This window comes from Mycobacterium sp. JS623 (genome assembly GCF_000328565.1).
Classification (GTDB): Bacteria; Actinomycetota; Actinomycetes; order Mycobacteriales; family Mycobacteriaceae; genus Mycobacterium.
In genome coordinates this window covers 3,459,849-3,571,917 of record NC_019966.1, presented here as the reverse complement: position 1 = coordinate 3,571,917, position 112,069 = coordinate 3,459,849, and the positions used below count along the sequence as shown (strand labels likewise).

114 protein-coding genes and 8 pseudogenes (2 of these 122 only partly in view) are annotated in these 112,069 nt (G+C 63.8%); 70 read left to right on the top strand and 52 right to left on the bottom strand.

The window, feature by feature from the left end:
- Nucleotides 1-621 carry the 5' portion of an HdeD family acid-resistance protein gene (locus MYCSM_RS17545; RefSeq protein ID WP_015307506.1) on the bottom strand. Its footprint begins 18 nt before the window's first position, so the window shows 621 of its 639 coding nt (coding positions 1-621); its start codon is at nt 619-621; its stop codon lies off the left edge, out of view.
- Between the two features lie 174 nt (nt 622-795).
- Between MYCSM_RS17545 and MYCSM_RS17540 the strand changes: the two genes are divergently transcribed.
- From MYCSM_RS17540 to MYCSM_RS17520, 5 genes are read left to right on the top strand one after another with little or no spacing between them, the layout of a single operon-like run.
- Nucleotides 796-2,301: a long-chain-fatty-acid--CoA ligase gene (locus tag MYCSM_RS17540; protein ID WP_015307505.1), complete on the top strand. Its 1,506-nt coding sequence runs from the start codon at nt 796-798 to the stop codon at nt 2,299-2,301.
- Nucleotides 2,302-2,306: 5 nt separating this feature from the next.
- On the top strand, nt 2,307-4,001 hold the full coding sequence (locus MYCSM_RS17535; RefSeq protein WP_015307504.1) for a PHA/PHB synthase family protein: 1,695 nt from the start codon (nt 2,307-2,309) through the stop codon (nt 3,999-4,001).
- A 27-nt stretch (nt 4,002-4,028) separates the two neighbouring features.
- On the top strand, nt 4,029-4,481 hold the full coding sequence (locus MYCSM_RS17530; RefSeq protein WP_015307503.1) for a MaoC family dehydratase: 453 nt from the start codon (nt 4,029-4,031) through the stop codon (nt 4,479-4,481).
- Between the two features lie 26 nt (nt 4,482-4,507).
- Nucleotides 4,508-5,305: a poly(3-hydroxyalkanoate) depolymerase gene (phaZ, locus tag MYCSM_RS17525; protein ID WP_015307502.1), complete on the top strand. Its 798-nt coding sequence runs from the start codon at nt 4,508-4,510 to the stop codon at nt 5,303-5,305.
- Nucleotides 5,306-5,314: 9 nt separating this feature from the next.
- Nucleotides 5,315-6,499: an acyl-CoA dehydrogenase family protein gene (locus tag MYCSM_RS17520; RefSeq protein ID WP_015307501.1), complete on the top strand. Its 1,185-nt coding sequence runs from the start codon at nt 5,315-5,317 to the stop codon at nt 6,497-6,499.
- Nucleotides 6,500-6,515: 16 nt separating this feature from the next.
- Here MYCSM_RS17520 and MYCSM_RS38735 read toward each other — a convergent pair whose 3' ends face one another.
- Complete coding sequence (locus MYCSM_RS38735) at nt 6,516-6,638, bottom strand: hypothetical protein (RefSeq protein ID WP_257720716.1); 123 nt, start codon at nt 6,636-6,638, stop codon at nt 6,516-6,518.
- 146 nt (nt 6,639-6,784) lie between these two features.
- Between MYCSM_RS38735 and MYCSM_RS37240 the strand changes: the two genes are divergently transcribed.
- The gene (locus MYCSM_RS37240) at nt 6,785-7,003 is read left to right on the top strand and encodes a hypothetical protein (RefSeq protein ID WP_157681349.1); all 219 of its coding nucleotides are present in this window, start codon (nt 6,785-6,787) and stop codon (nt 7,001-7,003) included.
- Between the two features lie 95 nt (nt 7,004-7,098).
- Here MYCSM_RS37240 and MYCSM_RS17515 read toward each other — a convergent pair whose 3' ends face one another.
- Both MYCSM_RS17515 and MYCSM_RS17510 read right to left on the bottom strand, forming a co-directional pair.
- Nucleotides 7,099-7,626: an HD domain-containing protein gene (locus MYCSM_RS17515; RefSeq protein ID WP_015307498.1), complete on the bottom strand. Its 528-nt coding sequence runs from the start codon at nt 7,624-7,626 to the stop codon at nt 7,099-7,101.
- Nucleotides 7,627-7,739: 113 nt separating this feature from the next.
- Nucleotides 7,740-8,417: a peroxiredoxin-like family protein gene (locus MYCSM_RS17510; protein WP_015307497.1), complete on the bottom strand. Its 678-nt coding sequence runs from the start codon at nt 8,415-8,417 to the stop codon at nt 7,740-7,742.
- Between the two features lie 212 nt (nt 8,418-8,629).
- Between MYCSM_RS17510 and MYCSM_RS17505 the strand changes: the two genes are divergently transcribed.
- Nucleotides 8,630-9,247, top strand: coding sequence for a TetR/AcrR family transcriptional regulator (locus MYCSM_RS17505; protein ID WP_015307496.1), 618 nt, complete (start codon nt 8,630-8,632; stop codon nt 9,245-9,247).
- A gap of 489 nt (nt 9,248-9,736) precedes the next feature.
- Nucleotides 9,737-10,234 carry an SDR family NAD(P)-dependent oxidoreductase gene (locus MYCSM_RS36060; RefSeq protein WP_335337515.1) on the top strand — a complete coding sequence of 166 codons (498 nt, stop codon included), beginning with the start codon at nt 9,737-9,739 and terminating at the stop codon, nt 10,232-10,234.
- On the opposite strand, the gene MYCSM_RS17495 is transcribed toward MYCSM_RS36060, so the two are convergent.
- Both MYCSM_RS17495 and MYCSM_RS17490 read right to left on the bottom strand, forming a co-directional pair.
- Complete coding sequence (locus MYCSM_RS17495; protein ID WP_015307495.1) at nt 10,229-10,801, bottom strand: cytochrome b; 573 nt, start codon at nt 10,799-10,801, stop codon at nt 10,229-10,231. The two genes, MYCSM_RS36060 and MYCSM_RS17495, sit on opposite strands and share 6 nt — an antisense overlap.
- Nucleotides 10,791-11,933 carry a catalase family peroxidase gene (locus MYCSM_RS17490; RefSeq protein WP_015307494.1) on the bottom strand — a complete coding sequence of 381 codons (1,143 nt, stop codon included), beginning with the start codon at nt 11,931-11,933 and terminating at the stop codon, nt 10,791-10,793. Before MYCSM_RS17490 ends, MYCSM_RS17495 begins: the two co-directional genes overlap by 11 nt.
- A 229-nt stretch (nt 11,934-12,162) precedes the next feature.
- Here MYCSM_RS17490 and MYCSM_RS37235 point away from each other — a divergent pair, with 229 nt between their 5' ends.
- Complete coding sequence (locus tag MYCSM_RS37235; RefSeq protein ID WP_157681348.1) at nt 12,163-12,303, top strand: hypothetical protein; 141 nt, start codon at nt 12,163-12,165, stop codon at nt 12,301-12,303.
- 75 nt (nt 12,304-12,378) lie between these two features.
- On the opposite strand, the gene MYCSM_RS17485 is transcribed toward MYCSM_RS37235, so the two are convergent.
- From MYCSM_RS17485 to MYCSM_RS17475, 3 genes are all read right to left on the bottom strand, one after another.
- Entirely contained in the window at nt 12,379-13,149 is a 771-nt protein-coding gene (locus MYCSM_RS17485) for a DUF899 family protein (protein ID WP_015307493.1), read from the bottom strand.
- A 44-nt stretch (nt 13,150-13,193) separates the two neighbouring features.
- Nucleotides 13,194-14,582, bottom strand: a complete 1,389-nt coding sequence (locus tag MYCSM_RS17480) for a mercuric reductase (protein ID WP_015307492.1) — start codon at nt 14,580-14,582, stop codon at nt 13,194-13,196.
- Nucleotides 14,583-14,662: 80 nt separating this feature from the next.
- Nucleotides 14,663-14,998, bottom strand: coding sequence for a DUF417 family protein (locus MYCSM_RS17475; RefSeq protein WP_083906303.1), 336 nt, complete (start codon nt 14,996-14,998; stop codon nt 14,663-14,665).
- An 86-nt stretch (nt 14,999-15,084) separates the two neighbouring features.
- On the opposite strand from MYCSM_RS17475, the gene MYCSM_RS17470 reads away from it, so the two are divergent.
- Nucleotides 15,085-15,975, top strand: a complete 891-nt coding sequence (locus MYCSM_RS17470) for a LysR family transcriptional regulator (RefSeq protein ID WP_015307491.1) — start codon at nt 15,085-15,087, stop codon at nt 15,973-15,975.
- Here MYCSM_RS17470 and MYCSM_RS17465 read toward each other — a convergent pair whose 3' ends face one another.
- The gene (locus MYCSM_RS17465; protein WP_015307490.1) at nt 15,976-16,716 is read right to left on the bottom strand and encodes an SDR family NAD(P)-dependent oxidoreductase; all 741 of its coding nucleotides are present in this window, start codon (nt 16,714-16,716) and stop codon (nt 15,976-15,978) included. It abuts the gene before it with no gap.
- 199 nt (nt 16,717-16,915) lie between these two features.
- Here MYCSM_RS17465 and MYCSM_RS17460 point away from each other — a divergent pair, with 199 nt between their 5' ends.
- A complete protein-coding gene (locus MYCSM_RS17460) occupies nt 16,916-17,731 on the top strand; it encodes an LLM class F420-dependent oxidoreductase (protein ID WP_015307489.1) in 816 nt (271 codons plus the stop codon).
- 84 nt (nt 17,732-17,815) lie between these two features.
- Here MYCSM_RS17460 and MYCSM_RS17455 read toward each other — a convergent pair whose 3' ends face one another.
- The 3 genes from MYCSM_RS17455 to MYCSM_RS36055 form a co-directional block, all read right to left on the bottom strand.
- Complete coding sequence (locus MYCSM_RS17455; RefSeq protein ID WP_083906302.1) at nt 17,816-18,193, bottom strand: ankyrin repeat domain-containing protein; 378 nt, start codon at nt 18,191-18,193, stop codon at nt 17,816-17,818.
- 65 nt (nt 18,194-18,258) lie between these two features.
- A complete protein-coding gene (locus MYCSM_RS17450; RefSeq protein ID WP_015307487.1) occupies nt 18,259-19,725 on the bottom strand; it encodes a catalase in 1,467 nt (488 codons plus the stop codon).
- A gap of 331 nt (nt 19,726-20,056) precedes the next feature.
- Nucleotides 20,057-20,296, bottom strand: coding sequence for a hypothetical protein (locus tag MYCSM_RS36055; protein ID WP_015307486.1), 240 nt, complete (start codon nt 20,294-20,296; stop codon nt 20,057-20,059).
- 254 nt (nt 20,297-20,550) lie between these two features.
- Between MYCSM_RS36055 and MYCSM_RS17445 the strand changes: the two genes are divergently transcribed.
- Nucleotides 20,551-21,399 (top strand): aldo/keto reductase, encoded by an 849-nt coding sequence (locus MYCSM_RS17445; RefSeq protein ID WP_015307485.1) that lies wholly within the window; start codon nt 20,551-20,553, stop codon nt 21,397-21,399.
- Nucleotides 21,400-21,875: 476 nt separating this feature from the next.
- A complete protein-coding gene (locus MYCSM_RS17440) occupies nt 21,876-22,583 on the top strand; it encodes a response regulator (protein ID WP_015307483.1) in 708 nt (235 codons plus the stop codon).
- Between the two features lie 412 nt (nt 22,584-22,995).
- On the opposite strand, the gene MYCSM_RS17435 is transcribed toward MYCSM_RS17440, so the two are convergent.
- Together MYCSM_RS17435 and MYCSM_RS17430 are read right to left on the bottom strand one after the other, a co-directional pair.
- Nucleotides 22,996-23,205: a hypothetical protein gene (locus MYCSM_RS17435; RefSeq protein ID WP_015307482.1), complete on the bottom strand. Its 210-nt coding sequence runs from the start codon at nt 23,203-23,205 to the stop codon at nt 22,996-22,998.
- A 59-nt stretch (nt 23,206-23,264) separates the two neighbouring features.
- Nucleotides 23,265-23,471, bottom strand: a complete 207-nt coding sequence (locus tag MYCSM_RS17430) for a hypothetical protein (protein WP_015307481.1) — start codon at nt 23,469-23,471, stop codon at nt 23,265-23,267.
- A gap of 411 nt (nt 23,472-23,882) precedes the next feature.
- On the opposite strand from MYCSM_RS17430, the gene MYCSM_RS35260 reads away from it, so the two are divergent.
- From MYCSM_RS35260 to MYCSM_RS17410, 4 genes are all read left to right on the top strand, one after another.
- The gene (locus MYCSM_RS35260) at nt 23,883-24,485 is read left to right on the top strand and encodes a hypothetical protein (RefSeq protein WP_051073768.1); all 603 of its coding nucleotides are present in this window, start codon (nt 23,883-23,885) and stop codon (nt 24,483-24,485) included.
- 240 nt (nt 24,486-24,725) lie between these two features.
- Nucleotides 24,726-25,847: a sulfite oxidase gene (locus tag MYCSM_RS17420; RefSeq protein WP_015307479.1), complete on the top strand. Its 1,122-nt coding sequence runs from the start codon at nt 24,726-24,728 to the stop codon at nt 25,845-25,847.
- A 211-nt stretch (nt 25,848-26,058) separates the two neighbouring features.
- Nucleotides 26,059-26,358 (top strand): hypothetical protein, encoded by a 300-nt coding sequence (locus MYCSM_RS17415; protein WP_015307478.1) that lies wholly within the window; start codon nt 26,059-26,061, stop codon nt 26,356-26,358.
- Between the two features lie 52 nt (nt 26,359-26,410).
- Nucleotides 26,411-26,674 carry a hypothetical protein gene (locus MYCSM_RS17410; protein WP_015307477.1) on the top strand — a complete coding sequence of 88 codons (264 nt, stop codon included), beginning with the start codon at nt 26,411-26,413 and terminating at the stop codon, nt 26,672-26,674.
- 70 nt (nt 26,675-26,744) lie between these two features.
- Here MYCSM_RS17410 and MYCSM_RS17405 read toward each other — a convergent pair whose 3' ends face one another.
- A complete protein-coding gene (locus MYCSM_RS17405; RefSeq protein WP_041312281.1) occupies nt 26,745-26,927 on the bottom strand; it encodes a hypothetical protein in 183 nt (60 codons plus the stop codon).
- A 20-nt stretch (nt 26,928-26,947) separates the two neighbouring features.
- Between MYCSM_RS17405 and MYCSM_RS17400 the strand changes: the two genes are divergently transcribed.
- Nucleotides 26,948-27,385 (top strand): LytR/AlgR family response regulator transcription factor, encoded by a 438-nt coding sequence (locus tag MYCSM_RS17400; protein ID WP_335337492.1) that lies wholly within the window; start codon nt 26,948-26,950, stop codon nt 27,383-27,385.
- A 103-nt stretch (nt 27,386-27,488) separates the two neighbouring features.
- Here the strand turns inward: MYCSM_RS17400 and MYCSM_RS17395 are convergent, their stop codons facing one another.
- From MYCSM_RS17395 to MYCSM_RS17385, 3 genes are read right to left on the bottom strand one after another with little or no spacing between them, the layout of a single operon-like run.
- Complete coding sequence (locus tag MYCSM_RS17395) at nt 27,489-28,448, bottom strand: LysR family transcriptional regulator (protein WP_015307475.1); 960 nt, start codon at nt 28,446-28,448, stop codon at nt 27,489-27,491.
- Nucleotides 28,429-29,169, bottom strand: coding sequence for a YoaK family protein (locus MYCSM_RS17390; protein ID WP_015307474.1), 741 nt, complete (start codon nt 29,167-29,169; stop codon nt 28,429-28,431). Before MYCSM_RS17390 ends, MYCSM_RS17395 begins: the two co-directional genes overlap by 20 nt.
- The gene (locus MYCSM_RS17385; protein WP_015307473.1) at nt 29,166-30,725 is read right to left on the bottom strand and encodes a FadD7 family fatty acid--CoA ligase; all 1,560 of its coding nucleotides are present in this window, start codon (nt 30,723-30,725) and stop codon (nt 29,166-29,168) included. The genes MYCSM_RS17390 and MYCSM_RS17385 overlap by 4 nt, the downstream gene beginning before the upstream one ends.
- A gap of 784 nt (nt 30,726-31,509) precedes the next feature.
- Between MYCSM_RS17385 and MYCSM_RS17375 the strand changes: the two genes are divergently transcribed.
- Nucleotides 31,510-33,063, top strand: a complete 1,554-nt coding sequence (locus MYCSM_RS17375) for a GAF domain-containing sensor histidine kinase (protein WP_015307471.1) — start codon at nt 31,510-31,512, stop codon at nt 33,061-33,063.
- A 179-nt stretch (nt 33,064-33,242) separates the two neighbouring features.
- Here the strand turns inward: MYCSM_RS17375 and MYCSM_RS17370 are convergent.
- A pseudogene (locus MYCSM_RS17370) lies at nt 33,243-33,914 on the bottom strand (LysR substrate-binding domain-containing protein); the annotation flags it as partial.
- Between the two features lie 32 nt (nt 33,915-33,946).
- On the opposite strand from MYCSM_RS17370, the gene MYCSM_RS17365 reads away from it, so the two are divergent.
- From MYCSM_RS17365 to MYCSM_RS17295, 14 genes are all read left to right on the top strand, one after another.
- Entirely contained in the window at nt 33,947-34,240 is a 294-nt protein-coding gene (locus MYCSM_RS17365) for a hypothetical protein (protein WP_157681347.1), read from the top strand.
- Nucleotides 34,241-35,267: 1,027 nt separating this feature from the next.
- Nucleotides 35,268-35,669, top strand: coding sequence for a phosphoenolpyruvate carboxylase (locus tag MYCSM_RS17360; protein WP_232425615.1), 402 nt, complete (start codon nt 35,268-35,270; stop codon nt 35,667-35,669).
- A gap of 547 nt (nt 35,670-36,216) precedes the next feature.
- Nucleotides 36,217-37,269, top strand: coding sequence for an alpha/beta hydrolase (locus MYCSM_RS17355; RefSeq protein WP_041312278.1), 1,053 nt, complete (start codon nt 36,217-36,219; stop codon nt 37,267-37,269).
- 457 nt (nt 37,270-37,726) lie between these two features.
- Nucleotides 37,727-38,644 carry an NADP-dependent oxidoreductase gene (locus tag MYCSM_RS17350; RefSeq protein WP_015307467.1) on the top strand — a complete coding sequence of 306 codons (918 nt, stop codon included), beginning with the start codon at nt 37,727-37,729 and terminating at the stop codon, nt 38,642-38,644.
- Between the two features lie 241 nt (nt 38,645-38,885).
- Entirely contained in the window at nt 38,886-39,332 is a 447-nt protein-coding gene (locus MYCSM_RS17340) for a cupin domain-containing protein (protein ID WP_015307465.1), read from the top strand.
- 84 nt (nt 39,333-39,416) lie between these two features.
- The gene (locus MYCSM_RS17335; protein WP_015307464.1) at nt 39,417-39,899 is read left to right on the top strand and encodes a hypothetical protein; all 483 of its coding nucleotides are present in this window, start codon (nt 39,417-39,419) and stop codon (nt 39,897-39,899) included.
- A gap of 491 nt (nt 39,900-40,390) precedes the next feature.
- On the top strand, nt 40,391-40,897 hold the full coding sequence (locus MYCSM_RS17330; RefSeq protein WP_442928502.1) for a sigma-70 family RNA polymerase sigma factor: 507 nt from the start codon (nt 40,391-40,393) through the stop codon (nt 40,895-40,897).
- 307 nt (nt 40,898-41,204) lie between these two features.
- Complete coding sequence (locus tag MYCSM_RS17325) at nt 41,205-41,720, top strand: YkgB family protein (RefSeq protein ID WP_015307462.1); 516 nt, start codon at nt 41,205-41,207, stop codon at nt 41,718-41,720.
- Between the two features lie 110 nt (nt 41,721-41,830).
- Nucleotides 41,831-43,240 (top strand): dihydrolipoyl dehydrogenase, encoded by a 1,410-nt coding sequence (gene lpdA, locus MYCSM_RS17320; protein ID WP_015307461.1) that lies wholly within the window; start codon nt 41,831-41,833, stop codon nt 43,238-43,240.
- Nucleotides 43,241-43,762: 522 nt separating this feature from the next.
- Nucleotides 43,763-44,143, top strand: a complete 381-nt coding sequence (locus tag MYCSM_RS17315) for a nuclear transport factor 2 family protein (RefSeq protein ID WP_015307460.1) — start codon at nt 43,763-43,765, stop codon at nt 44,141-44,143.
- Between the two features lie 96 nt (nt 44,144-44,239).
- Complete coding sequence (locus MYCSM_RS17310; RefSeq protein ID WP_015307459.1) at nt 44,240-44,806, top strand: hypothetical protein; 567 nt, start codon at nt 44,240-44,242, stop codon at nt 44,804-44,806.
- 200 nt (nt 44,807-45,006) lie between these two features.
- Nucleotides 45,007-46,437 (top strand): dihydrolipoyl dehydrogenase family protein, encoded by a 1,431-nt coding sequence (locus MYCSM_RS17305; RefSeq protein ID WP_015307458.1) that lies wholly within the window; start codon nt 45,007-45,009, stop codon nt 46,435-46,437.
- Between the two features lie 53 nt (nt 46,438-46,490).
- Entirely contained in the window at nt 46,491-47,087 is a 597-nt protein-coding gene (locus MYCSM_RS17300) for a GNAT family N-acetyltransferase (RefSeq protein WP_015307457.1), read from the top strand.
- 216 nt (nt 47,088-47,303) lie between these two features.
- A complete protein-coding gene (locus tag MYCSM_RS17295) occupies nt 47,304-48,221 on the top strand; it encodes an LLM class F420-dependent oxidoreductase (protein ID WP_041312275.1) in 918 nt (305 codons plus the stop codon).
- Nucleotides 48,222-48,571: 350 nt separating this feature from the next.
- Here MYCSM_RS17295 and MYCSM_RS38260 read toward each other — a convergent pair whose 3' ends face one another.
- From MYCSM_RS38260 to MYCSM_RS37830, 3 genes are read right to left on the bottom strand one after another with little or no spacing between them, the layout of a single operon-like run.
- Nucleotides 48,572-48,739 carry a hypothetical protein gene (locus tag MYCSM_RS38260; RefSeq protein ID WP_232425614.1) on the bottom strand — a complete coding sequence of 56 codons (168 nt, stop codon included), beginning with the start codon at nt 48,737-48,739 and terminating at the stop codon, nt 48,572-48,574.
- Nucleotides 48,740-48,798: 59 nt separating this feature from the next.
- Nucleotides 48,799-49,548, bottom strand: coding sequence for an SDR family oxidoreductase (locus tag MYCSM_RS17285; RefSeq protein ID WP_015307455.1), 750 nt, complete (start codon nt 49,546-49,548; stop codon nt 48,799-48,801).
- Nucleotides 49,545-50,006, bottom strand: coding sequence for a hypothetical protein (locus MYCSM_RS37830; RefSeq protein WP_198344945.1), 462 nt, complete (start codon nt 50,004-50,006; stop codon nt 49,545-49,547). The genes MYCSM_RS17285 and MYCSM_RS37830 overlap by 4 nt, the downstream gene beginning before the upstream one ends.
- 184 nt (nt 50,007-50,190) lie before the next feature.
- Here MYCSM_RS37830 and MYCSM_RS17275 point away from each other — a divergent pair, with 184 nt between their 5' ends.
- The 23 genes and pseudogenes from MYCSM_RS17275 to MYCSM_RS17160 form a co-directional block, all read left to right on the top strand.
- A complete protein-coding gene (locus MYCSM_RS17275) occupies nt 50,191-52,983 on the top strand; it encodes a helix-turn-helix transcriptional regulator (protein ID WP_051073767.1) in 2,793 nt (930 codons plus the stop codon).
- Nucleotides 52,984-53,070: 87 nt separating this feature from the next.
- Entirely contained in the window at nt 53,071-55,887 is a 2,817-nt protein-coding gene (locus tag MYCSM_RS17270; RefSeq protein ID WP_015307452.1) for a helix-turn-helix transcriptional regulator, read from the top strand.
- A gap of 455 nt (nt 55,888-56,342) precedes the next feature.
- The gene (locus MYCSM_RS17265; protein WP_015307451.1) at nt 56,343-58,610 is read left to right on the top strand and encodes a LuxR C-terminal-related transcriptional regulator; all 2,268 of its coding nucleotides are present in this window, start codon (nt 56,343-56,345) and stop codon (nt 58,608-58,610) included.
- A 336-nt stretch (nt 58,611-58,946) separates the two neighbouring features.
- Complete coding sequence (locus MYCSM_RS17260) at nt 58,947-59,297, top strand: hypothetical protein (RefSeq protein ID WP_232425613.1); 351 nt, start codon at nt 58,947-58,949, stop codon at nt 59,295-59,297.
- 115 nt (nt 59,298-59,412) lie between these two features.
- The gene (locus MYCSM_RS38255; RefSeq protein WP_015307449.1) at nt 59,413-59,865 is read left to right on the top strand and encodes a hypothetical protein; all 453 of its coding nucleotides are present in this window, start codon (nt 59,413-59,415) and stop codon (nt 59,863-59,865) included.
- A 163-nt stretch (nt 59,866-60,028) separates the two neighbouring features.
- The gene (locus tag MYCSM_RS17250) at nt 60,029-61,012 is read left to right on the top strand and encodes an FAD-dependent oxidoreductase (protein ID WP_041314233.1); all 984 of its coding nucleotides are present in this window, start codon (nt 60,029-60,031) and stop codon (nt 61,010-61,012) included.
- A complete protein-coding gene (gene trxA / locus MYCSM_RS17245) occupies nt 61,009-61,338 on the top strand; it encodes a thioredoxin (protein WP_015307447.1) in 330 nt (109 codons plus the stop codon). The genes MYCSM_RS17250 and trxA overlap by 4 nt, the downstream gene beginning before the upstream one ends.
- A 218-nt stretch (nt 61,339-61,556) precedes the next feature.
- Nucleotides 61,557-62,018, top strand: a complete 462-nt coding sequence (locus tag MYCSM_RS17240; protein ID WP_083906299.1) for a DUF5709 domain-containing protein — start codon at nt 61,557-61,559, stop codon at nt 62,016-62,018.
- Nucleotides 62,019-62,021: 3 nt separating this feature from the next.
- Nucleotides 62,022-62,465, top strand: a complete 444-nt coding sequence (locus MYCSM_RS17235) for a GNAT family N-acetyltransferase (RefSeq protein ID WP_015307445.1) — start codon at nt 62,022-62,024, stop codon at nt 62,463-62,465.
- 404 nt (nt 62,466-62,869) lie between these two features.
- Nucleotides 62,870-63,643, top strand: coding sequence for an SDR family NAD(P)-dependent oxidoreductase (locus MYCSM_RS17230; protein ID WP_015307444.1), 774 nt, complete (start codon nt 62,870-62,872; stop codon nt 63,641-63,643).
- A 51-nt stretch (nt 63,644-63,694) separates the two neighbouring features.
- Nucleotides 63,695-64,195 (top strand): peptide-methionine (R)-S-oxide reductase MsrB, encoded by a 501-nt coding sequence (msrB, locus tag MYCSM_RS17225; protein ID WP_015307443.1) that lies wholly within the window; start codon nt 63,695-63,697, stop codon nt 64,193-64,195.
- On the top strand, nt 64,192-64,740 hold the full coding sequence (gene msrA, locus MYCSM_RS17220; RefSeq protein WP_015307442.1) for a peptide-methionine (S)-S-oxide reductase MsrA: 549 nt from the start codon (nt 64,192-64,194) through the stop codon (nt 64,738-64,740). Before msrB ends, msrA begins: the two co-directional genes overlap by 4 nt.
- A 147-nt stretch (nt 64,741-64,887) precedes the next feature.
- The gene (gene tal / locus MYCSM_RS17215) at nt 64,888-66,033 is read left to right on the top strand and encodes a transaldolase (protein ID WP_015307441.1); all 1,146 of its coding nucleotides are present in this window, start codon (nt 64,888-64,890) and stop codon (nt 66,031-66,033) included.
- Complete coding sequence (gene ctaD / locus MYCSM_RS17210; RefSeq protein WP_015307440.1) at nt 66,030-67,760, top strand: aa3-type cytochrome oxidase subunit I; 1,731 nt, start codon at nt 66,030-66,032, stop codon at nt 67,758-67,760. The genes tal and ctaD overlap by 4 nt, the downstream gene beginning before the upstream one ends.
- Entirely contained in the window at nt 67,757-68,275 is a 519-nt protein-coding gene (locus MYCSM_RS17205) for a YetF domain-containing protein (protein ID WP_015307439.1), read from the top strand. The genes ctaD and MYCSM_RS17205 overlap by 4 nt, the downstream gene beginning before the upstream one ends.
- 420 nt (nt 68,276-68,695) lie before the next feature.
- Nucleotides 68,696-69,295 carry a sulfite oxidase-like oxidoreductase gene (locus MYCSM_RS17195; protein ID WP_015307437.1) on the top strand — a complete coding sequence of 200 codons (600 nt, stop codon included), beginning with the start codon at nt 68,696-68,698 and terminating at the stop codon, nt 69,293-69,295.
- 3 nt (nt 69,296-69,298) lie between these two features.
- Nucleotides 69,299-70,039: a ferredoxin reductase gene (locus MYCSM_RS17190; protein WP_015307436.1), complete on the top strand. Its 741-nt coding sequence runs from the start codon at nt 69,299-69,301 to the stop codon at nt 70,037-70,039.
- Nucleotides 70,040-70,053: 14 nt separating this feature from the next.
- Nucleotides 70,054-70,329 carry a DUF6510 family protein gene (locus MYCSM_RS38245; RefSeq protein WP_041312265.1) on the top strand — a complete coding sequence of 92 codons (276 nt, stop codon included), beginning with the start codon at nt 70,054-70,056 and terminating at the stop codon, nt 70,327-70,329.
- Complete coding sequence (locus MYCSM_RS17180; protein WP_232425612.1) at nt 70,275-70,979, top strand: RraA family protein; 705 nt, start codon at nt 70,275-70,277, stop codon at nt 70,977-70,979. The genes MYCSM_RS38245 and MYCSM_RS17180 overlap by 55 nt, the downstream gene beginning before the upstream one ends.
- 130 nt (nt 70,980-71,109) lie before the next feature.
- Nucleotides 71,110-72,180, top strand: coding sequence for a sodium:calcium antiporter (locus MYCSM_RS17175; protein ID WP_015307433.1), 1,071 nt, complete (start codon nt 71,110-71,112; stop codon nt 72,178-72,180).
- A 710-nt stretch (nt 72,181-72,890) separates the two neighbouring features.
- On the top strand, nt 72,891-73,142 hold the full coding sequence (locus MYCSM_RS17170) for a hypothetical protein (protein WP_157681345.1): 252 nt from the start codon (nt 72,891-72,893) through the stop codon (nt 73,140-73,142).
- Nucleotides 73,143-73,239: 97 nt separating this feature from the next.
- On the top strand, nt 73,240-74,478 hold the full coding sequence (locus MYCSM_RS17165) for a thiolase family protein (RefSeq protein ID WP_015307430.1): 1,239 nt from the start codon (nt 73,240-73,242) through the stop codon (nt 74,476-74,478).
- Nucleotides 74,479-74,538: 60 nt separating this feature from the next.
- Nucleotides 74,539-75,486: pseudogene (locus MYCSM_RS17160) on the top strand (nitrilase-related carbon-nitrogen hydrolase); the annotation flags it as partial.
- Between the two features lie 373 nt (nt 75,487-75,859).
- On the opposite strand, the gene usfY reads toward MYCSM_RS17160, so the two are convergent.
- The 6 genes and pseudogenes from usfY to MYCSM_RS17130 form a co-directional block, all read right to left on the bottom strand.
- On the bottom strand, nt 75,860-76,171 hold the full coding sequence (usfY, locus tag MYCSM_RS17155) for a protein UsfY (protein WP_015307428.1): 312 nt from the start codon (nt 76,169-76,171) through the stop codon (nt 75,860-75,862).
- 120 nt (nt 76,172-76,291) lie between these two features.
- Entirely contained in the window at nt 76,292-76,672 is a 381-nt protein-coding gene (locus MYCSM_RS17150) for a phage holin family protein (RefSeq protein WP_015307427.1), read from the bottom strand.
- Nucleotides 76,669-77,400 (bottom strand): sigma-70 family RNA polymerase sigma factor, encoded by a 732-nt coding sequence (locus tag MYCSM_RS17145; protein ID WP_015307426.1) that lies wholly within the window; start codon nt 77,398-77,400, stop codon nt 76,669-76,671. The genes MYCSM_RS17150 and MYCSM_RS17145 overlap by 4 nt, the downstream gene beginning before the upstream one ends.
- Nucleotides 77,401-77,576: 176 nt before the next feature.
- A pseudogene (gene istB / locus MYCSM_RS17140) lies at nt 77,577-78,373 on the bottom strand (IS21-like element helper ATPase IstB).
- A pseudogene (locus MYCSM_RS17135) lies at nt 78,373-78,867 on the bottom strand (Mu transposase domain-containing protein); the annotation flags it as partial. The pseudogenes istB and MYCSM_RS17135, both read right to left, overlap by 1 nt.
- A 907-nt stretch (nt 78,868-79,774) precedes the next feature.
- Nucleotides 79,775-82,006 (bottom strand): YncE family protein, encoded by a 2,232-nt coding sequence (locus MYCSM_RS17130; protein ID WP_041312256.1) that lies wholly within the window; start codon nt 82,004-82,006, stop codon nt 79,775-79,777.
- On the opposite strand from MYCSM_RS17130, the gene MYCSM_RS38730 reads away from it, so the two are divergent.
- From MYCSM_RS38730 to MYCSM_RS17115, 4 genes and pseudogenes are all read left to right on the top strand, one after another.
- Entirely contained in the window at nt 81,999-82,130 is a 132-nt protein-coding gene (locus MYCSM_RS38730; RefSeq protein ID WP_257720715.1) for a hypothetical protein, read from the top strand. The two genes, MYCSM_RS17130 and MYCSM_RS38730, sit on opposite strands and share 8 nt — an antisense overlap.
- Before the next feature lie 21 nt (nt 82,131-82,151).
- Nucleotides 82,152-82,694, top strand: a complete 543-nt coding sequence (locus MYCSM_RS37230) for a hypothetical protein (protein WP_157681342.1) — start codon at nt 82,152-82,154, stop codon at nt 82,692-82,694.
- A gap of 443 nt (nt 82,695-83,137) precedes the next feature.
- The gene (locus MYCSM_RS17120; RefSeq protein WP_232425611.1) at nt 83,138-83,458 is read left to right on the top strand and encodes a hypothetical protein; all 321 of its coding nucleotides are present in this window, start codon (nt 83,138-83,140) and stop codon (nt 83,456-83,458) included.
- 62 nt (nt 83,459-83,520) lie between these two features.
- Nucleotides 83,521-83,868, top strand: a pseudogene (locus MYCSM_RS17115) (AAA family ATPase); the annotation flags it as partial.
- Nucleotides 83,869-83,877: 9 nt separating this feature from the next.
- Here the strand turns inward: MYCSM_RS17115 and MYCSM_RS17110 are convergent.
- Nucleotides 83,878-84,720 (bottom strand): COG4705 family protein, encoded by an 843-nt coding sequence (locus tag MYCSM_RS17110; RefSeq protein WP_015307423.1) that lies wholly within the window; start codon nt 84,718-84,720, stop codon nt 83,878-83,880.
- Between the two features lie 526 nt (nt 84,721-85,246).
- Nucleotides 85,247-85,422: pseudogene (locus MYCSM_RS39080) on the bottom strand (adenylate/guanylate cyclase domain-containing protein); the annotation flags it as partial.
- A 572-nt stretch (nt 85,423-85,994) separates the two neighbouring features.
- On the opposite strand from MYCSM_RS39080, the gene MYCSM_RS38905 reads away from it, so the two are divergent.
- From MYCSM_RS38905 to MYCSM_RS17105, 3 genes and pseudogenes are all read left to right on the top strand, one after another.
- Entirely contained in the window at nt 85,995-86,273 is a 279-nt protein-coding gene (locus MYCSM_RS38905) for an SRPBCC family protein (protein ID WP_232425610.1), read from the top strand.
- An 838-nt stretch (nt 86,274-87,111) separates the two neighbouring features.
- Nucleotides 87,112-87,417: pseudogene (locus tag MYCSM_RS36030) on the top strand (DUF4333 domain-containing protein); the annotation flags it as partial.
- Nucleotides 87,320-87,673 carry a hypothetical protein gene (locus tag MYCSM_RS17105; protein WP_232425609.1) on the top strand — a complete coding sequence of 118 codons (354 nt, stop codon included), beginning with the start codon at nt 87,320-87,322 and terminating at the stop codon, nt 87,671-87,673. The pseudogene MYCSM_RS36030 and the gene MYCSM_RS17105, both read left to right, overlap by 98 nt.
- A 476-nt stretch (nt 87,674-88,149) precedes the next feature.
- Here the strand turns inward: MYCSM_RS17105 and MYCSM_RS17100 are convergent, their stop codons facing one another.
- The 6 genes from MYCSM_RS17100 to MYCSM_RS17075 all read right to left on the bottom strand — a co-directional run bounded on the left by MYCSM_RS17100 (nt 88,150) and on the right by MYCSM_RS17075 (nt 92,338).
- Nucleotides 88,150-88,506 (bottom strand): VOC family protein, encoded by a 357-nt coding sequence (locus tag MYCSM_RS17100; protein ID WP_015307419.1) that lies wholly within the window; start codon nt 88,504-88,506, stop codon nt 88,150-88,152.
- A 106-nt stretch (nt 88,507-88,612) separates the two neighbouring features.
- A complete protein-coding gene (locus tag MYCSM_RS17095) occupies nt 88,613-89,350 on the bottom strand; it encodes an SDR family NAD(P)-dependent oxidoreductase (RefSeq protein WP_015307418.1) in 738 nt (245 codons plus the stop codon).
- Nucleotides 89,351-89,490: 140 nt separating this feature from the next.
- Nucleotides 89,491-90,501, bottom strand: a complete 1,011-nt coding sequence (locus MYCSM_RS17090) for an LLM class flavin-dependent oxidoreductase (RefSeq protein WP_041314217.1) — start codon at nt 90,499-90,501, stop codon at nt 89,491-89,493.
- 13 nt (nt 90,502-90,514) lie between these two features.
- Nucleotides 90,515-91,015, bottom strand: a complete 501-nt coding sequence (locus MYCSM_RS17085) for a nitroreductase family deazaflavin-dependent oxidoreductase (RefSeq protein WP_015307416.1) — start codon at nt 91,013-91,015, stop codon at nt 90,515-90,517.
- Nucleotides 91,016-91,053: 38 nt separating this feature from the next.
- Nucleotides 91,054-91,803: an SDR family NAD(P)-dependent oxidoreductase gene (locus MYCSM_RS17080; protein ID WP_015307415.1), complete on the bottom strand. Its 750-nt coding sequence runs from the start codon at nt 91,801-91,803 to the stop codon at nt 91,054-91,056.
- A 127-nt stretch (nt 91,804-91,930) separates the two neighbouring features.
- Nucleotides 91,931-92,338 carry a nuclear transport factor 2 family protein gene (locus MYCSM_RS17075; protein WP_015307414.1) on the bottom strand — a complete coding sequence of 136 codons (408 nt, stop codon included), beginning with the start codon at nt 92,336-92,338 and terminating at the stop codon, nt 91,931-91,933.
- Nucleotides 92,339-92,506: 168 nt separating this feature from the next.
- On the opposite strand from MYCSM_RS17075, the gene MYCSM_RS17070 reads away from it, so the two are divergent.
- Both MYCSM_RS17070 and MYCSM_RS17065 read left to right on the top strand, forming a co-directional pair.
- A complete protein-coding gene (locus MYCSM_RS17070) occupies nt 92,507-93,097 on the top strand; it encodes a TetR/AcrR family transcriptional regulator (protein ID WP_015297801.1) in 591 nt (196 codons plus the stop codon).
- Between the two features lie 307 nt (nt 93,098-93,404).
- The gene (locus MYCSM_RS17065; RefSeq protein WP_232425608.1) at nt 93,405-93,761 is read left to right on the top strand and encodes a hypothetical protein; all 357 of its coding nucleotides are present in this window, start codon (nt 93,405-93,407) and stop codon (nt 93,759-93,761) included.
- A gap of 481 nt (nt 93,762-94,242) precedes the next feature.
- On the opposite strand, the gene MYCSM_RS17060 is transcribed toward MYCSM_RS17065, so the two are convergent.
- From MYCSM_RS17060 to MYCSM_RS17045, 5 genes and pseudogenes are all read right to left on the bottom strand, one after another.
- Nucleotides 94,243-95,019: a DUF427 domain-containing protein gene (locus MYCSM_RS17060; RefSeq protein WP_041314215.1), complete on the bottom strand. Its 777-nt coding sequence runs from the start codon at nt 95,017-95,019 to the stop codon at nt 94,243-94,245.
- Nucleotides 95,020-95,391: 372 nt separating this feature from the next.
- Nucleotides 95,392-95,952 (bottom strand): annotated as a pseudogene (locus MYCSM_RS36025) (SDR family NAD(P)-dependent oxidoreductase); the annotation flags it as partial.
- Between the two features lie 28 nt (nt 95,953-95,980).
- Nucleotides 95,981-96,730 carry an SDR family NAD(P)-dependent oxidoreductase gene (locus MYCSM_RS17055; RefSeq protein WP_015307411.1) on the bottom strand — a complete coding sequence of 250 codons (750 nt, stop codon included), beginning with the start codon at nt 96,728-96,730 and terminating at the stop codon, nt 95,981-95,983.
- 131 nt (nt 96,731-96,861) lie between these two features.
- The gene (locus MYCSM_RS17050) at nt 96,862-97,263 is read right to left on the bottom strand and encodes a nuclear transport factor 2 family protein (protein WP_015307410.1); all 402 of its coding nucleotides are present in this window, start codon (nt 97,261-97,263) and stop codon (nt 96,862-96,864) included.
- The gene (locus tag MYCSM_RS17045; protein ID WP_015307409.1) at nt 97,163-97,786 is read right to left on the bottom strand and encodes a nitroreductase family deazaflavin-dependent oxidoreductase; all 624 of its coding nucleotides are present in this window, start codon (nt 97,784-97,786) and stop codon (nt 97,163-97,165) included. The genes MYCSM_RS17050 and MYCSM_RS17045 overlap by 101 nt, the downstream gene beginning before the upstream one ends.
- Nucleotides 97,787-98,136: 350 nt before the next feature.
- On the opposite strand from MYCSM_RS17045, the gene MYCSM_RS17040 reads away from it, so the two are divergent.
- A complete protein-coding gene (locus MYCSM_RS17040; RefSeq protein ID WP_051073766.1) occupies nt 98,137-98,994 on the top strand; it encodes a helix-turn-helix transcriptional regulator in 858 nt (285 codons plus the stop codon).
- A 288-nt stretch (nt 98,995-99,282) separates the two neighbouring features.
- Here MYCSM_RS17040 and MYCSM_RS17035 read toward each other — a convergent pair whose 3' ends face one another.
- Nucleotides 99,283-100,233 (bottom strand): LysR family transcriptional regulator, encoded by a 951-nt coding sequence (locus MYCSM_RS17035; protein WP_015307407.1) that lies wholly within the window; start codon nt 100,231-100,233, stop codon nt 99,283-99,285.
- Between the two features lie 194 nt (nt 100,234-100,427).
- Here MYCSM_RS17035 and MYCSM_RS17030 point away from each other — a divergent pair, with 194 nt between their 5' ends.
- Nucleotides 100,428-101,294, top strand: a complete 867-nt coding sequence (locus tag MYCSM_RS17030; RefSeq protein WP_015307406.1) for an EamA family transporter — start codon at nt 100,428-100,430, stop codon at nt 101,292-101,294.
- 15 nt (nt 101,295-101,309) lie between these two features.
- Nucleotides 101,310-101,660, top strand: a complete 351-nt coding sequence (locus MYCSM_RS17025) for a DUF385 domain-containing protein (protein ID WP_015307405.1) — start codon at nt 101,310-101,312, stop codon at nt 101,658-101,660.
- On the opposite strand, the gene MYCSM_RS17020 is transcribed toward MYCSM_RS17025, so the two are convergent.
- Genes MYCSM_RS17020 through MYCSM_RS17005 form a run of 4 tightly spaced genes read right to left on the bottom strand, consistent with a single transcriptional unit; the run spans nt 101,657 to nt 105,636 of the window.
- On the bottom strand, nt 101,657-102,499 hold the full coding sequence (locus tag MYCSM_RS17020; RefSeq protein WP_015307404.1) for an ABC transporter permease: 843 nt from the start codon (nt 102,497-102,499) through the stop codon (nt 101,657-101,659). The genes MYCSM_RS17025 and MYCSM_RS17020 overlap by 4 nt on opposite strands.
- Entirely contained in the window at nt 102,496-103,371 is an 876-nt protein-coding gene (locus MYCSM_RS17015; protein ID WP_015307403.1) for an ABC transporter permease, read from the bottom strand. Before MYCSM_RS17015 ends, MYCSM_RS17020 begins: the two co-directional genes overlap by 4 nt.
- 3 nt (nt 103,372-103,374) lie before the next feature.
- A complete protein-coding gene (locus MYCSM_RS17010; RefSeq protein ID WP_015307402.1) occupies nt 103,375-104,556 on the bottom strand; it encodes a polyamine ABC transporter substrate-binding protein in 1,182 nt (393 codons plus the stop codon).
- Between the two features lie 51 nt (nt 104,557-104,607).
- Nucleotides 104,608-105,636, bottom strand: coding sequence for an ABC transporter ATP-binding protein (locus MYCSM_RS17005; RefSeq protein WP_442928535.1), 1,029 nt, complete (start codon nt 105,634-105,636; stop codon nt 104,608-104,610).
- 461 nt (nt 105,637-106,097) lie between these two features.
- On the opposite strand from MYCSM_RS17005, the gene MYCSM_RS17000 reads away from it, so the two are divergent.
- Nucleotides 106,098-106,526 (top strand): type II toxin-antitoxin system Rv0910 family toxin, encoded by a 429-nt coding sequence (locus MYCSM_RS17000; protein WP_015307401.1) that lies wholly within the window; start codon nt 106,098-106,100, stop codon nt 106,524-106,526.
- Here the strand turns inward: MYCSM_RS17000 and MYCSM_RS16995 are convergent.
- Together MYCSM_RS16995 and MYCSM_RS16990 are read right to left on the bottom strand one after the other, a co-directional pair.
- Nucleotides 106,523-107,983: an MFS transporter gene (locus tag MYCSM_RS16995; protein WP_015307400.1), complete on the bottom strand. Its 1,461-nt coding sequence runs from the start codon at nt 107,981-107,983 to the stop codon at nt 106,523-106,525. The genes MYCSM_RS17000 and MYCSM_RS16995 overlap by 4 nt on opposite strands.
- Before the next feature lie 39 nt (nt 107,984-108,022).
- On the bottom strand, nt 108,023-109,159 hold the full coding sequence (locus MYCSM_RS16990; RefSeq protein WP_015307399.1) for a DmpA family aminopeptidase: 1,137 nt from the start codon (nt 109,157-109,159) through the stop codon (nt 108,023-108,025).
- Between the two features lie 37 nt (nt 109,160-109,196).
- On the opposite strand from MYCSM_RS16990, the gene MYCSM_RS16985 reads away from it, so the two are divergent.
- On the top strand, nt 109,197-110,579 hold the full coding sequence (locus MYCSM_RS16985) for a purine-cytosine permease family protein (protein WP_015307398.1): 1,383 nt from the start codon (nt 109,197-109,199) through the stop codon (nt 110,577-110,579).
- Here MYCSM_RS16985 and MYCSM_RS16980 read toward each other — a convergent pair.
- The 3 genes in view from MYCSM_RS16980 to MYCSM_RS16975 are tightly spaced (at most 9 nt apart) and all read right to left on the bottom strand, a layout consistent with a single transcriptional unit that may run on beyond the window.
- The gene (locus MYCSM_RS16980) at nt 110,506-111,405 is read right to left on the bottom strand and encodes an alpha/beta fold hydrolase (protein WP_015307397.1); all 900 of its coding nucleotides are present in this window, start codon (nt 111,403-111,405) and stop codon (nt 110,506-110,508) included. The genes MYCSM_RS16985 and MYCSM_RS16980 overlap by 74 nt on opposite strands.
- Nucleotides 111,406-111,414: 9 nt before the next feature.
- Nucleotides 111,415-111,567 carry a hypothetical protein gene (locus tag MYCSM_RS37225; protein WP_157681341.1) on the bottom strand — a complete coding sequence of 51 codons (153 nt, stop codon included), beginning with the start codon at nt 111,565-111,567 and terminating at the stop codon, nt 111,415-111,417.
- Nucleotides 111,568-111,576: 9 nt separating this feature from the next.
- Nucleotides 111,577-112,069, bottom strand: the 3' portion of a protein-coding gene (locus MYCSM_RS16975) for an RNA polymerase sigma-70 factor (RefSeq protein ID WP_015307396.1). 401 nt of this gene lie beyond the right edge of the window; the window shows 493 of its 894 coding nt (coding positions 402-894); the start codon falls outside the window, past its right edge; the stop codon is at nt 111,577-111,579.

Genomic DNA, 112,069 nt, shown 5'->3' with positions numbered 1-112,069 from the left:
CGAGTGCTGCCCGTCGAGTGCGGCCGCACCGTGGCCCACCTTCCGGACGAGGAACGCGGACGCGATCTGGCCGACGCCATGAATGAGCGCCCCCGCGGCCACCCACGAGACCAGCACCACGACCGACGCGTTCCAGGAACCAGCGGCCCAGAAGCCGATCGCGATTTCGGCGATGCCGACAAGCAGCAGCACCCACCAGCCGGGAACCCTGCTCGCCGCGAACGACGTTGCGATGTCGAATGTGCCGCGGAAGACGAAGTAAAAGCTCATCACCGCCGCCAAGCCGACGAACGTGTCTGAGGGTCGGAAGAATGCGACGACGCCGACGACGATGAAAAGCACCGCGAGCAACCAGTGCAATATCCGCCAACCACGCGATGGCGTCACCGCACTCACCATCACTTCGTTGGTCGCAGCGGCGAAACAAAAGACACCGAAGAGCACGGCGATCGCGGCGACGGTCGTGTAGTCGAATCGGAGGATCAGTACCGCGACGACCACCCAAGCGACTCCTGTAACCAGTAGCAGCCACCAATGCTTTGTCGTCGAAACGAATTCGTCGACCGCTTCGTGGAATGGGCCCAGTGGCCTCGACGGGACCTGACGAGTGTCGGTACTCATTGCTGCTCCAAACGATTGATGTCGGCGGGAGTCAATTGTTGCTCCGGGCGGAATGTCGGCTGTTGTTTCTGGCTACAACGTCGACCGGGGCGCGGTGTTGCGTCGAACAATGCAACGTCTGACAGCGATCGGGACTATTGAATGACCAGCGAAGCGGAGTGAGACGGAGCAGACATGTCGAATCTTGCGCTCAATCTTGTTGGGACCGCGCAGCGTATACCCGACCGAGAGTCCGCGATCACAGAAGATGCGGCGATGACCTACGCAGAGCTCGACGCCGCCACATCGCGATTGGCGACATTCCTGCGGCGCGAAGGGATTGAATCGGGGGACAGGGTCGGCGTGATGTTGCCGAACATCGCCGCAGCGCCGATCGCCTACTACGGCATCTGGCGACTCGGCGGTGTCGTGGTGCCGATGAACCCTCTGATGCAAGCGCGAGAAGTGGCCTTCTACTTGTCCAACACCGGCGCCAAGGCGCTGATCGGCACGCCCGATTTTGCGGATGCATCGACGGAAGGTGCCGACAACGCCGGTTCGAAGGTGTGGCTCGTCGATGACGCCGAGGTCGCGCGATTGACCGCTGACTTGCCCGGCTTCGGCGATCCGGTCGAGCGCAGCGCTTTCGATACCGCGGTCGTGCTGCACACGTCGGGTACCACCGGAACACCGAAGGGTGCCGAGCTGACGCACGGAAGCCTGGGGAGCAACCAGGAAGTCGTCGTGAGACGGCTGTTGCAGCTGACCGATCACGACGTGGTGTTGGCCTGTCTGCCGCTGTTTCACGTATTCGGCATGACCTGTGCGATGAATGCCGCGATCGCCGCCGGCGCCGGCCTGTCGTTGGTGGCACGCTTCCAACCTGCTAGGGCCATCGAGAGGATTCGACGAGACCGGGTGACGGTGCTGGAGGCGGTGCCCACCATGTACACGGCGCTGCTGTCGGTTGCCGAGCAGTTTCCGGCTGACGCCACCGCGTCGTTGCGTACCTGCGTGTCCGGTGGTGCCGCGCTGCCCGTCGCCGTACTCAAAGATTTCGAGAAGACGTTTGACGCCGTTGTTCTCGAGGGGTATGGCCTGTCCGAGACGTCTCCGGTCGCAACGTTCAATCATCCTGACGCCGAGCGTCGGCCGGGCTCGATTGGCACACCGATCGAGGGGGTGCAACTGCGCCTCGTCGACGAAAGTGGCACCGAAGTGCCCACGGGGAGCCCAGGCGAAGTTCAAGTCAAGGGCCCCAATGTCATGAAGGGGTACTGGAACTTGCCTGAGGCCACCGACGCGGCGATCAAGGACGGTTGGTTCGCTACCGGGGACATCGCCGTCGTCGACGAGGACGGGTACTACTGGATCGTCGATCGCAAGAAAGACTTGATCATTCGCGGTGGTTACAACGTCTACCCACGCGAAATCGAGGAAGTGCTGCACGAGCATCCCGCGGTCGCGCAGGCGGCGGTGATTGGCATTCCTCACGACTCCCTCGGGGAGGAGGTCGGCGCCGCCGTTGTGTTGAAGGCTGAAGCCGTGGTCGCAGCGGATGAACTGCGCCAGTTCGTCAAGGGTCGCGTGGCCGCGTACAAGTATCCGCGCAGGCTCTGGTTCGTGGACGGTCTCCCCACCGGTCCGACCGGAAAGCTGTTGCGCCGTGAGGTAATACCACCACCATTGGAGGAGGCGTAATCAGCGTGTCAGCAACCAGCAGTAAGAGCGCGGACGAGCTTGCCGCACCGTTGGACCTGCTGTTGACCAGTTCGGCGGTCGGCATGGCGGACAGGATGATGCCCAACACCTCGTGGAGCCGATTCGCGCTGAGCCTTGCCAAGCAGCCCCGCACGGTGGCATCGCGCGCCGGATCGCTGGGTCGCGAGCTGCTTTCGATAGCCGAGGGACGCTCCGAGCTGGCACCCGCCAAGGGCGACAAGCGGTTCGCCGACCCCGCGTGGCGTGGCAACCCGCTACTGCGCCGCACGATGCAGGCCTACCTTGCCACCAACAACACTGTGGAACAGCTCTTTTCGGATGCGAACCTCGACTGGCGCGACGCCGAGCGGATCCGGTTCTTGTTGGACGTGCTCACTGAGGGACTCGCACCGACCAATAACCCCATTCTCAACCCGTTGGGGTGGAAGGCACTGATCGACACGGGCGGTCAGAGCGCGGTCCACGGCGTGCGTCACTTCATCTCCGACATGCTGTCGGCACCACGGGTGCCGTCGATGGTGGACCCTGATGCGTTCACGCTCGGCGAGACGATCGCGACCACGCCCGGATCGGTGGTCTACAGAACCGAGGAATTCGAGCTGATCCAGTACGGCCCGCAGACCGACGAGGTGTACTCGGTGCCCCTGCTAATGGTCCCGCCCGTGATCAACAAGTTCTACATCATGGACATCGCGCCGGGCCGGAGCATGATCGAGTACTTCGTTCGCCAGGGGGTGCAGGTCTTCGCTATCTCATGGCGGAATCCCACTGCAGAGAACAGAAATTGGGGATTCGACGCGTATGGCCAGGCGATCCTGAACGCGTTGGAGGCCGTCGAGAAGATAACCCAGACAGACCGCACCCATCTCCAGGCGTCATGCTCGGGCGGCATCCTCGCCGCAATGACCGCTGCGCATCTCAACGCCATCGGCGAGGGCCACCGGCTGGCCGGGTTGACGCTGATGGTCACGGTACTCGACCAGAGGAAGGCTGGTTTCGCGTCGGCTGCCATCGACGAAGAGGCCGCGAACATCGCGATTGCGTTGTCCGCCCGGAAGGGCTACCTCGACGGGCGATCGCTGGCAGAGGTGTTCGCATGGCTGCGGCCGACGGACCTGGTGTGGCGCTACTGGGTCAATAACTACGTGGAAGGCAAGTCACCCGCGGCGTTCGACGTGCTCTTCTGGAACGCAGATACCACCAGGATGGCCGCCGCGCTGCACCGCGACATGATCACAATGGGACTGCAAAACTCTCTCGTCACGCCGGGCGCCGTCAGCATGCTCGGCACGCCGGTGGATCTCAATCAACTGACCACCGATGCCTATGTGATCGCGGGGATCGCCGACCACATCTCGCCGTGGCAGGCGTGCTATCGCAGCGCCCGTCTGCTCGGGGTAAAGAACGTCCGTTTCGTGCTGTCATCCAGTGGCCATATCGCATCACTGGTCAATCCGCCCGGGAATCCCAGGGCGAGTTACCAAGTCGCCGATGTCGACGAGCCCGATCCGGTGTTCTGGGCGGAGTCGGCCGAGCAACGCAACGATTCCTGGTGGCCGGACTTCGTCAGCTGGCTCGGCGAACGCGGTGGCAAGACCAAGAAAGCACCGGACACTCTGGGCGGCGCGGGCATGGCGCCACTTGGACCCGCTCCCGGAAGCTATGTGCTGGAACAGTAGCTCTGTTCCTGTTATGAAAGGCTTTGTATGACAACTGTTCTCGAGCAACCGGCTGATTTGCTTGACTTGGTCGGGCAGAGTCTCGGCACAACTGAGTGGATGAACGTCACGCAGCAACAGGTCGACCTCTTCGCCGACGCCACAGGGGATCGCCAATGGATCCACACCGACACCGAACGGGCCGCAAAGGGTCCGTTCAAGGGCACGATCGCGCATGGCTATCTCACGTTGTCTCTCACGCCTTCGGTGATTGCGCAGGTGTTGGAGATCCGCGAACTCACGGCGGCATTGAACTACGGATTGAACAAGGTGAGATTCCCCGCGCCTGTGCGCGTCGGTTCATACGTCCGTGCCGCCGTCAGGGTGGCGAGCGCCCATCAGAAAACCTCAGGCGTCGAGTCGGTGTTCACGCTGACATTCGAGATCGACGGCGAAGACCGACCCGCATGTGTCGCTGACGTCATCGTGCTGTACCCATGACGGCCCCCGCAATAGTCAGGACCAGCATGGAAAGCCTTGTGTCTGTGCTCGGTCAGCAGATCCGGGTGGCTGTACGTCCAGGTGGCGGAGTGCCGTTGGTGTTGTGCAACGGCATCGGCGCGAGCCTTGAAGTTCTCGATCCGCTTGTGGAGCAACTGGATCCCGATACGACGGTGATCCGATTCGATGTTCCCGGCAGTGGCGGCTCGCCAGATTCACTTCTGCCCTATGGCTTTCCGTATCTCGCGGCCGTCCTGGGCAGGCTGTTGCGGAAGCTGGGGATCACGGGGCAGGTCGACGTTCTCGGGCTGTCATGGGGGGGTGCGTTGGCCCAGCAGTTCGCCTTTCAGAATCCGCGCCGGTGCCGCCGATTGATTCTGGTGTCCACTGGAACCGGCGCCATCATGGTTCCCGGACGACCGTCCGTGTTGGCGAAGATGGTGACGCCTCGACGATTTCTGGAGCCCGACTACGCGGCCTCGATCGCCGGTGAAATCTACGGTGGCACTGTCCGTGATGATCCGGCGGCCATCAAGGAGTTGTTCGACCGTCAGCTGATGGCCGGTTCGCGGATCGGCTATCTGCATCAACTTCTCGCGGGAGCCGTGTGGACCAGTCTGTTCGCGCTGCCCCTTGTCCGCCAGCGAACACTGATAATGGCCGGACTCGACGATCCCATCATTCCAGTGGTAAACGCGCGAGTCATGGGGCGGCTTCTGCCCCATGCGACGGTGCACCTGCACCGCGGCGGCCACGTCGACCTGATCACCAACGCCCGCGAGCTGGCGCCGGTGATTGAGACATTCAGATCCCAACCCGACTAGGGAGCGCCGATGAGCACCCAGACCGTGACTGACAGCGCCGACTTCTACGCGCTCGAGGCATTGCTTGTCGGCGACGAGCGGGAGTTCCTGCACCGCGTACGTGATTTCATGAAATCTGAGGTTGAGCCCACAGTGAACAGCCACTGGCAACGGGGGAGCTTTCCGTTCGAAATCGTCCCGGGATTTCGGCAACTCGGCCTGGCAGGGCTGCCCTACAAGGGGTTCGGGTGTCCCGGGCGGTCGTACCTCCTCGACGGCATGGTCGCCATGGAACTCGCCCGCACCGATCCGTCTATCGCGACGTTTTCGGGAGTGCACGGCGGGCTGTCGATGGGGTCGATCTATCTTTGCGGCAACGACGAGCAGAGGGCCCGATACCTGCCAAGCATGGTCTGCTTCGAGAAGATCGGTGCGTTCGGCCTGACCGAACCGGATGTCGGATCTGGCGCATCGCGTGGGCTGACCACAACGGCGATGCGCGACGGTGATTCCTGGATACTCAACGGACAGAAGAAGTGGATCGGCAACGCGACATTCGGTGACCTGACTGTGATCTGGGCCAAAGACGTCGCTGACGGTCAGGTCAAGGGATTCATCGTCGCCAACGACACGCCAGGCTTCTCGACGACGAAGCTCGACGACAAGATCGCGCTGCGCATCGTGCAAAATGCGGTCATAACGCTGGAGGACGTAAGAGTTTCTGAGGAGGACCGGTTGCAGAACGCGAACTCCTTCCGCGACACCGCTGAAGTGCTGCGGATGACCCGGGCCGGCGTCGCTTGGATGGCTGTCGGCTGCGCTCGGGGGGCGTACGAGAACGCGTTGGCGTACGCGGTGTCCCGTGAACAGTTCGGCAGGCCGATTGCGGGTTTCCAGCTCGTCCAGGACCTGTTGGTGCGGATGCTCGGCAACATCACGTCGTCGTGGGCGTTGTGCGCCCGCCTTTCCCAACTCCAAGACGAGGGCCGCGCCGACGACAGGCATTCGTCGCTGGCGAAGGCATGGTGCACCGTCAGAATGCGCGAAACCGTTGGCTATGCACGAGAATTGCTTGGTGGCAACGGAATTCTGTTGGAGCACAATGTTGGACGCTTCGTCGCTGACGCCGAAGCAATCTACTCCTACGAAGGCACGCGGGAGATGAACACACTCATAGTTGGGCGTGCCATCACCGGACTCAGTGCGTTCGTATAGGTCATTGGAGGACACGCTAATGACCGACCCGATCGAGCGGATACGGCAAATACTCGAACGCCAACATCCATACGCGCAGCCAGGCCAGTGCGACGGTGTGCGTGGCCGTTGTCGGTGTTCTCTCGTTGATCGTCCTCATCCAAAACGGTGTTCGGCCTCGGCTAAGGGCGCCCCGCGTGGCTGAGCGGTTTGTCTCCGGGAGATAACACATCGTCAGGAGTTGGTCGTTGAGGGACATCGCTGAGCTGGGGTTTGGCTCGTAGGTTTCTCTTCACGAACTCAACGATGAGTTCCCCGAGACGAAAACCGACGATTCCGCCCGCCGCGGAGAATGCGAGAGATCCAATGCTCCTGCCGATCATGATCTTCCTGATGGTGCTGTCCCCGCTGTTCATCCCGATCGCCGTCACGGTGGTTCACGCGTTCGGCAACTGGCGCGGCAATCGTGTTGCTCGTCCGGTCGGCTCGCTTGGCCGGTTCCGTGCGCAGCCGGCGGCCGCGTAGATACGCATCCGCTGACAAACGTGACGCCAGCCGGGCGTCACGTTTGTCGCGTTTCACGACCCTGACGGCAGCGGAATCGGTCGCCGAGCCGTGTGTCAGTCGCCCCATGGTGATTGTGCTGCCGATTGTTCCATGCGGGTCACTCCGTGTTGGCGGCGTTCATGCGGGAGTTCACCCTGCGATGGAGTACGGGGTGCGGCTGCGTTGCTGCGGCCGGCATGCTCGACGATGGCGTCGACGCGGCAACGCACCATCGCCAGTCTCGGATAATGCGCGTGAATCGCTTCGATCGCTTCCCACACACGATCGACATCACTGGTCGAGACTCCGTGCGCGATAAGCAATTCCGCGGCGAGGTCTGCGCCTTCGACCTCGAAGCGCTGTTGGCCGCGGGCGCGACTGCCGACGCCAAGGTCGTGCAGCATGCAGCTGAGAAAGACCAGCTCGTCGTCGTAGCCGACATCGGGTTGCAATCCCTTGGCCGCCGCGAGTTCGCGGTCGTATAGGTAGCTGTGCAGGCTGTGCTGGGCGACGAAGGCAGGCGATACGTCGTACACGAACTGCTTTGCCGCGCAGGCGATCTCGGAGTCTGGGAGATCTATTCGACCGGTCAAGGATGACATGCCTCAACTGTGCCGGGACGACTCTGCGCATACCACTGCACTACACCAGGTCCCCACGGCTACAACGACTATCCGCCCTACCAGTCATAACGGGAGAGGGAGGGGACCGCCTGTCAGGACAAGGCGTCCAGGGCGGCGAGGATGTCGCTGACTTCGGTGCGGGTGGTGTAGTTGGGGTGGACGTCGATCCAGCGGATCACCCCGGTCGGGTCGACGATGACGACGGTGGGCATGGGTATGTCGTGTGTGCCGTCTGCATTGACCTCGGGCAGGTCTAAACCCATCGCGCGCTGCGCGGCTCGGGCATCGTCGGGGGATACGGTCATCACGCCGAGCCGGTTGGCGATCTTGTTGCCCGGATCGGACAGCACGGTGAAGGTCAGCGGGTTCTTCTCCTGGGCCGACAGTGAGCCGTCGGACTTCTGTGGGCTGATGGCCACCAGTGCAACGCCCTTGTCAGCCAGTGGGGGGACGAGGTCCTCCTGGTAGGCGCGCAGCGCCAGATTGCAGTAGGGGCACCACGCGCCGCGGTAGAGCACGACCACCGCGGGGCGCCCGTCCAGCGCGGCCGACAGTGTGGTCGGCGTGCGGTGCACATCCAGCAGTTCGAAATCGCCGAGCGTATCGCCGGGTTGTGCGATGCCAGTGGGGATGCCGCGGGCATCGAGGTCAGCGTGCTCGGCACGGAACACATCGAGTACCTCACCCGGGATTTGAGCGGCAATCCCCTCGTGCATCTTGGCGACGCGGTCGGCGATCGTGGTCGGGTGGGCGTCTGCGGTGGTAGTCATCAGGCAGCCTTTCAAACGTATACCGGTGCCACACAACGGGTTCCGGCGTGATAAAACTTTCCGACGCGAGCTTGCGCCCGGAAAAATGGAGTGTCAACTCCAAACGGGCCCCCCAGCTAAACAAAATTCTGGAGTTGACACTCCATTTTTTACGGACTCCAATGGACCAGTGGCCGGCATCATCGACGGCGTCCAGTAGAAGGTGGCTTCGAATGCCTACGACTGCACCAGAGAAACTGACCCCCAAGGGACGCGCGACCCGAGAACGGATCGTGGCGGCCGCCGCCGAATTGATGTCCCAGCGTGGGGTGGCCCGCACCACCATCGAGGACATCCAGGAAGCCGCGGCGGTGAGCACGTCGCAGATGTATCACTACTTCGCCGACAAAGGTGACCTTGTTGCAGCCGTCATCGACTTCCAGACCGATCAAGTGCTGGCGGTACAGCATCTCGGTTTCGACCGCCTGGAATGCCTCGAGGACCTGCGGCGGTGGCGCGACATCATGGTCGACACGATGCGCGACCTGGGCTGTGTAGGCGGCTGCCCCATCGGATCGCTGGGCAACGAGCTCGCCGAAACCGACCCGCTTGCCCGCGCGCAGGTCGCGCGGTCGTTTGTTCTGTGGGAGAACATGATTCGCGACGGGCTGAGCGTCATCGAAGCACGCGGCGAACTACCCGACGGCACCGACGTCGACAACCTGGCACTCGCGACGCTAGCCGCCGTCCAAGGTGGCCTGCTGCTCAGCCAGGTGCGCCGAGACGCCACTCCGCTGGAAGCCGCCCTCGACACCATGATCGAACACCTCCGCACCCTCGGCGTCCACTAGATCACCGCGTAGATCACCCCGCCGATGACGCCGCCGACGCCGGTTAGTGTGTGGCGGCGGCGGGCCGGACGATGACCTCGTTGACGTCCACCTCGGGGGGTTTGCACCACCACCACTTTCAAAGCTTCTGCATCGGGGTGGGGCATTTACGGTCTGGCTTTCTGTCGGCACTCAATAGGGAGATGCTCGGTGCAGTTGAATCGTGTATGCGTGAACCTAGTTGCGTGTTATCGGCGGCGGGATGCGTTGACTTCTTAGTGGCTTGGGTGTGCGGTTGGACGGGGGCAGTCCTCTTGGGGCACTGTTGGACTCTGCGGCCGTAGTCGCTCGATGATCGTTCGCATGGGAGGCCAGTTGGATCGGCCGTCGGCGGGTGACGGCGTATGCGGCGAGGCGACGCGGGCGCACCGCGGCGTTATCGTCATCACCGGCGCCAGTTCAGGCCTGGGCGAAGAGATGTCCCGCTAGTTCGCCGCTCTCGGCTACGACCTGGGACTGTGCGCCCGACGCACCGCCCGCCTGAACTCCCTCGCCGACGAGATTCGCACGGCCACCGGCCAGCGCGTGGAGACGCGCGCACTCGACGTCACCGATCCAGTGGCTGTAACGGAAGTGGTTCACTCCTTCGCCGAAGCGTTCGGCTCGCTTGACCGCATCATCGTCAACGCTGGAATCGGAGCGGGCTCCCTGTTGGGAACCGGCGGTTCTCATGCCAATTACGCCATGGCGATGACCAACTTCGTCGCTGTTCTGTCTCAGTGCCACGGGATCCCAGTGTCATCCACCGCGGTATCCACATCGGGCCCGAGGTCCAAGCGATCCCCGGCTACCTCCGCCGAGGCGCAACATCGTCAGTCGTGCTGGAAACCAGTGGGGTACAACGTAACTAAGGGCATATTGGCCGGACCTCGGCGAGAATTAGTCCGCATCGGCGCTACGGCCTGTGAAACATTCGGTTGCGCACATTGTTTGGTGACGGGATTATGAACGCCGTTGTGGCCGTGGTCGCCTGGCCGGCCACAATGCCATCCTGTCGAGGATCCCGTCACGTAACACGAAGGTGTGGAACAACACTGCACACATATGCGCGGTGAAGGTCGCAAACAATAGCAACGCGAGAATGCTGTGCAACACGCGCAACACCGCGTACAACGTGATGTTGTGCGGCGCGATGCCGGGAAGATGGACGGGTCCATAAAGGAGGATCGGGAATCGCGCCGCCGACAGCATCGCCCAGCCGACCAGTGGTTGCGCTATTAACAATGCGTAGAGCAGGTATTCCGACCAGGTCGCGATGCGGCGCTCGGCGCGACTCATGGTGGCCAAAAATGGCGGTGGCTGGTGGGTCAGCCGGTTCGCGAGCCGGATTAGCGCGAAGACGAAGATCGCTACGCCGAGCGGGCGGTGGATGGCCAACAGCAGCGGGTAGTAACTCAACGACGCCACCATGGTTACGCCGATGAGCAGCTGGGCTATGACCATTACTACCATCGACCAATGCAGCAATCGGGAGACGACAGTGAAACGCGTGGGCGCTGAACTGTTATTGCTCACGGAGCACCTGCGCAACGTCGACCGCGCTGGGCTGCTTGGGTTCTTCGGCTCGTCGGGTAAACGATCGCGCGTAAACCGCCGACCGCGCGGGCAGCAGTGGATCGTCTGACGGTGCGATGCCGTCGGGCAGCACGAGAGGGTCGAAGTTGACATCGCGCCCATTTCCGGGGGCCTCGGTCTGCACCGCATCGATGGTGATGGTTCCGGTGTCGATAGAGCGCCGCCCGCTGGGCCAAGCCTTGGTGGCATCGTTTGTCGGATCGCCGGGCTCCCCGATCGTGAGGATCAGCCGCCATGCCAAGGGGCCGTGTGCCGCCGCTACGATCAGCTCGTCGAACAGATAATCGCGGGTGCCGGAGCCGGTGGGGGCCGCGGGACTCGCCTTCTGCTGGGAGACGGCGGACCAGCGCACCGGGACTGTCGTGCCGGCACTGTTTGTGACGTGAAATGCATTGAGCCCGTAGAAGGTGCTGACCTCAAACCCCGCGCTGGGCGGGGATTGCTTGATGATCTTCATCGCGGCAACGGTCTCGGGGTGGCGGCCCAGGAACGCCGCCATCGCCTGCGGATCTGGCTGGCCGGTCGCGGGAATTGGCTTGCTGGCGAGCAACCGTTCGGCGAAGCCCTGCGGCGTGCTGTCGGGAAAGACCGGAGTATTGATCATGGCGGTGCGCCATTGCTGGCCATTGGGCAACAGGAACATCAGTCCCAGGCCGCGCACGGTGTCGGGCTTGTCGGCCTGGTCGGGTAGGCCGCCCGCAAGCGAAAACCTACCGATCACGGGTACGGTCCCACTCGCAAACACCGCGGCCTTGCAGACCTCGGCTCCCGCCCCGTTGCTGACAAACGTTCCGGTGGCGGCAAGGCCCTTGGCGTGGTTGCGCCTGAACCCATCGTGGCGCCCGTAGACCTGTTGGAACCGGTCGGTGAATCGCGACGGGCTCAACGCGGACGGGGTGAGCCAGCCACCCGCATAAGCGAACACGCCGACGTCGACCGCTGCGACGCCGGCGACGGCAGCCATCCCCATCAGCGCACCTCGTCGGGTCAGCATCGCCCGGTTGAGCCACCGATCGGGCCGGCTTTCGCCTGAACTTTCATCGGGGGTATCGGAATGATCGCCAGACTGCATCGGGCCACCTACCTTCCGAGTACAACGTTCCAACCATGGCTGAGAAGCCTCCGCGGGGCAAGGACGCGACGCGCCGTTGGTCGAAACTCTCAGCGAGAACCAGGGCCATCGGTGAGCAGACCAATCGGAATTTGCGAGACATCCGACCTTCCTCGGAGAAGTCGGATTCGCCAAACCCATCACTGGCGCCCGCCTCGAAGTACAGGCAGTCGCGGCGATCCTGCGCACCGTGGTGTGGACCCCGCTTGCCGAGGATCCAGTCGTGCGGCGCACATGGGCGGTGTGGTCGGCCAATGCGCGCCGCCGCGACGTCGCGCAACTGATCACGGCATTCGAGCAACTCGACACGCTCGACCCCGACGCGCTCTGATGTTCAACCGCAACGGACAAGGCACAGGCCACCGACAATCGACCATGACCACGTCAGCGAATATCGCCGAGGCTTCTACTCGTACTGCAGCGAGGGGTAGGCGGCGGTTTCTCCGCGTCCATTGGGTGTCAGGTCGAGAATGCCCCAGATCGGCCAGATCGGGTCGAGTGGGCTGTTGTCGCCGCGCACGAACGTCAGCTCGCTCGCCCACCGGTGATGGATCCCGTCGTCGTTGCGTGAGAACACATTCAGGACCGGAAGCTGCTCGCCCTCAGGTGTTTCCGCGTGATAATCGCGGTTGAAGGTGTTGTTCCGTGAGGACAGCAGCCGCAGATTGCGCCAGCCGCGTTCCTCCGCGTAGGTGCCCAACCGGGCGGGGTCCGATTTGGCGACCACGACGAGGTTGACTCGGTCGGAGAGGTGGGTCGCAACACCGTTGAGCCCATCGACAACCGACGTGCATGAGGGGCACGGTTGTTCGGCAAGCGGCAACAGGGCCGTCTTCCCTCCGGGGGCACCAGCTCGCGGGTCTTTCGACCATCGCGGGAACATCATGTGGTAGATCACGAGCGTGTCCTTACCCGGCGCGAACAACTCCGAGAACCTCACCTCGCAGCCATCGGCCGCGGACTCGAAGACGTACTCCTGTGCGACGAGTCCGCCCGGCGGCAGCGCTCGGCGCTGGGCGGCGACCTGTTCGTTCAGTCGCCGCAGTTCGTCCTCCGCCTCCAACAGCTGGTTGCGTGCGCGCCGGTATTCGCTCGACTCGCCAGGAAATTTGATGTTCCGGTCACGGACTGTTTCCCGCCACTTGTTCATGTCACGCGGACTGCCCTTGGGCGCCATCGCTTCACCCTTCCCTTCCTATGCTGCGATTTCTTTACCGCGCCTCAGGCGTCGAATAGTGCGAAGAGCGAGTTGAGGCCTTCGGCCAGAAGTGGGTGCGTGAAGATGGCGTCCGCCATGTCGTTATAGGTGAGCTTGCCCAGCATTGCGACCTGGATCATGGTCATGATCTCGCCGCCTTCACTGCCGAGGACCGCGCAGCCAAGGATCTGCCCGCTGTTTGCGTCGACGATGGCCTTCATGAAGCCGCGCGTTTCGCCGGTCTCGAGGGCCCGGACAACGGCGTTCATCGGAAGCTTCGCCACCCGAATCGCGCGTCCTTGCGCCGTGGCCTCGCGCTCGGTCATGCCGGCCCGGCCCAGCTGTGGGTCGATGAAAACTGCGTACGGGACGATCCGGTCGGCCGTGCTGGCTTTCTCGTGCTTGATGAGGTTGGCGTGCAGGATGCGGTAATCATCGTAGGAAGAGTGGGTGAAGGCAGGCGCCCCCGTGACGTCGCCCATCGCGTATACGCCGGGGACGCTGGTTTCCAGATACTCGTCGACCTCGATGAAGCCGCGGTCGTCCACACGGATGCCGGCTGCGTCAGGAGCGAGCGCGTCTGTGTTCGGGATGCGGCCGATGGCCGACAGTAGGTGCGAGCCCTCGACCTGTCGCTCACCGTCCTCCGTGTCCACGGTCAACCGCACGCGGTCGCCGTCGGTTCGCTCGACCCGGATCGGCGTCGACGAGGTCAGGACCGTGATCCCGTCGTCGCGCAAGATCGCGGCGACCTCGTCCGAGACGTCCTCGTCCTCGATCTTCAGCAGGCGAGGGCCCCTTTGGACGATCGTGACCTCGCTGCCGAACCGGCGGAACATCTGTCCGAACTCCAGCCCGATGTAGCCGCCACCGAGGATGATCAGGTGCTCCGGTAGTTCGTCCAACTCCATGAGCGACGTCGAGTCGAGCACGGGGACGTCGCCCGCGCCAGGGATTGCCGGCGGCTTGGGCCGGGTGCCTGTGTCGATGATGATCACCGCCGCGGTGACCTGCCGCGTCCCGCCGTCCGTCAGGGCGATCTCGACGGTGTTCGGCCCCGTGAAATGGGCCTCGCCCTCGATCAGGTCGAGCCCGTCCTGAGCCAGACGGCTGGCGTAGTTCTGCCGCGCGCCTGCGACCATGGCCCGTTTGCGCTCGCGGACCGCAGCCAGGTCCACCGATACCGGACCAACACGCACGCCGTACTCGGCGCCGCGGCGCGCTTGGTAGGCAAGGCGCGCGCTGGCGACCATCGTCTTGGTCGGGGTACATCCCGTGTTGACGCATACGCCGCCGATCGGGCCACGTTCGACGAGCGCCACCTTCTGGCCCGCCTTCGCTAACTCGACGGGGAGGAGTCGGCCGCCCTGGCTGGTCCCTATCACGATCGCGTCGTAGTGCTCATCGGCCATTGCGTTTACCTCCAAATTTCGCTCTCTCCGCGGCGTGCCCGACCTGACCTCGTTGCCAGGTCTGCGCGCGCCCCGCTCCGTCAGTTGACCGCATTTCGCTGTGCGGCGGCTCGCATTGAATCCGCGAGGGTCCAGAACGACAAGCCAAGCAACGGAATGTCTTTGAGCAGGAACTCGCCGGTGAGCGATATTGCTGGGAACCCGCCGCCGGCCGGCTCACCGATACCCGGTGTCGTGAACAGGAAGCTGATCGTTGCGAGGAACAGCAAGATGGCCAGCAAGCTACCGACGTTGGAGAGCCTTGGGGCAAGGGGCTTAATCGCAATCAGCACCGCGGCAGCGACCTCGAAGACGCCGAGCAGCGCGGAAAACGTGTACACCGGGAAGATGCGGCTGCGGGCTGGCCTTCGGTCCACGCGGCCCTACGCCATCCAACGCCTCCTCGGCCGAAAATTGGGGTGGCTCGAGACATGAGGCCGAGATTCGTCCATAAGCTGAAGCGATGGAGTTGCGGGAGCTGATCGCCTTCGTCGCTGTGGCCGAGGAGGGTGGCATGTCGGCGGCGTCGCGTCGGCTTCACATCAGCCAGCCCGCGTTGTCGCAAACAGTCAGCTCCCTCGAACGCCAGCTCGGTGTCAAATTGCTGGAGCGGAGTAGCACCGGCGTACGACCGACGGAAGCCGGCGCCGCGCTACTAATCGAGGCGCGTGCCGTGCTGGCCAGACATGATCAGGCGCTACGGCGGATGTCGGATTTCACCGCCGAACGGGGCGTGCTGCACCTCGGGGTACCCGTGGAGCTGCCCGTCGATGTTATCGAGCGCACTCTGGCCAAGTTTTCAGTGAATTGTCCCGATACGCGCGTGATACCGCGCCATTTATCCACGGCCGCACAGCTTTCCGCGCTTCAGGCCGGTGAACTGGACGTCGGACTGGTGCGAGAACGTCCCGCCGGGGAATCCTTCGATGCGATGCTGATACTGCGCGAGAATCTGGGCGTGCTGATCGCCTCCGAGGTCGCCGCTGGACTGGTGGGCCCCACCGGCGTGCGCCTCGATGCACTGTGCCGACTGCAGTGGCTCGGCTTTCCGCGCTCCAACAGCCCGGCTTGGCACGACGAGTTGACCGCGATCCTGCGCACGCACGGCATCGACCCTGGCCCTCCTCCGCCCGAGGACCAGCTGCTTATCGCCCCGATCAAGCTGGCTGCGGTCAGCGCTGGTCGCTACTTCGCGTTGGCGCCGGAAAACTGGCCGCATCCCCTTCCGGAATCCGTCAGCTGGAGCCCGCTGATCGACCACCCCTTGGTGCGGCGCACATGGGTGGTGTGGCCGGCCAACTCGCGTCGCCGCGACATCGGCCAGCTCGTCACCGCCTTCGAGGCGCCGACGTAATTACGGCGCTATCGCGAGCCGACCGCCAGTGGCCTGCAGGATCGCACCGTTTACGTAGCTGGCCGCCGGGGAGGCCAAAAACGTGACAGCATTGGCGATTTCGTCGGCGACTGCTGCCCGGCCGAGCGTGGTGAGCTGACCCAGGCCATCGGTGAGACCGGGTGTGACGGCGGTTCCCGGAGTTTCTGTTGGACCGGCCTGCACGGCGTTGACTCGTACCCCGGAGCGGCCGAATTCGTCAGCCCAGACACGGGTCAACAGTTCGATGCCGGCCTTGGTGGCGCCATAGATTCCGCCTTGCCGTGCCGGCACCTCGGCGGCGATGGTGCTCAGGTTCACAACGACGCCGTTGCCCCGCTCGGCCATGGCCGGCACCAGCTTCTGCACCAGGATGTACGGGGCGCGCAGGTTGATGTTCACATGCTCGTCGAACAACGCATCGCCGGTCTCGGCCGTGGCGCCGAACTTGTAGACGCCTGCATTGTTGATCAGGATGTCGACCGGGCCGGACTCGGCGGCCAGGTGCCGCACGTCGTCGGCATCGCTGAGGTCGGCTGCGACGAAACGCGCTTTGCCTCCGGCCTTTTCGATGTCTTGCACCGTTTCGGCGCCGCGCTCGGCGCTGCGACCATGGACCACCAACTCGGCACCGAGCGTGGCCAGCTGTAGCGCAATTGCGCGGCCGATGCCCGCGGTCGCCCCCGTTACGAGTGCGGTCGACCCTTCTAATGTGCCAGCCATGAGAAATCTCCTTGCAGAAATCGTCGAACGTTGACTCCCACGTAAGCACGCAACGCAGGGCATCGATTCCAGTTCCCCGTGCGCTTTCGCTTATGGCGGCGATTGGTGGCAGCGATAGGCGTGCGGGATTGGCTGCATCGCTAGAGATGTTCTCCGCTTCGACAGCGCACGAGGCGCTGCGGGAGGCAGGAGGACAATCGTGACCAATTCCGTTCGGATTGGCGTTCAGCTGTGGCCGGGTGGCACCCCCGACTTTCGAACGTGGCGAGAGGCCGTGGTCAAGGCCGAGGAGCTAGGCGCTGACGCGATCTTCGGCTACGACCACTTCCACAAACCTTTCACCGTGCCGTCCGAAGACGGCCTTCCCGAGCTGCTGCCTGAACAGCCGGATGTCAACAACTTCGAGGGCTGGACGGCGCTCGCGTCGTGGGCCGAGATCACCAATCGCGCCGACATCGGCTTGCTGGTCACCGGCATCGGTTATCGCAACCCAGATCTGCTGGCCGATATGGCCCGCACGGTTGATCACATCAGCGGTGGGCGTTTGGTTCTGGGAGTGGGCTCCGGGTGGTACGAAAAGGATTACACCGTATACGGATACGACTACGGCACCGTTAAGTCTCGGATGGATCTGTTCGAGGAGCGCCTAGCTCGTGTCGAGCAGCGGCTCACTCAATTGGTTCCGCCGCCCGTGCGCCCGATACCGATCCTCGTCGGCGGTATGGGAGTGAAGAGGACGCTGCCGATCGTCGCCAAGCACGCGGACATCTGGCACACGTTCGCCAGCCCGAGCGAATACCGACGGAAGAACGCGATGCTGAAAGACCTCGTTGCGCAGGCCGGCCGCGATGAGAAGCAAATTGAGCGAGCGGTCCATTGGACCGGACGCGAAAACGCCGACGTGTTCCGTCAGGAGGGCGTCACCCTCTTCACCACCGAGATACACCCTACGGAGGACGGGTACGACTTCGCGGAACTGAAGGACATGATCGACTGGCGCGACCTAGTCCATTAACAACAAGTGAAGCGCCGCACGGGGTTGCCCGCGAAGGTGATCAACGCGTGGATCTGCTGAGCGTACGTCTCGCGGATGATCGGACTACGCGGGACCCCCTGAACTGCGGCCGCTGCGCTGCCGCCATATGTATTGCATGTGTCGCGCGAGTTGATCTTTGCCGAAGAAGTGTGCGGTCTCGAGCGCGGATGGCGACCCCGCGACCGGATCGGCGTCCGCGGCCAGCAGCAGGTCGACGATCGTCGTCTCGTTCTTGAAGACCGCGCCTGCCAACGGGGTCTGCCCTCGATTGTTGTGTCGATCGACGTCGGCCCCACGCGTGATCAGAGCGGCGACCGTCGATGCGTGTCCGTAGTAGGCCGCCAGCATCACGAGGCTGTCCCCGTTGGTGTTGGTGAGATTCACTGGTACGCCCGCGTCGATGTACGCGGCCAACGTTGCCGTTTCTCCGTCGCGAGCCATATCGAAAACTCGTGCTGCCAGATCCGTGACCTCAGCCGTCAATTCGAGTCCGTGTTGCCTGGTTGTCACAGCGCGCCGTGAGCTTCGCAGGCTTTGCGCACGCCTTCGCCGTAGGCGGGGTCCGCCTGGGTGCAGTTCTCGATGTGCTTCTCGACGGTCTCGGGTCGGGCGCCCTTGATGGCGCGTGCGGTGTTGTCGAAGAGCCGCTGCTGCTCGTCGCCGGTCATGAGCCGGAACAGGTCGCCGGGCTGCTCGAAGTAGTTGTCGTCGTCCTCACGGAAGTCGAAGTGGTCGGCGGTGGCTCCGATCGATTCCGCGGGGTCGGCGTAGGCGGGTTGTTCGGCCCAGCGGCCGAAGTTATTGGGCTCGACACCGGCGACTCCGCCCTGGTTGCCGTCGACGCGCATGGCCCCGTCGCGGTGATAGGTGTTGACCAGCTTGGCTGCGCGTGGATAGTTGACCGGGATCTGGTGGTGGTTGACGCCGACGCGGTAGCGGGCGGCGTCGCCGTAGGAGAACAGCCGGCCCTGCAGCATCTTGTCGGGGCTAAACGAGATGCCTGGGATGAGGTTGCCCGGAGTGAATGCGGCCTGCTCGACGTCGGCGAAGAAGTTGTCCGGGTTGCGGTTGAGCTCGTATTCACCGACCTCGATCAACGGGTAGTCCTTCTGGCTCCATACCTTGGTCAGGTCGAAGGGGTGGAAGCGGTAGGTGGCGGCGTCGGCTTCGGGCATCACCTGGATGTACAGGGTCCACTTCGGGTAGTCGCCGCGTTCGATGGCGTCGAACAGGTCGCGGCCGTGGGACTCGCGGTCGCGGCCGATCAGTTCGTTCGCTTCCTGATCGGTGAGATTCTCGATGCCCTGCTGGGTGCGGAAGTGGAACTTGACCCAATTCCGTTCGCCCGCAGCGTTGATCATGCTGTAGGCGTGTGAACCGTAGCCGTGCATGTGCCGGAACGACTTGGGGATGCCGCGGTCGCTCATGGTGATGGTGACCTGGTGCAGTGATTCGGGCAGGTTGGTCCAAAAGCCCCAGTTGTTCTCGGGGTCACGCATATTGGTGCGCGGGTCGCGCTTGACCGCGCGGTTGAGGTCGGGAAACTTCAGCGGGTCGCGGTGAAAGAACACCGGGGTGTTGTTGCCGACCACATCCCAGTTGCCTTCGGTGGTGTAGAAGCGCAACGCGTAGCCGCGGATGTCGCGTTCGGCGTCGGCGGCGCCACGCTCGCCGGCCACCGTGGAGAACCGGGCGAACATCTCACAGCTGTTGCCGACCTCGCTGAAGATCGCCGCCTTGGTGTACCGGCTGATGTCGTGGGTCACTCGAAACGTGCCGAAGGCGCCCGAACCCTTGGCGTGCATGCGCCGCTCGGGGATGACTTCGCGTGCGAAGTGCGCCAGCTTCTCAATCAGCCACAGATCCTGCAACAGCAACGGACCGCGCGCACCAGCGCTCATGCTGTTCTGATTATCCACAACCGGAGCGCCCGCCGCGGTGGTCAACGGTTTGGTGTTTTCTTCGAAAGCCATTTTCTTCTCCTGGGGTTGGGTTGAGATGTGTTTCTTCTAGTTCGGTTGTTTGCAATCTCGCTGATAACTGAGTGCCGCTGCAGCATGGAAAGTGACAACTAGTCCACGGATTCGGACACCCAGTGCGTCCGGGCGCCGCGGCCCGGGTTTGATCGCTGGCCAGAAGCATCGGGGTCGCCGACCTCAAATAGACGATGTCGGAGTGCGTTTCACTCGGTTCGACGCTATTCGCGAATGAATTTATGGTGGCAGTCGATGCTGCCTTGTCGCTGCTGCCGCCGTGAGCTTGGCGTACCGGATAGCCGGGAGGCCGGCGATGCGGCGTGCCGCATCAGAGTAGAAACGCCTCGCCGCCGTAGGGGTAGAACTGGACTGGCGGAGGAGCATCGTTGATTTGAACATTGCCGGGCGACTGGCAGATCGATCCCGCACCGCTCGAGGCGCAGTTCTGCTGCGGCGACGACGTGACCGTCGGGCCGGTAGCAGCCGAGGCGATCGGTGCGGCGGCAATGGCTGCGGCAGCCGCTGCCGCGCCGACTAGCGGTGCTATGTACGCGAGGCTGATTCGCATGGTGTAACTCCTTTTGCGGGGCGTTTACGGTACGTGTTCAGCGTTGCGCTGGCATCGATCGGTGTCGTTGCCGCTAGCACCCATACGAGGTGCCGTTACCGGGAATCTTTGCGGGCTCGTCAGCCGGAACCGGCTATGGGTGATGTCTGCGATGCCGCAGCCACACCCGAGTCACAATCTTGGGGTGATCACTTCAAGCGCTGGGGCCGGGCACTCATGCCACAGCGCGACCGACGCATAAGGAGAACGGACGTATGAGCACCATCCCGAATATCACTCTCAACGATGGCTGCGCAATTCCACAGCTGGGCTTCGGCGTATTCCAGATCGAGCCGGAGCAGACGGCCGCTGCGGTCCGTTCCGCACTACGGGTGGGCTATCGCCATATCGACACCGCCGAGATGTACGGCAATGAGAAGGGAGTCGGTCAGGGCATCCGTGACGAGGGACTTGACCGCGCCGAGGTGTTTATCACCAGTAAGCTCAACAACGGCTTTCATCGCCCCGACGACGCGCGCCGTGCCTTCGACGCGACATTGTCCAGTCTGCAATCCGACTACGTTGACCTTTTTCTCATCCACTGGCCCCTGCCCACCCTCTATGACGGTGACTTCGTCTCGACGTGGAACGTGCTCGAGGAGTTCGCAAGAGACGGGCGGGCGCGCAGCATCGGTGTCTCGAATTTCCAACCCGCTCATCTTGATCAGCTGGCGGCGAACTCGTCGACGATTCCCGCGGTGAACCAGGTCGAGGTGCACCCCTACTTCGCGAACGAACGGGTGCGCGAGTACGGCCGGGCACACGGAATCGCTACCGAGGCGTGGTCGCCGATCGCACAGGGAAGAGTCCTCGATGATGAGGTCATCGGCCGCGTCGGTGCCGCGCACGGCAAGACGCCGGCGCAGGTTGTGTTGCGCTGGCACATTCAGCGGGGCGACATCATCTTTCCGAAATCCGTTTCACCCGAGCGGATGACATCAAATTTCGAGATCTTCGACTTCAGCTTGGACGACGACGAGATGAACGCGATCAGCGGCCTGGACCGCGGAGAGGCTGGCCGCACCGGGCCCAACCCCGACGAATTCGACTACATCCCAGAGTAAGAACGTCCGCTTACGTCGACGTCCCATAGGGCGGCGGCCCGGCACGGACCGCCCGCGAAGTCGCGCGGGTCGGCTGGTGATCGCCGTCAGGCTTCGACTAGTGCCGTGTACCACTCCCACGGCAAGCTTGAGCCGGCCTCGGAGCATCTGCCCAGCGTGGTGGGCGCCATCGCGTGAAGAGTGCCCGACTTCGTGAACGTCAATTAAGGGGTGCGCATCCCGCAGTCTCCAGTTGCCTGACCCGGTCAACGCCACCGGTTCCCGACCCGCCGGCGAAGTCGGTGTTGACCTGCAGCACCTTCGACGGGCCCCGGGGCCTCCGCTCGTTTCGCAGATCGCAGCAGCCGCAAGCGCGGATGACCAGCGCCGAGCCGGCATGCGCCCGTCCGCCACCGAATTCGCCCGACCGCACCTACCCGTCGTCGCGGCGGTGCAAGATAGTGAGACCTGCAGACGCATCCGGCGTCATCGACGCCATGAAGGACAGTGATCTCGAGGCGAACGGGACAGACGTGAACGCAGCCGAGGGGCAAACAGCGACGCGAGTCGTGGTCGCCGATGACGACGTCCTGCTTCGGGAAGGGCTGGCCAGCCTGCTGGACCGGTCAGGTTTCGACGTCGTCGGACAGACTGGCGATAGCCGCGACCTACTTGCCCTGGTGCGTGAAGCGTCCCCAGAACTAGTGGTGACAGACATCCGAATGCCTCCGACCCACACCAGCGAGGGACTGGACGTCGCCAGGCTGATTCGCGACGAGTTCCCCGACGTTGCCATTCTCGTGCTGTCGGCCCATATCGAGGTCGAACATGCGATGGAACTGCTGGCCAGCGGGCAGCGCATCGGCTACCTCCTCAAGAGCCGGGTCACAGACGTAACCGAATTCCTTGACACCCTTGCGCGTATCACCAATGGGGCATCGGTCGTCGACCCCGCGCTGGTGCAGGAACTGGTTACGGCCCAGCGGCGCGACGATCCTCTTGCCGCATTGTCGGAGCGTGAGCGCGAAGTGCTGGCGCTGATGGCGGAGGGCCGTTCGAATGCGGGCATCGCTCATCAGCTCTGGGTCACCGAGGGAACCGTCGAAAAGCACGTGCGCAGCATCATGAGCAAGCTGAATCTGCCCGGGTCCGGCGAGGATCACCGCAGAGTGTTGGCAGTGATTGCATTTCTCGACGCCCACTGACGTCCTCAAGATGTCGCGTACCACGTCGATGCCGAGTCGCGCGGTCATGGTCGCCGTGTCGTAACCGCCGAATCCGCTGGCGGCGAAGGGAAATCGCGCCGTGCGGCTAGTGGTCCTGCCGGTCGCCAATGAGGCGCGGGTCGGGTTGGACTGCGAGGCAGCGAATCTCTGTCTCACACAACCTGTCGTGAACCGGACTCAGGGCAAAGGTGCACAGAAAGCGCTGACCCGTGCGGTACTTCATCGTTGCGTGGGTGGCGGTTTTCCCTCGCGTCGTTTCGTCTTGATTGGGCCCGGCCACTCATTGGAACCCGATTGGTTCGGCCGAGTAATACGCTTTGAGTTGTGTCATGAGAGCCAAACACGGCTTGGGGGCGGGACTTCAAGAGTCCCGCCCCAGGCGCGTTTACCGTCAACGGTGGTGGAACAGCAGAGCGTTCGAATCCCCACCGAAGGGCTGTTGAGACTGTGCGGCCTGCTGCGAAGCAGGCCCCGGGGTCGCGATGATCTGTGCGTTGCCTGGGGCCTGTTGGACGCTGACATCAGCCGAGGCGATTGGCGCCACGGTGAGTGTCACCGCAGCGACGGCAATTGCCAGTGGTGCAACGTAATGTAGTTTCATTTCTTTCTCCTGTACTTCAAATTGGTTGGCAGTCAATAGCTACGCGTGGTCGCGTCGCGTCAGAAGGGAACGTCGACTTGACCGTTCGTGGTGTTCGCCTCGTCGTGGTCCGACACGTGGAAGCCGAGGATGTACGGCGAGTGGGGATCGGTGCCGTAAGGCACATCCGGGTTGGTGTCGGCACCAGCGATGGGCGCAAGTGCGATCGCACCAGCGATGGCGGCGAGAGCCAACCACGGTGCTGCATACTTGGTTTGGGATTTCATTGCGCTCTCCTGCTTGTTGGTTCGCCCGATTTGGGATCACCTAATGGTCGCGCCACTGCTAACCGGTGTCGTCCTTGCTGACAGCCAATTGCATCCCTTGCTGGCTGGAAACTCAGGGGCCGAGCCTTCGCCAGTAGTTCTGGAGGCAGACACCCGTCCGCCATTGCAGCTGGCACCAAGGCGCGCAGCTGCGCCTACCAGCCTGGGCCACACCGAGTCCGCGAGGGTCGGCCCGAGGGGCGCCACTGCAGCTAGCAGGTGGACCAACTTCCCGCCTGCTGGCCGCCCGAACTGCGGACAGCGTTGCCGACATTCGACCTACCGGGCACGAGACTCACCTTGACGACAGTGTCCGACGTATGCCGAGGAAGGAGCATCGCCGTGCGAGCGAGGATGCAGCATATTGCGCTAATGATCGGCGCCGCGGCCGCTGCCCTGGCGGTCTCTTGTGCGCCGGCGGCTTCGGCTTCGCCCAGCGAGCCGGTTTGCGCCGATGCGGGGGGAGCGACCGACTGCCTAAGTCAGGGCAACCAGCAGGTCTACACCTCGCCCCGGCCGTTGCCTCGGGTGTTCCCTCCCAGCATCAACCCGCGCTGGCGTGACACCGGATACAGCGCGCGGTTTCCGAAGTACGGGTTCGATCCGAAGTGGCAGGCGGTCGGCTATAACCCGAAATACAGCGGGTTCCAGCCCCGCCCATCCGTCCTACAGCCGTTCCGACGCGCAATCTCCCCAGATGTTCGAGCGCCGGATGCCGCGCCAACCGATACCGGCGGTGCAACGATTTACCAGAGTGCGGGCCATGCACAGATCGCGGCCGAGATCGGACCGGCGGCTCAGCAGGCCAACCCATCGCAGTTCCCGTCTTCGGCTCGGCCGACTGCCGGTATTGGTCGTTTGACCCAGAACCAGGCCGCGGGCGACGCACAGATCACCGCCAAGCCGGGGCCGGCCGCGCAGAATGCCGCACAGCAGTCAGCCTTCTTCCCCGTGTCCGATCTGCCCCGCACGTGAGATCTGCTGATAGCGGGTCGGGCACGGTGTCCGCGCAAATTAGACACTTGCCAGCTGGTGAGGTGGGTCCGCCGCCACACCTGTCGCGGGCAGGATTGCGCGTCCTGCACCGACAGGCACCATCGTCATCTTGCCTCCGACCGCTGATGTAGACGTATGGGTGCTAGCAGGGGCCCAATCTCCCGCTGGCGGGAGCGACGTCGACGCGTTGAGCGCTTAACGTCGGCAACAGGAGGCAGGATGATGACTGCACACACCGCACCGGATACCGCCCCACTGTGGGGCAAGCGCGACGACATGATCGTCCGCTCGGCTGCGCCTTTTAACGCCGAACCGCCCCCATCGGTCTTGGCTAGCGCGGAGATCACCCCGGTTGATGCGTTCTACGCACGCAATCACGGTGTGTTCCCAGACATTTCGGCGGCGCAGTGGCAGCTGACGGTCGATGGAGTCGTCGACACCCCGTTGACCCTGACGTTCGACCAACTGCGCGCCGACTTCGCCCACCACAGCGTGGTGGCCACTCTTGCTTGTGCTGGCAACCGCCGTGCGGAACTGCTACGGGTGCGCCCGATCCCGGGCAAGGATCCGTGGGAGCATGGTGCGATCTCGACCGCTCAGTGGGGTGGAGTGCGCCTGGCCGACGTGCTGAAAGCGGCCGGAGTGGACCGCCGCGACGGGCTGCACTTGGAATTCTTGGCGCCGGACATCGCGGGGGAGGCGCGCCCGGTCCAGTCCTACGGCAGCTCGATTCCATTGCACAAGGCGATGTCTGAGGAGGTGCTGCTGGCGTGGCAGATGAACGACCAGCCATTGCTGCGGGCACACGGCGGTCCGGTACGGGTGGTTGTGCCCGGCTACATCGGTGCCCGCAGCGTCAAATGGGTTCGGAGCATCATCGTTCGAAACAGTCCTTCGCACAATTACTTCCAGGCCCTGGACTACCGCATCCTGCCCCCCGAGGCAGATCCCGACACTGCCGCCGAAGGCGAGGGCATCTCACTGTCCACACTGCCGCTCAATTGCGATATCCTGACGCCCACCGACGGTGACCATATCCCGGCCGGTGAATTGACCATCCGAGGCTGGGCGATGGACGGCGACGGGCAGGGCATCGGACGCGTCGACGTGTCCCTCGACGGTGGGCACACCTGGCGTCAAGCCGAATTGCACGCTCCACCAAGCAAGTGGGCATGGTGGCTGTGGTCGCTCACCGTTGACGTCACGCCGGGACCGTTGAATATCACTGCACGCGCCTGGGACAGCAGGGGAATGACCCAGCCCGAATTCCCTTCTTCCTTGTGGAATCCCCGCGGTTACGGAAACAACGCCTACGCCCGCATTGATCTCCACGCGGTGTGAGCCACGCTCTGCGCGTCGGTGGGTTGGGACACGCTCACTAGTTCTGCTTGACCCTCATGGTGTCCGTCGCAACGCTCTTACTCGCTGACGGGGATCCGAGGTTTCCAGTTGGCCGTACCACACATGGATGCCAGCGGTGACGACATGCGTTGCACACGGCGGGATTCTGGATGACAGACCGAACAAAAACGTCGTCTTAAAGGAGTCAATCATGAGTATCAAATTCCGCTACATTTCGCCGCTCTTGGGTGCCGTGGCAGCCGCTGCGGCGATCGGCGCCGCGCCAATCGCCAACGCCAGCACCAGCATTATCCCGAATCAGGAATCCTGTGCCGGGGCGGTGTGCGAGTCACCCGGAAACGTGCAGATCAACGATGCGCCTCCGGCTGCGTCGTTCTACCCCTATGGGGGCGATGCCTTCCTGCTCGGGGGTAGTGGCGGCTACGTCGGCGGCGGGGGAGGGTTCCACGGCGGCGGGGGAGGGTTCCACGGCGGCGGTGGTCACCGGTAACCGCCGGGCACCTGGTTCTGGCGTAGACGCAGCATTGGAAGGGAAAGATCTCGTGAGAATCAAGAAGCTCTCTGCCACAGCGCTTTTGGCGGTGCTCAGCGCCGCTGTCATCGCCACAGCGCCGGTAGCGGCCGCTGCCCCGGCATCGAATCAGTCGGCACAGGACACCACCACGGCGAGCTCGGGTGCCGGCGTGCCGCAGCCATGCGTGAGCCTGGGAAGCGCACAGTCCCAATGCCAATCACCGGGCAATGTGCAGATCAATGATTCGCCGCCGCAAGTCGATTATTACCCCTACGCCGGCGGCGCCACCTAGTCGTCGCGATCGTGAGTCGGCGGCCGTACGCAGCACAACTGTCGCCGGCTCGCGTGCGCATCTGAATTTATCAGCCTTGGTTCGCCGAGTCTGAAAGTGCATACAGCTCAACCAAGTTGACCACTATCGCCTCTTGGGTGCTGCGCGCGACCACGATGACCGCAGGATCGTCGGGATCCGGATTCTCCTCCCATTGCCTGCGGCGAGCGGGAATCGCTTCGTACCCACTGGCTGCAAGTATCGTGGTGCGCAAGAAAGTTGAAGTTAACAGGAATGCGGGACCGGCGGCCCGGATGTGAACCTGGTGTCATGGATAGTGCGAGGAGTGCAATGCGTTGCCTGATAGTTGATGACAGCGCGGTATTTGTCCACGCTGCCTGTCATCTGCTCGAGCACCAGGGTGTCACGGTCGTCGGTGTGGCCTCCACAAGCGAAGAAGCATCGCTCCGATTCGCAGAACTGCGGCCCGACGTCACACTCGTCGATGTCGAATTCGGCGACGAGAGCGGTTTCGACGTCGCAGAGCAGTTGCACGCAATCGCCCCTTCGGCTCCGTTGATCTTGGTCTCAACCCACATTGCCGACCACTTCGCCGAGATGATTGCTTCGAGCCCCTCGGTGGGGTTCATCACGAAGTCCGGTCTGACGGCCGAGGCGATCCTCGACCTCCTCGGCGGCTCAGTGGAGCCCCAGGACGGCGATCGGCACTAGACGCTGTCGACCCACTCGTCGGCGCGCCCTGTCTACCGGATAGCAGCCGATTTACCAGAGAATTCGATTTGGCCCGAGTGAACCGGCAGCAGTGCCGTCCAAACTACCGGCGACTGGCCGCTAAGCCGGAACTATCAACGTCGGCGCGGCTGCACAGCAGGGTTCGGTCAAAGAATTCGTTGAGCGCCAGCCCTTTTGCGACCGAAACGAATGCGCGGGCGGCGACCGATCCGGGGCTGGCCCGGTTGATCGCGACAGATATCGCTGCCCGGACATCCGGCTCGACCAACGGGACAACCATGGCGGTGCTGACCACGGGCATGGCATGCAGCCAGGTGTGCGGCACGATCGTCGCGCAGTCGCCTGCGCCGACCATTGCGTAGAGCGAAGCCACCGAATCGGTTTCCACGCGGGGCCGCAGTTCGATACCGCTGTTCGCGCATGCCGAGTCGATGACCTGGCGGATCCTCATGTCCGGCGTCAGCAGTGCAAGGGTCAGCTGCGCGGCATCGGCCCATCGCATGACCGAGGTACGCGGCATCAGGCGGTCATGCGGCGCAACAATGACGTACCGCTCCTCATAGAGCTCCACCCTATGTAAGGCCGTGTCGGCGCCGTCGAACGATGCGATGGCTGCGTCGAGCTGGAAATCGCGGAGGCGCCGATGCAGTTCGGTTGCTGACAAACGTGATTCGACTTCCACCGCGGCAAGCGGATGTGTCGCGCAGAAGGCCGCGACCGGAAGCGCAAGCGTTGTTGACGCCGTCGGTTCCACCCCGAGGCGAAGCGTTCCGGTGATGCCTGACTGGACCGCCGTGAGTTCGGCTTTGAAACCGTCTTTCTCGGCCAGAATCCTTCTGGCCCACACCACCAGGCGTTCCCCCTCCGCGGTAAGACCTTCGAATGTGTGTCCGCGGTTGATCAGGCTGACGCCGAGTTCGCGTTCCAACTTCGCGATCGACGCCGACAGCGCGGGCTGCGACACGTAGCAGGCTTCCGCGGCGCGGGCGAAGTGTCCTTCTCGGGCAACTGCGACGAAGTACTCAAGCTGCCGAAAAAGCATGGTCTTTCCTGTCTTTCACCGATCCACGCCCGACACGGGATTGCCAGCTGGCGGCGCCCAGCGCGACAGCCAACCCAGAAAGTGGCACCAAGGGCGCGAATGCGGGAGCGTGAAGCACGAGCAGCGCCCCCAGACACCCGCCGCAGATGAGCCCGACGAGGACCAGCAGGTGGTGATGGATGTCGCGGTACCGGCGTCCAGTGGCCAGCTGGCCGACCAGCCTGACCAGCGAGCCGGACAGAAATGTGGTGTTCAATCCCACGCCGACACCGAAACGCTGCATCGCGCTGCTCTGGATGCCCAGCGCGGTCGCGCCCAGACCCAGCAGGATGGCCTTCGCGTAAGCGTCAGGCTGCGAGCCCAGGGCCCACCAGCTGAGCGCATACATGACAAAGAGGGCTGCTTCGAGCACCAGGGCGCGGGTGACGGTGGGGGGCCAGACGGGATCCTGCGGTTCGGGAGTGCGGGCGACGCGCGCCCCGAGCGCAGCCCCGATCATGTAGCAGACCAGCGACATCAGGACACGTCCGATCCGAAGGCCGTCGCGGTGAGCCATGGCGATACCCATCAGCGTCAAATTTCCGGTCATCGCGCTCGTGAAGACGTGACCCAGCGCGAGATATCCGATCGCGTCGGTGCTTCCGCTGGCGGTGGCCAGCGCCATCGCGGCGCCGTCGCGCACGCGGACCAGCGACCCGTGCCCGCTGACCCGTGAGGTCATCGGTTCGCCGCCGGCACAGCAAGTTTCGCGCGATCAATCGAACCCTTCGCCGTCAGTGGCAGCGTGTCCGTGATGGTGATCAGTTCGGGTATCTCGAAGGCGGACAGCCGTTCACGGCTGTAGGCGACCAGATCGGCCGAGTCCACGTGACGCCCCGGGCGGGGGACGACCAGCGCGGCGACCCGTTCGCCGTACAATTCGTCGGCTACGCCGAATACCGCCGCAGAAGCCACCCCCGGGTACGACACGAGGACTTCTTCGACGTGTTCGGGGGAGATCTTCTCCCCGCCGCGGTTGATCAGTTCTTTGATGCGGCCCCGAATCGTCAAGTTTCCCTGCACGTCCAGGCTGCCGAGATCGCCGGTGCGTACCCAACCGTCGACGAAGGATTTCGCCGTCGCGTCTGGGTTCTCGAGGTAGCCGCGTACCACGCCGGCTCCGCGCAACCAGATCTCACCTGTCGCTCCAGTGACACATGAGCTCTCGTGGTCGTCGACGACCCGAACGGATAACCCGGTTGGTGCCCCGACGGTGTGGGTCCGTGTGAGTAGATCGGCTGATGGCAATACGGTGCAGGCCTGGTGCGTTGCCTCCGTCATGCCGTATGCCGCCAGCACAGGCACGTCGAATGCTGTTTCCAGCCGGCTCACCAGCGCCGGCGAGAGCGGCGCGCTGCAACTGCGGATGAACCGCAACCGGTGCGTCCACACGCGGGCGCGCCCCGGCTGTGCCCGCTCGAGAATTATCTGGTGGATCGTCGGCACGGCGGTGTACCAGGTGGGGTCGGCGCTCGCGGCGTCGTCGGCGAATGTGTGTGCCGAGAACTTGCCCTTGGCCGGCAGCGCTACCATTCCGCCGGTGGCGAGTGTCGCCAGTAGCGCCGCGATCAGTCCGTGGCCGTGAAAGAGCGGCATCACGGCGACGGTGGCATCCGAAGGGCTCAGTTGGTAGGCGTCACCAATGGCTTCGATGGCGGCGGCCAGGTTATCGTGCGTCCATGGCACCAACTTGGGCACGCCGGTGGTTCCCGAGGTGAACATGATCAGCGCATCACGCTCGGCCAGGCCGGGTACCGCAGGCGCAGTCCGGGCGGAATCACCTGTCAGAATATGTATCTCGGACCGAGTGCCCTGTGCGGCAGGTGGCGCGACGTGCAGACCCCACAGTGGGGCATCGTTTTCGCCACCGGGGTGCGGTGGCGGGATGTCGGTCAACGTGACGCGGGCGCCGACCCGATTCGCCCGCGTGCGCCCCTCCGTCGAGGGCAAGGCCGGATCCAGCGGCGCAACAACGAGTCCCGCCCGTGCTGCCCCCAACAGTGCTACTACGAATTCGATGCCGTTCATGCACTGCAGCGCGGCCACGTCACCGGTACGCAGTCCGCGGCGATGCAGCGCCGCGGAGAAGTCGGTGACCATCCGCACCAGACCGGCGTAACTCACGCGCTGCCGATCGGGGCCGACAATCAAAGCGGTTGCCCCCGGCTGAGACTCCGCGAAGCCGTCGAGAATGTGGCCCAACCGCCACAATGCCGTGTCGGAACCGCCGATCCTCATTTCATCGCTCCGATACCTGTTGACCAGCGGTGTGCTTCGTGACCCCGTTTGGAATGTGCACGCGGCTCTGCGAGGCCACGCATACGGACGTGGACGACGAGGTGCATTCGCCACATCCTCGCGTCAACGACGTGATCAATGAACCGAAGGGCTTCCATGCCTTTCGATGATTGTGTCGAATAAGTGTGATGTCGCTAACGCTGCCGCCCATTCGCGATGGTGGGCAGCGGTCGGTTGGGTTACCTGCCAGTTGGAATTTGCCTGCTCCGTCATGGATTTCATGTCGCATACGTGCGGGTCAGGCGACCGGTTGTGATGGCCAGCATGGCCAAGAAGGTCTTCAACAGGGTTGTCCGTCAAGTTTGCTCGGTCCGATATGTACGGTTGGCCACGAGGATCGAGGGTCGGTCAGGTCGCCACGGCAACGAAACATGTTGAAAGAGTGACAGCTGCGTCCCGTCGGCCGAGATGTTTATATGCAGCGACGTTCCGGCGCCGGCGGCCCAGGTGCGTCACTTGCTCGCCAACTCGACGGTTTCCGAGGCGACGGTGACCACTGTCTTCATCGGGGCGCGTCCCGCGCACGTGGACACCAGCAAGGTAGCCCGACAAGCAAGAGTTTTCTGGATACTTCAAGAAAATCGCAAACGAGGCGCCAACGTGATCGCCGTCCTCGTGATAGGTGCGTCGAAATGAGCGGACAACCGCAGGAGTGCAAAAGCCTCCGGGTGCCGAAGGAGCAGAATTGCAGGTGGGTTCAGCGGCGGATCGAGGTGAAGGCGTGATGGCACCGAATGGGCCGATCGGCCCACGGCAGGCGCGGGTGCGAGGGTTACGACCACTGTCCATCCGGCTGTGGGCGCAGCATAGTCCACCGTTGTGGCAGGGAATCGTCATTGCTGTGGTGCTCATTGTCGCGGAGACATGGCTCGTGTATGTGCTTGAACGGGTGGGGCCCCGGATGATTTTCGGTGTTTTGTATCTGCTTGGCGTACTTGTGATTTCGTTTGGTTGGGGAATCGGCCTTGGCGTGCTCACCACGGTGGTCAGCGCCGCGGTCTATCTGGAAGTCCATCTCCGAGGCAGTGGGTTGCTACCGGCCACCCCGCAGAACCTCTTGGCGGTGGCGGTATTCGTGCCTGTCGCACTGTTGGCCAACGTTCTGGGCGCCAATGCCCGGGCCCGCGCCGCCGAGGCCCGTAGCGCGGCACGTCAGGTGAGCGAATTGGCCCGGCGACAGGCCGCTCTGCGCCGGGTCGCGACATTGGTCGCTCGCGGCGTCTCACCAACGGAGATATTCGCCGCAGTGGCCGACGAGGTAGCCAATGCGCTGGGCGTGGGCAACGCCACGCTTGTCCGTTACCTAGAGGTGGATGTGGGCGAGATCGTGGGCGCCCACGACGAGGGCGCGAACAGACTGCCGGTCGGCGCGCGGCTGACGCTGGAGGGCGACAACGTCGCGGCAATGGTGCAGCGCACAGGGGCTACTGCGAAAATGGACAGCCACGAATATGCCGCTGGTCCGGCTGCCACGCTGATCCGGGATCTAGGTCTGGTCTCCGGGGTGGGGGCTCCCATTGTCGTCGACGGTCGGTTGTGGGGAGCTGCGGTCGTCGGCTTCTCCCGACCCGAACCACCCCCGCCCGAAACCGCGGAGCAGTTGACGGAGTTCGCTGAATTGGTCGCTACCGCGATCGCGAATGCCGAAGCGCGTGGCGAGCTGATCGCCTCGCGCGCAAGGATCGTGGCTGCCGGCGACGAGGCCATGCGGCGTATCGAGCGTGACCTGCACGACGGAGCGCAACAACGCCTCGTCGCCCTGGGGATGCGAATTCGGTCGCTACAGGCCTCGCTGCCACAGGACAGTGATCTGGACGATCCGATTGGCGCCATCGGCGATGCCCTCGCCGAGGCGAGCGAGGAACTGCGGCAGATATCGCACGGCATTCATCCGGCTGTGCTGAGTCGAGGGGGATTGGGACCGGCCCTTCGGGCCCTTCGCCGCCGCGCCGCGGTGCCCGTTGAGTTGAATGTCGACGTCGAGCGACGACTACCAGAATCCGTTGAGGTGGCGACTTATTACGTAGTCGCAGAAGCGCTGACGAATGCCGCTAAGCACGCCCAAGCGTCCGAGGTCACAGTCACTGTGGAGGCCGACGCCGAGCAGTTGCGCCTGTTGGTGAAAGACGACGGAGTGGGCGGTGCCGGTCTCGGTGGTGGATCCGGACTCGTCGGTCTCAAAGATCGGGTGGAAGCACTGGGCGGACACATCGACATCACCAGTCCCGACCACCACGGCACTACTCTTGTGGCCGAAATCCCTTGCCCTGCAGTGTGACCCGCACACAGTATCGGCGGGCCAGGTCGTCATCTGATGCGCCTCGCGGCCCGTCGGACTACTTGGGTGACGGCTCGCACCTAAGCCGCTCACGCCGCCGGCCGTGTGCCTCTCGGGCGTCTGAGCGGCCACTCATGGGGAGGTCTTCATAGCAGTTGATCGCGTATGGGCGGCATGAATCACGTCTTGTCGCGTGGATGAGACTGCGCGGTTGGCCGGGGCCAATGCTCTTGGGGCAGTGATGGGCTTCGAGGACGCATTCGATCGAGAATGGTCCGAAGCGGTGGCCAATTGGATCGGCCGCGTCGCACGACAGCGTAGGCGGTGAGAATCAGGTTGGGGTCAGACAGCGCGAGAATGGTAAGCCCATGGCGCAGTGGGCGGTTCACCGGTAAGAACCCAACTCCTTGTCCATCGAGAATCAATTCCTCGACCAGGTCGAGGCTGTCGATCTGATGGACGATGCGTGGGGTGAATCCAGTCAGCGCCGCGAGGGTGCGTACCGCGTCTTCGTCGGCGGTGTTGCGTGAGTTGACAATCCAGGTGGCCTCGGCGTACTCGCTGAGATCGGCGAGTTCGCTTGTTGCGGCAGCACTTTGCACGCCCAAGCCCCACGGGGTCGACCACAGCGGCAGCGTTTCGAGCACAGGGTCGGGGGAGGCCGGTGCAAGGTTGTAGTCATAGGTGATGACCAGATCGAGGTTGTCGTCGACGAGGAGCTCGAAGGCCTTCACGGGCTCGTACTCGTTGATCGCCACCTCGACATGGGGATGGGTCGCTGCCATCTCGCGCACGATCGGCAACAGCGAAACCCGAATCCCTGTCGGTCTCCCTGGCGATCGACCCAGCCCTGGTGTGCACGGTCTCGACTATCGCATTGCCGGTGACTGAGGCCGCCCTGCCCGAGACGCCCGCGGCCGCGGCCGCACGCATGGTGGCAGCCACGCAGACCGATGCCGACACAGACGATTCCTGGCCCGCCTTCACCAAGATCCTGCACACCGAGTACCTCGCCGGTGTTAACCCGCAGGTTCAAGAGCCGTTCGTGGGCGCCGTCGGCGGCGAGTACGAAGACGCGGTGGAGTTTCACCGCCGCTTCCGCATCGCGGCAGGTCTGCTGACGAGGCCTGACGTTGTGATCGGACAGCTCGCGGCCGCACCCAAACGGCACGTCTAGCGCTGGGAGGCACTGCTGCCGGGTCGGTTGCGGTCCCGGAACTGTCGCGCCAGATCGCCGGCGCCGCGCTGCCCGCCCGCCGGTGTACATGCGGCCAGCGAGGGTATCGGTGTGAGGGGCCCGTCGACACAGCTCGCTACCCAAAAAGCGATCAAGTCTGCACAACCTTACGGTTCTAGGATCCGATCCGTCATGGAAAATTGGGCGTCCGCCATCACGAGCGGAATTTCGGAAATCTGCAGGTCGAGGTAACGGCCCCCGCCACCTGAGATCGACGAATTAGGCTGCCTGTCCGTGGATTTGGTGTGAGTGATGATGATCTACACGGCCGTACATTGTGCGTGCAAGCAGATCACCTCGCCGCGACGGTGGCCTCATGGCTGGCCGAGTTGGCTGCCTGGAGCCCATCTGTCGGTGGAAGTCCAGGTGGCAGCATGACAACACACCGCTACGCAACTCAGCCCAAAAGCATTGGCTAACAATCCTAATCGCGGCTCGCCGTGTCCCTCGGCATTTGCTCGTACATGCTGCGGGTAGCTAAGCGGCTGATGGTGTGCTGGTGCCCGCAAGCCTTGCGGCAACCCGATGGGTGGTTGACCGATTCCCGATTCGCACCGTGCCGCCGCCGCGACAAACAGGCTGCCAGGTCGCGGCCAATGAAGCAGACACCGTTGCGAATACCCACCTGTAGGCAGGTTTCGTCTGGTTGCGCGTGACGTTCTAAATGCTCGACCGATCACCCGGGTGAATTAGATCGCTGGGTGATGACCACTCATCCCTCGTCGGTAAATGCTGGCTCAGCAGATGGCCAGCGGACGGGTAAGTGCAGCCGACCATGTACGGGACCTTCGTTCGGCGCCGCACAAGCGACCAACCGTCGCGGTGGTGGTTGACGCACTGGCTGCGCTGATCACCGCACAACCTCATCACGACAAATCGGAGAAACCAGATGAAGCGTCGTCAATTTCAACGATCGCCTGCTGAATGCGACTCCAGCGCCGCGCGAAGAACATGGCTGCTGCATCGAGTGCGCGCGGCCGCCGCCTTTGCCCGGCGTCCGGCGCATGACGAAGAAGACGCCGCGATCGACACCGTTCCCACGATCGAGGATCAACTTCGCACGCTGTGGCCCATCTGCAGTGCCCAGCGGGTGTCGACCGGCATTGCATGTGCCGCGCCGGCTGTGGCGGTCGCCGAGATACATGCCATCGACGGGTGCGAGCAGATGGGGTTGAGCCCAGACGGCGACGTGGTCGAGACGCTCTGCCACCCCTGCCTGTTTACTGTGCAACAGGCGATGGCCACGTACGTGGACGACAAGCGCGAGATGGCGTTTCGAGGCGGCACCCAACCGGCGTGCAGCACCTGCGGGCGTCCGATTCTATACCTGCGCAACGTCTTCGCCGTGCGCCCTGTCGGGTCAAAGTGACTGGCATCATGACCCGACTACGGATCGCCTGCCTGTTTGTGGCTGTGGTGGCCGGTGATTACGCGGCCCTGATGTTGATCGACTGTCAGCTAATCCATTTCGGTGTCGCCGCCGCCGTTTGTGGGGGATCGTCGGTCGCCGCCGGGCTGATCGCGTACGGGGACGACGAGAACGCCCGGCGGCAGCACGAGCTGGGCAGGCGCCGCCGCACGGCGGTGGTGCGGCGACGAACGGCCGTCCCGGAGCACGCTGACCTGCAGGCGGCCACCGTCGCCGACAAACAGTGCCCGTTATGCGGGGGTGCGCGCCAAACACGAAGTGACGCACCTAGATTCGCTGACCGGCAGGGATCGCGGTTATGCGGGGCATGCGCATCGGCCCCAGCCCAGAGCCGACAAGATGAGTCTACCGGCGGCCTAGGTGCCAGCTCTGCCGGGCGAGCAACGCGACCGGGTGCGCCGGGGGACGACAAGCCCCGTCTTGGAGTCACCTGGAATCGGGTCGGGTGGCGTCGGCGACCTGCTGCCCCCCGCGTGGAAGTATCGACATGAGCGCACCCGTCGCGAGGTCGGGCTCACCGCGACCCACTCTAAGATCAGCCAGGGCACGAAAAGCTCGGCGGAATCCGCTCCGCCTGGGCGCCATCGTTGAGGTCATCCAAGACGGTCCGAGCATGGCCGGACGCCTCGCCTGGCTCAGCGCCCGGCTGATGATCCGACCCACGCTGAGCGTGGGCAGCTTTCTGCCCTCGGCACCGTGGCCATGGGGCCTCGTCGAATTCGCCGCCCGTGCCATCACGCCGACACCAGGCATGGCGCGCGCCGGCATCAGGCTGCCGTACTGCACCGCTCAGCTTGTCCGCGCCGCCGGAGTGCTACCGGCTGACGGCACCCGCCGGGTCGTGCTGTATCTGCACGGCGGGGCATTCCTCACCTGCGGCCCCTACTCGCACGGCCGACTGGTGAGCATGCTGTCCGGTTTCGCCGACAGCCCGGTACTGGTGCCCAATTACCGCAAGATTCCTAAACATTCGATCAGCGAGGCGATCGACGACTGCTACGACGGCTACCGGTGGTTGCGCCGCAAAGGCTATCAGCCCGACCAGATTGTGCTGGCCGGTGACTCGGCCGGCGGCTACCTGGCGCTGGCGCTGGCTCAACGGCTGCTCGAGTGCGGCGAGCAGCCCGCAGCGATGGTGGTCATGTCACCGCTGCTGCAACTGGTTACAGAGCCCAAGACAACTCACCCCAACGCGGGCTCGGATGCGATGTTTCCGCCCAGAGCATTCGACGCCTTCTACGGCCTGATCACTCACGCCGCAGCGCACCGCGACACCAACGTCGATCGCGACGCGCTCTACGAACCGCTTGACCACATCCAGCCTGGGCTAACACCCACCCTGATCCATGTGTCCGGTTGCGAGGTCCTCCTGCACGACGCACAGCAGGCGGCCCAACGATTGGCCGCCGCCGGCGTGCCCGTCGAACTGCACGTATGGCCGGGCCAAATCCATGTGTTCCAACTCGCCGCGCCGATGATCCCCGAAGCCACCCGCTCACTACGGCAGATCGGCCGCTACATCCGCGAAGCGACCGGATAACCAAGGGCTCGAGTCATCAAGGATGGATCTCGGGCGTTGCCATCAGAAGTGGACCGGACACATTCATATTAGTCCGGCCACGCGTCGCCTGGCGCCGCAGCAGCGTTTGACGCGCGCTCGCTGTGGCCGAAATGCAGCATTTCGCCGCTTTCATTGCGGCGCAAGCACATATGGATGCGAACCCGAGTCTTTCGGCCGCAAGGCGCAGCCCTGATTAACGTCAGCTCACGATCGCTGCCGATCCGCCCGGTGCCGCCGCCGTACTCACCCGGGTGAATTGGTTCGCCGGGTGATGACCACTCACCCGCCGTCCGTGAACGCTGACTCAACAGCTGGCGAGCGGAGGATTCACCAAACGACACCGCCGCATGACTGGACACAAACATCCGGGCACCTCGCGGTTATTGCGTCCAGGTGGCCACGCTCGACAACCAACCCACTCTAGGAAGGACATGTAATGAAAGCCATCACTGTGTCAGATCGTGAGGTCGGTGCCGCCAGCTTGGCGCTGACAGAGCTGCCCCGTCCCGAGGCGGCCACGAACGACGTCGTCGTACGGGTACACGCCGCGAGCTTTATCCACACGGAGCTTGACTGGCCGGACACCTGGACCGATCGCGCGGGTCGCGACCGCACACCGAGCGTCCCCGGCCACGATGTGTCGGGCGTCGTGGTCGAGCTGGGTTACGGCACAACCGGACTGAGCGTCGGCCAGCGCGTGTTCGGTTTGATCGACTGGTCACGCAACGGCTCGCTGGCGGAGTACACCGCGGTGGAAGCCCGGAACCTCGCACCGCTGCCGATCGACATCGATCACACCGTGGCGGCCGCACTGCCGATTTCCGGGCTGACTGCCTGGCAGGGCTTATTCGATCACGGCCGCCTTACCAGTGGACAAACGGTTCTGATCCACGGTGTCGGGGGTGCGGTCGGGTCCACCGCGGTGCAGCTCGCTCGCGAAGTCGGCGCGCGCGTCGTCGGAACCGGCCGCACCGCAGATCGGGACCGGGCGCTGGCGCTCGGTGTGCACACATTCGTGGACCTAGACACCGAAAAACTGGAAGACGTAGGGGAAGTCGACGTGGTGTTCGACGTGATCGGCGGCGACATCCTGGACCGCTCGGCCGCGCTGGTGCGCGCCGGTGGAACGCTCGTCACCGTCACTGAACCGCCTAAGACCCGGCCCAGTGACGGGCGGGCTGTCTTCTTCGTTGTCGAACCCGATCGCGCCCAGCTCGCTGCCCTCGCCGCCCGAGTGCGCGATGGACGCCTCACACCCGTGGTGGGCGCGGTGCTGCCACTCGCCGAAGCCGTTGACGCTTTTACCCGCAAGCGCATCCCTGGCAAGACGATCCTGCGCGTAGCCGAAGGCTGAGACATCGACCCCCGATGACCGGGCGGCGCAGACGCGGCTACCGCCGGTGGGAGGCGATGTTCGTCCGCGTTGGTCCATCGGAGAACACGGAGGCCGAGCTCGCGCTGAGCTACGGGGCGCGGCTCTGGCCATCCGCTCTGCCTGGGCTCCTGCCCAGGCACAACCGGTTCATCTGCTCATCGCGAATCATGTGAGCACATCAGCTAGTTCAAGACACCTCAAAGGGAAAGGCAGCCGACCGATGGCCTTGAAGACATTATTCGCTGCACTGGCCGCGGCCACGCTGCTCGCGCCTGCGGCCCATGCCGATCCGATGCCGGAGAATTCGAATCAAAAGCCAGTTGTCCGAACAGTTTTCGATCAGTTGACTAACATTCCCGGCAAATCGCTTGAAGCAGTGACCGTCAGCTATCCGCCGGGCGCCAAGAGCGGAGCTCACCACCACGCGAGTTCGGCGTTCATCATGGCCTACGTCATCTCCGGAGCGATTCGCAGCCAAGTCGAAGGTGAGCCCGCACGCATTTATCAGGCCGGTGAGACGTGGCAGGAAGCCCCCGGCGCGCACCATACGATCAGTGAAAATGCCAGTGCCACCGACCACGCTGAACTGCTCGCAGTCTTTCTGATCGATACCGGAGACGGGCCGCTCACGACGGACGACGTCACCGAAGATGAGCCGCCACGCTAGGGCATTGAACAATGCGCTAGGCCTCCGGTATGAACGACGTGGAGACATTTTCCGTTGAAGCGTTCGACGGAGCAGGAGGAATGCGTGCGCAGGCCTGATCGGATCCGGGTTGTCGGGATCGCGCTTCGCGTGTCGCTCGCGGCGGCGTTTCTGTCGTCTGTTGCCGACCGATTCGGCTGGTGGGCGCCATTGGGGCAGGGGTATTGGGGAAGCATGGGTGCTTTCACCGACTACACCCACCAGTTGGTTCCGTTTGCCTCCGGATGGTTTTTGACCGTCATTGTCTGGGGTGCTACCGCCACCGAAACGGCCCTGGGGATCTTGCTCCTGATCGGTTGGCGGCCACCCTTGGTCGGTGCAGCCAGTTGCCTGGTGCTCCTGGTGTTTGCAGTCTCGATGGCTGTCTCGCTTGGTATGGAATCACCGCTGAGTTACAGCGTCTTCTCTGCCGCAAGCGGTGCTGCGGCCTACGCGATCCTTGGCAGAGCTTCGCCATCACCGACCGCGGAAGCCACAACTGTGGCACCTAACGTGCCGGGATCCGCAAAACAGTCAGACGCCGACTGACCGCAAGGATTGTAAGACGCGGAGATCTGTTGCAGCGCTGAGGCGTTCGGAATAACTGCACCCGATCTGGAAAGCCGGGCGCGCGTGGGGGTGACCGGCGCGCAGGGTGAGATGTCGATGAGCTGACGCTGGGCCACTGGTCGCTGGGCCAACCTGATCGCGCTCCGCCCGTGATGCGGGCTGATCCACCCCGACACCGCTTAGCAAATGACCCGGGTGAAGGGGCTCGCCGGGTGATGACCACTCACCCCTCGTCGGTGAAGGCTGGCTCAAGACAAAGCGACCGGAGGGAAGTGCTGCCGACGATGTACCGGATTCGGTCCATCGCTCGTCGACATCGCGCTCGGCTTACCGGCCTCGAGTGCGCTGTGACCGACGTGAGACGGCACCGATGCTCGATTCGGAAAGGGATGGGAACCGTGGCAGCCGCACGCACTGAATGTGTCAGTCCAACCGGGGATCCGGCAATCGCCACAAGCTTCGAGCGTGAAGTGATCCCGCTGATTGAGTCCTTGCGTCGGCGCGCCGTTCGACTCACTTCCATTCCCGCGGATGCCGAGGACCTGCTGCAGGAAACTTTGCTCAAAGCCTACGCCGGCAGGCATTCATTTCAGCAGGGCACGAACCTGAGTGCGTGGCTTTTCCGAATCATGACCAACACATACATCAACGGCTACCGATCCAAGAAGCGCCGACCTGCGCAATGTCTGACCGACCAACTCAGCGACCGACAGCTGGCAGCCAGCGCCGCGCATCTGCCAGCTGCCCTATGGTCGGCCGAAGACCAGGCGCTCGCCACGCTGGCCGACCCGCGAATCAAGGCGGCAATGCAAGCGCTGCCCGAAAAGTTCCGGATTGCCGTCTACTTCGCCGATGTCGCCGGATTCTCCTATAAGGAGATCGCCGGAATCATGGACACCGAAGAGGGAACGGTCAGTTCACGGATCAGCCGCGGACGACAACGGCTGCGCACCCTGCTAACGGACGCGACCAGCTAACGGCGCCCCGACGACGGTTCGCGTCACCGGGTGGCGGGAGTCGAACGGCGCCCAACTGTCACTGACACCAGGCCCTGTGACACACCGCCCGCACCAGACTCCGACTGACGGCCACTTGGAAGGGAAGGCGATGAACCAGCCGGTTGGTCACGAGTTCGACCTTGCCCCAACGCCTCCAGCCTGGGGTGGTCACCCCGCATCGCAGATCTGTGCTCGTAGACGTCTCGCCCGGGTGAAATACATCGCCGGACGAGGACAACTCACCCCGCGGGCACAGACAGTGGTCGCTGACGAACGGAGACAGAACATGGTGCAAACCCACATCGCAGGCTTGACGGCTGATGAACTGAGAAGCTCCCGGACGAGCGCCGCCGCGGCACTGATCGCACGGTACGGCCTGGTCATCGTTTTGGCGTGGTTCGGCGCCATGAAGTTCACGTCCTATGAGTCCCACGGCATTTCACATTGGGTGGCCAACAGCCCCTTCTTGGGCTGGGTGTACAACCTGATGTCCATCGACGCCTTTGGTCGATTGAACGGATCAGTAGAACTGATTACTGCTGCACTACTGGCCGCCAAGCCGTGGTGGCCGAAGGCTTCCGTGGTGGGCGGCATAATCGCTTCGCTGTTCTTCGTCACCACGCTGAGCTTCATGGTCACCACCCCAGGTGTCGGCGAGGCGTCTGCAGGTGGCTTCCCCGTCCTATCCGCCGACGGCGAGTTCTTGATGAAAGACATCGCACTAATCGGCTTAGCGCTGTGGCTGCTGGTAGATGCCATCAACGCGACCCGCAAGCAGCCGATCGTCGCCGAGACGGATTGACTCGTCTCGCTGATGGACCCGCATCCGCCGACGGAGCCGCTGATGGGCAGCCAGGCGCCGCCGCGGCCACACCCGCCGCATCGCTTCGTGCTACCCAGCCAGGAGCCCCGATGACACCGGCACTCAGCGACCACTACGACCTCATCGTCGTCGGCGCAGGCTCCGGGGGATATGTGACAGCCATCCGCGCCGCCCAGCTCGGCATGACCGTCGGGATCGTCGAGGAACGCTACTGGGGTGGAGTGTGCCTGAACACGGGCTGTGTCCCGTCAAAAGCGCTGCTGCGCAACGCTGAGATCGCCTCCATCGTCACCCAGCAGTCCGCCACCTTCGGCATCGCCGGCGACATCAGTCTCGACTACTCCCGCGCGGTATCACGCAGCCGTGAAGTCGCCGACGCTCGCGTCCGCGGAGTGCATTTTCTGATGCGTAAGAACAACATCACTGAGATCGACGGGCACGGCCATTTCACCGGCCCGCACAGCCTCCAGGTGGACCTGCGCGAGGGGGGCACACGATTGGTGACCTTCGACCACGCCGTCGTGGCGACCGGATCCCGGGTGCGCATGCTGCCCGGAGTTGTCCTCAGCGACAACATCGTCACCTACGAACAGCAGATTCTCAGCGCCGAACTGCCCGAGTCCATCGTGATCATCGGCGGCGGCACCCTCGGCATGGAATTCGCCTACATCCTGCACAGCTATGGCGTCCGCGTCGAAATCCTGGAATTCAGTGACCGCGTCCTTCCTAGCGAGGACGCCGACGTCTCACGAGAATTGCAGCGCCACTACCGGCGTCGCGGGATATCGATTCGCACGTCGGCGCGTGTGGACAGCGTCACCGACCACGGCGAACACGTCACCGTCGGCCACACCGGCGCTGACGGAACATCGGCTACCACGCAGGCAGCGCGCGCCTTCATCTGCATCGGATTTTGCCCCAACGTCGAAAATGTCGGCTTGGGCGCCGCTGGAGTACGTGTCGCCACCAATGGCGCAATCGACATCGATGACTACATGCGAACGTCTGCGCCGCATATCTGTGCTGTCGGCGACGTCACCGCCAAAGTTCAACTCGCCCATGTCGCTTCCGCACAAGGTGTGATCGCCGCCGAAACCATCGCGGGGGCGCAGACGATGCCGCTGGACTACCGGATGATGCCGCGAGTGACGTTCTGCCAACCCCAAGTCGCCAGCTTCGGCTTCACCGAAGAGCAGGCTCGCGCCGCCGGTCACCGCGTACGGGTCGCCGTCTTCCCGATGCAGGCCAGCGCCAAGGCCGACGGGCTGGGTGAACGCGGCGGTTTCATCAAAGTGGTTGCCGACGAAGCGCATGGCGAGCTTCTGGGAGCGCATCTGGTGGGTAGCGAAGTCAGTGAACTCCTGCCCGAGTTGACGCTGGCGCAGCTGTGGGACCTCACCGCCGCCGAACTGGCACGAAATATACACACCCATCCCACACTCGGTGAAGGACTACAGGAGTGCTTTCACGCCCTGACTGACAAGGCCATCAATCTGTAGGGAAACGGTAGCTGGCCGCTGGATAGCGGTCCGGCGCCATCGCCAGCAAGCGATATCTAGCGCCGTCTTGCGGCAGCGATGGATTGACCGCCAACCCGCCTGGCCCAGCGCGGCTTTGAGTGCGCCATCTCCAGATATGGACGAAGGGTGCGCAAGGCGTGTCCTGGGGTCGCGACAACTCAGCAGTCCACCGTGTGGTTACGCGGGTTTCCGGGCCCGCCCGCAAGCGCTGACTTACGCGATCAAGATATCGAGCGCAACCCGATCGTGCTCACCACCGGCATTACCCATCTCCACTCACACGGGCGCTTCCGTTCACTGCGCTCCCTTTCTCACCCGGGTGAGTAATGGGTCGGGGTGATGACAGCTCATCCTGTCTGGCTGCAGTCTTCAGTAGGCCGATCCCGGCCGATCGTCGGCCCGTGTCGAGGACACCATCGCAGACCTGGCACCGCGGACACGGCATTGAAAACGCAGCCTATTTCGGGCGAACACCGAATTAGCACAGATAGGGAACATAAATTGAACGACACCAAGCAGTCCGCCGAAGATCTGGCGATTCTCGCGCAGCTCAACAATGACTACGTCCACTCCGACCAGTTCAACGATGTCCAGCGTTTCAGCGAGTTTCTCGCCGAAGACTTTATCGTGCAGACGCCAGGCGTCACCCGCAACCGCGAAGAGTTCCTCGAGTACATCGCCAAGCCGCGTCCCTTCAAGGATCTTGCTGTGCACGACGTCAACATCCGCATCCTCAGTGACGTTGCTCTGATCCACGCCCGCGCCACATACACCATGCTCGACGACGGAGTACACCAGGAAGCTCTGTACACGGACACATATCAGAAGCGTGAGGGCACCTGGGTCTGTGTCGCAGCCTGTGCGATCGCTCCGGGGGCTTAACCGGCCCACCCGCGTGTTCACTGGCGCTGTAGGAAAACGCCGCGGAACGTTATGGCGCACTGAGCAATCAACCGCGCACTGAACCTAGGAGCATCGGTGTCACAGGACCACCACAACAACCCGGCGGCGGTCGACGCGCCGAACACCGAGCAGCATCACCTCACCCAGGACACCACCGAGCGTTCAGGCGCAGCGACAGCACGCCACGACCTTGGGTACGACCGGGCACACCAATGGCGCCACGCCACCCGGGAGCTCGTGCTGACCGCAGCTTCCGCGCTAGCCGCAGCAGACGAGCCGCAAGCGCAGAACTCCATCTCGATCACGTTGACCGGCAACGCCTTATCGAACGACCTATTACTCGCCGAAAGCGGCAACATCGTGTTGGCATCACCTCGCGACCACTCACACCCCCCCACCCACCCGATGAGGGTGCTACCGATGCGACTCGACACGCTCAGCGAACTGCCCGCGATCCGTGTTCTCGGACATGACCTGACCGAGCCGATACGGCTGCGCCTGGTGGTCGAATTGACCGCTCGCAACCCGCACACGGCGGCTACGGCGGTGATGACCTGCCAGTACGACTCCATCCCCCTCGATGCGCAGACCCCGCTTGCGGTACTGGACTTCCAGCTGCAGCACCGCGAATCGCACTTTTAGCGACCATGCGAGCCCACCACGCCCCATCGCTTGTTAGACCACCAGCCGGGCACACTCGCCTGCGCTGGAACGCAAACCGCCTAGTCCACCGTTGAAGACAGCCTTCGAGATCGCTGGACGGGTCCGACGGAAGCGAGTAAATGGTTGGACCGCAGCCCTACACAGCTGCATGCAGTGAGATATCGGGAGTGAGAGTAGATATGACTGACCAAGAGGTCGACGTGGTCGTTGTAGGCGGCGGGGTGGGCGGTGTGGCCGCCGTACGCAATCTTGCCTCGGCCGGCCTGTCGGTAGCGCTTGTCGAGGACCGTCTCGTCGGAGGGGAATGTCGCTACTGGGCCTGCAACCCGACCAGAACACTGGTTCGCCCCATCGAGGTGTTCAATCTGGCCAAGGCCGTACCTGGTGTGCGCGAGGCTGTTTCGGGTGAGGGCTTGGACGTCCCGGCCGTCTTGGCGAAGCGCGACGCGATCGTCGAGCATCTGTCGGATCAAAGCCAAGTGTCGTCGTTGCGGCGGGCAGGTGTGACCGTTTTTCACGGGTATGGCCGGTTGGCTGGCCACCGGACGGTGCGCGTGACAACCGCCGAAGACACCGAAACCGTTTTGACGGCGAGGCATGCAGTCGTCGTGGCCACCGGCACTCGCCCTAACGTCCCGGAGGTGGCGGGCGTGGCCCAAGCGCGCCCGTGGACCAATCGGGAGGTGGCGACGATGACGCACGTGCCGCCTCGCGCGCTCCTGGTTGGTGGCGGCGTGGTCGGTGTCGAGTTCGCGACCATCTTGGCTGGTTTGGGCTCTGCGGTAACACTTTTGGTCCGCGGGGAGTCCCTGCTTCACAACTGCGAGCCCGAAGCGGGCGAGCTGGTCGAGCAGTCACTGCGAAGCAAAGGCGTCAAGATTCACTTCGAAACGGAATTGTCAGCCGTAGCCCGCCCTGCCCCGGGCGGACCCGTGACCGCAACATTTCACGGCCAGACCATCGAGGTAGACGAGATCGTGTTGGCGACCGGCCGGCGCGTCAACACCGACGACATTGGACTGGAAACAGTTGGCCTGCCGGTCGGCGGTTTCGTTTCGGTGAACGATCACCTACAGGCGATCGGCGTCACCGGCGGCTGGCTCTACGCCGTGGGCGATACCACCGGACGCGCTCTGCTGTCGCACATCTCCACCTACCACGGTCGCGTCGCGGCCGACATCATCGCGGCCCGCGCCGCGGGCCGAGAACTGTCGGAGAACGAATTGTCTGTTCGCGACAACGGCAGCGTTGCGCAAGTCATCTTCACCGACCCTCAAGTAGCCGAGGTGGGGCGCACGGAAAGTCAGGCTCGCGCAGCAGGGTTCTCGGTACGGACGCGAACCGCCCGCTACCCCGACGCGGTGTCACGCCTGGCCCTTTTCAGAGACGGTTTCGAGGGATGGGCGAAATTGGTCATTGACGCCCACACCAACACGCTGCTCGGAGCGACGTTCGTCGGGCCGGAGTTCTCCGAGCTGGTGCAAGCCGCCACGGTCGCAGTCGTCGCCAAGGTCCCCACCGGTCTGCTGCGCCATGCCGTCCCGCCGCACCCGACGGTCAATCAGGTTTGGGATCCGCTGCTCGCCGAGGAGCCCGAAATTGTCCATTAGCGCAAATCCGGAGGCCCTCCTCGTGCGACCGGTTTGGCGAAAAGGAGGAAGCGATGTGTAAGAGCACTCACGTCCAGGTGGTGCCGGGGACCGACGAGCTGATCACCAAGCGACTGTGGTTGCGCCCGTGGACGGTTGACGACGCCGACGCGGCACTGGCCATCTTCGGCGAACACCAAGTCGCGCGGTGGCTAGCCCCGGCGCTGCCGCGCGTGACCGATCGTAACCAGATGCGGCTGCTGCTGGCCCGTTGGATCGCCCAACACGACAATGCGGGGCGGCCGCTGGGCCGTTGGGCAATCGAGACCCGTGACAGTGGCCGCGTCGTCGGCGCGGTCGCCCTGTTGCCGTTGCCACCCGGCTGCACCGACCTGGAAATCGGTTGGCAAATCACCCCTGCGGCATGGGGACACGGTTACGGCGCCGAGGCCGGTCATGCGGTGGCGCATCAGGCTTTCACCAACGGGGTGTCGGAGGTGTTCGCCGTTGTGCGCCCAGGCAACACCCGCGGCGTCGCGACCGCACGGCGCGTCGGAATGGAGTGGGTCGGCGAGACCGATAAATACTATGGGATCACACTTCAAATCTATCGTCTCACCGCAGCCGATCTGGATTATCCCGAACCGAGCGCGGATGTACTCCGGTACTAACTGGGCCGTATCCAGTGGATCCCGTTGCGGCAGTGAGGATGTGGGCATCCTTTGCAGCCTGATCGATTTCTGGTCGTGCGTCAGCGAGGCATCTCCACAGGCGCCAGCCAGTGATGCTGCGAACGTGAGCTGTTATGGGAGGTACTGCGCGGCAATGCTTCTGGTAATTTCGGCGGAAACGGGATGTTGCCAATCGGTCTGTGCGTTCTAGTTGTTATGCCGACTGGAATTGTCTTGTTTCCCAACCCGCAAGCCGTCAATCGTGTCGATGACGTGGTGGCGCAGGCGACCCGTGCCTACGACCTCGGCGTCCGCCAGGTGTGGGTGAGCCAGCAAAACGATCATGACGCGATCGCCCTTGCGGCGGTGGTCGGCGCGGCCGTACCGGGTCTCGGCGTCGGCACGTCGGTGGTGCCGATCAACCCGCGTCACCCGCTGATCATGGCGTCGTTGGCGCAGACCGCGCAAGCTGCCTCGCACGGAAACTTCAGCCTCGGAGTCGGTCTCGGCTCGCATCAGCCTGAGCGGCAGGCGTTCGGGACGACGTGGCCCAACACGATTACACGCCTTCGCGAGCACCTGACGGTGCTGAGGTCGATCTTCGATACCGGAGCGGTGGACTTCAGCGGCAGCGAGATCAGCGCACGGCCCGGATGGCCGGTGCTCGTCGCCGGCGGCACGCCGATCCCGGTGTACGTGGCCGCGATGGGCCCAAAAGCGCTGCAGGTCACCGGCGAACTGGCAGATGGCACCCTGCCCTACCTCGCCGGTCCCCGCACCATCGCAGAGTTCATCGAACCTTTCCTCTCGAAATCGGCCGCCCAGGCCGGCCGCGCCAAACCCAGGATCATCGCGCAAGTGCCCGCAATCCTGTCCGACAACGTTGATGCGGCAAGAAGTTTCGCGGCCCAGCAGCTGGGCTTCTACGAGACAATTCCGTCGTATCAGAAGGTCATTGCGCGCGAGGGTATCGCCGGCGCAGCAGAGCTTGCCGCGGTGGGTTCAGCGGAGTCGGTCAGGCGTCAGCTTCAGAGCTATCTGGATGCGGGCGCGACTGATGTGGTGCTAAGCGGGCTGGCGTGGACGAATGCCGCTGTGGCCGAGGAACTCTGGGCGCTCGCTGCCTCAGTTTGACCTCTCGGAGGGCAGCTCGATGGGCAGAGTGCGCGAGTGTCTAACGGGTTCCGCCTGATCGACGCCGACAAAATCAGGGCGTGTGCACGGCGGTGGCGCTCAATTTAGCTTGCCGGCCGAAACCCGGTTGCCGTCGGCCAAGGCCCCCGCAGAATCAGAACCACGGCGAGAAGGATCGAATAGGCGATGCTGCGAAAGCCGGCCCCGGGCAATCCTTTCCTGCCACGGCTTCCCGTGATGGCCCTGCGACGAGATGGGGTTTGCCGCAGCGGTGCCCAACGCGGCACCAAATGTGGTGAACAGCCAGTTGCCGTAAGTGCCGTAAAGCGCCGATCACCGTGCCGCCTTTTCTACGCGCGGCGAAAGTTCGACGTACCCCAGATCGCGCCCAGCGCGATCAGGAAAGTGCCGTTCATCACCCCCTCCAGATGCGCCGAAAGCGCCATCGGCATATTTGTGAAGCGCCGCTCGTTGAGACCCGTCACCAACCCGACCAAAACAGAAACAAGCCATGCCACATCAACCGACGATCGGCCGTTCCCATACGAAGTGTCCTTCCACTGGAGCTCATCCCCGGCTACGCGAAGTGTGTGTCGAGCCAGTCGGAGTAACGGGTCGCGAAGATGGTGGCGTTAGCATCGGGTGCCAACGTCTGATCGTCGATCACCGCGCCGAAGTACGGCGCCTGCGCATCGGTCACGACCCGCCGTTGATCACCGTTGGCGGCAAGACCGAATCGGACAAAATCGTCCATCCCCATCGCTTCGGGCCCAGCGATCTCTGCGACGCCGTTGATCGGGCGCCCGACCGCCGCGCGGGCCACGGCAGTGGCGACATCGTCGGCGGCGATGGGACGAAACAACGCGTGCGGCAGTCGGACGATATCTCCGTCCGTCGCGGAATCGGCCAAGCCAAGTACGAATTCATAGAACGGCGTTGCTCTCACGATCGAATAAGGGCGCCCCGAATCCTTGATCAGGTTTTCCTGAGCTGCCTTCGCGGTGTTGTAGCCGCTGTCGGGCATGACCTGCGCACCCACCACGGACAACGCGACGTGGTGTCTGACTCCTGCTTCCCGTTCAGCAGCGAGAAGGTTCGCCGTCGCGGTCGTGAAGAAGTGCATCACCGGCTCATCGTCGAACAATGGCGAATCCGCAGCGTCGACGAGCACGTCCACGCCGGCGACCGCGTTGGCGAGACCGTCACCGGTGAGGGAATCGACACCTGAGCGCCGAGAGGCGGCGATCACGTCGTGTCCCTGCGCGCTCAGCTTGGCCGCTACTTTCGAGCCGATAAGCCCCTGACCGCCGATGACTACGATCTTCATGATGAACCTTTCAGGGTTGACTTCGTCGCGCGGGAAAGGGTTGGCACACCGCTGATTTCGGTCGGTCGGCTGTTTCCCTCACCGAAGTCTGGTGCTGCCAGGTATTCCGGGGCGCCCTCTGGCTGCGGCTGCACGCTGATGAGCTCGAGGCCGAGGTCGCGCAGCCGGTCGAGGAGTCCGTAAAGTTGTGACTGGTCTTTGACTTCGCCGGTGAACACGGTGTTGACGGGCCCGCTGAGCAGGGTCATCCCTTCCAGTGCCGCCGCCAGGCGCTCGGACAAGCGGCCGTGAACACAGATCTGGTAGGTGGTCGGCTCCACTTGTTCCTCCGCTCGCCAGCTGTTGAGCCAGCATTCATCGATGCGGGGTGAATAGACATCACCCGTCAACCGATTCACCCGGGTGAGTTGTGTCCCAAAAAGCACGCCCAAGCTCTGATACGGCTGCTGGCAGGCCAAGCGCAGATAGAAGCTGCTGTCTCAGGGGGTCGCCGCGAGTGCACGAGTGGCAATTGAGGCGGCAACCTCGAGGTGGAGGAGGAACCCCTACACTAACCGCAGCGCTAGCGGCAGCGAGAACTGTGGACGACACAACGTGGAGGCCTTCCGCCCGCCGGATACAAGTTGGTGGGCGGCGGTTCGTGTGAGCACCGCCAGAGCATCGGGGAACCTGCGCATACCGCCGATTCGTGGGCGTGCGGGCGAGCTGGAAGTGATCGACGCACTGATCGCGGCGGTCGCTCACGGGCGCGGGGGAGTGCTGGTCATCGAGGGGCCGCCGGGGATCGGGAAGAGCCGCCTGTTGACCGAAGTCTTGGCGCTCGCCGAAAAGGCAGGCGTTCGGTCCCTATTCGGTGAGGCGTTTGAGTACCAGCAGACGGTGCCGTTTTTCGCGCTGTTTATGGCGACTTTGCGTGCGGATCCGCCGGTCGGTGACGCTGAGGGGCTACGCAGGCTGGGCGGCTCGGCGGATCTGCGGTATTGGGTGGTGCACGATTTGGCCAACGCGATTCATGCTGCGGCTGCGCAGACCCCGCTGGTGATCTTGTTGGAGGACATCCACTGGGCCGATAACGGCACGCTATTGGCGTTGCGGTCGTTGGCTGTGCGCCAGGATGCGGCCGTGCTGTGGGTGCTGACCGCTCGTCCGGGGGCTGGTGAGCCTGCGATGCAGGAGACGATGTCGGTGCTGCAGCGGGCGAACGCGTCATTCTTGCGGTTGGGGGCCATCGCGCCGGATGCGGTCGCCGACATGGTGCAAGACGCGGTGCGGGCAACGGCTGATGTGTCGTTGCTGAATTTGGCCGCCAAGGCGCACGGAAATCCTTTTCTGGTCACTGAGCTGGTGGGGGGCCTGGGGGAGGAGGACCGGCTCACTGTCGACGGCGGACGTGTGGTGGTCACCGGGGAGGGGTTGCCGCGGCGTTTGGGCGCCACGATGCACCAGCGGCTTGATCTGCTCTCTGGCGAGGCGTCAGAGGTGGTGCGGGTGGCAGCGGTGCTGCCGGACCGGTTTTCGGCTGGGCTGTTGGCCGCGATGCTGGACCGTCCGCCGGTGTCGTTGATGTCGGCGCTCGAAGAGGCAGTACGCGCGGATCTACTCATCGAAGACGGTGCGCAGTTGAGGTTTCGACATGACTTGTTGCGTGAGGCAACCCGACACTCGTTGCCGCAGTCGTTGCGTCGGGCGATGGAGCGCCAATCGGCGTCGGTCATGCTGGAGATGGGTGTGGCACCCGCCGAGGTGGCCACCCAGTTGGCGCGCAGCGCTGAGCCCGGGGACAAAGAGGCGATCGACGCGCTGCGCCAGGCCGCGAAATCGGTCGGCCGCGGTGATGCGAGTGCGGCTGCGGACTTGAGCAAGCGTGCGTTGGAGCTGTTGGCCATCGACGACGCGGAGCGCGGTTCACTCGTCGCCGACACCGTCGAGTGGCTCAACCGAGCGACCCGCTACGACGAGGCTGAAGAACTGGCCGTCGTGGCGCTCGCGGAGGCAGCCTCGCCCGAAGTCGAGGCCGAGATCCGCCTCCGGCTTCCGACGCACACCCAGCACAGCACCCCGTGGCGAGTAGAGGAGCACCGCCGAGCGCTGCGGTTGAGCGGCATCAGCGAGGTCACCCGGGCACGGCATCTGGCGTGGTTGGCCTACAACCTTGTGTTGCAGGACAAAAGTGGGCAGTGGCGCACTGCAGCCGACGAAGCTGCTGCCGCCGCGGTAGCCACCGGTGATCTCGAGGCAACCATCATGGCCGAGGTCACCCACGCTTTGCTCGATTCTGGTGAGGGGTACCCGTCTCGCGCACTAGGCCGCCTCGAACAGCTTCGCCCACTCGCCTACACGAATGAAACAGCGTTGGCACATGCCTATACCGGGATGTACCACGCAAACCTGCTGGCAGTCGTCGGCCGATTGGACGAAGCAACTGCCCGCGTCGCCGAAGGCATAGCGCAAGCCGGCCGGGAACGTAACGCGTTGGCCCTCGCCACCTGGGCCGTCTACCGCGGGTGGGTCCACCTCGCTGCGGGCCGGCTGTCGGCCGCTCGCGATGCGGCTGATTCTCTACCGCCCCCACACCCGACCGGCGCCACCGAGCAGGACGTCCACCGTATGCTGATCCTCGCTGAGGTGGCGGCGCACACCGATGACCGTAACTTGTTGCAGCAGACGGCCAATGATGCACGCGATGCCCACTCCATCGGTTCACCTGGCCAACGTCGAGCATCAGCCTATGTGCTGGCGCGGGCGGCGTGGTACCGCGACGACGTTCATGAAGCAGCGCGTTGGCTTAGCGACATCAACCTGCTGGGGACACCCCTTTTCCCCCATGCATTGGTTCGGCTGATCTTGGGTGCGCGGGTGGCCTCGGCGGCCGCTGATGCCGGTTTGCGCGCGCGGGTGTTGCAGGCCACCGAGGTGCTGGAGCGTGAACGGCCTGTGGTACCGCTGTTGGCGGCGGTGGCCGGATATGCCCGCGGGATACTCGAACGTGACGTGCATGCGCTGGTGGCTGCTGCGGGGTTTCTTGAGTCGTCGGGGCGGCCGCTTCTTTATGCTGGCGCCGCCGAGGACGCCGGCGCTGAACTCGCGCACACCGGCCGCACTAGACCGGCGATCGAGCAACTCACTGCCGCATTCGACACCTACACCCAGCATGAAGCCATCGCGGATGCGCGGCGGGTCGGCCGCGAGTTGCGCCGCCTGGGTGTGGAGCGGCGCATCGTCGCGCAGCCGAGAGCCAAAACGGGCTGGGACAGCCTCACCGACGCCGAGCTCAAGGTCATCAACCTCATCGCAGAGGGAGCGACCAACCGCGCCGTGGCGCAACAACTGCACCTATCCCCGCACACCGTGAAAACGCATCTTCACAACGCCTTCGCCAAGCTCGGCATCACGTCCCGAGCCCAACTGACGCAGCACATGCGCCGGGCTCATTGATCCACAGCAAATCCAGACGTGACCTGCGCGGGCCTACAATGACGTGCACCGTAATGGCAGTCCGGTAAACGGTAGACAGGACACCCGATGAGGCCTTCAACCGGCCTTTTTGACACGGGCGGTCAGCGCCTGTCCAGTTCGCCGATTCGTGGACGCGCGGGCGAGTTGAAGGTGATCGGCGCGCTGATTTCTGCGGTGGCTAAGGGGCGCGGCGGTGTGGTGGTCATCGAGGGTCCGCCCGGCATCGGGAAGAGCCGCATGTTGACCGAGGTCCTGGCGCTGGCCGAGAAAGCCGGTGTCCGGACACTATTCGGTGAGGCATTCGAGTATCAGCAAACTGTGCCGTTTTTCTCGCTGTTCATGGCGACCCTGCGCGCGGACCCCCCCGTCGGCGACGCCGAGGCGTTGCGCAAGCTGGGCGGCTCAGCGGATCTGCGCTACTGGGTGGTGCACGATCTGGCCGAAGCGATTCATGCAGCGGCCGCGCAGACCCCGCTAGTGATTGTGCTGGAGGACATTCACTGGGCCGATAACGGCACGCTGCTGGCGCTGCGGTCGCTAGCTACCGTGCGCCCCGATGTCGCGGTGTTGTGGGTGCTGACCGCCCGTACCGGCGCCGGTGGGCCTGCGATGCAGGAAACCTTGTCGGTGCTGCACCGCGCGGACGCCACATTCATGCGGTTGGCGGCCATCACGCCGGACGCGGTCGCCGACATGGTGCAAGACGCCGTGCGGGCAAAGGCCGATTTGTCGCTGCTCAATCTGGCCGCCAAGGCGCACGGAAATCCGTTTCTGGTTAGCGAGCTGGTCGGCGGACTAGGCGAGGAGGACCGGCTCACCGTCGACGGCGGACGTGCCGTGGTCACCGGAGACGCGCTACCGCGGCGTTTGGGCGCGACGATGCGCCAGCGACTGGATCTGCTCTCCAACGAGGCGTCAGAGGTGGCGCGGGTGGCAGCGGTGCTGCCGGACCGGTTCTCCGCCGGCTTGCTGGCCGCGATGCTGGACCGGTCGCCGGCGTCGTTGATGTCGGCGCTCGAAGAGGCAGTACGCGCGGATCTACTCGTGGAAGACGGTGAGCGGCTGAGGTTTCGACACGAGTTGCTACGCGAGGCCACCCGGCAGTCCTTACCGCAATCATTGCGCCGAGCGATGGAACGACAATCCGCGTCGGTCATGCTGAGAATGGGCGCGACACCGGCCGAAGTGGCCACCCAATTGGCGCGCAGCGCCGAGCCCGGAGACCGGGAGGCGGTCGACGCGCTGCGCGAAGCCGCGCAGTCGGTGGGCCACAGCGATGCCAGTGCGGCCGCGGACCTGAGCAAGCGCGCCCTAGAGCTATTGCCCAGCGACGACCTTGACTACGGCGCACTCGCCGCCGACACCGTTAACTGGCTCAACCGGGCGACCCGGTACGACGAGGCCCAGTCGCTTGCCGACAGGGCGCTCTCCACCGAGCTGTCTCAAGACGACGAAGCCGAGATTCGGCTGCGGATGGCCGCGGGTACAGAGGACCCGGAGCAGCGCATCGCAGAGATCCGTCGGGCGTTGCAGCTAGTCGGTATCAACGACACCACCAGGGCGCGCCATCAGGCTTGGTTGGCCTACTTCGAAGTGGTCAACAGCCTGCATGTGGATGCCTCGGCAGCCAGCGCGGCCGCGGCTGCGGCCAGCGCGACCGGTGATTTGGAAGCCCGCATCGTCAGCGACACCGCGCTTGCTCTAATCGACTATCAGGACGGATATGCAGTGCGCGCCCTTCGGCGGATGGACGAAGTAGATCTGCTGACGCGCAGCGGCGAGGCGGCCTTCGGTGGCATATACGCGGCAAAGCGACGCGCAGCTCTGATTGTGGGCACGGGCAGCTTGAAGGAAGCCTGGGCGCAGGTTGCCGAAGGTACCGAGAAAGCACATCGCGAACGCAACGCCATGGCGCTTCCGGGTTGGACCCACCTGGGCGGGATGGTTCATGCCGCGGCCGGCCGCTTGGCTGCAGCTCGTGAAACCATCGAGGCGCTGCCCCGGCGCGAGTGGGCGAACGATACCGAGGTCAACATTGAGCGCATTCTCGTACTGGCCGAGGTGGCCACGCGAACTGGTGACCGAAAGTTATTGCAGGACTTGGTGTCTGAGGCGCTGCGGCTCTATCACAGTACTTCACCCCTGTTGTCCTGCGGCGCGGCTTACGTTGTCGCGCTTGCCGCGTGGTATCGCGATGACGTTCACGATGCGGTGCGCTGGCTCGGGAGCCAGAACGCGCGTGTGATCACACCGCTGTGGCCTAACGTGTTCGACCAGGTCATCTTGATGTCGCGGGTGGCATCAGCTGCCGGCGACGCCGGCCTGCGCGGGCGGGTGCTGCAGAGCATCGAGGTGCTGGAACGCGAGCCCTCCGGAGTGGATTTGTTCGCGGCGGTCGCCCAGCAGGCCCGCGGAATCCTCGAACGTGACGCCGATGCGTTGTTGGAAGCGGCCACCGCGTTGGCTAGGTGGCGTCCGCTTCTTTACGCCGGCGCCGCCGAGGACGCCGCGGCTGAATTAGCCCGCGCCCGAGCCGATGCGGAGGCGATCGAGAGCCTCAATCGGGCTTTCGAAACGTTCGTGGAATGCGAGGCGATCGCGGATGCGCGGCGGGTCGGCCGCGAGTTGCGCCGCCTGGGTGTGGAGCGGCGCATCGTCGCGCAGCCGAGAGCCAAAACGGGCTGGGACAGCCTCACCGACGCCGAGCTCAAGGTCATCAACCTCATCGCAGAGGGAGCGACCAACCGCGCCGTGGCGCAACAACTGCACCTATCCCCGCACACCGTGAAAACGCATCTTCACAACGCCTTCGCCAAGCTCGGCATCACGTCCCGAGCCCAACTGACGCAGCACATGCGCCGCTCGGACGGCCAGTCCCGCTAGGTATACACCGACACGCCCTAGAAGATCAGCCGTTAGGCGATGGAGGCGGCGGTGCCCACGGTGCCAACGTAGTTATTGAGTTCGGATCGCCGCGACTGCCGCCGCTTCACCAGAAACCGACGTCGGCGGGCGACTACACATCGGAATCGAGAAACAATGATGAGCACAGTGCTGGGAATGTTGATGATGATGCCGGTGGTGTTCGGTGTCGGTGGGTACGTCTTGGTGGCCCGGCGGCCATGAGCACCCCCAACGGGCAACGCAGCCGGGCGACTGCGGTAATCGCGGACAATCCATCCGATCTATTAGAGTCTCCGCGACTGCCGGGCAAAACCAGCCCGGGCGGCCCAGCGGGGAACGACGGGGATGCCGATAAACCGGCGCCCACCCCGGATGCGCCAACTCCGAGCGTCCCCGCCCGGACGCCGGGTTCAACGGATTCACGGAGTTCAGACGTGGTCGGCCCAGAGGGACACAGCGACACCGGCGCCGGAGAAGGCGCCGAGCGAGCAGTTCTGCTCGCCACCAAACTGCACGTCCCAGCCGTCGGGGTTCAGCTCGTCCACCGGAGCACACTGCTAGACGCCCTGTCAGCGGGACAACGCAAACTGACGCTGCTGAGTGCGCCCGCAGGTTGGGGCAAGACGACATTGTTGGCGCAATGGGCTATGGGTGAGAGCGAGGACCAGCCGTTCGGCTGGCTGTCACTTGATCGTTCCGACAACGACCCGGTGTGGTTCTGGATGTACGTGGTAGCCGCGCTGCAGACGGCCAGTCCCGGGATAGGGACTCGCGCGATCGAACTCCTCCAGATGGGCGCCGATCCGGTGCAGGTCGTGCTGCCGACCCTGATGAACGATCTGGACGCGATCGCCAGCCCGATCGTGCTCATTCTCGATGACTACCACCTGGTGGTGAATCGAGCGGTTCATGACCAGATGGCATTCGTCATCGACCGGATGCCGGCCAATCTTCGGTTGGTGCTGGCCACCCGATCAGATCCGATGTTGCCGTTGGCGCGGCTCCGAGCCAGCGGTGACCTCGCCGAGATGCGAAGCGACGGCCTACGTTTCGAGGCTATTGAGGCGCACCAGCTGCTTAACGACGTACTCGGGCTGGACTTGGCTGACGACGACGTCCAACTGCTGCACCGACGCACCGAAGGCTGGGCTGCGGGCCTCTACCTTGCCGCCCTATCGCTTGCCGGGCGTGGTGATGCAACGGCGTTCATCAAGACGTTCGCAGGCGACAACCGTCATATCGTCGACTACTTGATGGCCGAGGTCCTCGACCGTCAGCCAGTGCAAATGCGCACCTTCCTGCTGCGCACGTCGGTCCTGGGACGACTCAACGGTGCGCTGTGCGACGCGGTGCTACAAACCGCGGGCTCGGCCTCGATGCTGGAGACGATCGAGCGCGAAAACTTGTTTGTGGTGCCCCTGGACATGTCGCGTCGCTGGTACCGCTATCACCACTTGTTCGGCGAGTTGCTGCGCGCCGAACTGCAGCGCAGCGAGCCCGATCTTGTCGCGGCTCTGCACCGACGAGCGGCGGCCTGGTTCGAGGCCGAAGGCCTTGTCGACGAGGCACTGCGCCACCTGGCCGCTGCCGGTGACTTCGCCGGGTGTGCTGATCTCATCGCCGCCGACTGGGTCAATGAGTTCAACGGCGGCGGCCTGTCAACTGTGTCCGGCTGGCTCGATCTGCTTCCAGCCGAGACCGTCCTTCACGACCCGCGGCTGAGCGCGGCACGGGCCTGGATCGCGTTGAATGTTGGCCAGTTCAACGATGCGCACGTGTGGATTGAGGCGATCGAAGCCGCGGCTGACTCCGCCGACCAGACCAGCCTCGGCGCTGAACTCGTCGCCTTACGTGAGGTCCACGCGTTCAAGACGGGTGACCTCGGCGCAGCACTCGAGGCGGCTCGCCTCGCGATCACCCTCGACTTTGACAACGCACTGGAGGCACGGTCGGCCGCCTGCTGCATCTACGGATCCGCGCTGTACTTCTCGGGCAGCATCGACGAGGCGCAAGCCACCTTCCAGCGGGCCGCGCAGCTGACTGAGAAGATCGGTGATCGGCGACACCGTATCTATGCGCTGGGTTATCTCGCGCTAATCGCGGCCGAATCTGGTCAGCTCGTACATGCCGAGGACCAGATTCGTCGCGCGACCGGCAGCAGCAAGGACCTCGCAGAGGGCGAGCACTTCATCAACGCAATGGTGCCGTTAGCGGCGGCCACCGTCCTCGATGTGCGTGGCGACACGATTGCCGCCGCAGACGCAGCTCACCTGGCTGTCGGCTTGGCCCGCAAGGGCGGAGGAATTCTCGAACTCGCCAAGGCACTGGTCGTCAGGGCCAAAATCCTTGAGCGCCTTGGTGATCACGAGACCGCGGCCGCGAGCCGCAGCGAGGCCAGCGCACTGCTTCGAGGCTGCGCAGACGCCGATATAGCGCAACGGGTTCTCCCCACCGCCCAGCACCGCAAAAGCGTCGCGGTCAGTTCGCGCAACGATCGTGACCCGGTCGCCGAAGAGCTCACCGCCAAAGAACATGAAGTCCTTGGGCTGCTGGCCACCAGATTGTCGCGACGTGAGATCGGGCAGCGCCTCTACGTCTCACTGAACACCGTGAAGACCCACCAGCGCGCGCTGTACCGCAAACTGGGCGTTGAGAACCGCGCCGCCGCGGTCGCCCGCGCCCGCGAGCTCGGCTTGCTGTAACCCGCAAAACGACACCCGGGGCCAAGCCAGTCCCGTTCCAGATCGCCACGGGCGCAACGATTCCGTCGCGATCACCCGGGTGAACACGCCGTAAGGGTGACGACCAGTCACCCCTTCCGATGGAAGTCTCATCGATAGCCGCCGCTGACTGGCTATGGCCATACCGGCACAACGAAGGCCCGGCCGCCGCGCGGCGCGGCGCGCAACTCGAAGTAATCGATGACAAGCAAACGGCGGCCCGCTACAAGCCAGGGCCCGGGAAGGAACGAGAACATGTCTTCGGACGTCGACGCACAATGTTTGGCATCGGGTCGACCATCAAACGGGACCGCGCTGATGAGCCGCCCGACCGCTGTTCGCGCCGCGACCGATCACAGCGCCCTCGACCAGCAGTGCCAGCTGGGGTTCCTCGACAGCGGATTCCGGTGCTCCCTGCCGGCAGTGGCGTACGTGGAATTTCACATGGTCGGGCACTGCCAACGGTTCGACTGTGACGCGCACGGTAATGCCTGCGGTGTCGTGTGTGCTGATCATCTGGACGCACTCGACTACACCGCGCAATGCACGGCCGCGGAGATGCAACCCACTGCGCTGGGGAGACTATTCAAACGTGTCGCGCAATGCCCGACATGCGGCAAAACGCTGATCGGCGCATCCGACGTACTGCAAGCCGTGGTGGCACTTTGATACCAACCGCATGCCCCTCAGGAATTGGCTCACTGGCGCGTCGCTGCCGGTTACGCCGCGAGCCATCGGGCCCGCGGGCTCACCACGTCCGCAAACCGAAACAGTCCGGCCTGCGATGACTGCCACATTGACGCCGTCCGCGACCCAGAGATCGGCTGGGGCGTCATCGTTGGCGCCGACCACCGTTGACGTACCCGTTATCTCCGACGCGGACATGGCGTGGCTGCTGGCCGATGTGGCCGATACGTGTCTGATAGGCCATGAACGCACCATGACATTCGTCGAATTGGGCTGTGGGGAACATCATCTCGCGATCGACCGGATCCTTAACGCTGTTGTGTCAACTCGAGCGGCACTGCCGTTGGCGATATTCGACAGGCTGATCCACTGGCTAGACGGCTACGTCGGCAGCCCGGAAGAGCCGCATCTGCGCACGATGATCGCCGACGTTCGCGCACAGCAGGTTGAGCCGGCTCCGTTGCGCGCCCAACATGCGCTGCGGGCCGATTCACGGCGCACGGTCGCGCCTGCATGCAGCAGTAGCGCCGGGCGACGGAGGCACGCATGACCCGGGAACCACTGCACGCCGACGCGGCCCGGCATCGTATCAGCGGCAACTCCCGGCCGCGGCAACAACCTGCAGCTCGGGGTGAACGAAACACGTTGTGGCGCTCGATAATCGCACGCCGCCCGTCACCATCGGGCAACGCACCCGGCTCAGCGTGCCGTTGATGCGGGGGGCAGGACGAATTCGTGATGTCGTGATCGTCGGGTCAGGTCCCGCCGGCTACACGGCGGCGATCTATGCCGCACGATCGGGACTCGACACCCTGGTCGTCGAGGGCCATCTGCCCGGCGGTGCCCTGATGGCCGCCGGGCAGATGGACAATTACCCCGGCCTCTCTCAGCCCGTGTGCGGACCAAGGCTCGCCCGCGCGATGCGGGCACAAGCACACCGTTTCGGTGCCGAGTTCCACGCCGGTGACGTCGACGGATTGGATCTGGAAGGTGAGGTCAAGTCGCTCGCCATCGACCACGACCTGCGTCACGCTTTCGCGCTGATCCTCGCGATGGGCGCCGTCAACCGACCCCTCAACGTGCCCGGGGAGGGTGAGCTGCAAGGCAAAGGACTCAGCACCAGCGCCAAAAGCGACGGGCGTCATTTCGCCGGGCGCGAGGTCGCCGTCGTCGGCGGCGGCGACGCCGCCACCGAGGAAGCCCTGTTTCTAGCGCAGCTGGCCCGCCGGGTGACCGTCATCCACCATCGGCCCCGACTGCGCGCATCGACGGCCATGGTTGCCCGGCTGCGCGCTCAGCCCAATGTCGTTGTCCTGGACTCCACCGAAGTACTCGCCGTAAAGGGTCGACACCATGTCACCGGGTTGCGCGTGCGCAGCGCGCACACCGCCGCCGAGCATGACATTGACCTGGCCGCTGTGTTCGTGGCCGTCGGTCAGATTCCTCGCACTGATCTGCTGGTGGGTCTGGTTGACCTCGACGCCCGCGGCTATGTCCTGACCCGCGACGGCAGCGGCACCCATACCCACGTAGATGGGGTTTTCGCTGCCGGCGACTTGATCGACCGCCGGTACCGCCAGGCGGTCACCGCTGCCGCCAGCGGTTGCCAAGCCGCACTGGACGCGCAGCGCTGGCTCACCGAATCACACGATGTCACAACCAATGTCACCATCAGAAAGGGCCAAACACCGACATGACTCAGTCCCATTCGATCACGGTCACCGACGCCTCATTTACGGCGGACGTCCTCGAAAGCACCATGCCAGTACTGGTCGACTTCTGGGCGCAATGGTGTGGCCCCTGCCGCGCCGTGGCACCAGTGCTCGAACAAATCGCCGCCGAAAACACCGAACGCCTCACCGTAGCCAAGCTCGACGTTGACGCCAATCCGTTGACCGCTCAGCAATACCAGGTGGTGTCCATCCCGACCCTGATCGTGTTCAAGGACGGTCAGCCGGTCACCCGCATGGTCGGCACCCGCGGAAAGTCCGCCCTCTTGAGCGAATTCAGCGACTATCTCTGAACCGACCGCAGGAGCGTGCGCGCCGAACTCGGCCCAATCCCGATTTCTGTCTCGGTGGCGCCTAGCCGCGTCGGGTTCTCACCCGGGTGAATGGCGCAGTGGGCGACGACAACCCGCCCCTTTGGACGTCACGATCATTGCCCAGGAGGCCAGCGCGGATTTGACGGTGTCCTGATAGGGCAGTGGACCCGCACTGGGCGGCATCGACGAGATGGTGAATGGAGACCGCACTGATGGAGAACGCTGAGTTCGATGATGTAGCAGCCCATCTGCTTGAACCAGAAGAAAGCCTGGATTCAGAACAGACTGGCATCGACCTCGACGAGGGCTATTCGCCCCCGGAAAGCCCGCGTGAACTCGGGGCCTGGGGGCTGACCGCCAGCGAAGCGCGCAGGCATGAAAGTCTGGCACGCCGGCTGGCCCGTGAGGTACCCGACGTCACTGACCGGTGGGACGGCGACGGAATCGGTGACATCGCCGACAGCGACGGAGAGCCTATCGACGATCAGGTCGGCGACACCCGTGCAGGCCGGCTGGTCGCCTTCGGCGTTGACCCGACAGATCCCACAAGCGATTACCGCGCCCATGATGTCGGGATCGACGGCGGCGCCGCGTCGGCTGAAGAAGCGGCGATGCATATCATCGCCGCTGAAGACACCGTGGGCCGGAATCGGTTTTAATCCGTGGCTCAGATACGCGAAATCATCGAAGGACAGACCGCACAAGCTGTCGAGGCAATGCTCTTGCTCAGACCTCGCTGGAAGACCGCCGACGCCGTCATCGACTTCATTGACTCCAAGCTTCGGCCCACAGGCTATCGACTGGTCGGCGCGTTCGAGCCTTCCTCGGGCGCGGCGTCATCAATCATTGGCTTCCGCGAGCTGTGGTCGACTGCACACGGGCATTACATGTACATCGACGATGTGAGCACACTAGAGACAGCCCGTGGCAACGGATTCGCCGACGAACTCATCCGGTGGGTGATCGCTGATGCCACGCGTCGCCGATGCGACGGAGTCCACCTGGATTCAGGCGTTGGCAGCGATCGGGCGGCGGCACATCGGCTGTACATGCGGAACCAGATGCGGATCTCAGCCCATCACTTCTCGCTCGAAGTCGACACCTGACGAAATCCGTGGCCCGCACCGGCGATGCACGAGTAATCGATTCCCGTAACCGGTTTCGAAGGAATGGCCGCTGCGGCCCGCACGTCGATCTCGCGTCTTTGTCCACCGACCGCGGTAACACCAACGACGCCGTACCAGGCCACACCGACACCCGATGTGACGCGGTCCCTTTGCGCAGCGCAATTGTACTGCGTCGAACCAAGATAACCACTCAATGCCGCTTCGTGCCATCGGTCTGTGTCACCCGGGTGATTGCGGCCGCAGGGTGAAGACAGCTCACCCCTAGGCGGGCCAGGCTTGACTCCCTACAGACCTGCACGGCGGTCACCGATTGTTTCGGCGACACACAACCAAACGTTCAATACGGCGTAGCAGGTGAAGAAATCAGGAAAGGGGACTCGCCAATGGGCGCAGAGTTCGATGGGAAGAAGATCGTTGTCGTCGGCGGGAGTGCCGGCATGGGACGCCAAGCCGCGCGTGACGTCATCGATCGCGGCGGTAGCGCAGTGATCATTGGACGCTCGAAAGATCGTGTCGATGACACCGTGACCGACCTGACCGACCGCGGTGGTAAAGCCTGGGGGATCGCTGCCGAGTTGACCGACCGATCTGCGGTTGCCGAGGTCCAGGGCGCACTATCGGAGCATGGCGACGCAACGCTGATGGTCAACGCGGCCGGCTTCTTCATTCCAAAACCGTTCCTGGACTACGACGCCCAATTCTACGATTCGTATCTCGATCTGAACTACGCGCTGTTCTTTCTCACCCAGACCGTGGTCGCGGGCATGATCACCAACGGTGCGGGTGGTTCGATCGTCAACATCGGCTCCATGTGGGCGCACCAGGCCATCGGTGTGACACCGTCGGCGGCATACTCCATGCAGAAGGCAGGGCTACACGCCCTCACTCACAATCTGGCCATCGAACTGGCCAACCATCAGATCCGCGTCAATGCCGTCGCACCGGCAGTAGTGAAAACACCTCTCTACGAAGGGTTCATTCCGAAGGACGAGATCGACGCCACGCTGGCGACGTTCGCGCCACTTCATCCCCTCGGTCGTGTCGGCACCCCGACCGACGTGGCCAACGCCATCACCTTTCTGCTTTCCGAACAAGCAAGCTGGATCACCGGCGCGATTCTCAACGTCGACGGCGGCATCATGGCCGGCCGCAATTAGCCCCACTGGCATACCGGCGGTAAAGCGCCGCATTCACTACGAGGAGCACCTGTGACACACGACTACCACAAGAATCCGGCCGCGATCGACGCATTGCGCCCCGAGCAGTACTACGTCACCCAGGAAAGCGGAACCGAGCGACCCTTCACCGGCGAATACGTCGACAGCCACGAGCCGGGTATCTACGTCGACGTAGTGTCTGGTGAGCCGCTGTTCGCTTCGGTCGACAAGTTCGACAGCGGTACAGGCTGGCCGAGCTTCACCAAGCCGATCGACGGCGACAACATCGTCGAAAAGTCCGACCACCGCCACATCATGGTGCGCACCGAAGTGCGCTCGCGCCACGGCGACAGCCACCTCGGGCACGTATTCAACGACGGGCCGCGTTCTGAAGGCGGCCTGCGCTACTGCATCAATTCCGCGGCGCTGCGCTTCATTCACTGCGACAACCTCGAGGCTGAGGGATACGGGCGCTACGCGAGTCTCTTCGGGCCCGCGGACGGCCCAGCGCAGCAAGGTGATTCGCGTGAGCTCATGGAGCCACGGCGATGACCTCCAAAACCGCGATTCTCGCGGGGGGATGCTTCTGGGGAATGCAGGACCTCATCCGCCAGCTGCCCGGGGTGGAATCGACCCGAGTCGGCTATACCGGCGGCCAAAACGAGCGCCCGACCTACCGCAACCATCCCGGTCACGCCGAGGCGATCGAGATCACCTACGACCCCGCCATAACTGATTACCGCGCCCTGCTGGAATTCTTTTTCCAGATCCATGATCCGACGACAAAGAACCGCCAGGGCAACGACATCGGCACCAGCTACCGCTCGGCGATCTTCTATCTCGATGACGATCAGAAGCGCATTGCGCGCGACACCATCGCCGATATCGACGCATCGGGGCTGTTGCCCGCCGCGGTGGTCACCGAGGTGACTCCGGCTAGTGACTTCTGGGCGGCCGAGCCAGAACATCAGGACTATCTGCAGCGCGTCCCCGGCGGCTACACGTGCCACTACGTGCGCCCGGAATGGAAACTCGCTTCCCGCAGCGGATCTGGTGACACGGAGCGCACCACGGTTGAGTCGAGCCGCCATGACTGAGCGCCATCCTGCGGGGCCTCACCGCATGTCGGCGCGCGATCGGCAGATGCTTACCGCCGCGTACTTGCCGGTCATCGCGTACGCCGCCGTGCTGATCGCGGCGCGAACCTCGCATTCGCGCCGACACCAGCTGCGGGCCGTTCTTCGATGACGCAGAACCTGACTCTGAGTGCGCTGTCAGCGGCGGGGGTGTCGGTCTGGTTGGATGACCTGTCTCGTGACCGCCTGACATCGGGCAACCTGCAGCAGCTGATCGACACCAGAAGCGTCGTGGGCGTCACCACCAACCCCTCGATCTTTCAACACGCGATCTCCCAAGGCCATGCCTACACGCCTCTGCTCACCGAATTGGCGGAACGCGGTGCCGGCGCCGATTCGGCGATCCGCACCGTCATCACCGATGACGTGCGGGCGGCCTGCGACGTTCTGCGCCCGCAGTGGGAAGCCTCCCGTGGTGTGGACGGGCGGGTATCGATCGAGGTCGACCCGCGGCTGGCCCACGATACCGAGGCGACGGTCAGCCAAGCCGCCGAGCTGTGGAAGATTATCGACCGGCCCAACCTGTTCATCAAGATTCCCGCCACGACGGCCGGGATGCCGGCCATCACCGCCACAGTGGCCGAAGGCATTTCAGTCAACGTGACGCTCATCTTCTCCGTTGAGCGTCACCGACAGGCGATGGATGCCTATCTGGCTGGGCTGGAAGCCGCGCAGCAAGCGGGGCGAGACCTCACCGGAATCCATTCGGTGGCTTCGTTGTTCGTCTCCCGAGTCGATACCGAAATCGATCGGCGCCTGGAGGCGATCGGCACCGACTCTGCCATGGCGTTGCGCGGAAAGGCGGCAATCGCCAATGCGCGCCTGGCCTATGCGGCCTACCAGGCCGTGTTTGAAGCCGGAACACGTTATACGGCACTCAGTTACGCAGGCGCTCACGTGCAGCGGCCGCTGTGGGCATCCACCGGCGTGAAAAATCCCGCCTATCCCGACACCATGTACGTCACCGAGTTGATCGCACCACACACCGTCAGCACCATCCCCGAACACACACTGGAGGCCATCGCTGACCACGGCGTCATCGTCGCCGACTCCATCACCGGAAGGATCGCCGACGCCCAAACCGTGCTCGATAACGTCAGCGCGGTCGGCGTCGACCTGTCCGACGTCTTCGTCGTGCTTGAAAATGACGGCGTCGCCAAGTTCGCAACCTCCTGGCGGCAACTGCTGGACGCCTACCGCGCATCAGTGGGCGCCGACGAAGATGTGCAGGGCAGGGGAGAGCCGGACCGTTGACAACCCACGCGCCCTCAATCGGAGAACTGCAGGCCCGCCGGCCGTTCCCCGCACGGCTTGGCCCGAAAGGCGCGCTCGTCTACAAGCTGGTCACTACGACTGATCACAAGATGATCGGCATGATGTACGTCGTCGCGTGCTTCGCGTTCTTCTTCATCGGTGGGCTGATGGCGCTGTTCATCCGAACGGAACTGGCCGCGCCGGGCTTGCAGTTCCTGTCCAACGAGCAGTACAACCAGCTGTTCACCATGCACGGCACGGTGATGCTGCTGTTCTACGCCACCCCGATCGTGTTCGGGTTCGCCAACCTGGTGCTGCCGCTGCAGATCGGCGCGCCCGACGTGGCGTTTCCGCGCTTGAATGCGTTGTCTTTCTGGCTGTTTCTGCTCGGCGCGCTGATCGCATTGGGGGGATTTCTCGCACCCGGCGGGCCGGCCGACTTCGGCTGGACCGCCTACACGCCGCTGTCGAATGCGATCCACTCCCCGGGCGCGGGCGGGGATCTGTGGATCATGGGTCTGATCGTCGGTGGCCTGGGCACCATTCTTGGCGCGGTCAACATGATCACCACCGTGGTGTGTATGCGCGCACCGGGGATGACCATGTTCCGGATGCCGATCTTCACCTGGAACATCCTGGTGACCAGCGTGATGGTGCTGGTGGCGTTCCCGCTCTTGACCTCGGCGTTGTTCGGGTTGGCCGCCGATCGGCACCTGGGCGCGCACATCTTTGACCCGGCCAACGGTGGGACCATGCTGTGGGAGCACCTGTTCTGGTTCTTCGGCCACCCTGAGGTGTACATCATCGCGTTGCCGTTCTTCGGCATCGTCACCGAGATCATCCCGGTGTTCTCCCGCAAACCACTGTTCGGCTACACGGGAATGATCTATGCGACCACCTCGATCGCTGCGTTGTCGATTGCGGTGTGGGCGCATCACCTCTACGCCACCGGTGCGGTGCTTCTGCCGTTCTTTTCGTTCATGACGTTCTTGATCGCGGTGCCCACCGGTATCAAGTTCTTCAACTGGATCGGCACGATGTGGAAGGGCCAGTTGACATTCGAGACACCGATGTTGTTCTCGGTGGGCTTCCTGGTCACCTTTTTGCTCGGTGGTCTGTCGGGTGTGCTGCTGGCCAGCCCGCCGATCGACTTCCACGTCACCGACTCGTATTTCGTTGTGGCGCATTTCCATTACGTGTTGTTCGGCACGATCGTGTTCGCCACCTATGCCGGGGTGTACTTCTGGTTCCCGAAGATGACCGGCCGGCTGCTCGACGAGCGGCTGGGCAAGCTGCACTTCTGGCTGACGCTGATCGGCTTCCACACCACGTTCCTGGTGCAGCACTGGCTGGGCGCCGCGGGCATGCCGCGCCGCTACGCCGACTATTTAGCCACCGATGGATTCACCACGCTGAACGTCGTTTCGACCATCGGCGCGTTCATCCTCGGCGTGTCGGTGCTGCCGTTCGTGTGGAACGTGTTCAAGAGCTGGCGCTACGGCGAGCCGGTCACGGTCGACGACCCGTGGGGCTACGGCAACTCGCTGGAGTGGGCAACCAGCTGCCCGCCGCCGCGGCACAACTTCACCGAGCTACCCCGAATCCGTTCGGCACGACCGGCATTCGAACTGCACTACCCACACATGGTCGAGCGGCTGCGCGACGAAGCCCACGTCGGCCGCACGTCTACCCCCACTTCGCGGCGCCGATCGGCGGCGCCCACGTGAACCGTATCCTGCATGTCCTCATCGGTGATCTGCCCACCCTCGGGGACGTGGCGATCAAAACTTCGGCACTATTTTTGACCGCTGCCATCCTGTTTCGCTTCACCGAACGGCGCACCCTGGCGGAATTCGCCCCGTTCGACTGGATCGCCGCCGTCGCCGCCGGCGCCATCGTCGGTCGTGCGGCCACCGCCACCGACACCGCATGGCTGGCGGCGACCACCGCACTGCTGTGCCTCCTGGCCGCCCACGCGGTCCTCGCGCGACTGCGCTTAATTCCCGCCTTATGCCGGTTCATCGATCCGCCGTTGATGGTCCTGATCAGCGAAGGAGAAGTGAACCGACGCAACCTGCGCCGATGCGGCCTGACCGCCGCGGATCTAGAGGCGGTGCTCCGTGAACACGGGCACCCCAACGCTGACGGTATTCATCTGGCCATTCTCGAAGCCAAAGGGGCCATCTCCGTTTTGGGTGCCGACATAGCAGTGGAACCTGTAGCAGGAGTTGAGATCCGGTGAAAAGTGAGTTCCACCCGGCGCTCATGAACGTAGAACGAGCCGAGTCAGCTATCAAGCCCAATCGATTGGAGATCTCATGATGGAAAACCGTGATCCTGTGCGCCTCGCACGCGTAGTTGTGGGTGCAGCGGTTATAGCGGTATCGGTTGCCAGTTGCAGCGGCAACGGTTCGAACGCGCCGTCGACCACGCAACCGCCGCCGGCGACAACCTCCACCACGCAATCCCCGACCCCCGGTGCGCCTCCTCCCGCGCCGACCGAAAAGAACATCAACCCCACCGGAGGAAACCTGTTCACGCCGAAGGTCCACGCGTCACCGGCGCCGACGGCCATCCCCGGAAACAGAGAAAACACCGGATAGAGCACCGAAAACGAGCCGAGATTGATGGATGGCTCATCACACCAACGACAGGAGCACCAATGTCTATCGCCAACAAGGGCTTTCGCGGGCGCCGCACTGAATCGGCCCGCGAGTTGCCACCCGGTCAGCATCTGACCACGGACTTCCCAGTCCTGCAGGCAGGACCGACTCCGCGTATCGATCTCGACAATTGGCGGTTCACCATCCGCGACGAGCGTGGCGCCGAACACGTATGGACCGGCGCCCAACTGAAGCTATTGCCCAGTGAGCAGCTCACTGTCGACATCCACTGCGTCACCACGTGGTCCAAACTGGATACCAAGTGGGAAGGCGTTTCTCTGGACACGCTTTTCGAATCAGTCGACACCGCCGCCGAATTCGCACTGGTCCGCTCCTACGGCGGCTACACCACCAACATCCCGGTGGCCGATCTTCTCGGTGGGAAGGCATGGATCGTCTACGTCTACCAAGGCGCACCGCTTGACGCGGTCCACGGCGGCCCAGCGCGCCTGCTGGTGCCGCATCTGTATTTTTGGAAGTCCGCGAAGTGGGTCCGGTCGATTGAGTTGGCCGACAGCGACACACCCGGATTCTGGGAGCGCTTCGGTTATCACAGCTATGGTGACCCGTGGCGAGAGCAACGGTATGCCGGGGATTGAGCCATGGGCGATGGCCTGACACCCAAGTTGCAGTGGCGGGTTGCACGGGTGGTGAACTCAACGCCCGAGACCGAATCAGCGCGCACGATCGGACTTGCCGTGCCGGGCTGGGGTGGCCACTTGGCCGGCCAGCACATCGATCTCAAGCTGACCGCTGAGGACGGGTACAGCGCACAACGCAGCTATTCGCTGAGCAGACCGGCCGACGGCGAGCACATCGAGCTCACCGTGCAGAAGATCGCCGGCGGAGAGGTCTCGCCGTATCTCACGGCAGTGCCTCCCGGCGAGGAGATCGAGCTTCGCGGACCCATCGGCGGCTGGTTCGTTTGGCGGCCGGCCGAGGAGGCGCGGATTCTGTTGGTCGCTGGCGGATCGGGCATTGTGCCGTTGATGGCGATGCTGCGACAGCGAATATTGGTGGGCGGCACCAACGTTCGGCTGGTCTATTCGGTGCGCAGTCCCGCCGACGTCTACTATGCCCATGAGTTGGCACGGCTCGAGCGCGACTGTGACTGGCTGCAGGTCGCGGTGGTCTACACTCGGGCGGCCGACCAGCAGACCGGCCGGCCTCCCGGCCGAGTTGGCCTCGGTGATCTCGCAGCGCCCGGGTGGACGCCCGGCGATGGCCTACGCGTCTATGTCTGCGGCCCAACGGGATTCGTGGAATCGGTGACGACAACGATGATCGGGCAGGGCCATTCGCCATCGGCCATCCGGACCGAGCGGTTCGGGCCGAGCGGTTAATCGAGGAAGAAGGAATGATGGCAGAACCGACGCATGTCGACGGTAACGCCGCCGCGGGCGCCTTCGCGGAAGTGCTCGGATGCGATGTCACCACCGCGACACTGACCTGTGCGGGATGTGGTCGAGTCGGGGTCTTCGCTGAGACTCACGTTTATCACCGCGCCCCTGGCATCGTCGTTCGATGCCCGGACTGCGACCACGTCGTGGCCCGGCTAGTGCGAACGCCGACCGATGTGTGGCTAGACCTGCGCGGCGCCCAGTATTGGCGTATCCCTTTCCGGGCCCGATGATGGAATCCCTCGACGCGCTCGCCAGTCGGGTGCGCACCGCCGACATCGTGGACGCGGTGGGGCGACTGCACCAACACCGCTGTCATCTCCTAGACCTGGTAAGCCCGACGCCCGGTCGCCGACTCTTCGGCCCCGCGGTGACCATCTCCTACTTCCCGACGTGTGGGGCCGCCCTCCCGCTCGAGCGCCACAACTTCAAGAGGTTGTTCTACCAGGCCATCGAACACGGCGCTGATGGGCACGTGCTGGTCTTGGCCAGCAACGGCTACACCGATGCGTCACTCGGTGGCGGGACGAAGCTGTCGCGTGTCCAAAACCACCGGCTCGCCGGCATTCTCGCCGACGGGCGACTGCGCGACTTCGCCGAGCTTGAGCACTACGACCTGGCCATCTACTGCCGTGGTGAAACAACGCGGTGGGGCGGTGACATCGTCACCCCCTATGAGGCGAACCGTCCGGTGGTAGTCGGCGGGGTGGCGATCTGGCCCGGCGACTACGTTTTCGCCGATGCCTCCGGCGCCGCGGTCATTCCGGCCGGCGACGTGCGCGCTGTGCTGCAGACGGCTAGCCAGGTCGTCGTGGACGACGCGGCGTCCATCGCCATCATCAGAGGCGAAACCCCAAACACGCCGGGAGACGGTGAGAACTAGTGCGCAGGAGAACCCCAGCGCTGTCGGGGCAGCGTCCATGATGAGCGGGGCATGACGACGTGTCGCTCGACGAGTGGGGCGATGAGCTAGATCTGCGATCGCCTTCGAACCGCGCTCGGAAGGACGCGTCATGAGCGGAGCACCGGTGTGGCTGCTGGCTGTGACGTTTGTTGTTGCGGGAGCGGCGATCTGGGCGGCGGGCATTCAGCTATCGGACCAAACTGATGTGCTGACGATGCGGCTGGGCCTCGGCTCGGCGCTCGGCGGCCTGATCCTGTTGGCAATCGCCACCAACCTGCCCGAGATCGCCATCGTCGCCGCTGCCGCCGTTTCGGGCAATATCGGTGTGGCGGTGGGCAATATCCTCGGCGGCATCGCGATCCAGACGGTGGTGCTGGTGGTCCTCGACGCCTTCGGCGTGTGCGGATCCAGACCGCTGACCTATCGGGCGGCGTCGTTGGTGTTGGTGCTGGAGGCTGTGCTGGTCGTCGCGGTGCTGGCCATTGTGATCGGCGGCGCCCAGATGCCGGCAACGCTGATAACAGCGCGGTTGACGCCCGCCCCGGTGCTGATCCTGGTGGTGTGGGTGCTGGGCCTGGTGGGGTTGCAACGGGCGGGACGGTCGTTGCCCTGGCATGAGTCGGGCCAGCCCCCCGACGGCCAACAGCGGCCCCGCGGACACTGCACTGCGATGACCGAGCGGCAGGCCACTGCCGAGGGGATCAGTACTGCAAGGGCGGCGGTGACCTTCGGCTTCGCCGCCGCGGTCACGCTGATCGCCGGAGTCGTGTTGGAGCGCAGCGGTGATGTTATCGCCGACCACATCGGTCTGTCCGGTGTGCTGTTCGGTGCGACCGTGTTGGCCGCGGCTACCTCGCTGCCCGAACTGTCCACCGGTCTGCGGTCGGTGCGTCATGGTGACTACCAGCTAGCGGTATCCGACATCTTCGGCGGAAACGCCTTCCTGCCAGTGCTTTTTGTGCCTGCGACGCTGCTATCGGGGCATGCGGTATTGCCAGCGGCGCAGCGCACCGATATCTATCTCACGGCGCTGGCAATTGTGTTGACACTCATCTACGCCGCGGGCCTGCTGTTTCGGCCCCACCGCCGCATAGCCCGGCTGGGTGTCGACTCGCTGGCTGTCCTGATTCTTTATGGCGTCGGCATGATGGGACTATTCACCATCTCGAATATGGGGTGACCGTGCAGGATTCAGCGGCCTCACGCCATCGTGGAGTGGGAGAAGGGGACCTTAATCATCGCGGCGCCAGCGCTTGACCGGGCTGAAAGCAGCAGAGCTCCCAAACTTCTCAGCGGGATCTGTTCCGCGTCGGCCTCTCACCCGGGTGAAATACGGACCGGATGAAGACAACTCACCCCGTGCGCACAGATAGTGATGGTTGTCCAAGTCTCAACGAGCAACACGTGGACCGCCTCTACCTTCTGCGGAGCGGAGACAGTGAATGTTCGGCTGGGTCAAGCGGCGCAAAGGGATACGAACGGAGACGGCATGTCAAACGATCGGCAGCGAGGCGGGCCGGGCCTACAAGCCGTCTGCGCCCAGAGTATCGGCTCCAATTCGGAGATGATCGCCCGCTGCGGCGACGCGCTGCTGACGGCCCCACGCCTGCCCCAGGCGAATATCGTCGTTGCCGACCTAGAAGCACTCTGGCGGGGGCGGCTAGCACCAGAAACGATGCCATGAACGCCAAACTAAAACCGTTGGACTTTGTGGCTCGAACCGTCGCCGCCAGTGCCGCAATGGCAGCGTCACAGCGCGTTGAAATGGCACTGACCCATCGACCAGGAAGCAAGGAACCTGTGCGGGTCGTCGAGGCACTCATTGGCCGTGGCCTGCCGACCGGCGCGCAGGCCGTCGCTGGACAATTCGCACAAGCAACACTGGCGGCCATGGCGCTCGGCTTCGCCAAAGCGGCACACCGGATTCCGATTGTTCCGACGATTGCGATCAACATATTGCTACTGGTCTCAGCGAATGCCGTGGTAGCGCGAGCTGTCGGGCTGGGCGACATGCCATGGAGATGGTCAGCTAGAGATATCGTCACCGACCTCACCCACAAAACCACTCTGGCTATCGCCGCAACAACCCTGGGCCGGCGCCGAAAGAGCAGCGAATCGATCCGACGGGCGCGCCAATTGTGAGCTCGAGGTTCCTCCACCGGCGACACCGTCAAACCCGTCAAACCGCTCGCCCGGCGGTGCCGCCCGCCGCAGAACGATTGCACGACAGGAGAACACGGTGACCGAGGCCTATCTGCTTGGCGGTGTGCGCACCCCATTCGCCCGCTACGGCGGATCCCTGTCGCACCTGCGACTCGACGACCTGCTCGGATTGGCCTTGACCGCGGCCTGTGAACGCGTCGGCGTTGATCGCCACCAGATCGAAGACATCATCGCCGGATGTGTGAACCCGGCGCATGAAGGCATGGGAGATCTTGCCCGCTGGGCAGCGCTGGCCGCTGGCTTCCCCGACCGCGCAGCGGGAGCCACTATCAACAGATTCTGTGGATCGTCACTGAGCGCCATGGCCATGATCGCGCATGCGATCAAAGCTGGAGACCTCGGTGTCGGGATCGCCTGCGGCGCAGAGTCGATGTCGCGTTCGGGGTTCGCGTATATGAAAGGCGAGGCCCCGTTTAGCCCGCGCGGACCTCAACTGCTGCTCGACACCATGTGGTCGGGCGCCGGCGGCCCACCGAACCCCGTCTTGCTGGGCCGCAACGCCTACATTGGCATGATCGAAACCGCGCAGAACGTCGCCGATCGCTACCAACTCAGTCGCGAAGAGATCGACGCGTTCGCGCTGCGCTCCCAACAGCATGCCCGCGCCGCCCGCGACTCGGGCAGGCTTGCCAGAGAAATCGTGCCCGTCACGATCCCCGCGACCCGAAAGACCCCACAGTGCACCGTAAGTCACGACGAATTCATCCGCGACGACACTACCCTCGAGCTGCTGGCCGCCCTACCTGCCCAGCCCGGGACGACCCAAATGACCGCCGGTAACTCCACACCGCTATCCGACGGGGCCGCTGCGCTGATCTTGGCCTCCCGCGCGCGGGCCGACGACCTCGGCGTCATCCCGCTGGCCCGGGTGGTGTCCTCGACTGTCTACGGCAACGATCCACTGCTGATGGGCATCGCTCCGGCTTGGGCGTTACCGCTGGCGCTGCGACGCGCGGGCTTGAGCCCTGAACAGATCGACGTATGGGAAATCCACGAGGCCTTCAGCGCGCAAGCCCTCGGTGTGCTGCGGGAGCTGCCCAACCAACTCGACGGATTTCAAGTTCCCGACGACAGACTCACCCCCAACGGGGGTGCCGTGGCCATCGGCCATCCGTTCGGCGCCACCGGCGTACGTTACGCCCTGACCCTAGCCACCGAACTACGTGAACGACATCTCCGCTACGGCGCCATCGGGGTGTGCATCGGCTCAGGCCAAGGCGTGGCAATGATTTTGGAAAATCCAGAAGCCACCTGACAGGAATTCCCCGAACGCACCTCACATGCCCCGACACACCGGCACGTGGAACACTCAGTCATGGACGCCTACAACTCCCACCAGCGAACGCGGACTGTTCGCGTCGCGGCTTGTACGGTGCGAACCACGCTGGGCGATCCGGCGGCTAACGGGGATGCTGTGCTCGACATCGCGCGCGAATGCCACGACGAACGTGCCGCAGTGGCGGTTTTCCCCGAACTAGCACTGACCGGTTACTCGATCGATGACATCCTGATGCAGGACGCACTCCTGGACGCCGTCGAAGACGAAATACAACGCATCACACAAGCTTCCGTGGAGTTGATGCCGGTTCTGGTGATCGGTGCCCCGCTCCGCTATTTACACCGCATCTACAACACCGCCGTCGTGATCCACCGCGGTCACGTACTGGGCGTCGCGCCGAAGTCCTACCTACCGACCTACCGCGAGTTCTACGAACTTCGCCAGATGGCCGCAGGCGACGGTATCTGCGACGAAATCCGTTGGGGCCGTGGGAAAGCCCGCGCGCATGCGCCGTTCGGTCCCGATCTGCTCTTCACCGCCTCCGACCTGCCCGGCTTCACGCTTCACGTTGAAATCTGCGAAGACATGTGGATCCCCATCCCACCCAGCACGCACGCCGCTCTGGCCGGCGCCACCGTGCTGACCAACCTGTCGGGGAGCCCCGTCACCATAGGTCGAGCCGAAGACCGATGCCTGCTGGCTCAATCAGCGTCGCTCCGCTGCACCGCCGCGTACATCTACGCAGCGGCGGGGCAGGGCGAATCCACAACCGACGTCGCCTGGGATGGCCAGACCATGATCTGGGAAAACGGCGTATGTCGAGCCCAACAACGCTTTTCAACCCAACCGAAACATTGCGTTGCCGACATCGACCTCGACCTGTTGTGCACAACGAGGCGACAGACCGGCCTATTCGACGCGAATCGCAAACACCATCTCAGCCGAACCCGGTTTCGCGAGATCGAGTTCCTCCTAGAACCACCGATGAGTGTCCGATGTTAGGCACTGACAAGTAACACATATCGTGACGGAGACAACCGTACAAAGCGGGCCTGTACTGCTAGGCGAAAACAGCTGGCCGCAAACAATTTTCCGCCGGGGGAGCGGTTCATTTTCCCTCCCCGGCCGAGACCGCACGCCGACACCAATCTTCGGCCCATCTCTAGGACGCCCACACTCGGCATGGAGCGTTTCCAAGCTGCTTTCTCGGTGCTCAAGAGCGGTGTGCATAACGCGCACCCACAGGAATTATCGGCACAAACAGATCTGCAAACTCCCTGCAACGCAAACAACTCCGTCGACGTTGCGGCTTGCCCCTGAAACGTAAATGTCGACGGGGGATACTCGGCTTTCGTGGTTATCGACCGCGCGGGCGCATCCGACTACCTGGGTGCGCGGCGTCCCACTGCGCCTCCAAGCGGGTCACGCGGCGATTCTCCACGACGAACCACAGCGCTCCGGCGACCGCGCCAAGAACGGCGATGAGGACCGTGGTGGACAGCCATTCGTAATGTCGATAGGCAGCAGCTGCCGCCGTGCTGATCAACGCGAACGTCGCTACGGCCAGAAGGATCAGCCCTGGCCAGAAGAAGTTGTCCTTCATCACGATGCCAGCGTGCGGCTGCGTGGTCCGAGAGTGATCCGTCGGATCGTCGTGCGTGTCTGGCATCACCGCTCCCTCCGCCGTCAGGCGAAATAGCAAAATCTAGTCGCTGCACGAGCCGGGCGAATGCAGAATCTCGACGCAGACCACCACCATCCACCCGTATGCGCCCGGGCAATTATCTGGTCAGCTCGAGCCGGCCCAGTCGCGGATGAGCAACTCGGGCAGCGTAATCGCTCCAATCGTTGTCACGAGCCACACCACAACGATTGTGGCCAGCCAGGATTCCATGCCTTCAATAATGAGTCCGTGCGTCAAAGTCGACGCAAGGATCAAGGCGACGGTCGTCAATGCCAAGCCGGTCGCCCCAAGGAGCAGCGACGCATATCGATGGGGCAACTTCAAGATCGACAAGGACAGGATCGCCTGCAATACCGCGAACACCACCATGGCGACGATGAACCCTGGTATCGACGACGAAACTCCGGGAACGATCCACGTCGCAAGCAAGAGTCCGGTCGCCCACGACGCCAGAAGCAAAAGTGCCCGCTGCAGGATTTGCATCATGGGAACAGCCGTAGGTTGCCGGGCTGCGCCTGGGCGAAGAAAAACGAGGACGACTGCCAAACCCACCGCCAAACGGATGAACCGGCATCGACACCGGGACCGCGTAGTCGCCGTCGCACTCGTACTGATGTCCGTCCGCGCCCGGATCGCGACAGTATTCGTAATCGTTGGCATCTGCGCTGCAGACGTGACATGACGATGCCTTCGCGGCACGCCATGCTCTCGGCGATCTGTCGGTACCGGAGTTCTGCGACATCGCGGGAGTAAGCAGTCAGCCGAAACTGCACTAGCGACGTCATCAACGCGTCCGCCAGTTCAATATCAGGCAGCGCATCCAGGGCATCGAGTTCGGCCGATTGTGGCACTCGCGAGGTCGCCACATCGTGGGCGACTAGTTGTCGGTCGGTGAGGTGGCCGATGAGGTAGTCGTTTGGGCGGTGATACGCGCGGCGAAGACAATTAATGTAAGTGTTGGTAAAGATGCGAAACAGCCACGCCCGGAGGTCGGTTCCCTCGGAAAAGGTGTTGAAGCCGGCATAAGCCTTAAGGATCGTTTCCTGCACGAGATCTTCGGCGTCCACGGCGTTGCGCGTCAGTCGGCGGGCGCGATCGTTGAGTTGGTTCAGATATGGAAGGGCGTCGTTGATAAACCTCGCGGTCAGCTCTGGGTCGCGCGAACCGAGCGATGAGTCGCTGTCTGCTAGGTGGTCAACTGCTGGTGGTGCCATGGGCACATCCTGGCTTTGGTCGGGGTGAGTCGTCATCGCCCGCTCGCCGATTCACCCGGGTGACACTGCCGCAACTCCTTCGGCTGCGACCGTACAAATTCCCGCTTCACGCCAGCCGTGTCAACGGCAACTGAATCTTGATCAGTTGTCGGCAATTGAATCTTGACCAGCTGGGGTCATTGGTCGTCGGCCGTGACGGTGGGGACGCGGCCGAGGTCTCGGTCTTTGATGCGGTAGCTGTCTCCTTTGAGTGAGATGACTTCGGCGTGGTGGACGAGGCGGTCGATCATGGCGGCTGCGACGACGTCGTCGCCGAAGACTTCGCCCCAGCGGCCGAAGGGCTTGTTGGAGGTGACGATGAGGCTGGCGCGTTCGTAGCGCGAGGACACCAGTTGGAAGAACAGGTTGGCGGCTTCGGGTTCGAAGGGTATGTAGCCGACCTCGTCGACGACCACAGTGGGTAGCGGGCCAGCCGGATGAGTTCGGCTTGCAGTGTGCCGCCGTGATGTGCCGCGGCGAGGCGGTCGACCCACTGGCTGGCGGTGGCGAACAGGACGCGGTGGCCAGCCTGGCAGGCCCGGATCGCGATCCCGATAGCCAGGTGCGTTTTGCCTGTCCCTGGCGGCCCGAGGAACACGACGTTGTCGCGGGCAGTGACGAAGTCCAGCGTGCCGAGATGGGCGATGGTGTCGCGTTTGAGGCCGCGGGCGTGGTCGAAGTCGAACTCCTCCAACGACTTCCGCGAGGGAAATCGGGCTATACGGATTCTTCCTTCACCGCCGTGGGACTCGCGGGCCGACACTTCGCGCTGCAGACACGCCGCCAAGAACTCCTCGTAGCTCCACGTTTCGGTTCGGGCTCGCTCGGCGAGCCGGTCGACGGCCTCCCGCAGGGTGGGCGCCTTGAGCGCTCGGGTCAGATACGCCAGCTCGGCGGTCACGTCGCGGTTGGCGGTGGTGGTCTTGGTGGCCATTACGCCACCGGCCCGTCGATGTCGATCAGGGCGTCGTAGTCGGTCAACGACCGCTGCTCAACCTCTACCTGGGTGGGCAGCGTGACAACGTCGAATCGGTTGCGGCGCAGAACCTTGGCCGCCGCAACGTGTTCGGGGTCGCTGATCGTTTGATGCTTGGCCCAGATCCGGTCGTGATCGGCAACCAACCGGCCAGCGCACCACACCCGAACGCGGGCCAGGTCCGCGACGACCTCGATGCGCCGGCCGACCGCAGCGGGGTGCACCGAGTAGTCGTTGGCGTCAAGCCGGACGTAGTGATCGCGCGGCAGCCGGGCATGGGTGCGCCACCCGCTGACCGGCGCCACCGGCGGCAACGGCAACATCGCCGCCCGGTCAGCTTCCACCCGATCGGCCGGCCGGCATCCCAACACTCGATGCTGGCGGTGATTGGCGATGACCAGCCACTGGCTCAGTTGAGCGTTGAAATCTGACGGCGAGTCGAACACCCGACCCGCCGCGCGAGTTGCAGCTATCACGCTGTCGATCAGCGGCGCCAATGAAACGGGCCGGGAGACGCCTGCGCCGTCACGTGACGTAACACCACCAGCGGGAGGCAATGCAATCAGCGCGAGCAGTCGCGAATGTCGGAACGCTCCAGCGCCCTCATCTGAAAAATGACAAGAAACTGAGACAGAAGCCGGATGACATCGCGTGAGACAAACTTGCATCGCTGCAGGTCAGGGAATTGAGAGATGACACGCGATTTTGGAACCTACAGTAGTAGTAGTTTCTCAAAACCCTTGTCGCAGTCTCAATTAGGATGTCATCTCGATGTCTTTTATGACACCACTTTGAGAATTTTTGTAGGTACCCCTCGTTCCAACACGCCCGCGACTGCTATCAGCGGGGCGCCGATATTGCGGGCTCAGGCACGCATGGCCCCGATTGGCACTCCCTGTCGACGACACCAACTAGTTTATCTACCAACACCTTTCGGACTCAAAGGCGGTTCCAGCGACGGATCTTGGGGGCGGACGGGTGCTGGTTCATCCGATGAATACGGCGGCGTTACTCATGCATAACGAATGTTATCCATGACTTGCTGACGCGGCGATAGCGCGACACCGGTGACAAGTGCGACGCGTATGCCCCGCGCGAAGCGGTCGGCCAATGAGCCGAGGATCTGGGACTCGTCGTTGTGACGGCAAGGAAAGCTGGGGCGGTGAACAGAGCTAATAATTCGCCGTAGCATTAGCTTTCCTAATGCGAAAACGGGTGACGTATCTGCGTGTTACCGGTGCAGTGGAGTGGCTTTCATTTCCTCTCCTGGCGGCGGTGCCGCGGCTGGGTGACAGGGGAGCGAACAGGTACTCAGTGCAGAGTTGTCGCGTGCCCGCTAACGCAATTCGGCTGTCTGCGTTACAGCCTGGGATCGACAGCGTTGAGCACCAAGACCAATGTGTCGATGCCTAACGACGCGGCCTTGGTCGCGGCCGCGACGACCTCCGCACCGGGCACGAAGGGTAGGAAGAAGGCGATACCAGCGGCCGACGACAGAAGGCCGGAGGCGATCTTCAGCGGGCCGGTGATCTGATGCCCTGAGCGAAGGTCAAACCCACCTTGAACCAAGTCGATCACACCGGTGACCAAAGGTACGGCCCTCTTAAGGAGTTCGCCGACTTGAGGTGACACGTTGAACGCCGCAGCATAGTCCTGACCAGTCGTCTTGATGAGATCGTCGACCACGCCGCTGAGGACGGAGACCCCGTTTTCGAGTGCCTTGCCAAGCACATCGCCGGGGTGGCTGCCGCTTCCGGAACCGCCGGAACTTCCACCGCTACTCGACGAGGAACCTCCCGGGCTGCCGTGCGGAAGAAGCGAACCAAAGAAGTTTTCGACTTGTGTTGCGAAGGAACTGATTCCGTCGGCGACCGCGTGCACGTCCGAGTTCACCTGCGTCGTCACTTGCGTCGTCACTTGCGGTACGACCGTGTTAACGACGCTGGTGTTCGCCGTCTGGACGAAGCTGTTTGCTGCTGTGACTACGCTGCCTAGAAACACCCCAAAATCGGTGGTGGCGGCCTGGACGAAGCTGCTGAGCCCTATAACGAGACTGCTCACCAACTCCAGCGGGTTGCCAGTACTTGTGGTGGCTGGGGTGATGTTGATGACCGAAATCGTGTTGTCGCTGTTGGCGACATAGAGCTTGGTGCCCGCGGAGTTGACCGCCAGGGATGTCGGCATCACGCCGACGGTGACTGGGTTGCTGACTACCGCGCCGGCGTTGGAGTCGTAGCCAGTCACACTGCCCAGGTACACCGTTTGACTCGGCACGCTTGGAACGGGTTGGAAGGTGGCGCTTTGACCGGTGCGGGAGTCTGAGACGTCGGCGACGTAAAGCGTCTTGCCATCCGGACTGACCGTCATCGGCCCAAACCCGGTGATGGTGATCGGCGTGCCGATCTGTTGTCCGGTAGCGGTGTCATAAGTCAGCACAGTGGCGCTTTGCGGCTGGGTCGGTGGGGTAGTCGGTGAGGTCGTAAGTGCACTGGCGGGAACGGTTTCGACGTAGAGCTTCTTGCCATTGGGGCTCAGCGCCATACCCGCGCCGCTCCCGGCCAAGCCGTTGTCGAGCACGATGGGAGTGCCGACCGTCGCTCCGGTCGACGGGTTGACGGTGTAGATCGTCTGCGTGGCAGCCAGCTGATTGTTGATGTCGGATCGTGAAACAGTGGTTACGTACAGGCGGTCACCTGACGGACTGACCAATATTTGGCTGGCAGACGGCGTGGAACTCGGCGTGTTGGTCGACGGCCCGATCGGTATCGGTGCACCGACTTGGGTGTTGGTCGTGGTGTCGAAGACGTAGACCGAGGGTTGGAAGGTGTGGTTAAACGGGTTCGCAAGGTCCACGGTGTATGTGGTGTCTGCAACGTAGACGCGGCTGCCGTCGGGGCTGACCGCAACGTTCTGAGCAGACGACGGTGTCGTTTCGGTGAGCCGTGTCCCGGTCAGTGATGTCAGCGGGATGGTGTCGATAACCTTGCTGGTTGTTGGGTCGATCACGACCAACGAATCGGTGGCCCCCGTTAGGTGTTGTCCGTTGACGTTGACGGTGAACGGATTCAGTGCGGTCACGTATACGCGGTTTGTCACCGGGTTGACCGCCACACCATTTGCGACCTGGCCGACGGGGATCGGTGCGCCGACCTGGGTGTTGGTGGAGGTGTCGACGACCTCGATGAACCCCTGGGGCTGACCTGACGAGTTGACCGCATAAGGGGCGCTGGTGCCGTAGAGCGTTTTGCCGTCGGGGCTCAGTGCGATTTGGTAGGGGTCGACGGGGATGGTGTTGGCGACGGTGAGGTCAGTGGTCGCTGTTGGTGCGGCGACGCGACTGGTGGTGCTCGCAGCGGTGGCCGGGATCGCGGAGCCGGTTTGGGTTTGCCGGTAGGCGGCTAGTAGAGCGTCACTGAGCGGGTTCGGCGTGAGGGGTGCGGCTGGAGCACCCGGTTGGGTGGGATCGAACCCGCCGAACAGGCCCGTGAGCACCGACGCAGCCAGGCTCTGCAGGCTCGGCGACGACGGCGCAACGGCCTGCGATGCGGCAGCCACGCTCGCCGGTGCGGCGACAGGAGCGGGCGTGGACACCGGCGTATTCGCCGTCGGCATAGTACCCGTCGACGAGGTGCTGCCCGAGCTGGCCGCAGAAACACTCGCCACCGTGGTGGAAGCGGAGGAGGTGGATGAGGGCACGGGCGCGACGGTTTGGTGACTGACCAGCGAGGCTATGCCGGTGGCGGTTAACGTCTCGGCGGTGTGCGACGACGCCGCAGCGCTCTTCGAGGTTGTAGGCGACGATGTTTCAACCGTTGACGTGCTCGGCGAAGTGTTCGAACTCGATGACGGCTCCGACGGCGAAGTGGTGGTTGTCGACGAGCCGACCGTAGCCGTCGAATCCGTCGGCGCGGAATTCGCTGTGGCGTTAAGAGAACTCGTCCCAGCGGTCGCACTGGAATGCGAGGTGCCAATGGTCGTGGTGGCCGCTGCCGCGTTGGCTGTCGTAGTGGATCCGGTGTTGCCGCCGCTGGCGGACAGAGTGCTCTTCGGGGATTCGTGGGTGGTGGTCGACGAACCAGTCGATGGTCCGGCGTTTTTGCCGTCGGACTCACCACCTGGTGTGGAAATGCCCGTTGTCCGCGCGGCGTCCGAGGAGCCGCTGCCGTTCGGTGAAGTCGAGGAGGGCGCCGAACCAGTGTCGTCGGCATGGGCAAAACCTGACCCATTGACCAGAGCAGCACCCAGACCAAGCGCTACTGCCCCGGCGCCCAACCACTGATACGGCTCGAGGCGCTGCTTAGTCTTCTGGTGACGGCCCTTGCCACGTTGAGGGTGTGTCCTCGATGTTCTCTGCGCACTGTGCCGACCCGCCACCGCGGCCCCCTAGCTGGTAATGAAATTGCCGCAGCAATAACTACCACACCCGACAGCAAAATCGTGAAAACAGTGGAAGGCTGGGAGTCACCTGGGAGCGGTGCTCTTCGGGTGGTCAAACAGCTTCTCGTGCAACGTTATCCGCAAAACGAAAGGACACAGGCCAATCATCCGCCGAAATGGATCCCCAGAACTGGCAAACAGGCGACGGCGGCCCGGGGATATTGCCGGATGTTGACTTGGGCCGCACCGTCTCCCAACGCGTCCCGTCAGTACTGAGCCTTATCGGGCACCGCGTTTCGTACCGGTGGCGATACCGGACCGTGGGATCAGCTGGCGTTGGCGCCGTTGACGTGCCTGCTGTACGCCGCCAGTCCACACGAACGCGAGGTGATGGAGTCCGCGACGCTGTGGGTCGGCAAGACCACCCGCAGCCACCAGTCCTACGCCGCGGGTCTCGACGATAAGACGACCGGGCGCCAATTCGGCAACGCGCTGGAGGCCGCAGAGCTGTTGCCCCGCAACACTTCAGAGGCCCGGCTCATACCGCGCGGGCAGCCCGGGCAGATGGTCGAACTCATCGACTTCGACGAAGTCGTCGTCTATCTCGACGAGCTACGGGGAGCGCGCGTGTGTGCCGCCCGCGACTACGAGCCGGCCGGGATGTAGAAGCCCAGTCCCTGGGCGGTGGTCTGCAGAGTCGAGTAGGCCATCCACATGAACCCATCACTACGCGCAGCACGCGGGCGCTGTCGTCGCAGGCACGCAAGTACGGTCAGGGTTTGGTGTTCGCCACGCAGGCGCCGAAGGGCTTGCACAACCAGATCCCCGGCAACGCGGTCACCCAGTTCTACGCACTGCTCAGTGCGCCCGCGCAGATCACCTCCGCGCAGGAGATGGCGCGGGCGAAGGGCCGGCTGATGCCCGACATCAGCCGGCTGCGTTCGGGCAATTTCTACGTCGCGATCGAAGGCGAAGCGTTCCGTCGCATCGTCGCGCCGTGATGTCTCTCCTACCGCCCGCCTAATCCGCTGTCGCCCGAAGAGGTAGTCGACCTCGCCAAGCGCCCGACTTCCTGATGTGCCGCCTCAGGCTGGCGCGACGATGATGACTTCCCCGTTGGGCCGTTGTGGCTGCCCGGTCTGGCGGTTAAGTGGCATCGGCAAAAGCTCCAGGGGATGGCGGCGGATGTCGAGAGTCTGGTAGATCACCAAGACCACCAGTCCGGCGATGAGCACCGCGGAGGCGCCGGCGTTACCCCAGTTCAGTCCGCCGTGATCGCGGCTCTTGCTCAAGATGTTGCCGACCACGGCGCCCCACGGCCGGGTCAGGATGAAGGCGATCCAGAACAGCAGCATGCTGTCGATGCTGGTGAAGTAGTGCGCGGCCAGCAGCGCCAACATGGCGGCCGTCAGGATCAGCGCTGCCGGCCGCAGTCCCACGTTCAGCCCGCCGGAGAGGTAGTCGCCGGTGGAGGTGCCCAGGCTGTTGGAGAACACGACGGCGATCCAGAACAGCACCTCACCGGTGAGCGTGGCAAGGTTTTCGACGTTGAGGGTCTGGCCGCTGCGCCACCACATCAGCAGCACGACAGCCAGTCCGCTACCCAGAATCAGCGCACCAGTGGCCTGCCCCAGGTGTGATGTGTAGTTGATGAAGTCCGAGATGGTGGTGCCTGCGGTGCTGGTGAGCACGACGACCGTCCAGAACAGTGCCGGGTGAAACCGTTTGGCGCGCAACTGGATTGTCACGGCAACGAGGAAGATGGCGAGAAGTAGGATCGCGGCACGAAGGGTGCCCAGCCCTAGTGTCTGGGCGAAATAGTCACCGGCGGTCTCGCCCAGGGTGGTGGCGAGGATCTTCATCGCCCAGAAGAGTGCAGTGATGTGCGGCAGCTTGCGCATGACGTACTGCCCGGGCGTCAGGACCATATCGGAACGATGACATACGGCGCTGAGCCGGGCGCACCATCACATCGAGATGGCAGTGAACACACAGACTGCGTATGTCCCGGGCATGCAAGGCTGTTGGTGGGATTCGCACCGATCGTCGCCTGCGGTGACGTAGCCCAGATGCTCCGCTGGCCCGGCCTGCGGCCAGGCTGCAATTGGGCCGTGGGCGGCAACGGCAGGCGACTTCCGACGTCAAGAAGTCAAACCGCGCCGCCGAAGCGCGGGTCCAGGCCGCTCAGCGGATCGCGGCACCCTGAGGTCTCACCAAGACTTCCGGGTCATCGATTATTCACCGCCAGTAACCGAGAATCGGCCGGAATCGGTCATCTCTCCCGAAGCGGGAGATGGTCTTATCTATTGTGCGGCAAACATTGTCGAGAATGCATGTGGGCCTGCGCCGATGGGCGTTTGGTAATCCGTTGGTATGGCGGGCCGTTTTGTGGCGGACATTTGAGGCACCCTGACCGGGGGAGAGTCGACGATGCTGTGCGATGGAGGCGCCGTCTCATATATGGGTCCATTTCGAGACGTGGTTTTTCGGGTCGAGGCCGAACACTTGGATAGCGGCGGACTTTCCCTCAAAGAATGCGATCCCCGGTCGGTTGGCCCGGGCAGTCTGGCAACCAAAGCTTCGACGGTATGCTCCGTCACCAAGATCGCGTCGCCCGTTGTCTTCGTCACATGATGCTGGTCAGCGGGCCTGGAAGGCTGGCGCAGATCCTCGTCGAACGCTGCCGGCTGTACGCTTAGTGCCAATCAAGTCGTCGCTTTATTCTAAAGGGCAGTGCCGAAAAGCGCTGTGATACACCACAACTCGCACCAGTTAACTGGTAACAGTGTGTGTTCGGGAGGTGCGAGTTCCTGGTTGGCTAATGCTTCGAGGGCGACAAGCCAGCAGTCACCGATCGCGGCGTCCGCGCGTCTTATGAACCGTCGTTTTGCTAGGACTTGAGTCCTCGCCGGCGGGCTCCGCGGCAGACCGTTTGTGCAGTTGTCGATGACTACCGCCGATGGCAGCACTGAATTTCTGTGGCGTTTCCCGGGGGAAGTTGGCAGCGGCGTCTAGCATCTTTGCCGGGAGGTGCAGGCACCACAAGAGCGGGGAGCCGATGGTCCAGATTCGTGCGGAACGGACGATCGCAGCATCATCGGAACGGTCTTTGACTGGCTGCATGATCCGGCCAACTTGACCGTCTCTCCTGTGCTCCGCAAGGCCGTTTGGGCGAAGGGCTCGTCAAGTCCCGGCGTGGGAAGTGACCGGATATGGCTTTTGGCTGCACGAACAGATCAGGGCCTACGACGCGCCCCGGAACTGCGCCGATGACGTTGTTCGATCGTTCCCGGCCTCACAACACGAGGGCGGATCGGTCACGTGCACTCCGTCTGGCGACGGCACCCATGTCGTTTGGGTGAGTGGCTACACGGTCCCCGGCTCGCGGGGGCGGCAAGCTGGTCGAGTACTCACCGCGCCCCTGATCTCGTTTAACCTGCGCGCGATACTCGCTGGCTGCGCGAAGGCGCTGGAGAGCTAGGGTCAGACAACGCGACCAGTTTCTGAACTACGAAATTGGCTGTGTTGCAAAACAACTCGCTACCATTAACGATCGAAAGCCAACGATATGTCAGGCGCAAACGGCAGTGGTATCCGGTCTGCGTCCGGGAAGACACGAACGTCCGAGATGCTGAATCGCAACGGCGCCAGCGTCACAGTGACATTACGAATGGCTCATTTCCCTGTCGATGCCGCCGGCCCCGAATGGCTACTAAGCCCCGGGCGAAGCCCGTCCGAAAAAGTGACACGCGTTTGCCAATGTCACGCGGTGGCGGGTCGGTTGGCTCGCTACACGTGTATGTATGCCTTCGTGGCTTTGTGTCTCTAATGCGGCCGGTCGACGCCGCGTGCACCGAAAAAAATAAGTCGGCCCGCCACCCGGGGGTGTCGGTGGCGGGGCCGACGATGTACTCAGACGGTCAAGCCTCTGGTTTGGTTCATCTCTTGAGTCCCCTGGGCAAAAGGACCCAAACCGTCACTGCCAGCAAACGAAAGCCGCCACCGGTAAATCGCCGCTGCAGTCGGTCTGGCGTTCTATCTTTGTGCGTGACAGCCCGAGGCGGTGCCCTCTTCGGGGCTGGGTAGCGCGTGAGCGAGGGCGCTTGGAATACGCACCAAGTCGAATATGTCGGGTTACCGGTAGCGCTTTCGTCGGCACCCGCGAGCCGTTACATCGCGCGACAGCTCGAGCCGCAAGCTGCGGCTGCCTAACGCGGTATCGCGGCCGCTGACCTTGGCAAACGTCTGGGAGGTCTGATTCTTGCTGGATTTGGGTATCGTCCATGTTGTGATCCAATCGGCCAGCAGGTAGGCCGCAAACGCGATTAGTGACTTGCCCGGATAACCTCAATGGCGCCCAGGGAGCAACGATTAAATGCGAACTGACGGATGCTGGACAGACTTACGGCGTCGACGTGTCTGGCACTCGCGTCGACGCCGGCAACGTCAACTTCGACATCAAGGCCGACGATCAATCCGAGCCGTGTTATGACGCTGGCTCCACCACCTCGCGCCGAGGTCTTCTTGGTGAAGAAGCGCCTCATCTCGATCTCGACGCGAGCCGAGCTCGAACTCACCGATCACAATTTGCGCTGCACCATCAAGGAGTACTCGAAGTGGGCTGAGAAGGCCCTGGGGATTTCAGATCTCAAGTCTCGGCTGCAAGCAGGCGAAGCGGTTTTGGCGTTCGATTTCCGGCGTGATCGGCTGAAGGTGAAGTGGCTCAAGCAATTTCTGAACGCGGGTTTCGAGGTTAGTGAAGAGGGCTCGCTCCGTTGGCTGGTGTCCCTCGTTTATCCCACGGGAGTCCTAGCATTGGTGGAGGTGGTGGATGGGTGGGACGTCCACAATCAGTGGCGGCAAGCTCTGCCTCCGAATTGACCCGCGGGTTCCGACGTTATCGGGCTGCGCAACCTTCCGGCGGCCCAACAATCAAAGCGAATACGGAGCCCCTTTCATAGATAACGACGATTATCCATGAGGGTCTCGTAAAGGATTGGCAGAGCACATAACTCGCGGGTTATATCAGCGCGTCCCTTTAGATCATGCGACTCTCCTGTTCTGAGCGGCTCGCGAGAGCCCACCCACGACCTGGTCGTAGGCACGCTCCGCACGACGGCCCTGAACCCGATGGCACAACTAATGCATGTGGGCATCCTGTCGCTGCGCACGCCCCAACACCCTGGAACGCGAAGCAACTATGCGTCGGCGCAGGCGTCGAGGAGTGTTTGCACACGGCCTTGCCCTCTTCGCTCACGCGGTCGAGTTGATCGCCGCGTTCGATTGCACGAAGGGCTGTGGCCTGCCTGCTGGCTCCTCGTGCGCTAAGGGCGGTAACGCCACGCGATGCATGTTGGTCAGCGGGCGACGAGGTCGAACTCGTTGCCTTCAGGGTCGATGAAGCTGATCCACCGGTTGTCGTTGTCGGCCAGCGATCGGATCTCTTTGGCGCCCAGCCCCATCAGCCGGTCGGCTTCGGCCCGTACGTCGGCGGCCTGCAGGTCGAAGTGCAGACGGTTCTTGACCGTCTTGCCCTCGGGAACCTTGTGAAACATCAGCAAGGGAGCGCGCTGGCCGTCGGCCCCCGCGGCGATCGACGCGAAGTCTTCGGTGGCGCCGTCGTCGACGGTGCGATGTAAGGCCTGAGCCCAAAAGTAGGCGAGTCCAGTGGCGTCAACGGCGTCAAAGCTGATGCCCAGTAGCGAGATGCTCATATGCGATCGCTCTGTTCGCGGCAAGAGAGGGGTTTCTTGGCCATTGCGATAGTCCTTGCCGTCGTTGGGGTTTGGTGACTGTGCTGTCGGGTCGTGACGGTGGTGTTCATCGCCTGCCGCCGTCGATGGCCACGTCGGTACCCGTGATGTAGGACGCTCGGGGGGATGCCAGGAAGCCGATGAGGTCGGCGACCTCCTGTGGTTCACCGGCGCGGCGCAGCACGGTGGTCTCACCAAGGGCGTCGAACAGTTCCCGTTCGGCTGCGTTGGTATAGACCGGCCCTGGCGAGATGGAGTTGACGCGGACTCCGGCGGGTCCGAATTCGGCCGACCACGAACGGGTCAGCGAGACCAACGCGGCTTTGGTGGCGCCGTAGGCGGCTGTGGTGGGCTGACCGACAGCGCCGGCCCGGCTGGCCACATTGACGATCGCGCCGTGTCCGCGGGTCACCATCTTCGGCGCTAATACCGACACCAGCAGGTAAGGGGCTTGCACATTGGCGACGAACAATTGATTGAGGGTGTTGGCGGCCAGTTTTTCCGTCGGGCCGAACCAGGCGAATCCCGCGTTGTTGACCAGGACGTCCACCTCGCCGGCCTCGGTGGCAAGTCGTAGCGCCTCCCTAGGTTGGGTCAGGTCGGCGCCCACGAATCGGGCTGAACCTCCGGCACTTTCGATCTCTTTGACCACTGCCGCGCCGCGCCCGGCGTCGCGGCCGTGGACGATCACCGTGGCGCCCTGCGCGGCCAGTTGTAGCGCGGCGGCCTGACCGATCCCCGACGTCGCGCCGGTGACCAGTGCAACTTTGCCTTCCAAATTCCGGACCTCAGTGATGCCTATCATGGTGACTCCTCAAATTTGTACTGACCTGTCTAATTCCGTAGAAGCAACGCAAGTCTGTCGCCGACTATTCCGGCCTCGACCGCGCAACCGGAACGTCTTCCCGCATGCTCGTCGTCGAGCTGACGGTTCGGCCAGATCACTCAATCATCTTGCGCTGCAGGGACTACCGTGGTTCGTGCCGCGGCGTGGAAGGCCTCCAGTTCGCCGCCGATGTCCGGGCCGGTCGGCTGATAGATGATCTCGGTGATGTGTTGCGCGGAGAGCTGTGTGATTCGGCGGCCGACGTCGTGCGCGGTGCCGGTGAGGGTTGTCGTGGAGATGGCCTTCCAGCTGCCGGCTGTCCAGGCGGCGGTGTCGGCGCGGTTGAGGGCGATGAGATGCTGGTCGTGCACAGCGAAGTGGCGATCCCGCGGTGGGGTGGCGTTGATGGTGTCAAGCCACGCCTCGCCGCCGGGCAGTGCGGTGACGTCGCCGCCGAATTCATAGGCGGCGTGGTAGGCCAAGGCGTTTCCGGGCCCCGCCGCCGCCTGCACCCGCGGCGAGTCCAGGGGCTCACCGTCGGCGAGCACGGTGCCGTGTACGCCAAGCGCGGCCCACTCGAACTGCGCGGCGAAGGCCGTCTGGCCGTTGACCGTGAACAGACCGTCGGCCAGCTCTTCGGCGATGGCGAGCCCCTTGGGGCCCAGCGCCGAGATCAGGATCGGCACGTCGACGGGGCGCTCGGGTCCATGCCCGCCGGGGTGCATCATCTGCATGCGGTCGCCTTGCCAGGCGACGGTCGCACCCGCGAGCAGAGCGCGGAACGCGGCTACATAGTCGCGCAGATATGACCATGTGGTCGGGGCGGCGCCCAGCGCGCGGGCGCCGGCGAAGCCGGTGCCAAACGCGACCGCGACCCGGCCCGGCGCCAGCGCCTCCAGTGCTGCGGTGGCTGAGGCGTTCACCATGGGGTGGCGCAGGCTGGGCACGAGCACACCGGGGCCCAAGCCGATCCTGGTGGTGCGTTCGGCCGCCAGCGCCAGCATCATCCACACATCGGGGCTTTCGTGCGGTGTGTCGAACAACCACGCTCGGTCGTAACCGAGCTGTTCGGCGGCCACAATGTGCTCAGCTGAGCTCAACGAGGTCGCAAACTGGGCCGAGATCTTCACGGCCGGCACCCGATCAAGTCTGCTGGCCGACCGTCGCGCCGGCTTGTGTGAGTGCAATTGGCTCGAGCGCCATGATCGGGATGTCGCGGTCACCTGCTAGCCGTCGGTATTGGGGAAAGTGCGGCCAGAACCGCTCGGCGACCGTCCAGTAGTATCGCTTCTCTTTGCCGGTGACCTCACGGGCCTGAAACTCCCGAACACTCGCACCGTCCTGAAGTCGAACCGTGGGGTGGGCAACGAGATTGGCATACCACGACGGGTTGGTGGGTGACCCGCCCGCTGATGCCACCGCGACGTACCGGTCACCGTGGACGATGCGCATCACCGGGTTCTTGTGAACCTTGCCCGATTTCGCACCCACCGACGTCAGGATCACCACAGGGCGTCCTTCCAGCGTTGCGCCCGCGACGCCGCCGCTCGCCTCGTAGTCGGCCACCTGCGCACGGACCCTTTCCGACTGGCTGGGTACGTACTGCCCATCAACGCCGCTTCCGGTGTCGCAGTCGGCGTTCAAACTCGTCTCCTCGCCCCAAATGGTGTCGTCGATGGCTGTCAGACCTGGGCAAAGCCGCCGTCGACGCTCAGCTCGGCGCCGGCCACGAAGCTGCTGTCGTCAGAGGCCAAGAACAACGCGGCTGCCGCGATCTCTTCAGGGCGGCCCATCCGCTTCAGTGGTATCGCCGCGGCGAACGTCGCCCGGATCTGGTCGGCTTCCTCCGGGGAGCTCGCCTGGCCGTCCATGATGGGGGTATCGATCGGGCCCGGGCTCAATGTGTTGAACCGGACACCACGGTCGTTGAACTCCCGGGTCCACGTCCGCACGTAGGAGCGCAGGGCGGCCTTGGTGGCGCTGTAGGTGCTGTAACCAGTAATCCCGACGTAACCGGCCACCGAGCCGACCAGAACGACGGAGCCGCCCTCACGCACCAAAGGCAGCGCCTTCTGCACCGTGAACAGGGCTCCCCGGGCGTTGAGGTCGAAGGTCAGGTCGAAGTTCTCCTCGGTGACCTTGCCCAGTTCCTCAGGCTCCACCCGGCCCGAGTTCACCAGCAGGATGTCCAGCCCACCCTTTTCCGCCAGGACCGTCGCGAACAGCCGCTCCAAGTCTGCACTTTTCGTGCTGTCGACGGCGACCGTGGTCACGCCCTCTCCGATCAGCGCCTTGGCCTTGTCCAATTCGGTTTGCCGGCGCCCGGTGATGAAGACATAGGCGCCTTCGTCAACGAATCTCTGCGCGCTCGCCAGCCCGATACCGCTGCTGCCGCCGGTGATCACGGCGACCTTGCCATCCAGTCGTGCCATCAGTTCATCCTCATTTCCAATGCGTTGGGAGACGTTTCAAGCCGCGCCCGTCTATGCGACAACGCTGTCGTTGCGCGGAAACCGTTGGATGCCAGGGCATCCCGCCCGCATCGTGGGTGTCATCGGGTCAGGCCCGCGTCGGGAAAGCGGCGCCGAACATGGGCAGCCCGCTGATGGACTCATCGTGGGTTGCCTCGTCTTGGATGACATCCCAGTGCTCAGCGAGAAGACCGTTTTCGATCCGGACGACGTCGGCCACGATCCAATCGGCGGGCTGCCCGACGTTGCGGAACCGGCCGTGCAACATCACGTAGTCACCGCCCGCGACGACAAGCCCGTTCTCGTAACGCATATCAGGCGGCGAGGCCTTCACGAGCTCGAACAAGCCCTCACGCCCCGGCGCGATGTGGGCGCTGTGCTGGACGTAGTCGGGCGACCAAAACCTCTGTGCGCCCGCGTAATCACGCCGGTTGAACAACGTGTCGAACGCTTCCAGGACGAACGCACGGTTCCGATCCTCTACTGCTGTGGCCATGATCCGCCTCCTTCACCACCTTTGAACAGACCGGTACAAACAATAATTCCTGCTGGGGTCTGCGTCAAGGCGTGACACGCGATGCCACGCAGAAACGCCCAGGACACGAGGCGTTGGCGGGAAACTTGACAACACTTATCAGACAGCTCTGTCTGATAGGCTGATGCGGTGGCGACGAAGACAGCAGAACGGCCATCGGCGCGCGAGCGACTGCTCGCCGCGGCCGACGAGCTGTTCTACCGCGACGGCGTGCATTCCACCGGAATCGACGCCGTCATCGAGAAGGCGGGAGTCGCAAAAGGCTCCCTGTACTACATTTTCGGCGGGAAGGACGAGCTGGTCGCCGCCTACCTCCGTGGGCGCCACGAACGATTCCGCCAGCAGGTCGAAAACGCCCAGTCCGGTATCGACGATCCGGCCGACAAAATCCTGGCACTCTTCGATGCGCTCGCTGATTACGTATCGCTTCCGGAGTTCCGGGGCTGCCCCTTCGACAGCGCGGCAGCCGAAGCGCCGACAGGGCAGTGCCAGGTGCTGGCGATCAAGGAGTACCGCGATTGGTTGCATCAGTCCGTACTCCAACTCGCCGCAGACACAGGAGTGCCCGACTCCCAGGCGCTGGCCGAAGCCCTCATCGTCCTGTACAACGGGGCGCTGGCGACGGCAAACACGGGACCGCCCTCGCGCGCCGCCGCGATGACAGCTAAACGTCTTGCGCGGCTCACCCTCGCAGCGGCGAAAGCCTCGAGCTCAGTCTGATTCCGGCAACGAGCTGGGCGGGCGGCGGCACAGGTTGACGCGCGCCCAGCACACACCGAAGTCTCCACTGGCGGCGGCGCCGGAAGGGGCGGCCGCAGGTCAACCGAGCATTGGCGTCCGAGCTTAAAACACCCGACGGATAGTCCAACCCTTCAGCCGTGTTAGTCAGCGGACGATCCACTATTTGCCCGGATATTCATCGACGAAGTCATTAACGTGTCAGCGTGTCAAGTGCGACAGCTAGGACGACGATCAGCCAAGTCCTGAAATGACCCTGTCTCCACCGCCTCGCGCCGAGGTCTAGTTGTTGGAGAACCGCCTCAACCCGATCTCGACGCGAGCCGCGCTCGAACTCACCGATGACAATGTGCGCTGCACAGTCAAGGAGTATTCGGAGTGGGTCGAGAAGGCCCTGGGGATTTCAGATCTCAGGTCTCGGCTTCAAGCGGGCGAGGCGGTTACGGCGTTTGATTTCCGGCGTGATCAGGTGAAGATCAAGTGGCTCAAGCAATTTCTTAAGGCGGCCTTTTCGGTTACGGAAGGCGGCTCACGTCGTTGGCTGGTGTCCCTCGTTTATCCAACTGGAGTCCTGGCATTGGTGGAAGTTGTCGACGGCTGGGACGTCCACAAAGAATGGCGGCGGGCGCTGCCTTCGGCTGACTGATGTGGCTCGAGTGACTGTCTTACAAATCGTCGCACATTGTTGCTATCGCTGACACGACTATCTTCCGACTGACTTCGCCTTGTACGCAAGATGAAATACGTTCGCAGCATTGCGTTTTGGAAACAACTGGCGCGATCACGATGCTGAGCGGACCTTGCCCCGGTCGGCGCGGTCATGTCACCGTGACGAAATCGGTGATACGAGATCAGCCGCGCCAGCTGTCAAAGCCGCAAACGGACTGCGCGTCTCGGGGCTGCCTGAAAAATGACATGAATATGAGACAGATCAGGGATGACATCGCGTGAGACAAGCAGCGGCGTCGCAGGTCAGCGCCGCGCTAGATGACAGGAAGATTGAGAATCTACAGCGGCCGACACACGCGAATCATCGCGCTGCTCATCGTCGGCGCCGATCGTCAATCATTGAACGACACGAGGCAGCTGGAATAAATCATCCCCTGACAAGTTCCATTCACACCGCGCTACGTGAAGATGGTGTGAGGGCGAGACAACAACGCGCCGTCGACGAAGATGTCGAGCTTCTCGTTGTAGAAAGCGATCATCCCGGCGATGGGTGCGACTTCGCGCAGCGGGTAGTCGTAGGCCCAGGCGATGTCCGGATGCACGGCGTCGCCGCTCCTGAACGTCCAGTAGGCCGAGGTGATTCCCTTGTAGGGGCATACGGATTCGGTCTTGCTCGGCTCCAAGTGCGATAACTCGACGTCGGTGCGGTCGATGTAAAAGCGAGTCGGCAGACCTGTTTCGAACAGCAAGACTGGGCTGTGTGTCTCGGCCAGTACCATGCCGTCGAGCTCGACCCTGATGTGGCGGTGGGAGCGGAGTGAGTCGACACGCACGTACGGGTTGCGCGGATGAAGGATGAGGGGTTCGTCCTCTTCGAACCACTCAAGTGCATCCCATTCGAACCGCACGCTGCCCGCGACCGGACCGGAATCGTAGACACGGGCGGCAGAGGGCCAGGTGCGTTCGGCCGATGTCAGCGAGTACAGCCGCGACGAACCGAATTGCAGCTTCTGGACGTGGTTTTCGTCGTGCAAGTGCTCCATGCGCACGTGGGATGTCGGGATGTAGTACTGCGGGTAGTACGCGATCTCCCAAACGTAATGGGCGCGGACGGTGTCGAATACGAGTGTCTTGTCGAAATAGCCTCGTACCCGGCGCGGTGCAGGCTCGATGAGGCCTCGTTCGCCAAGCAGCTGGGGGTAGTCCCGATCGGGGGTCGGTGACACTGCAGTCATTGGTCCTCCTGATTGCGTATGAGCGACACGAGCGGCGCTGGTTTTAGACAGATCTGTACATGCGAGATGTCGCTTGACGACGAATGGCTGCCGGTAGTGGCCCATTACTTCATTACCGAGCTGGCGTTGTGGGCGTCGAAGCTGATTGCCAGCACGGAGATGCTCATGATGTCGTGTCCCGATTGTGGTGTTAGGTGCCGGCGCGGCCGCCGTCGACGGCCACGTTGGTGCCGGTGATGTACGACGCGCGGGGGGAGGCCAGGAATCCGATGACCTCGGCGATCTCTTGCGGCTGGCCGCCCGACCCAGCACGGTGGTCTCACCGAGGGAATCGAACACTTCCCGTTCGGCGGCGTTGGTGTAGACCGGTCCTGGTGAGATGGCGTTGACGCGGATGCCGGCGGGTCCGTATTCGGCGGCCCAGGAGCGGGCGAAGGAGGCCAGTGCGGCCTTGGTGGCGCCGTAGGCGGCGGTGTTGGGCTGACCGACGGTGCCGGCCCTGCTGGCGATGTTGATGATGACGCCGTCGCCGCGGGCCACCCTTTTCGGCGCCAGGACAGACACCAGCAGGTAGGGAGCTTGCACGTTGGCGGCGAACAACTGATCCAGCGTCTTGGCGTCCAGCTTTTCCGACGGGCCGAACCAGGCGAACCCGGCGTTGTTGACCAGGATCTCGACGTCGCCGGCCTCCTCGGCCAGCCGCAGCGCCTGTGCGGGTTCACCCAGGTCGGCGCCCACGAATCGGGCTGCGCCGCCGCCGTTTTCGATCTCGGCGACCACCGCTGCGCCCCGATCGGCGTCGCGGCCGTGCACGATCACCGTGGCGCCCTGCGCGGACAGCTCTATCGCGGCAGCCTTGCCGATCCCCGATGTCGCGCCGGTGACCGGGCCGACCTTGCCTTCCAGATCCCGAACCACGGTGGGGCTTGCCATGACTACTCCTGAATGTCGTTAAACCGATCTAGACCTGAGCGAAACCGCCATCGACGCTCAGTTCGGCGCCGGCGACGAAGCTGCTGTCATCGGAGGCCAGAAACAGTGCCGCGGCCGCGATCTCTTCCGGGCGCCCCATCCGGTTGAGTGGAATCGCCGCCGCGAACGCCGCCCTGATGGCGTCCGCGCCCTCTGGCGAATCGGCCTGAAGGTCCATGATGGGGGTGTCGATCGGGCCCGGGCTCAAGGTGTTGAACCGGATGCCGCGGTCCTTGGACTCCCGGGTCCACGTGCGGGTATATGAGCGCAGTGCGGCCTTGGTGGCGCTGTAGGTGGTGTAGCCGTTAATGCCCGTGTAGCCCGCGACCGAGCCGATCAGAATGACTGAGCCGCGGTCACGCATCAGCGGCAGCGCCTTCTGCACGGTGAACAGCGTTGCCCGAGCGTTCAGGTCGAAGGTGAGGTCGAAGTTCTCCTCGGTGATCTTGCCCAGCTCTTCGGGCTCCACCCGGCCCGAATTGACCACGAGAATGTCCAGCGCGCCCTTCTCCTCGAGGACCGTCGCGAACAGCCTGTCCTGGTCTGCGCTGCTCGTACTATCGACGGCGACGGTGGTGACGCTGTCGCCGATCAGGGCTTTGGCCTTGTCCAACTCGCTCTGGCGGCGCCCGGTAATAAACACATACGCCCCTTCTTGGACGAACCGCTGTGCGGTCGCCAGCCCAATACCGCTGCTCCCGCCGGTAATCACAGCGACCTTGCCATCCAATCTCGACATCAGTTGACCCTCCAATTTCGTCTTGCGTGGTGGACGTGCTTATGCGGTGTCCGGTTCTTCTGCAACGCTGCTGTTCCGCGGGAATCGTTGTGGGACTATGGCATTCCGCCTCTCAGGCGGCCAGTACCGTGTCATACCCGTGTTGGGAAGGTCTCGCCGAACATGGGCAACCCACTCACGGATTCCTCGGCGGTGGCCTCATCCTGCAAGACATCCCAATGCTCGGCGAGCAGACCGTTTTCGAGCCTCACGATGTCTGCCGCTATCCAATTCGCGGGTTGCCCGATGCCGGTGAATCGGCCGTGCAGCATCACATAGTCGCCGTTGGCCACGATCAGCCCGTTCTCGTAGCGCATGTCTGGCGGCGAGGCCTTCACAAGCTCGAATAAGCCCTCGCGCCCCGGCTCGATGTGCGCGCTGTGCTGGATGTAATCAGGTGACCAGAACCGCTGCGCCGCAGCGTAGTCCCGCCGATTGAACAACGTGTCGAACGCCTCCAGAACGACCGCTTTGTTGCGCTCTTCTGTCGTCATGGCTGTGCCTCCTCGGTAGGGATAGGGTGCTGCCGTACCGGACATACGGGGTGACTGGCGTGCGCGGCGCGATGGGCTCCAACACCACGATCGGGATGTCGCGGCCCCCTGCAAGCCGTCGATATTCGGGAAAGTGCGGCCAGAACCGCTCGGCGACCGCCCAGTAATAGCGCTTCTCGTCGCCGCTGACCTCACGCGCCTGAAACTCCCTCACACTGGCGCCGTCCTGAAGTCGGATCCTCGGGTGGGCAACCAGATTGGCGTACCAGGACGGGTTGGCCGGCGCCCCGCCCGCGGATGCCACCGCCACGTAGCGGTCGCCATCCACGATCCGCATCACCGGGTTCTTGCGGACCTTGCCCGACTTTGCGCCCACCGACGTCAGGATCACCACCGGCCGACCCTCCAGCGTTCCGCCCTTGACGCCGCCGCTGGCCTCATAGTCGGCCACCTGCGTGCGCACGCTTTCCGTCGGGCTTGGCACGTACTCGCCGTCAAGACCGCTCTCAGTTGTCAGCGTCATCTGTCGCCTTTCGGTGATGTGTCGTCCATCGACCGCACTATGGTTAGACCGATCTGTCCAACAACGCGGTAGGTGCACCTTCCCTTCCGGAATTCGAGCCGACGAACTGACCCAATAATTGCGACTGCGGGACCTGCGTGGAGCTGTGGCTAGGTTTTCTCGACCGTCGCCGGAACTGAGCCATATGTCGCCTGCCTGCGACGCTAGCTCTGGGCGGCCTCAAAAGGGGGGTTGGAGGTAATGCTGACAGCACCACCTTCAGAGCTCGGCAGTCACAGATGACCGGGATAGCCTGGCGCACCTTGAGAACTCCCGTCGGCGGGTCGTCGACGGCTTGTAAAATCGGCCCGGTGGATGCGTTAACCGAGCTGGGCATACTGCTCCGGCGTTGGCGCGAGCGCGTCACTCCCGCCGATGTCGGGCTCCCCGCAGGGACGGGTCGCCGAGTACGCGGCCTCCGACGCCAAGAGGTGGCCCAACTGTCGGGTGTATCGGCGGATTACATCGTCCAACTGGAACAGGGAAGGGCCACCTCTCCATCGACGCAGGTGCTCGCCGCATTAGCTCGGGCGCTTCGCCTGTCAAACTTCGAACGTGATCATTTGCTCCATCTGGGCGGGTACACGCCGCCGGCCGAGCACGCCCCAACGCTGTCCGCCGCTGTGCGGCGCCTGGTGGACCAACTCGACTCCACACCCGCGGCGATTTATGACCTGTGCTGGAATCCCCTGGTGTGGAATCCGATGTGGGCCGCGGTCAATGGCGACCCACTCAGCCGGCCATCGAGAGCGCGAAACATGATGTGGTCTTTCATGACTGGACAGCCCAGCCGCATCAAGCGCCGTCCAGACCAAGCTCTACGCATTCAACAACTCCTGGTCGGCGATCTGCGAGCACGCATGGGACAGCATGCCCGCGACGACCGGTTAACCAAGTACATCGCCGACCTCAGCGCCGGAAGCGAGCACTTCCGCAACATATGGGCGAGCGAACACATCGCCGCCTACCGCCACGAAGAAAAGGTAATTGACCACCCCGCCGCCGGGATCCTCACGCTGGACTGCGACGTTCTGGCTGCCGACAACAACGAATTGCGGCTAGTCGTCTACACCGCACGCCGTCGCAGCGAAACTAGCGATCGCCTCCAGCAGCTAGAAGAAGCGCTAGCCCAAACGCGCGATTCCCGACAACCTCCGCTGCAGGTGTAGGTGTAGGTGCTCGATTCGCGTGTCATCCGACCCTCCCGTGAGGTGCGGCGATCGAAGGTGCTCACGTGTGTGATCTGTGCAGTCTGATGTGACATCAGGCGCCACCGTGACGTATGTCAAAGTGTGCGCGACAGCACGGTCGAGCACCGCTCGGCGCCTCCGGAAGTGACGATGAGCTGCGATTGAAAGTGGACACGAAGATGAGACGTTTCGTGTCTCGTCCGGTTGAAGATTGCAACTTCGTCGGACATGTGCGAGCCTGCCGGGGTAGACCGGCACGATTACGTGTTATCGGCGGGATGCGCTGACTTCTCGTGCACCCGGGTGTGCGGTTGGACGGGGCCAGTCCTCTTGGGGCACCGTTGGACTCTGGGGACGTAGTTGATCGAGAATCGTTCGTAGCGGCGGCCAGTTGGCTCGGCCACGCCGGGTGACGGCGTATGCGGTGAGAATGGTGCTGGGATCCATCAGCGTGAGGATTGTGATCCCATTGCGCGTCGGGCGGTTGATCGGTAGCAGGCCGACCCCGTAACCATCGAGGATCAGATCTTCGACAAGGTCCAGGCTGTCGATTTGGTGGACGATACGCGGTGTGAAACCTGCCATCGCCGCGAGTGTGCGTACCGCATCTTCGTCAGCTGTGTTGCGCGAGTTGACAATCCACGTCGAGTCGGCGAACGCGCTGAGGTCGGCGATACTGTTCGTCGCGGTATCGGCCGGAACGCCCAGACCCCACGGCGTTGACCACAGCGGAATGGATTCGAGCACGGGGTCGGGGGAGGCGGGGGCGAGGTTGTAGTCGTAGGTGATCGCCAGGTCGAGGTCGTCATCGACCAGTAGCTCGAATGCCTCGCGTGGCTCATATTCATTGATCGCCACCTCGACGTGCGGATGGGTGGTGGCCAACTCGCGGACGATGGGCAGCAGCGAGACGCGGATGCCGGTCGCAAAACCCCCGACGCGTACGGTGCCCACTGGTTCGGCGTCTGGATCGAGATCGAGCCGTGCGGCATCGACGGCGGCCAGAATGGTCACCGCGTGATCGGCCAGCCGGCGCCCTGCTGGAGTGAGGCGTACCCGCCGGCCCTCCGGCTCGATCAACGGCTCGCCAGCCTCTCGGGCCAGCGCCGCAATCTGCTGTGACACGGTTGAGGTCGTCAACGCGAAGGCCTCTGCCACCTTGCGCATCGAACCCATGCGAGACAGGGCGAGCAGTAGCGCCAACCGCCGGGTGTCCACTAGACAATCTCTCCGTCTCTGGCGAATTCGCCATCATTCGCCATCTCACGTGAGATTTCGCCACGCGAAGTGAGACCCGACAACAGCAGCTGCAGGCGACGGGTGTCCATCCCAGAGATTGTTCATGATTCGTGAACGGTATGTCCAGAAAAATCAAGTGGACTTGAACGGTCGCCGTCCCGTTCAATGCAGGAATGGCCGCGACGCAAGCCCGCACCGGCGCCCTGATGGCAATGGGGTCGATGCTGTGCGTCCAGATCGGCCTCGCGATCGCCGTGACGCTGATCGACCGCATCGGCGTCGAGGGTGCGGCGTGGCTGCGCCTGGCATGGGCCGGCGTGTTGATGCTCGTCATCGTCCGGCCGCGGTTCGCGTCGTTTACCTGGGCCACCTTCCGGATGTGCGTGCTGCTCGGCGTGGTGACCGCGGCCGTCACGCTGCTCTTCATGGCCGCGGTCGATCGCATCCCACTCGGTACGGCCAGCGCGCTGGAATTCCTCGGCCCGCTCGGCGTCGCGGTGGCGCACGGCCATGGCAGCCACCGCTTTGTGTGGCCCGGCCTGGCTGCCGTCGGTGTCGTCCTGCTGACCGAGCCGTGGACAGGCACCGTCGACCCGATCGGTGTCGGGTTCGCACTCGGCGCGGCCGCCTGCTGGGCGGGCTACATCCTGCTCACCCAGCGCGCCGGCGATGAGGTCTCCGGTATCAACGCGCTTGCTGTCTCGATGCCCGTCGCCGGTCTGGTCGCGACCATCGTCGTCGGTCCTGCAGTGCTGCCCCGGATCACACCGGACATCCTTCTCATCGGCATCGGGCTGGCGATCCTGCTGCCGGTGGTGCCGTTCGCGTTGGAGCTCATGGCGTTGAGGCGGCTGACCACCGCCGCGTTCGGCACATTGATGGCTCTCGAGCCCGCATTCGCGATGATTGTCGGACTCATCGTGTTGCACCAGATCCCCGGCCCGGCGGGCACCGTCGGCATCTGCTTCGTGGTAGCCGCAGGCATTGGTGCAGCCCGCACCGGTGCCCGCACGCAGCCGGTGCCCGCCGAGGTCGGCTGACATAGGCTGGGCCTCATGGCATCTGGAATCTTCGATACGCCCATCGTCGGAATCGTCAACAAACTGTTCGTCTCTTTGATCGACGCGCCCGTCGTAGGGCCCGTCGTGCGTCGCGGCCTGATCAACATCCGCTACGTCGGACGTCGTTCGGGCAAGACGATTCAGACGCCGGTCGGCTACCAGCGCTCTGGCGACGGCATCGTCATCAACGTGATGTCGCCCGACAACAAGACGTGGTGGCGCAACTTCCGCGGTGAAGGCGGCCCGATCACGCTGCTCAAGCTCGACGGCCAAGACCGCACGGGCCACGCGATTGCCAGCAGGGACGAGAAGGGCCGCGTCAAGGTCGCAGTCCAGCTCGACTAACCCTCGATTCGCTTCCGCCGGTAGAGCGTTCCCACGGCCAACAGGAGCAGGCTGATGCCGAGGATCGCGGTCGCGAGCACGTTGATCTGCGGCGGCACCGCGGCCTTGACGGCCGCATTCACATACAGCGGGTAGGTCACCGTCGAGCCGCTGACGAAGTACGTGATGATGAAGTCGTCGAGCGACAACGCGAACGACAACATGCCGGCGGCCACAATGCCCGGAACGATCAGCGGCAGAGTCACTTTGAAGAAGGTGCGGGCCGGGCTGGCGCCGAGGTCCATGGACGCATCCTCGAGCGTCCAGTCGAAACCCCGCATCCTGGCGCGCACCGTCATCGCGATGAAGCTGATCTCGAACGCGATGTGCGAGATGACGATGGTCGTGTATCCGGCCGCCCAGCCGAAATCGAGGAACAAGGTCAACAGCGCCGCACCCATCACGACCTCGGGAGCGGTGAGCGGGATCACCAAGAATGTGTCCACCGCGGTCTGGCCGCGGAAGCGTTGGCGCACAAGAGCGATCGCCACCAACGAGCCCAGCACCAACGCGACCGCCGTCGACACCGCCGCCACGTTCAACGACAGCTTCAACGCGTCGGTCAACGGCGGGTACTTGAACGGGTCCGCCCAGTTCTTCAGCGTGAAGCCCTGCCACGAGTAGTTGAACTTGCCTTTCGGGTCGTTGAACGAGAACAACACGATCACAAAGATCGGCAGGAACAGGTAGAGCAGGACGAGGCCCGCAACGATGCGCAGAAGCACGTCGCCCCACTTCGGGGTGCCCTTGACCTTTTTCGGCTCTGCCGTGCCGACCTCGGCCATTGCCTGAGTCGTCATACCAGATCCTCCGTGCCGAGCGCCCTGGTGTAGAGCAGCACGCCGACCAGGATGATCAACATCAACACCATGCTGAGCGCCGCTGCGGCCGGATAGTCTTTGACCACAAGGAACTGCTTCTGAATGACGTTGCCAATCATGGTCGTTTGCGTGCTACCAAGATAGTCGGCGTTGATGAAGTCACCCGACGCGGGGATGAACACCAACAGGCTGCCCGCCAACACACCCGGCATCGACAACGGCAGGATCACCTTCGCGAAACTGCGCCGATTCGTCGAGTACAGGTCCTTTGACGCCTCGATGAGCCGCGGGTCGATTTTCTCCAGGCTGACGTACAGCGGCAGGATCATGAAGATGATCCAGTTGTAGGTCAGGCCGCCGATAACCGCCCAGCTCGTCGACAGCAGCCGTCCTTCACCGGGCAGCAGCCCCACTGATCCGAGCGCCTGGACCACCCAACCGTCGTCAGCCAGAATGGTTTTCCACGCGATGGTGCGGATCAGGAACGTCACGAAAAACGGCAAAATCACCAATCCAAGAATCAGGTTCTTGTAACGCCCTGCCTTGAATGCGATCACGTACGCCAGCGGAAACGCCAACAGCAGACACAGCAATGTCGCGGTGATCGCGTACACGAACGACCGGATGATTTGGTCCTGGTAGTGGCTGAACGCCTGCAGATAGTTCCCGAAGTCCCAATTGAACTCCAACGTCGGCAGATACACCGAGCCGCCCGAGGACGAAAGCGACGTGCGCGCCAGCGAATAGAACGGCACCACGAAGAAGATCCCGAGGTACACCAGCGCGGGCAGGATCATCAAGTACGGGGCGATCTTGCTCCGCTGTCTATTGCTGGCGGCTGCACCTGCCATCGATCAGCCGCCGGTGACCGTGGCGTAGGCGTCGTTGTACTGCTTGGTCTGCTCGTCGGTGAGTGCGGGCCAGCCCTTCAGCTTGGCCAGCGTCTCCTTCGACGGGTTGATCAGCGGATTGGATGCCAGCTTCGGATCTATCTTGTTCAACTCGTCGGTCATGTCAGACAGCACGGGCACGTACTGGGTGTGGGCGACGAGCTTGGCGTAGTTCGGCCGGTCGTAGACGTAGTTGATCCACGCCTCGGCTGCCTTTTGGTTCTGCGTGGTGTAAGGAATCACCATCGTGTCGACGAACGTGGTCCCGCCTGCCTCCGGGACGACGAAATGGAGGTCGGGATTGTCGGCCTGCAATTGGACGACATCGCCCGAATACGCTTGGGCGATAGCGACATTGCCGGACGCCAGGTCGTCGGCGTAGTCGTTGCCGGTGAACCGGCGGATCTGGCCCTTTTCCTTCTGCTGCTTGACCAAGTCGATTGCCTTCTGGACGGTCTCCATGCTCGAGTTCTCGATGGAGTTGCCCTGCGACATCATGATCATGCCGAGGCCGTCCTGGGCGTCGGAGAACAGGCTGACCCGACCCTTGAACGCGGGATCCCACAGGTCCTCGATCTTGGTGATGTCGCGCTTGGTGGCGGCCCTGTTGTAGGCCAGCCCGACCATGCCCGACATGTACGGCGCGCTGAACTTGCGGCCCGGATCCACGCTCGCCTCGAGAAGATCCTGGCGAATGTTCTTCTTGTTCGGGATATCACCCAGGTCGTTGAGCCAGCCGAGGCCATGCAGCCGCACGGCCATGAACGTCGTCGGCACCGCCAGATCGGCGCCGATGTCCTGCTTGCGCGACAACGGTTCCTTCACCTTCGCGAACCACTGCTCGTTGTCGTTGAAGTCTTCCTTGTAGTCCACCGTGATGCCGGTGGACTTCTGGAACTCGGCGACAAAGCCGTCGGCCATGTACAACGGCCAGTTGGAGATGCGCAGCGTGCCGCTTGCCGGACCCGATTGCGTCGACGTGGTGCCGCTGGCGGACTTGTTGTCCGAGCTACACGCGGCCACGAACGAACCGCCGACGGCCAGCGCAACAGCGGCTGCGGCCCCGCCGCCGATGAAGCGCCGGCGCGACGTTCGGTTGGCAACAAGGCGATTGAGGACCTGGGGATCAAACTCGTTGGGGGGCATGACGACTGTGCCTTTCGATGAAGGGGGAGGGGGACTGACTACAGCCAACGCTTACGAGTCGTCGAGCATCTCCTCGAGATCCTCGGTGGTCGGGATGTCGGCGGCCGGTAATACCAGCGACGCGTCGGGGGCCCAGCCAACGTGCACCTCGTCGCCCGGGCGCAACATCGGCAGATCTTGTTCGGCGCCGATGTGCGCGATGATCGTCGACTCGTCGGCAGCGGCCAGTGAGAGCCGCACCACCGGACCCTGGAACGTCAGATCGCTGACCGTCGCACGCACAGTGGCGACGTCACCGGTGGGCGCATCCATCGAAACCCGCACGCGCTCCGGCCGAACCATCAACGTCGCCTGGCCGCCCGGCTCGATAGTTGTGTCACCCGGACGCGCCTTCAGCGTCGTCCCGAGCACCTCGACCTCGACGAAGTCCCGGTTGGCGCGGCCGGTCTGCTTACCGGCCCACAGGTTGGCCTGTCCGATGAAGCTCGCGACGAACACCGTCGACGGGCGGTCATAAATCTCGGTGGGCGTGCCGATCTGATCGACGTTGCCGGCGTTCATCACCGCGATCCGGTCGCTCATCGTCAGCGCTTCCTCTTGATCGTGGGTCACGTAGATGAACGTGATTCCGACCTCGCGCTGAATGCGCTTGAGTTCGAACTGCATGACCTGGCGCAGCTTGAGGTCAAGGGCGCCGAGCGGTTCGTCGAGCAGCAGCGCGCTGGGGTAGTTCACCAGCGCCCGGGCCAGCGCCACCCGCTGCTGCTGGCCACCGGAGAGCTGGGCGGGCCTGCGCTGGGCGAAGTCGGTCAGCCGCACGATCTCCAGTAGCTCGTCGACCCGCTTTTTGACTTCGGCTTTGTCCTTCTTCTGACTGCGCGGTCCATACGCGACGTTGTCCCACACCGTCATGTGGGGGAACAGCGCGTAGTGCTGGAACACCGTGTTGACGTTGCGCTTGTGCGGCGGCACGCGCGATACGTCGGAGCCTTCCAGCCGGATCGCACCTTCGGTGGGCGTCTCGAACCCGGCGATCATCCGCAGCGTCGTGGTCTTCCCGCAGCCCGACGGGCCGAGCATCGAGAAGAACTCACCCGATGCGATGGAGAAGTCGGCTTCGGCCACCGCGACGTAATCGCCGAAGCGCTTCGTGACATGGTCGATCTCGATGACTGGGCCGCCCTTGGGGCGGGTGGTCCCGTCGGAACCCGCCGCTTGCTCGACGGGTGTGGTGTGTATGCCGGTCAGGGCGAATCCTCCTCAAGACACAGCTGTGAAGCTGTGGGTAAACCATCGCGGATCGGGCGGTCCTGCGCAAGCGATTCCGCAACGAATTTACATTTTTACAATGGAATCCTTCGTCGTACGCGCTCCAGACCGAGAAAATCCGCCGAATGGGGCGTCGTTGGCCACGCCTGGCTACTGGCAGCAGGCTGGAGGTGGCTGAGACGGCTGCTCTCAGTCTCCCAGCCTCCGTGGCTCCGATCAGTGGAAACGCGGACGCCGTTTACCCGGCTGCTGCCTCCGGGTAGTGCTGTGGAATGGCAAAGGTTGACGTCGCGGTTTCGTCGGATCTGACTCCGGAACGGGCATGGGCACTGGCGTCGGATCTGCGGCGCTTCGACGAATGGCTGACCATCTTCGCCGGCTGGCGTAGCGAGGTCCCGCCGCAGATCGAAGTGGGTACCTGCGTGTCGTCGTGCGTGAAGGTCAAGGGTTTCCGCAACACCGTGCACTGGCGTGTCACCCGCTACGACGAACCCAAACTGATCGAGATCGTGGGCAGGGGCAGACCCGGTATCCGGATCGCGCTGACACTCTGCGTGCGCGACGACAAACCGGGATCCACCTTTGCGGTCGTCGCCGACTTGTCCGGCGGTCTGCTCAGCACTCCGGTCGGCCGGCTCGTCGCTAAGGTGCTGGAATCCGATGTGCGCAAGTCCGTGGAGAATCTCGCCGCACTCGGTTAACCCCATTCGTGGTTCATGGCACGGGATTCGTAGCGCGCCTCAACGGATTCGATAGCGCTCCGCCGCGGACGCGAGAACGCGATCAGCACCATCGCCAGTGCCGCGGTGACCGCGCCGCCGACAAAGATCGCGACGAAGCTGCTCTCCATCGGCACGCCGTGACTGGTCCGGCCAAGCAATACCGCGACCATGGCCGCGGCCAGTGAGCTGCCCACGGTCCGCGCGATTGCGTTCATGCTCGTCGCCACACCGGTTTCACCCGCGTCGACCTCCGCGACGACGAGCGCGGGCAGCGCGCCGTATCCCAGGGCGATGTAGGCGTTTGCCAGAATGCTGGCCACGATGATCTGCCACGGCGCCTGATGAGCCAGCGCGATGAACAAGAAGCCCGCGATGCCTGCCACTGCTGCGGTAATGAGGACTGGTCTGGCTCCGTATCGGTCGATGAAGCGGCCGCTGACCAGCGCCACCAGAAAGCCGGTGACCGCTCCGGGTAGCAGGTAGACGACACTGGCCTCGAGCACCGTCGCGCCCAAGCCGTAACCCGCTGCGGCATGCGGTATTTGGACGAACTGCGTCAGCCCCAGGAACGCGAAGTACAGCCCCATCCCGACGAATATCGTCGCGAGGTTGGTCAGCATGATCGGCCGTCGGGTCATCATCTCGGTGGACACCAGCGGTTGCTTGGCCCGTCGTTCCCACAGCCACCACGCGGCAAGGATCGCCAGGCCGCACACCGCGCACGCCAGCGTTGCCGGTGACGTCCAGCCCCACGAGTGGCCCTGAGTGATCGCCAGCAGCACGGCCGACAGACCTGCTGCCAACCCGGCGGCGCCCAGCCAGTCGATGGTCCCTGTCGAGCTGCGCTGGCGGGCTGGCACAACGAGCATGGCGATCGCGATGACGACGACGGTGAACGCCGTCGTCAGCCAGAACACGCGGTGGTATCCGGCGTGTCCGCTCATGAGCAGGCCGACCACTACGAGTCCGGTGCCGCCGCCGAAGCCCAGCGTTCCCGACAGCACCGACATCGCCGAGCCCATCCGCTCCTCGGGTAGTTCCTCACGCAGGATCGCGATGCTGATCGGGTAGAGCCCGTACGACGCGGCCTGCAGCACACGCGCGACGATCAGCAGCGCCAGCGATGTGGTGGTGGCCGCCAGCACCGAGCCCGCGAGCACGACGACGAGCACGGTGAGCAGGATGCGTTTCTTGGGGTGAAGGTCGGCTAGCCGGCCAATCAGTGGGGTGGCCGCGGCCGCGGCCAGAAGGTTGGCGGTGACGGCCCAACTGACAGCCACCATCGACACGTTGAGTTGATGGCCGATGATGCCGAGCACGGGAACCACGGCGGTCTGCAGCACCGCGACAGTCAGGACGACGATGCTGAGCCCCGCGATCAACAGGCCGGGCCGAACGTGACTGCCGAGCCGGGACCGCGCTTCGGTCTCGACCACGGCCCGCTCCGATCGTTAGCTCATCTTCGGTTCTCTCGATTATGGACCGAGGGCCAAAAGCGTCTTCACCCGAGCATGCGGAAGCGCAGGGGAGCGGTGGCCATCGCGGCCGATCATGTCGTCGTTGACCACGAGCGCGTTGAGCACTGCCTCCTCGACGGCCTGCACGACCGCGGTGTAGAGGTCGTCCATCCGGCCCCACGGCATGAACGTGAGCGTGCCGAACTCGTCGTCACGGACTGGCCCAACCGGGAACGCGCTGGCCAGGCCAGGCGCCTCCGCTGTGGAGAAGGCCAGGAAGATGTCGCCGGAGAAGTGGCTGCCTGCCGTCCCGGTGCGGGCCAGGCCCAACGGAACGCGCCGAGCCAGGGCCTTGCACTGGCCGGGCAGCAGCGGCGCGTCGGTGGCCACGATCGCGATGACCGAACCCGCGCCGGGCGGCGGCTTCAGCCCCAGGTCGACCTCGAACCAGTCGTCAGCCAGCGGATTGTCGTCGAGCAGTTCCCGGCCCAAATGCCTTCCGGCAATAGTCAATTCGCCACGTGAGCCGAAGTTCGCCTGCACGAACGCTCCGACGGTGAAGGTCCGTCGCCCATAGCCGACCCGCCGGGATGCTGTCCCGTTGCCGCCCTTGAACTCATAACAGTTCATCCCGGTGCCACCGCCGACCGATCCTTCGGCCACCGGGCCCGCGGTCGCCGCGTCGAGCGCCGCCTCGACGTGTTCGGGCCGGACGTGACCACCATTGATGTCGTTCAGGTAGCCGTCCCACGTCTCCGCGCACACTGGCAGTAGCCACTGCTTAGCGAGCCGCGGGTTGATCCGGTTGACCCAGCTGACGACACCGGTGTGGCAGGCGCCGACGGCATGCGTATTCGACAGCGCCACAGGCAAATTGAACGATCCCGCTTCGTCGATCCAAGTGGTGCCGGTCATCTCGCCGTTGCCGTTCAGCGAAAACCAGCCGGCCGCGCACGGCTGCCCGACGCCATCACGGCCGCGGGGAAGGATCGCGGTGACGCCGGTGCGCACCGACGGGCCCTCGATCAACGTCGTCGCGCCGACTTCGATCCCATCGACGTCGGTGATCGCGTTGAGCGGGCCGGGCTGCCCTGGCAGGTCAATGCCGAGCCCGCGCGCCCGCGGCCGGCCATCGGTGGTGTGGGTGATGGTCACCGGTCAATCCTGCCAACACACATGATCGAATGGACCGATGAGCGCATTGACCGAGCCGACATTCGCCGGCCACCGACCTGCCTCCGCCGGCGACCTTTCCGTCGAGACGCACGGCATCGCGCCAATCCCGCAGAACCAGCGCTACGGGTCGCCTGCCCGGCTCTTCACGGTGTGGTTCGCGCCCCAAGTCAACATGACCGGCGTATTCACCGGCGCGCTGGCGATCGTGCTGGGGCTGGGCTTCTGGCTGGGTCTGCTGGCGATGGTGATCGGCACCGTTCTCGGTTCGCTCGTCGTCGGATACCTGTCGACCTGGGGGCCGCGCACGGGCACCGGCCAGCTGCCCAACTCGCGGATGGCCTTTGGCGGCGGGGTCGTGCTGCCCGCCGTGCTGCAATGGCTCGGCACGATCGCGTGGGACGCGCTGGTCGGCCTGTTCGGCGGGCAGGCGCTGTCATTACTGCTCGGCATTCCGTTCTGGCTTGCGGTGTTGATCGTGCTCGGCGTGCAGGCTGTGGCCGGCTTCTTCGGCTACGAGGTGATCCACCGGATGCAGGCCGTGCTGACCGTCGTGCTGTTCACGACGTTTGTGGTGTTCGCGCTGAAACTCGTTGCCGGACAACAGATCGTCACACCCGCCAGCGTTGCCGGCGCAGACCTCGCGGGCGCGTTTGTCTTCGAGGTGACCATCGCGTTCAGCCTGGCCGTGTCGTGGGCCAGCTACGCCGCCGACTTCAGCCGCTACCTGCCCGCCGACTCGTCGCGCGCCAGGGTGTTCGGCTTTACCTTCGCCGGAATTGTGTTGGCATACACCTTTATTCAGGGCATCGGTGTCGCGGCGGGCAACATGGTTTCGGAGCAGACGGCCGAGGGTGTGCGAACAGTGATGGGCGGCGGTCTGCTAGGGGGGCTGGCTCTTCTGATCATCGCGCTGGCGTCGATTGGTTCTGGCGTGATGAACGACTACAGCGGCTCGCTGGCGCTGCAGACGATCGGCGTCCGAGTTCGGCGGCCGGTGTCGGCCGTGATCGTCGCAGCGCTGGCCTACCCGCTCATCCTGTGGCTGAACGCCGCGGACACCGCGACCCGATTCCAGAACGTGCTGTTGTTGGTGAGCTACTGGATCCCAGGCTTCGTCGCAGTGGTCGCTATCGACTGGCGGTTGCGCGTTCACGGCCGGGCGACCATCAACCCGGCCGAGGAATCAACCGACCGGCGTGATGCGGTCGCGGCCGTGGTCGCCTTCGTGCTCGCCTACGCCGTGGCGATCCCGTTCATGAACACGGCACCCCTATTCGAGGGACCGATCGCGAAGGCATGGCACGGCGCCGACGTCGCTTACTTCGTCAATCTGCTGGTGGCGGCGGTGTTGTACGGCGGTTATCGGCTGGTTCGGTCGCGGTCTCACTCGTCGAGGTGATGAAGTCGTCGATCAGGTCCACCACTTCGGCGGGCCGCTCGACTTGCGGGAAGTGACCGACACCCTCGAGGACCTCCACTCGGCTTTCCGGCCGGACGTCATGGGCCGCATAAGCATGGGCGACGGGGATGATCTGGTCCTGATCGCCCCAGATCGCCATGATGGGCAACTCAGAGGCCACATGCAGTCGGTTGAGCGCGCTGACCGCTTGGCCGCGGTAATCGACCACCGACCGTAGCGTCCGCAAAAACGCTTGGCGGGTCTGTGGGTCCGCGAAAGACGAGTAGGCGCTCCACATTTCGGCGCCGCGGGGTGACTGGATTCCGAAGGAACGGGCCCATGCGCGCAGCTTGTTGCCGACCTTGAGCACCGGCGGCGGCGCGATGATCGGCATGATCAATTCGGCTCCCGGCGCCGACAACAGCCGCAACGTCCAACCGACATCGGGGCCAAGTCCGCCGCTACTGATGAGCACCAACCGCTGGCAGTAATCCGGGTGCTGATACACGAACTGCATGGCCACGCCGCCACCGAGCGATTGACCGACGATGGTTGCGCGCGTGACGCCCAGTTCATCGAGCAGGTCGCGCAACCACACCGCGAATGCACCAAGCGAGTAGTCACCCCGCGGCTTGTCCGACTGACCATGACCGAGCAGGTCGGGCGCCACGACCCGGTACTTCTTGGCCAATGCAGGGATCATCGCCCGCCACGTGTCCGAGCTTCCCGCCATGCCGTGAATCAGCAATATGGTCTCGCCGGTGCCCGCGTCCCGGTATGCGATGCGGTCTCCGTGCAGTTCCAGGTACTTGAGTTCAGCAGTCACCGATTCCCCCTAACGATCCTGGCCATTGTTCCCGACACCAACGGCCGTCAAACCGGGAGCGTAAAGCCAGGTCGGCCGATAGCCGCGCCGTTCGTAGGGGCGGATCGCGTCGGTGTTACCGGGCAGCGCACCGAGGATCAGGTCACAGCCAACCTCGGTCACCACGCCACGCTAGATGTGCTTGACGCCGTCCGCCACCGCATGCAGCTTGTCCGGATTCGCCACGTTGTGCACGGTGGCGATGCGACCGTCGGCGTCCAGGTCGACGGTGAGTGTGGCGATGACGCGACCGGCGCCGGTCAACAGGATGCCCGGCCCGCCGTTGATATCGACGACTTGGGCTGCCATATCGGCGATTTCGACGCCCTCATAGGGCCGTGTGCTTGCACCGGCGATCCAGCGTGCGACGTTGTCGATACCGATGATGGGCCGCATCGCCTGGCGGACCTTGCCTCCGCCGTCGGTCCATAGCGTGACCTCCGGTGCGAGCAACTCCATCAGTTCGTTGATGTCGCCGCCCGTGATGGCCGCGAAGAACCGCTCGGTGGCTTCGCGCTTCTTGACGCGGTCGGTCCGGAACCGAGGTCGGCGCGCAAGCACGTGTTCGCGGGCGCGGTGAGCGGCTTGGCGCACCGCGGATTCGGAACGCTCAACAGCCTCACCA

Excerpts from the sequence above, each read along its gene's own strand:
- MYCSM_RS17540 (WP_015307505.1), top strand. The coding sequence starts at position 796 with ATGTCGAATCTTGCGCTCAATCTTGTTGGGACCGCGCAGCGTATACCC.
- MYCSM_RS17530 (WP_015307503.1), top strand. The coding sequence starts at position 4,029 with ATGACAACTGTTCTCGAGCAACCGGCTGATTTGCTTGACTTGGTCGGG.
- phaZ (WP_015307502.1), top strand. The coding sequence starts at position 4,508 with ATGGAAAGCCTTGTGTCTGTGCTCGGTCAGCAGATCCGGGTGGCTGTA.
- MYCSM_RS17520 (WP_015307501.1), top strand. The coding sequence starts at position 5,315 with ATGAGCACCCAGACCGTGACTGACAGCGCCGACTTCTACGCGCTCGAG.
- MYCSM_RS38735 (WP_257720716.1), bottom strand. The coding sequence starts at position 6,638 with ATGAGGACGATCAACGAGAGAACACCGACAACGGCCACGCACACCGTC.
- MYCSM_RS37240 (WP_157681349.1), top strand. The coding sequence starts at position 6,785 with ATGAGTTCCCCGAGACGAAAACCGACGATTCCGCCCGCCGCGGAGAAT.
- MYCSM_RS17515 (WP_015307498.1), bottom strand. The coding sequence starts at position 7,626 with ATGTCATCCTTGACCGGTCGAATAGATCTCCCAGACTCCGAGATCGCC.
- MYCSM_RS17510 (WP_015307497.1), bottom strand. The coding sequence starts at position 8,417 with ATGACTACCACCGCAGACGCCCACCCGACCACGATCGCCGACCGCGTC.
- MYCSM_RS17505 (WP_015307496.1), top strand. The coding sequence starts at position 8,630 with ATGCCTACGACTGCACCAGAGAAACTGACCCCCAAGGGACGCGCGACC.
- MYCSM_RS17490 (WP_015307494.1), bottom strand. The coding sequence starts at position 11,933 with ATGCAGTCTGGCGATCATTCCGATACCCCCGATGAAAGTTCAGGCGAA.
- MYCSM_RS17485 (WP_015307493.1), bottom strand. The coding sequence starts at position 13,149 with ATGGCGCCCAAGGGCAGTCCGCGTGACATGAACAAGTGGCGGGAAACA.
- MYCSM_RS17480 (WP_015307492.1), bottom strand. The coding sequence starts at position 14,582 with ATGGCCGATGAGCACTACGACGCGATCGTGATAGGGACCAGCCAGGGC.
- MYCSM_RS17470 (WP_015307491.1), top strand. The coding sequence starts at position 15,085 with ATGGAGTTGCGGGAGCTGATCGCCTTCGTCGCTGTGGCCGAGGAGGGT.
- MYCSM_RS17465 (WP_015307490.1), bottom strand. The coding sequence starts at position 16,716 with ATGGCTGGCACATTAGAAGGGTCGACCGCACTCGTAACGGGGGCGACC.
- MYCSM_RS17455 (WP_083906302.1), bottom strand. The coding sequence starts at position 18,193 with ATGGCTCGCGACGGAGAAACGGCAACGTTGGCCGCGTACATCGACGCG.
- MYCSM_RS17450 (WP_015307487.1), bottom strand. The coding sequence starts at position 19,725 with ATGGCTTTCGAAGAAAACACCAAACCGTTGACCACCGCGGCGGGCGCT.
- MYCSM_RS36055 (WP_015307486.1), bottom strand. The coding sequence starts at position 20,296 with ATGCGAATCAGCCTCGCGTACATAGCACCGCTAGTCGGCGCGGCAGCG.
- MYCSM_RS17445 (WP_015307485.1), top strand. The coding sequence starts at position 20,551 with ATGAGCACCATCCCGAATATCACTCTCAACGATGGCTGCGCAATTCCA.
- MYCSM_RS17440 (WP_015307483.1), top strand. The coding sequence starts at position 21,876 with ATGAAGGACAGTGATCTCGAGGCGAACGGGACAGACGTGAACGCAGCC.
- MYCSM_RS17435 (WP_015307482.1), bottom strand. The coding sequence starts at position 23,205 with ATGAAACTACATTACGTTGCACCACTGGCAATTGCCGTCGCTGCGGTG.
- MYCSM_RS17430 (WP_015307481.1), bottom strand. The coding sequence starts at position 23,471 with ATGAAATCCCAAACCAAGTATGCAGCACCGTGGTTGGCTCTCGCCGCC.
- MYCSM_RS35260 (WP_051073768.1), top strand. The coding sequence starts at position 23,883 with ATGATCGGCGCCGCGGCCGCTGCCCTGGCGGTCTCTTGTGCGCCGGCG.
- MYCSM_RS17420 (WP_015307479.1), top strand. The coding sequence starts at position 24,726 with ATGATGACTGCACACACCGCACCGGATACCGCCCCACTGTGGGGCAAG.
- MYCSM_RS17415 (WP_015307478.1), top strand. The coding sequence starts at position 26,059 with ATGAGTATCAAATTCCGCTACATTTCGCCGCTCTTGGGTGCCGTGGCA.
- MYCSM_RS17400 (WP_335337492.1), top strand. The coding sequence starts at position 26,948 with ATGCGGGACCGGCGGCCCGGATGTGAACCTGGTGTCATGGATAGTGCG.
- MYCSM_RS17395 (WP_015307475.1), bottom strand. The coding sequence starts at position 28,448 with ATGCTTTTTCGGCAGCTTGAGTACTTCGTCGCAGTTGCCCGAGAAGGA.
- MYCSM_RS17390 (WP_015307474.1), bottom strand. The coding sequence starts at position 29,169 with ATGACCTCACGGGTCAGCGGGCACGGGTCGCTGGTCCGCGTGCGCGAC.
- MYCSM_RS17385 (WP_015307473.1), bottom strand. The coding sequence starts at position 30,725 with ATGAGGATCGGCGGTTCCGACACGGCATTGTGGCGGTTGGGCCACATT.
- MYCSM_RS17375 (WP_015307471.1), top strand. The coding sequence starts at position 31,510 with ATGGCACCGAATGGGCCGATCGGCCCACGGCAGGCGCGGGTGCGAGGG.
- MYCSM_RS17355 (WP_041312278.1), top strand. The coding sequence starts at position 36,217 with ATGAGCGCACCCGTCGCGAGGTCGGGCTCACCGCGACCCACTCTAAGA.
- MYCSM_RS17350 (WP_015307467.1), top strand. The coding sequence starts at position 37,727 with ATGAAAGCCATCACTGTGTCAGATCGTGAGGTCGGTGCCGCCAGCTTG.
- MYCSM_RS17340 (WP_015307465.1), top strand. The coding sequence starts at position 38,886 with ATGGCCTTGAAGACATTATTCGCTGCACTGGCCGCGGCCACGCTGCTC.
- MYCSM_RS17325 (WP_015307462.1), top strand. The coding sequence starts at position 41,205 with ATGGTGCAAACCCACATCGCAGGCTTGACGGCTGATGAACTGAGAAGC.
- lpdA (WP_015307461.1), top strand. The coding sequence starts at position 41,831 with ATGACACCGGCACTCAGCGACCACTACGACCTCATCGTCGTCGGCGCA.
- MYCSM_RS17305 (WP_015307458.1), top strand. The coding sequence starts at position 45,007 with ATGACTGACCAAGAGGTCGACGTGGTCGTTGTAGGCGGCGGGGTGGGC.
- MYCSM_RS17300 (WP_015307457.1), top strand. The coding sequence starts at position 46,491 with ATGTGTAAGAGCACTCACGTCCAGGTGGTGCCGGGGACCGACGAGCTG.
- MYCSM_RS17295 (WP_041312275.1), top strand. The coding sequence starts at position 47,304 with ATGCCGACTGGAATTGTCTTGTTTCCCAACCCGCAAGCCGTCAATCGT.
- MYCSM_RS17285 (WP_015307455.1), bottom strand. The coding sequence starts at position 49,548 with ATGAAGATCGTAGTCATCGGCGGTCAGGGGCTTATCGGCTCGAAAGTA.
- MYCSM_RS17270 (WP_015307452.1), top strand. The coding sequence starts at position 53,071 with ATGAGGCCTTCAACCGGCCTTTTTGACACGGGCGGTCAGCGCCTGTCC.
- MYCSM_RS17260 (WP_232425613.1), top strand. The coding sequence starts at position 58,947 with ATGAGCCGCCCGACCGCTGTTCGCGCCGCGACCGATCACAGCGCCCTC.
- MYCSM_RS38255 (WP_015307449.1), top strand. The coding sequence starts at position 59,413 with ATGACTGCCACATTGACGCCGTCCGCGACCCAGAGATCGGCTGGGGCG.
- MYCSM_RS17250 (WP_041314233.1), top strand. The coding sequence starts at position 60,029 with ATGCGGGGGGCAGGACGAATTCGTGATGTCGTGATCGTCGGGTCAGGT.
- trxA (WP_015307447.1), top strand. The coding sequence starts at position 61,009 with ATGACTCAGTCCCATTCGATCACGGTCACCGACGCCTCATTTACGGCG.
- MYCSM_RS17240 (WP_083906299.1), top strand. The coding sequence starts at position 61,557 with ATGGAGACCGCACTGATGGAGAACGCTGAGTTCGATGATGTAGCAGCC.
- MYCSM_RS17230 (WP_015307444.1), top strand. The coding sequence starts at position 62,870 with ATGGGCGCAGAGTTCGATGGGAAGAAGATCGTTGTCGTCGGCGGGAGT.
- msrA (WP_015307442.1), top strand. The coding sequence starts at position 64,192 with ATGACCTCCAAAACCGCGATTCTCGCGGGGGGATGCTTCTGGGGAATG.
- tal (WP_015307441.1), top strand. The coding sequence starts at position 64,888 with ATGACGCAGAACCTGACTCTGAGTGCGCTGTCAGCGGCGGGGGTGTCG.
- MYCSM_RS17195 (WP_015307437.1), top strand. The coding sequence starts at position 68,696 with ATGTCTATCGCCAACAAGGGCTTTCGCGGGCGCCGCACTGAATCGGCC.
- MYCSM_RS17190 (WP_015307436.1), top strand. The coding sequence starts at position 69,299 with ATGGGCGATGGCCTGACACCCAAGTTGCAGTGGCGGGTTGCACGGGTG.
- MYCSM_RS38245 (WP_041312265.1), top strand. The coding sequence starts at position 70,054 with ATGATGGCAGAACCGACGCATGTCGACGGTAACGCCGCCGCGGGCGCC.
- MYCSM_RS17175 (WP_015307433.1), top strand. The coding sequence starts at position 71,110 with ATGAGCGGAGCACCGGTGTGGCTGCTGGCTGTGACGTTTGTTGTTGCG.
- MYCSM_RS17170 (WP_157681345.1), top strand. The coding sequence starts at position 72,891 with ATGGCGCTCGGCTTCGCCAAAGCGGCACACCGGATTCCGATTGTTCCG.
- usfY (WP_015307428.1), bottom strand. The coding sequence starts at position 76,171 with ATGCCAGACACGCACGACGATCCGACGGATCACTCTCGGACCACGCAG.
- MYCSM_RS17150 (WP_015307427.1), bottom strand. The coding sequence starts at position 76,672 with ATGATGCAAATCCTGCAGCGGGCACTTTTGCTTCTGGCGTCGTGGGCG.
- MYCSM_RS17145 (WP_015307426.1), bottom strand. The coding sequence starts at position 77,400 with ATGGCACCACCAGCAGTTGACCACCTAGCAGACAGCGACTCATCGCTC.
- MYCSM_RS17110 (WP_015307423.1), bottom strand. The coding sequence starts at position 84,720 with ATGGTCCTGACGCCCGGGCAGTACGTCATGCGCAAGCTGCCGCACATC.
- MYCSM_RS17100 (WP_015307419.1), bottom strand. The coding sequence starts at position 88,506 with ATGAGCATCTCGCTACTGGGCATCAGCTTTGACGCCGTTGACGCCACT.
- MYCSM_RS17095 (WP_015307418.1), bottom strand. The coding sequence starts at position 89,350 with ATGATAGGCATCACTGAGGTCCGGAATTTGGAAGGCAAAGTTGCACTG.
- MYCSM_RS17080 (WP_015307415.1), bottom strand. The coding sequence starts at position 91,803 with ATGGCACGACTGGATGGCAAGGTCGCCGTGATCACCGGCGGCAGCAGC.
- MYCSM_RS17075 (WP_015307414.1), bottom strand. The coding sequence starts at position 92,338 with ATGGCCACAGCAGTAGAGGATCGGAACCGTGCGTTCGTCCTGGAAGCG.
- MYCSM_RS17060 (WP_041314215.1), bottom strand. The coding sequence starts at position 95,019 with ATGACTGCAGTGTCACCGACCCCCGATCGGGACTACCCCCAGCTGCTT.
- MYCSM_RS17055 (WP_015307411.1), bottom strand. The coding sequence starts at position 96,730 with ATGTCGAGATTGGATGGCAAGGTCGCTGTGATTACCGGCGGGAGCAGC.
- MYCSM_RS17050 (WP_015307410.1), bottom strand. The coding sequence starts at position 97,263 with ATGACGACAGAAGAGCGCAACAAAGCGGTCGTTCTGGAGGCGTTCGAC.
- MYCSM_RS17045 (WP_015307409.1), bottom strand. The coding sequence starts at position 97,786 with ATGACGCTGACAACTGAGAGCGGTCTTGACGGCGAGTACGTGCCAAGC.
- MYCSM_RS17030 (WP_015307406.1), top strand. The coding sequence starts at position 100,428 with ATGGCCGCGACGCAAGCCCGCACCGGCGCCCTGATGGCAATGGGGTCG.
- MYCSM_RS17025 (WP_015307405.1), top strand. The coding sequence starts at position 101,310 with ATGGCATCTGGAATCTTCGATACGCCCATCGTCGGAATCGTCAACAAA.
- MYCSM_RS17020 (WP_015307404.1), bottom strand. The coding sequence starts at position 102,499 with ATGACGACTCAGGCAATGGCCGAGGTCGGCACGGCAGAGCCGAAAAAG.
- MYCSM_RS17015 (WP_015307403.1), bottom strand. The coding sequence starts at position 103,371 with ATGGCAGGTGCAGCCGCCAGCAATAGACAGCGGAGCAAGATCGCCCCG.
- MYCSM_RS17010 (WP_015307402.1), bottom strand. The coding sequence starts at position 104,556 with ATGCCCCCCAACGAGTTTGATCCCCAGGTCCTCAATCGCCTTGTTGCC.
- MYCSM_RS17005 (WP_442928535.1), bottom strand. The coding sequence starts at position 105,636 with ATGCTCGGCCCGTCGGGCTGCGGGAAGACCACGACGCTGCGGATGATC.
- MYCSM_RS17000 (WP_015307401.1), top strand. The coding sequence starts at position 106,098 with ATGGCAAAGGTTGACGTCGCGGTTTCGTCGGATCTGACTCCGGAACGG.
- MYCSM_RS16985 (WP_015307398.1), top strand. The coding sequence starts at position 109,197 with ATGAGCGCATTGACCGAGCCGACATTCGCCGGCCACCGACCTGCCTCC.